The sequence below is a fragment of the Segetibacter aerophilus genome, from assembly GCF_007991655.1.
GTDB lineage: Bacteria > Bacteroidota > Bacteroidia > Chitinophagales > Chitinophagaceae > Segetibacter > Segetibacter aerophilus.
The window spans coordinates 173,014-288,356 of the sequence record NZ_BJYT01000006.1 but is presented as its reverse complement, the minus strand read 5'-3'; the positions used below and the strand labels follow the sequence as shown (position 1 = coordinate 288,356).

At 39.4% G+C, this 115,343-nt stretch carries 97 protein-coding genes and 6 tRNA genes (1 of these 103 running past the window's edge); 38 read left to right on the top strand and 65 right to left on the bottom strand.

Annotation, left to right across the window (positions count from 1 at the left end):
• Positions 1-757 precede the first annotated feature (757 nt).
• The 5 genes from SAE01_RS10040 (at position 758) to SAE01_RS10020 (ending at position 3,758) form a co-directional block, all read left to right on the top strand.
• Positions 758-937 (top strand): hypothetical protein, encoded by a 180-nt coding sequence (locus SAE01_RS10040; RefSeq protein WP_147203618.1) that lies wholly within the window; start codon positions 758-760, stop codon positions 935-937.
• Positions 938-1,278: 341 nt separating this feature from the next.
• Positions 1,279-1,530, top strand: coding sequence for a hypothetical protein (locus tag SAE01_RS10035; RefSeq protein WP_147203617.1), 252 nt, complete (start codon positions 1,279-1,281; stop codon positions 1,528-1,530).
• 927 nt (positions 1,531-2,457) lie between these two features.
• Entirely contained in the window at positions 2,458-2,661 is a 204-nt protein-coding gene (locus tag SAE01_RS10030; RefSeq protein WP_147203616.1) for a hypothetical protein, read from the top strand.
• A gap of 198 nt (positions 2,662-2,859) precedes the next feature.
• Positions 2,860-3,138 (top strand): hypothetical protein, encoded by a 279-nt coding sequence (locus tag SAE01_RS10025; protein WP_147203615.1) that lies wholly within the window; start codon positions 2,860-2,862, stop codon positions 3,136-3,138.
• A gap of 191 nt (positions 3,139-3,329) precedes the next feature.
• The gene (locus tag SAE01_RS10020; protein ID WP_147203614.1) at positions 3,330-3,758 is read left to right on the top strand and encodes a response regulator; all 429 of its coding nucleotides are present in this window, start codon (positions 3,330-3,332) and stop codon (positions 3,756-3,758) included.
• Between the two features lie 37 nt (positions 3,759-3,795).
• On the opposite strand, the gene SAE01_RS10015 is transcribed toward SAE01_RS10020, so the two are convergent.
• Complete coding sequence (locus SAE01_RS10015; RefSeq protein ID WP_147203613.1) at positions 3,796-3,987, bottom strand: hypothetical protein; 192 nt, start codon at positions 3,985-3,987, stop codon at positions 3,796-3,798.
• Positions 3,988-4,508: 521 nt separating this feature from the next.
• Between SAE01_RS10015 and SAE01_RS10010 the strand changes: the two genes are divergently transcribed.
• Together SAE01_RS10010 and SAE01_RS10005 are read left to right on the top strand one after the other, a co-directional pair.
• The gene (locus SAE01_RS10010) at positions 4,509-5,135 is read left to right on the top strand and encodes a hypothetical protein (RefSeq protein ID WP_147203612.1); all 627 of its coding nucleotides are present in this window, start codon (positions 4,509-4,511) and stop codon (positions 5,133-5,135) included.
• A gap of 350 nt (positions 5,136-5,485) precedes the next feature.
• The gene (locus SAE01_RS10005; RefSeq protein WP_147203611.1) at positions 5,486-5,902 is read left to right on the top strand and encodes a response regulator; all 417 of its coding nucleotides are present in this window, start codon (positions 5,486-5,488) and stop codon (positions 5,900-5,902) included.
• A gap of 34 nt (positions 5,903-5,936) precedes the next feature.
• Here the strand turns inward: SAE01_RS10005 and SAE01_RS10000 are convergent, their stop codons facing one another.
• The 6 genes from SAE01_RS10000 to SAE01_RS09975 all read right to left on the bottom strand — a co-directional run bounded on the left by SAE01_RS10000 (position 5,937) and on the right by SAE01_RS09975 (position 11,025).
• Positions 5,937-6,608, bottom strand: a complete 672-nt coding sequence (locus SAE01_RS10000) for a hypothetical protein (protein ID WP_147203610.1) — start codon at positions 6,606-6,608, stop codon at positions 5,937-5,939.
• A gap of 19 nt (positions 6,609-6,627) precedes the next feature.
• Entirely contained in the window at positions 6,628-7,773 is a 1,146-nt protein-coding gene (locus SAE01_RS09995; RefSeq protein WP_147203609.1) for a hypothetical protein, read from the bottom strand.
• Between the two features lie 34 nt (positions 7,774-7,807).
• Entirely contained in the window at positions 7,808-8,104 is a 297-nt protein-coding gene (locus SAE01_RS09990; protein ID WP_147203608.1) for a helix-turn-helix domain-containing protein, read from the bottom strand.
• Between the two features lie 66 nt (positions 8,105-8,170).
• Positions 8,171-8,965, bottom strand: coding sequence for a hypothetical protein (locus SAE01_RS09985; protein WP_147203607.1), 795 nt, complete (start codon positions 8,963-8,965; stop codon positions 8,171-8,173).
• Positions 8,966-8,975: 10 nt separating this feature from the next.
• A complete protein-coding gene (locus tag SAE01_RS09980) occupies positions 8,976-10,259 on the bottom strand; it encodes a site-specific integrase (RefSeq protein ID WP_147203606.1) in 1,284 nt (427 codons plus the stop codon).
• A 439-nt stretch (positions 10,260-10,698) separates the two neighbouring features.
• Positions 10,699-11,025 (bottom strand): VOC family protein, encoded by a 327-nt coding sequence (locus tag SAE01_RS09975; protein WP_147203605.1) that lies wholly within the window; start codon positions 11,023-11,025, stop codon positions 10,699-10,701.
• Between the two features lie 320 nt (positions 11,026-11,345).
• Between SAE01_RS09975 and SAE01_RS09970 the strand changes: the two genes are divergently transcribed.
• From SAE01_RS09970 to SAE01_RS09950, 6 genes are all read left to right on the top strand, one after another.
• The gene (locus tag SAE01_RS09970; protein ID WP_147203604.1) at positions 11,346-11,897 is read left to right on the top strand and encodes a hypothetical protein; all 552 of its coding nucleotides are present in this window, start codon (positions 11,346-11,348) and stop codon (positions 11,895-11,897) included.
• Between the two features lie 329 nt (positions 11,898-12,226).
• On the top strand, positions 12,227-12,403 hold the full coding sequence (locus SAE01_RS24455) for a hypothetical protein (protein WP_170234128.1): 177 nt from the start codon (positions 12,227-12,229) through the stop codon (positions 12,401-12,403).
• Between the two features lie 512 nt (positions 12,404-12,915).
• Positions 12,916-13,560 (top strand): O-methyltransferase, encoded by a 645-nt coding sequence (locus tag SAE01_RS09965; RefSeq protein ID WP_147203603.1) that lies wholly within the window; start codon positions 12,916-12,918, stop codon positions 13,558-13,560.
• On the top strand, positions 13,560-14,633 hold the full coding sequence (locus SAE01_RS09960; protein WP_147203602.1) for a glucosaminidase domain-containing protein: 1,074 nt from the start codon (positions 13,560-13,562) through the stop codon (positions 14,631-14,633). Before SAE01_RS09965 ends, SAE01_RS09960 begins: the two co-directional genes overlap by 1 nt.
• Before the next feature lie 32 nt (positions 14,634-14,665).
• Positions 14,666-15,205 carry a hypoxanthine phosphoribosyltransferase gene (gene hpt, locus SAE01_RS09955; protein ID WP_147203601.1) on the top strand — a complete coding sequence of 180 codons (540 nt, stop codon included), beginning with the start codon at positions 14,666-14,668 and terminating at the stop codon, positions 15,203-15,205.
• Between the two features lie 52 nt (positions 15,206-15,257).
• Positions 15,258-17,024, top strand: a complete 1,767-nt coding sequence (locus SAE01_RS09950; RefSeq protein ID WP_147203600.1) for a YfbK domain-containing protein — start codon at positions 15,258-15,260, stop codon at positions 17,022-17,024.
• A 115-nt stretch (positions 17,025-17,139) separates the two neighbouring features.
• Here SAE01_RS09950 and dnaJ read toward each other — a convergent pair whose 3' ends face one another.
• Positions 17,140-18,312: a molecular chaperone DnaJ gene (gene dnaJ / locus SAE01_RS09945; protein ID WP_147203599.1), complete on the bottom strand. Its 1,173-nt coding sequence runs from the start codon at positions 18,310-18,312 to the stop codon at positions 17,140-17,142.
• A 293-nt stretch (positions 18,313-18,605) separates the two neighbouring features.
• Complete coding sequence (locus tag SAE01_RS09940; protein ID WP_147203598.1) at positions 18,606-19,169, bottom strand: nucleotide exchange factor GrpE; 564 nt, start codon at positions 19,167-19,169, stop codon at positions 18,606-18,608.
• Between the two features lie 114 nt (positions 19,170-19,283).
• Here SAE01_RS09940 and SAE01_RS09935 point away from each other — a divergent pair, with 114 nt between their 5' ends.
• A complete protein-coding gene (locus SAE01_RS09935; RefSeq protein WP_147203597.1) occupies positions 19,284-20,456 on the top strand; it encodes a class I SAM-dependent rRNA methyltransferase in 1,173 nt (390 codons plus the stop codon).
• Between the two features lie 4 nt (positions 20,457-20,460).
• On the opposite strand, the gene SAE01_RS09930 is transcribed toward SAE01_RS09935, so the two are convergent.
• The 10 genes from SAE01_RS09930 to leuC all read right to left on the bottom strand — a co-directional run bounded on the left by SAE01_RS09930 (position 20,461) and on the right by leuC (position 32,391).
• Positions 20,461-20,814, bottom strand: a complete 354-nt coding sequence (locus tag SAE01_RS09930; RefSeq protein ID WP_147203596.1) for a T9SS type A sorting domain-containing protein — start codon at positions 20,812-20,814, stop codon at positions 20,461-20,463.
• 250 nt (positions 20,815-21,064) lie between these two features.
• Positions 21,065-22,105 (bottom strand): PorP/SprF family type IX secretion system membrane protein, encoded by a 1,041-nt coding sequence (locus SAE01_RS09925; RefSeq protein WP_147203595.1) that lies wholly within the window; start codon positions 22,103-22,105, stop codon positions 21,065-21,067.
• 211 nt (positions 22,106-22,316) lie between these two features.
• Positions 22,317-23,066: a DUF2490 domain-containing protein gene (locus SAE01_RS09920; RefSeq protein WP_147203594.1), complete on the bottom strand. Its 750-nt coding sequence runs from the start codon at positions 23,064-23,066 to the stop codon at positions 22,317-22,319.
• A 189-nt stretch (positions 23,067-23,255) separates the two neighbouring features.
• A tRNA-Cys gene (locus SAE01_RS09915) sits at positions 23,256-23,326 on the bottom strand.
• Between the two features lie 142 nt (positions 23,327-23,468).
• On the bottom strand, positions 23,469-26,438 hold the full coding sequence (locus SAE01_RS09910) for a TonB-dependent receptor (RefSeq protein ID WP_147203593.1): 2,970 nt from the start codon (positions 26,436-26,438) through the stop codon (positions 23,469-23,471).
• Between the two features lie 344 nt (positions 26,439-26,782).
• The gene (gene leuB, locus SAE01_RS09905; RefSeq protein ID WP_147203592.1) at positions 26,783-27,853 is read right to left on the bottom strand and encodes a 3-isopropylmalate dehydrogenase; all 1,071 of its coding nucleotides are present in this window, start codon (positions 27,851-27,853) and stop codon (positions 26,783-26,785) included.
• A 90-nt stretch (positions 27,854-27,943) separates the two neighbouring features.
• Complete coding sequence (locus tag SAE01_RS09900; RefSeq protein ID WP_147203591.1) at positions 27,944-28,300, bottom strand: four helix bundle protein; 357 nt, start codon at positions 28,298-28,300, stop codon at positions 27,944-27,946.
• A gap of 121 nt (positions 28,301-28,421) precedes the next feature.
• On the bottom strand, positions 28,422-30,002 hold the full coding sequence (locus SAE01_RS09895) for a hydroxymethylglutaryl-CoA lyase-like TIM-barrel protein (RefSeq protein WP_218029125.1): 1,581 nt from the start codon (positions 30,000-30,002) through the stop codon (positions 28,422-28,424).
• A 53-nt stretch (positions 30,003-30,055) separates the two neighbouring features.
• Entirely contained in the window at positions 30,056-30,652 is a 597-nt protein-coding gene (gene leuD, locus SAE01_RS09890) for a 3-isopropylmalate dehydratase small subunit (protein ID WP_147203590.1), read from the bottom strand.
• A 305-nt stretch (positions 30,653-30,957) separates the two neighbouring features.
• A complete protein-coding gene (gene leuC / locus SAE01_RS09885) occupies positions 30,958-32,391 on the bottom strand; it encodes a 3-isopropylmalate dehydratase large subunit (protein ID WP_147203589.1) in 1,434 nt (477 codons plus the stop codon).
• Between the two features lie 466 nt (positions 32,392-32,857).
• Here leuC and SAE01_RS24450 point away from each other — a divergent pair, with 466 nt between their 5' ends.
• Positions 32,858-33,031 (top strand): hypothetical protein, encoded by a 174-nt coding sequence (locus SAE01_RS24450; protein WP_170234127.1) that lies wholly within the window; start codon positions 32,858-32,860, stop codon positions 33,029-33,031.
• A 68-nt stretch (positions 33,032-33,099) separates the two neighbouring features.
• Here SAE01_RS24450 and SAE01_RS09880 read toward each other — a convergent pair whose 3' ends face one another.
• From SAE01_RS09880 to SAE01_RS09825, 12 genes are all read right to left on the bottom strand, one after another.
• Positions 33,100-33,792 carry a HupE/UreJ family protein gene (locus tag SAE01_RS09880; protein ID WP_246113198.1) on the bottom strand — a complete coding sequence of 231 codons (693 nt, stop codon included), beginning with the start codon at positions 33,790-33,792 and terminating at the stop codon, positions 33,100-33,102.
• A gap of 23 nt (positions 33,793-33,815) precedes the next feature.
• Positions 33,816-35,162, bottom strand: a complete 1,347-nt coding sequence (locus SAE01_RS09875; protein ID WP_147203588.1) for a tetratricopeptide repeat protein — start codon at positions 35,160-35,162, stop codon at positions 33,816-33,818.
• Positions 35,163-35,298: 136 nt separating this feature from the next.
• Complete coding sequence (locus tag SAE01_RS09870) at positions 35,299-37,545, bottom strand: DUF4331 family protein (protein ID WP_147203587.1); 2,247 nt, start codon at positions 37,543-37,545, stop codon at positions 35,299-35,301.
• 21 nt (positions 37,546-37,566) lie between these two features.
• Positions 37,567-39,333, bottom strand: a complete 1,767-nt coding sequence (locus SAE01_RS09865) for a DUF4331 domain-containing protein (protein WP_147203586.1) — start codon at positions 39,331-39,333, stop codon at positions 37,567-37,569.
• A gap of 355 nt (positions 39,334-39,688) precedes the next feature.
• The gene (locus tag SAE01_RS09860) at positions 39,689-41,362 is read right to left on the bottom strand and encodes a protein kinase domain-containing protein (RefSeq protein ID WP_147203585.1); all 1,674 of its coding nucleotides are present in this window, start codon (positions 41,360-41,362) and stop codon (positions 39,689-39,691) included.
• Positions 41,363-41,490: 128 nt separating this feature from the next.
• Positions 41,491-43,197 (bottom strand): serine/threonine-protein kinase, encoded by a 1,707-nt coding sequence (locus SAE01_RS09855; RefSeq protein ID WP_147203584.1) that lies wholly within the window; start codon positions 43,195-43,197, stop codon positions 41,491-41,493.
• A gap of 81 nt (positions 43,198-43,278) precedes the next feature.
• On the bottom strand, positions 43,279-45,042 hold the full coding sequence (locus SAE01_RS09850) for a serine/threonine-protein kinase (RefSeq protein WP_147203583.1): 1,764 nt from the start codon (positions 45,040-45,042) through the stop codon (positions 43,279-43,281).
• Positions 45,043-45,051: 9 nt separating this feature from the next.
• Positions 45,052-45,831 (bottom strand): FHA domain-containing protein, encoded by a 780-nt coding sequence (locus SAE01_RS09845; RefSeq protein ID WP_147203582.1) that lies wholly within the window; start codon positions 45,829-45,831, stop codon positions 45,052-45,054.
• Between the two features lie 249 nt (positions 45,832-46,080).
• On the bottom strand, positions 46,081-50,286 hold the full coding sequence (locus tag SAE01_RS09840) for an FtsW/RodA/SpoVE family cell cycle protein (RefSeq protein WP_246113197.1): 4,206 nt from the start codon (positions 50,284-50,286) through the stop codon (positions 46,081-46,083).
• Between the two features lie 88 nt (positions 50,287-50,374).
• Positions 50,375-51,796, bottom strand: coding sequence for a PP2C family protein-serine/threonine phosphatase (locus SAE01_RS09835; protein WP_147203580.1), 1,422 nt, complete (start codon positions 51,794-51,796; stop codon positions 50,375-50,377).
• Between the two features lie 98 nt (positions 51,797-51,894).
• Complete coding sequence (locus tag SAE01_RS09830) at positions 51,895-52,848, bottom strand: hypothetical protein (RefSeq protein ID WP_147203579.1); 954 nt, start codon at positions 52,846-52,848, stop codon at positions 51,895-51,897.
• A gap of 64 nt (positions 52,849-52,912) precedes the next feature.
• On the bottom strand, positions 52,913-53,380 hold the full coding sequence (locus tag SAE01_RS09825; RefSeq protein WP_147203578.1) for a hypothetical protein: 468 nt from the start codon (positions 53,378-53,380) through the stop codon (positions 52,913-52,915).
• 438 nt (positions 53,381-53,818) lie between these two features.
• On the opposite strand from SAE01_RS09825, the gene SAE01_RS24445 reads away from it, so the two are divergent.
• On the top strand, positions 53,819-53,995 hold the full coding sequence (locus tag SAE01_RS24445) for a hypothetical protein (protein WP_170234126.1): 177 nt from the start codon (positions 53,819-53,821) through the stop codon (positions 53,993-53,995).
• A 68-nt stretch (positions 53,996-54,063) separates the two neighbouring features.
• Here the strand turns inward: SAE01_RS24445 and SAE01_RS09820 are convergent, their stop codons facing one another.
• The 11 genes from SAE01_RS09820 to SAE01_RS09770 all read right to left on the bottom strand — a co-directional run bounded on the left by SAE01_RS09820 (position 54,064) and on the right by SAE01_RS09770 (position 59,945).
• The gene (locus tag SAE01_RS09820; RefSeq protein WP_147203577.1) at positions 54,064-56,007 is read right to left on the bottom strand and encodes a T9SS type B sorting domain-containing protein; all 1,944 of its coding nucleotides are present in this window, start codon (positions 56,005-56,007) and stop codon (positions 54,064-54,066) included.
• A 218-nt stretch (positions 56,008-56,225) separates the two neighbouring features.
• Complete coding sequence (nusG, locus tag SAE01_RS09815) at positions 56,226-56,831, bottom strand: transcription termination/antitermination protein NusG (protein ID WP_147203576.1); 606 nt, start codon at positions 56,829-56,831, stop codon at positions 56,226-56,228.
• On the bottom strand, positions 56,831-57,025 hold the full coding sequence (secE, locus tag SAE01_RS09810; protein WP_147203575.1) for a preprotein translocase subunit SecE: 195 nt from the start codon (positions 57,023-57,025) through the stop codon (positions 56,831-56,833). The genes nusG and secE overlap by 1 nt, the downstream gene beginning before the upstream one ends.
• A 42-nt stretch (positions 57,026-57,067) precedes the next feature.
• Positions 57,068-57,141, bottom strand: a tRNA-Trp gene (locus SAE01_RS09805).
• 85 nt (positions 57,142-57,226) lie between these two features.
• Positions 57,227-58,414, bottom strand: coding sequence for an elongation factor Tu (tuf, locus tag SAE01_RS09800; protein WP_147203574.1), 1,188 nt, complete (start codon positions 58,412-58,414; stop codon positions 57,227-57,229).
• A gap of 213 nt (positions 58,415-58,627) precedes the next feature.
• Positions 58,628-58,699: transfer RNA gene (locus SAE01_RS09795), tRNA-Thr, on the bottom strand.
• A 91-nt stretch (positions 58,700-58,790) separates the two neighbouring features.
• A tRNA-Gly gene (locus SAE01_RS09790) sits at positions 58,791-58,863 on the bottom strand.
• A 77-nt stretch (positions 58,864-58,940) separates the two neighbouring features.
• Positions 58,941-59,023, bottom strand: a tRNA-Tyr gene (locus SAE01_RS09785).
• A 13-nt stretch (positions 59,024-59,036) separates the two neighbouring features.
• A tRNA-Thr gene (locus SAE01_RS09780) sits at positions 59,037-59,109 on the bottom strand.
• Between the two features lie 215 nt (positions 59,110-59,324).
• Complete coding sequence (locus tag SAE01_RS09775; protein WP_147203573.1) at positions 59,325-59,582, bottom strand: DUF3592 domain-containing protein; 258 nt, start codon at positions 59,580-59,582, stop codon at positions 59,325-59,327.
• Positions 59,583-59,645: 63 nt separating this feature from the next.
• Entirely contained in the window at positions 59,646-59,945 is a 300-nt protein-coding gene (locus SAE01_RS09770) for an HPF/RaiA family ribosome-associated protein (protein ID WP_147203572.1), read from the bottom strand.
• A gap of 452 nt (positions 59,946-60,397) precedes the next feature.
• Here SAE01_RS09770 and SAE01_RS09765 point away from each other — a divergent pair, with 452 nt between their 5' ends.
• Together SAE01_RS09765 and SAE01_RS09760 are read left to right on the top strand one after the other, a co-directional pair.
• Positions 60,398-62,473 carry a hypothetical protein gene (locus SAE01_RS09765; protein ID WP_147203571.1) on the top strand — a complete coding sequence of 692 codons (2,076 nt, stop codon included), beginning with the start codon at positions 60,398-60,400 and terminating at the stop codon, positions 62,471-62,473.
• Between the two features lie 89 nt (positions 62,474-62,562).
• Positions 62,563-64,374 (top strand): ABC transporter ATP-binding protein, encoded by a 1,812-nt coding sequence (locus tag SAE01_RS09760; protein ID WP_147203570.1) that lies wholly within the window; start codon positions 62,563-62,565, stop codon positions 64,372-64,374.
• 139 nt (positions 64,375-64,513) lie between these two features.
• On the opposite strand, the gene SAE01_RS09755 is transcribed toward SAE01_RS09760, so the two are convergent.
• Complete coding sequence (locus SAE01_RS09755; RefSeq protein ID WP_147203569.1) at positions 64,514-66,121, bottom strand: DUF4142 domain-containing protein; 1,608 nt, start codon at positions 66,119-66,121, stop codon at positions 64,514-64,516.
• A gap of 483 nt (positions 66,122-66,604) precedes the next feature.
• On the opposite strand from SAE01_RS09755, the gene SAE01_RS09750 reads away from it, so the two are divergent.
• The gene (locus SAE01_RS09750) at positions 66,605-67,033 is read left to right on the top strand and encodes a GNAT family N-acetyltransferase (protein WP_147203568.1); all 429 of its coding nucleotides are present in this window, start codon (positions 66,605-66,607) and stop codon (positions 67,031-67,033) included.
• Between the two features lie 8 nt (positions 67,034-67,041).
• Here SAE01_RS09750 and SAE01_RS09745 read toward each other — a convergent pair whose 3' ends face one another.
• Both SAE01_RS09745 and SAE01_RS09740 read right to left on the bottom strand, forming a co-directional pair.
• On the bottom strand, positions 67,042-67,524 hold the full coding sequence (locus SAE01_RS09745) for a YcxB family protein (protein ID WP_147203567.1): 483 nt from the start codon (positions 67,522-67,524) through the stop codon (positions 67,042-67,044).
• Positions 67,525-67,742: 218 nt separating this feature from the next.
• Positions 67,743-71,090, bottom strand: a complete 3,348-nt coding sequence (locus SAE01_RS09740; protein WP_147203566.1) for a vitamin B12-dependent ribonucleotide reductase — start codon at positions 71,088-71,090, stop codon at positions 67,743-67,745.
• A gap of 471 nt (positions 71,091-71,561) precedes the next feature.
• Here SAE01_RS09740 and SAE01_RS09735 point away from each other — a divergent pair, with 471 nt between their 5' ends.
• Complete coding sequence (locus SAE01_RS09735) at positions 71,562-72,317, top strand: phosphoglycerol geranylgeranyltransferase (RefSeq protein WP_147203565.1); 756 nt, start codon at positions 71,562-71,564, stop codon at positions 72,315-72,317.
• 98 nt (positions 72,318-72,415) lie between these two features.
• Here SAE01_RS09735 and SAE01_RS09730 read toward each other — a convergent pair whose 3' ends face one another.
• From SAE01_RS09730 to SAE01_RS09720, 3 genes are all read right to left on the bottom strand, one after another.
• Positions 72,416-73,702 carry a M20/M25/M40 family metallo-hydrolase gene (locus SAE01_RS09730; RefSeq protein ID WP_147203564.1) on the bottom strand — a complete coding sequence of 429 codons (1,287 nt, stop codon included), beginning with the start codon at positions 73,700-73,702 and terminating at the stop codon, positions 72,416-72,418.
• Positions 73,703-73,716: 14 nt separating this feature from the next.
• Positions 73,717-74,466, bottom strand: coding sequence for a LytR/AlgR family response regulator transcription factor (locus SAE01_RS09725; protein WP_147203563.1), 750 nt, complete (start codon positions 74,464-74,466; stop codon positions 73,717-73,719).
• Between the two features lie 125 nt (positions 74,467-74,591).
• A complete protein-coding gene (locus SAE01_RS09720) occupies positions 74,592-75,641 on the bottom strand; it encodes a sensor histidine kinase (protein WP_147203562.1) in 1,050 nt (349 codons plus the stop codon).
• Between the two features lie 190 nt (positions 75,642-75,831).
• Here SAE01_RS09720 and dxs point away from each other — a divergent pair, with 190 nt between their 5' ends.
• Entirely contained in the window at positions 75,832-77,769 is a 1,938-nt protein-coding gene (gene dxs / locus SAE01_RS09715) for a 1-deoxy-D-xylulose-5-phosphate synthase (protein ID WP_147203561.1), read from the top strand.
• 150 nt (positions 77,770-77,919) lie between these two features.
• On the opposite strand, the gene SAE01_RS09710 is transcribed toward dxs, so the two are convergent.
• The 5 genes from SAE01_RS09710 to rbfA form a co-directional block, all read right to left on the bottom strand.
• Positions 77,920-78,723: a segregation and condensation protein A gene (locus SAE01_RS09710; RefSeq protein WP_147203560.1), complete on the bottom strand. Its 804-nt coding sequence runs from the start codon at positions 78,721-78,723 to the stop codon at positions 77,920-77,922.
• Positions 78,724-78,943: 220 nt separating this feature from the next.
• On the bottom strand, positions 78,944-79,507 hold the full coding sequence (gene frr, locus SAE01_RS09705; protein WP_147203559.1) for a ribosome recycling factor: 564 nt from the start codon (positions 79,505-79,507) through the stop codon (positions 78,944-78,946).
• A gap of 122 nt (positions 79,508-79,629) precedes the next feature.
• On the bottom strand, positions 79,630-80,769 hold the full coding sequence (locus SAE01_RS09700) for an MraY family glycosyltransferase (RefSeq protein WP_147203558.1): 1,140 nt from the start codon (positions 80,767-80,769) through the stop codon (positions 79,630-79,632).
• A 329-nt stretch (positions 80,770-81,098) separates the two neighbouring features.
• The gene (locus tag SAE01_RS09695) at positions 81,099-82,316 is read right to left on the bottom strand and encodes an FtsX-like permease family protein (RefSeq protein ID WP_147203557.1); all 1,218 of its coding nucleotides are present in this window, start codon (positions 82,314-82,316) and stop codon (positions 81,099-81,101) included.
• Between the two features lie 31 nt (positions 82,317-82,347).
• Entirely contained in the window at positions 82,348-82,728 is a 381-nt protein-coding gene (gene rbfA / locus SAE01_RS09690) for a 30S ribosome-binding factor RbfA (protein ID WP_147203556.1), read from the bottom strand.
• 65 nt (positions 82,729-82,793) lie between these two features.
• On the opposite strand from rbfA, the gene SAE01_RS09685 reads away from it, so the two are divergent.
• On the top strand, positions 82,794-84,623 hold the full coding sequence (locus SAE01_RS09685) for an ABC transporter ATP-binding protein (RefSeq protein WP_147203555.1): 1,830 nt from the start codon (positions 82,794-82,796) through the stop codon (positions 84,621-84,623).
• Positions 84,624-84,879: 256 nt separating this feature from the next.
• Here the strand turns inward: SAE01_RS09685 and SAE01_RS09680 are convergent, their stop codons facing one another.
• From SAE01_RS09680 to arfB, 4 genes are all read right to left on the bottom strand, one after another.
• The gene (locus tag SAE01_RS09680) at positions 84,880-85,797 is read right to left on the bottom strand and encodes a TraR/DksA C4-type zinc finger protein (RefSeq protein WP_147203554.1); all 918 of its coding nucleotides are present in this window, start codon (positions 85,795-85,797) and stop codon (positions 84,880-84,882) included.
• A gap of 2 nt (positions 85,798-85,799) precedes the next feature.
• A complete protein-coding gene (ileS, locus tag SAE01_RS09675; RefSeq protein WP_147203553.1) occupies positions 85,800-89,168 on the bottom strand; it encodes an isoleucine--tRNA ligase in 3,369 nt (1,122 codons plus the stop codon).
• 181 nt (positions 89,169-89,349) lie between these two features.
• A complete protein-coding gene (locus tag SAE01_RS09670; protein WP_246113196.1) occupies positions 89,350-90,861 on the bottom strand; it encodes a lipopolysaccharide biosynthesis protein in 1,512 nt (503 codons plus the stop codon).
• A gap of 62 nt (positions 90,862-90,923) precedes the next feature.
• Entirely contained in the window at positions 90,924-91,322 is a 399-nt protein-coding gene (gene arfB / locus SAE01_RS09665) for an alternative ribosome rescue aminoacyl-tRNA hydrolase ArfB (RefSeq protein ID WP_147203552.1), read from the bottom strand.
• Between the two features lie 30 nt (positions 91,323-91,352).
• Between arfB and dtd the strand changes: the two genes are divergently transcribed.
• The 4 genes from dtd (at position 91,353) to SAE01_RS09645 (ending at position 94,188) form a co-directional block, all read left to right on the top strand.
• A complete protein-coding gene (gene dtd, locus SAE01_RS09660) occupies positions 91,353-91,805 on the top strand; it encodes a D-aminoacyl-tRNA deacylase (protein WP_147203551.1) in 453 nt (150 codons plus the stop codon).
• A 70-nt stretch (positions 91,806-91,875) separates the two neighbouring features.
• On the top strand, positions 91,876-92,208 hold the full coding sequence (locus SAE01_RS09655; RefSeq protein WP_147203550.1) for a nucleotide pyrophosphohydrolase: 333 nt from the start codon (positions 91,876-91,878) through the stop codon (positions 92,206-92,208).
• Positions 92,209-92,330: 122 nt separating this feature from the next.
• A complete protein-coding gene (locus tag SAE01_RS09650) occupies positions 92,331-92,576 on the top strand; it encodes a hypothetical protein (protein ID WP_147203549.1) in 246 nt (81 codons plus the stop codon).
• Positions 92,577-92,724: 148 nt separating this feature from the next.
• Positions 92,725-94,188 (top strand): glycine--tRNA ligase, encoded by a 1,464-nt coding sequence (locus SAE01_RS09645; protein ID WP_147203548.1) that lies wholly within the window; start codon positions 92,725-92,727, stop codon positions 94,186-94,188.
• A 175-nt stretch (positions 94,189-94,363) separates the two neighbouring features.
• On the opposite strand, the gene SAE01_RS09640 is transcribed toward SAE01_RS09645, so the two are convergent.
• Positions 94,364-94,786: a hypothetical protein gene (locus tag SAE01_RS09640; protein WP_147203547.1), complete on the bottom strand. Its 423-nt coding sequence runs from the start codon at positions 94,784-94,786 to the stop codon at positions 94,364-94,366.
• 20 nt (positions 94,787-94,806) lie between these two features.
• Positions 94,807-95,535, bottom strand: coding sequence for a ferredoxin--NADP reductase (locus tag SAE01_RS09635; protein ID WP_147203546.1), 729 nt, complete (start codon positions 95,533-95,535; stop codon positions 94,807-94,809).
• 198 nt (positions 95,536-95,733) lie between these two features.
• On the opposite strand from SAE01_RS09635, the gene mfd reads away from it, so the two are divergent.
• Positions 95,734-99,147, top strand: a complete 3,414-nt coding sequence (mfd, locus tag SAE01_RS09630) for a transcription-repair coupling factor (protein ID WP_147203545.1) — start codon at positions 95,734-95,736, stop codon at positions 99,145-99,147.
• A 195-nt stretch (positions 99,148-99,342) separates the two neighbouring features.
• On the top strand, positions 99,343-99,702 hold the full coding sequence (locus tag SAE01_RS09625; protein ID WP_147203544.1) for a DUF4870 domain-containing protein: 360 nt from the start codon (positions 99,343-99,345) through the stop codon (positions 99,700-99,702).
• Positions 99,703-99,812: 110 nt separating this feature from the next.
• On the opposite strand, the gene SAE01_RS09620 is transcribed toward SAE01_RS09625, so the two are convergent.
• The gene (locus SAE01_RS09620; protein ID WP_147203543.1) at positions 99,813-100,391 is read right to left on the bottom strand and encodes a hypothetical protein; all 579 of its coding nucleotides are present in this window, start codon (positions 100,389-100,391) and stop codon (positions 99,813-99,815) included.
• Between the two features lie 256 nt (positions 100,392-100,647).
• On the opposite strand from SAE01_RS09620, the gene SAE01_RS09615 reads away from it, so the two are divergent.
• The 5 genes from SAE01_RS09615 to SAE01_RS09595 are packed head-to-tail and all read left to right on the top strand — an operon-like array spanning position 100,648 to position 107,627.
• On the top strand, positions 100,648-101,265 hold the full coding sequence (locus tag SAE01_RS09615; RefSeq protein WP_147203542.1) for a TetR/AcrR family transcriptional regulator: 618 nt from the start codon (positions 100,648-100,650) through the stop codon (positions 101,263-101,265).
• A gap of 1 nt (position 101,266) precedes the next feature.
• Positions 101,267-102,655 (top strand): TolC family protein, encoded by a 1,389-nt coding sequence (locus tag SAE01_RS09610; RefSeq protein WP_147203541.1) that lies wholly within the window; start codon positions 101,267-101,269, stop codon positions 102,653-102,655.
• A 32-nt stretch (positions 102,656-102,687) separates the two neighbouring features.
• Positions 102,688-103,884, top strand: a complete 1,197-nt coding sequence (locus SAE01_RS09605; protein WP_147203540.1) for an efflux RND transporter periplasmic adaptor subunit — start codon at positions 102,688-102,690, stop codon at positions 103,882-103,884.
• The gene (locus tag SAE01_RS09600; protein WP_147203539.1) at positions 103,856-104,044 is read left to right on the top strand and encodes a hypothetical protein; all 189 of its coding nucleotides are present in this window, start codon (positions 103,856-103,858) and stop codon (positions 104,042-104,044) included. Before SAE01_RS09605 ends, SAE01_RS09600 begins: the two co-directional genes overlap by 29 nt.
• Before the next feature lie 13 nt (positions 104,045-104,057).
• On the top strand, positions 104,058-107,627 hold the full coding sequence (locus SAE01_RS09595; RefSeq protein ID WP_147203538.1) for an efflux RND transporter permease subunit: 3,570 nt from the start codon (positions 104,058-104,060) through the stop codon (positions 107,625-107,627).
• Positions 107,628-107,696: 69 nt separating this feature from the next.
• Here the strand turns inward: SAE01_RS09595 and SAE01_RS09590 are convergent, their stop codons facing one another.
• The 3 genes from SAE01_RS09590 to SAE01_RS09580 all read right to left on the bottom strand — a co-directional run bounded on the left by SAE01_RS09590 (position 107,697) and on the right by SAE01_RS09580 (position 109,659).
• The gene (locus tag SAE01_RS09590) at positions 107,697-108,134 is read right to left on the bottom strand and encodes a hypothetical protein (RefSeq protein WP_147203537.1); all 438 of its coding nucleotides are present in this window, start codon (positions 108,132-108,134) and stop codon (positions 107,697-107,699) included.
• 286 nt (positions 108,135-108,420) lie between these two features.
• On the bottom strand, positions 108,421-108,855 hold the full coding sequence (locus tag SAE01_RS09585; RefSeq protein WP_147203536.1) for a hypothetical protein: 435 nt from the start codon (positions 108,853-108,855) through the stop codon (positions 108,421-108,423).
• Positions 108,856-109,275: 420 nt separating this feature from the next.
• The gene (locus SAE01_RS09580; RefSeq protein ID WP_147203535.1) at positions 109,276-109,659 is read right to left on the bottom strand and encodes a hypothetical protein; all 384 of its coding nucleotides are present in this window, start codon (positions 109,657-109,659) and stop codon (positions 109,276-109,278) included.
• Positions 109,660-110,039: 380 nt separating this feature from the next.
• Between SAE01_RS09580 and SAE01_RS09575 the strand changes: the two genes are divergently transcribed.
• The 5 genes from SAE01_RS09575 (at position 110,040) to SAE01_RS09555 (ending at position 113,345) form a co-directional block, all read left to right on the top strand.
• On the top strand, positions 110,040-110,309 hold the full coding sequence (locus tag SAE01_RS09575) for an autorepressor SdpR family transcription factor (RefSeq protein ID WP_147203534.1): 270 nt from the start codon (positions 110,040-110,042) through the stop codon (positions 110,307-110,309).
• 1 nt (position 110,310) lies between these two features.
• Positions 110,311-110,961: an SdpI family protein gene (locus tag SAE01_RS09570; protein WP_147203533.1), complete on the top strand. Its 651-nt coding sequence runs from the start codon at positions 110,311-110,313 to the stop codon at positions 110,959-110,961.
• Positions 110,962-111,170: 209 nt separating this feature from the next.
• Positions 111,171-111,761 (top strand): acyl carrier protein phosphodiesterase, encoded by a 591-nt coding sequence (locus SAE01_RS09565; protein ID WP_147203532.1) that lies wholly within the window; start codon positions 111,171-111,173, stop codon positions 111,759-111,761.
• Positions 111,762-111,794: 33 nt separating this feature from the next.
• Entirely contained in the window at positions 111,795-112,343 is a 549-nt protein-coding gene (locus tag SAE01_RS09560) for a DUF2911 domain-containing protein (protein WP_147203531.1), read from the top strand.
• A 183-nt stretch (positions 112,344-112,526) separates the two neighbouring features.
• Positions 112,527-113,345, top strand: coding sequence for an SDR family oxidoreductase (locus tag SAE01_RS09555; RefSeq protein WP_147203530.1), 819 nt, complete (start codon positions 112,527-112,529; stop codon positions 113,343-113,345).
• A 97-nt stretch (positions 113,346-113,442) separates the two neighbouring features.
• Here SAE01_RS09555 and lysS read toward each other — a convergent pair whose 3' ends face one another.
• Together lysS and SAE01_RS09545 are read right to left on the bottom strand one after the other, a co-directional pair.
• Entirely contained in the window at positions 113,443-114,987 is a 1,545-nt protein-coding gene (gene lysS, locus SAE01_RS09550) for a lysine--tRNA ligase (RefSeq protein WP_147203529.1), read from the bottom strand.
• A 160-nt stretch (positions 114,988-115,147) separates the two neighbouring features.
• A protein-coding gene (locus tag SAE01_RS09545; protein ID WP_147203528.1) for a YihY/virulence factor BrkB family protein crosses the window boundary here: on the bottom strand, positions 115,148-115,343 show its 3' end. 710 nt of this gene lie beyond the right edge of the window; the window shows 196 of its 906 coding nt (coding positions 711-906); its start codon lies beyond the right edge, outside the window — the gene reads right to left on this strand; the stop codon is at positions 115,148-115,150.

Sequence of the window (115,343 nt, the reverse complement as noted above, 5' to 3'; positions counted from 1 at the left end):
AAGTACAAGATACAAAGTATGATTGCATATAATGAGGGATGCTTTTACATAGCAAATAAGAAAGCCTCGCATTTCTACAAGGCCTTCAAGTAACTCCCCCCAACTCAAATTGAATATACCAAATGAATGGCATTATTGCAATAGGTCTATTGAGAGGATCAATTCAATAGCTAGCAACTATTTCTCACCTATCCTCAATAGAGATTTTGCTGCGCCTAGGTATAGACGCTCTTTGCGGCACCGGTAGTTTATTTTTTCGTTCAAGTCTTGCAGATACAACCGGCTTTGGTTAGAAGATACTGCTTCAAGAAACTTCTTTTCATTTGCTAATAGCTCCTTGTTAATATATATTGCTATTCTAGTTAGTTCGGCTAGTTTAACTCGTTCTTTTTGCTGCATATTTAAAAAGGTCAAACAATTAATGGGGTTAAAATATTTTCTTTCTAAGAAAGGAGGAAAAGCACATAGTTTGGGTTGCAGTCCATACACGAATTATAAAAAAACTCCGATAAGATACCTGGTAAAAGCCGCAGGTGAAGACTTAATCATATCTAACTCGTTTCACGTAAGGTCTAAACATATAAAGTCTATTCCTATCGTATTAAATCTTTTAAGTATTTATTTAAGCAGCTTTGCACCATAAAAATAGTTTTGCTGACATGGACAACATCACGGTAGTATTTGACCTTAATGGAAAGGAGTTTAAAGGGACTCCTAGCCCCTAAGTGGCGCAGGAACAACAGAAAATTACCACTTAATGGCTAACAACTACTACTGGGGAACATTATCCTATAGCCAAGGAAGTAAAGGATTTAACGGCGGTGTACATAGCTTTCTTGCAGGTTGGAATTTTGATAGCGCTTCGCATCCGGAGTTAACCCAGTTTGCTGAGCAATTTGGTTATGCTGTTATGGCCTGGATTGATAGTCACAATTGAGCTACATTCTATAATTTCAATATTAGGTCTTCTAATATTCGACAAATTAGATTTGGATCTGATGTTGGGGTAAGGGCTACCTCTTTAAATAGATACATTTTTACATCTCCTAGATCTTTAGCAGTAACGTGGTTGTATAATTGCTTATATACTCTAACTATAGAAAGGGAAGAATCAGAATTAATCAGTTCAAGTAGGATTTAAGTGTTGGTAATTCAGAAGGATTGCATTTTAGAGTATGCTTATAAAAATTCTTTCTGTGTTATTTTGAGTGCTGGTTCTGATTGTTATGTTATTCCTTTCTATAAGATGCTAGTAACACAATGACAAAGAGTAAGATAATGCGTTCGAGTGTAGAAGAGGACTTGCTGAAAGTACTATTAAATAATCCTAGTGATGGAATAACAGAACTATATGATGTTTACGCAAGTGTCATTTATGGTTCAATTTTAAAAACAGTTAACGATACTGATAAAGCATCTGACATTCTCTTAGAAGTTTTTAAAGAATTTATAGCGAGGGTTAAAGCTGCACAAATAGGTGAGGAAACAATATTCTTTTGTCTGTATAAAATAGCTCAAAGAATTAAGTAAAGCTCATTTAGCAGGAGGTTTATTAATAGAATTGTTCTTCGGGCTGACCTCATTTTTGTAGGAATTTAAAAAAATAGCAACTAGCACTAGAACAACAGCGAGAACCGATAATAACTTTAGTAGGATCATAAGAGATGCTTTAGATGCAGCATGACGCTTGCACGAGAACATACGTTGATAGTTGTCTAAAGGATTGGTAACAACTACACAATTAGCACCTTAATACCACCGTGGCTTTATAAAACACAAATTCATTTCGCAGTTGAGACAAAAAGCTATTTACAAGCATCAATCTCTTGTACTACTTTCCTTGTGGCTAATACGGTGTTGTGAACGACTAAATTATTAATACTTTAGTCATTAACATAAAATAACATCGCCGGAAACGCTGATTTAAAAGCCAACTCACCTCCTACAACCTAAATGATTGCCAGGGAAAATAGCTAGTAGAAGGAAGAATATTAGATGTAAATTTAAGTCTATACAAGAAGCGGTCTTCATCGTTGAATAATTCCACTGCCAAACTAGTAAAAGGTCTTGCTTCAATATATCTGACAAACAATCCAGGTGGTTCGACCTCGCTTACAATTTCTCCCTCTTGATGCTTAGTAAGTAGGTTATAAAGATTCTTCCAGTTTTTTGTTTCAAAGTCAACGCTATTTAAATGCCGCGCCATTAATAATCTTTAAACGATTTTCAAAATGTTGGTTAGTTGGGAGGAGGGTTGCAATCTTCCATACGCTTAAACCCTCTGTTACAGTCAAAATTTTTGCCAACTTGTTCAGGCTTTGCTTTTTAAAATTCTAATTCGTATATTACTTCACGTTTGTTTAAAAAGCTACCGTTCCCCTTCTTAAAAGGCATAGGTAATTGTTTAGAAAGTCAATTGTAACCCTACAGACGCATTCATCTAAATAATTACACTTTATGTTATCATCAACTCCTCGCGACACATCGTTTGATCGCTCCCAAGATACTTGCAAGCAGGAAAAAAACGATGACGTAGATCTTCAAAAACAAATAGAACAAGAAGAACTGAAGTTCAAAGCGGCGATACGGGCAGACCGGACTTTTGAAGTAGTTAAGGCAATTCGAGAAAAAATTAAGGTACTGAAACAAATGCTGAAGTGATTATAAAATTTATTTAATAATCCTTTATGTCCCGGGCTTCGTCCACCTTTCCCCCCTTGCAACGATAACATTTGTATACACCTTTCCACATGTTTGTCTAACTTGGGAGTACATTTCCCGCAACATCCATTAGACAAAACTGGAATATTTGTTGTGTTAGTTCCAATTCAAATAGGCGCGAATTAGAATACTGCAACTATGAACTTGGAACAATACAACAACTTACCAGACAGGCAAAAGAAAGAGTTATTAATAGATGCATTTAAAATTGATGAGCATGAAGATGAGATTTCTACTTATGAACTTTTTAGAATAGAAGACTTTTATGTTGAGGTTAGTAAAAGTGTCATATTTAAATTCAGGAAAATTTTGAACACTTATGCTCTTAAAGACATTCCTCTAAACTATGCCGGAAAAGTAGCGGAGAATATTGTTGAACGTGCAATAGACAAGCAAAAGCATTTTACATATATCTAATTATAAGTAGTTCCAATAAAGAGCCCAGCAGGAATGCGGGCTCTAAAGATTAACCATGTATACAAATGAGGCTACTAATTTACTACTTTCTTCTATTTCCAACTGTCAGAAAAAAGAACTGAGGCTTCTTTAGACTGAAAAAAGAATAGGAAATTGAAAATTCCGCCAGGTTTGTTTTTAATACTTTCTCTATGGATCGTAGTGGACCTGTTGTTGTTATAGAAGATGACGTCGATGACCAGGAAGTGCTATCGTTGGTGTTTAAAGAGCTCAACTACCCAAACGAGATCAAGTTTTTTAGTGATGGAGAAGAAGCGTTAAATTACTTAAACAGGACCGACATAACGCCTTTTTTAATTCTTTCTGACATCAACATGCCCAAACTTAACGGCTTTGCGATGAGAGAAAAAATTAGGCTGGATGCAAAACTTCAAGTCAAATGCATCCCCTATCTTTTTTTTACTACCGGGGCAACCCAAAAAGCGGTCATAGATGCTTATAGCGCTTCTGTTCAGGGATTCTTTATAAAGCAAAATACGATGGCAGAATTAGTGAAAACAATTTCAGTGATTATGGAGTACTGGAAAAGATGCTCCTCACCAAATAGTTTCGAGCCGTAGTAATTCTCCTCCATGCATCATAATACCCTTTGGTGCGTTAATAACGTGTCCGCCTTACCAATTCAAGTGTTCTTGCACTAATCATTACAAGAATTTTGGACATCGTAATTGTAGTATAGCTAGATTTTTCGTTCTTAACCTTTGCAGTAATAGATTTTAGCTCATCTAATTCTAGTAGAGGTATGATCTCTTGTAATTGCTCTAACGTATAAGTTGGGGCTTCGATCATCTGACTGGATTAGTAATTGTAGTATAATTTAGAATGAGACTTTCGAAGTCGGCGTCAGTTCAACTGTTCTTCTAGTTATCATTCTTGTTATGCGACTAAGGGTTATGTAGTAATATAATCTGCGCTCTCTCTGGACAATTAGCGTGAGCCGCTTTAATTCTTCAAAGTCTGATTGAGGGACTAACAATTGTAATTCTTTATACGAGTACGTTAAATCTTCGTCCCCCATTAGCAAAATTATAAACACGAAGATAAATATATCAACAAATACTAATATTATTATTCTTCTTATATTTTAATTAAAAAAGCCTCACATTACTGCAAGGCTTTTAAATGTCAACACTCTCAAAGTAACAAATGAGAGTACTAATATATCGCGAAATAACAGTAATTACAACATTATAACTATTGCTTGATTAGGAAGGACCTGACATTGCAGTTATAAACTTGCACTTCTGAGGTGGTTTAATGCGGGTAGTAAGTATATTTATTAATCAGCTGATTGCATTAAACCGCTTTTGATGGAAAACATACACCCAACTAAAATAAATCATGATTTTGTAACGGAGGAATTTAGACAAGCATGGACGCATTATAGGCATCTCGAAGAGGGGCGAGTTAAGGCTATGAACTTTTTTTACACGGTGCTATTCGTAGTAGTTGGGCTCAGTCTTACGGTAATAAAAGATTTTGACAAAAGATATTTAACATGGGTTTTGTTGGGAATTTTTGTTCTGTTTTTTTGCCTGAATATTTTTTCCTTATATATCTATTTAAATATTAAAAAAACAGGTTTTGTACTTAGACATTATGAAGATGTGATGCGTCGAGTAAGGATTATGATGTACGACAATTCCTATACCTACGATAGCCTGTTCAATATTAGAGACAGGCAGCATAATGTTTTGAAGTTGAAAGTTTTTAGCGCCCAGTACTCAGCAGAATACATTTTGATACTATTTATGTATTTGATAGATATGATTATTTTAGGATTGGTATTAAAGTACTACCCTTCTTTAGGTTTTTTGTTCTTGCTATCAATAATATCGATCCTTGCTTTTTTGTTTATTACTAAAACGGTATTAATCTATAAGGGAAGCAAAAAAGTCACTCAAAAAAGTGACTTTGATGTATACCGGCTCAAATGATACTTCGGAGTGCAGCCAGACGATCATTTACCGCTGTCTACCCAGGCCCTAACAGCATAACCGAAATGATTTGCTAATTCGTTTAATTCCGGGTAAGGGGGGGCAATTAAACACCCAACCTGCAGGAAAGGCATGTACAAAGTCTTTTAGGTAACTTTAGGAGTGATGGGATAATTACAATCAAGCACCTAGAGGTAAACAGATTATATGAGCGTTCATATCCGCACTCTACACCATTTGATGATATTCGAATTTTCTATATTGCTGCACTTAACGATGTAATACTTAAAATATTTTAAAGTGTTTTAAAATGGCCTTAAACTACTTTCACCGTTAACGCTATGTAAATAATGAAAACTGCACACCCGATTTTGATTATAGAGGACGATCTAGATGATTGCGAATTGATTGTACAAGCCCTTGCAGACATCGGCATTCAAAATGAAAGGAAGTGTTTCGAAGATGGCGAAAAAGCATTAAGGTATTTGCAAACAACCTCCGAAAAAACATTTTTAATCCTCTCAGACCTAAGTATGCCTTTACTTAATGGTTTAGAGCTAAAAAAGCAAATTAACAAAGACGAAAAATTGAGAACGCAAAGTATTCCCTTCGTGTTCTTAACAACATCTAATTCTAAAAAAGATATATTAGAAGCATATAATTTATTGGCTCAAGGTTTTTTTACTAAACCCAATGACTACCGCTCGTTGATAACTCTTTTAAGGAGTGTGACCCATTATTGGGACATTGCGCAACACCCCAGTTAAAAACATGACTCGGTTGTTTTTTAGTTTTGCATTCCTAATCCTTCACCTTTAATACTACCTGCTGAAAAAGGCGTTCTACTTCTTTTAATTGCTCCGGCGCAAGTTGTTCAATTGCTTCCTGGCTTAGCTTTAATTGATTTATCTGAATGTAATTATTCTGATTGTTTATAACTGGGTTATTTGAATTTTCTCCCTTTAAATTACCAACAACTTCAAAATAAAGTTTAGCTGCTCGCATGTCACCATCAACAGCAAATTTGAAAACTTTGGCTAACACCTTTGAAGTCATAAATTCAAACTGCTCTTTGCTATTTATATACTTGCTGTCCTTGCTATATTCCTTCATGTGTTGGTTTACTAAATAACTGCTCATCTCAGTTTTATTAGCGATTTCAAAAGGAGACGGCATTCTGCCATTATCATGAATAAATGTAGATATAGCCCAAGTAATAGAATTATGTATTTTATACCATAATTGAGTCTTAGTATCCTTTGGAGTTATTGCTTCAATTTTATCGTAAAAGTCATCAAATTCAGTTCCTTTTAGTTCATTGAGCTTTTTGGTAAAGTATTCTCCTAACACCGTCATTTCTTCATCGTCAAAGAGTTTTAAATCCCCTTCTTTAAACTTGCCTTTGCTTAGTAGGCCTTTGATTTTTTCTTCTGTTTTAGACTTGAATGATTGCTTCTGTAATTTGTCTTTCATCAGTGGAATTTAAAAACACTTATACGGCCTTTACTTTTTGTTTGATAACATAAGGCGTAATGTCAAATAATACACCCTTACTTTCTATCTTTTCTATTTTCCTTTTTAGGTTATTGATTGCATTACTATTCGAGTTTCTACACTTGTGAGCCGCCTCTAATCCCACATATTTAGCTGAACAGTATAAACTCTCTTTCTTCTGGCTCGGGTTGAGAGGTTTATTGCAAGACTTACAATAACGTTTTTGGTCTACTTCCTTGGTATATATAGATAAGGAAATAGGCCATTTAGAAGGTTTAGATAGGTAGCCAACTTTCTCTTTTACCAGCAATTTAAGATGACTGTAGATATGTCGGACTCCGTATTGGTCAACTACATCTTTAAATCTCGCTTCATACCTTTTTTGAGTTGTCGTTTTATGTCCATCGTACTGCGTCCATTCCTCACAATACTTCAACCGGTTATAAATGTCCTTATCTTTTCTTTTTAATTCATTTGGGTTAATGGAAGGATCATTGAAAATAATGAAACTGCAAAAGTGGTCTAATTCCATACCTAGTAATTGCATTACTTCCACCTTCGTCAAATCCTCAAGCGTAACTGCACCGGCGAACTTTATTTTATTAGCTGTCATGGCCTTTACTTCAATTCTCAAAATATTATCTGTGTTATACTGTTTACCCTTATCATATATTTTGAAGTAATAGGCATCTATCGAAAACTCTATAAATGGAAAATGATTTTTATTGCCCTCATAAGGCTTACTAGGAGGTGTATTTTTAAAACAAATCACCTGTTGAATAATCGTACTTGCATTGATTGAAGGTCTTATGTTAATGCCATACTCAAGGTTATGTATTGTAGCAAGTGAAGGACTGAGGTCAAGTTGCCTGCAAAACTTTTCAATAGTTTGATTAACATCGGAAAACGTAAAATCGTTTTCATTAGTACCGTTATTCCAATACTTGTGTAAACTTCCTGTTATTTGCAACCATGTAGGAGATTTTAATTTAAGGGTAAAAACATTCCAGGTACAAGTAATAGGATAGCTTATTACTTCGCCTGTATCAATGCTAAAAAGCTGCTTAAAGGATAGTAGAGGATTATCTAGTATTTTATCTATTTGCTCCTTCTCTCGAACCCATAGCTTTACGTAATCATACATCGAACTTGCATGTAGAGATGAATAAATTAAAACTCTAATTCCTGCGTGTTTTAATCTTGGAAAGAGAACTTTCTAATTCATCTTCTTTGTAACGTACGCGCGACGCAACCCGATAGCCTATAACCTTTCCAGTTTTAGTCCATTCGTTTAATGTTGGTAGAGATATACTTAATTTAGCGGCGGCTTGTTTGCGAGTCAAAAACCTTGGAGCGTTGGCCGGTTTAGCATCTTGTAATGCAGAAAGCAAATTTTGGAACTCTTTTTTTACCACTTCTGAGAAGTCAAGTTTTAATTCATCTCGAGTAAAAGGAGAAAGGATGTAGTCTTGCATAAACGTTATGTTTGTTTACACAAATTGACTTAGTTTAATTAGATGTAGTAGGTAGTGTAGTTACTACTATTTTTCTAAACCTACCTCTTTAAGTATTCCTTTTACTATTTGAATATTCTTTTCTGTTTTAATGTTATACTGATCTTTTACGTTTCGACCATTTTTATATCGTATATAATTTTCAGTATTGTCCTTATCTAACCCTAACAATCTTCCAAAAAGATATCCCTTCTGAATGTCTGTCAAACTTGCTAAAGTTGGTAATTCAAATGATCCCAGAAAGTGCAAAAGTAAAATTTGCTGTTTGTGAGTTAATTTTTCAAACTTTTCTTGGCCTTCTCGTCTATTCACAGCTACCCGATATTTCTCAACCGGCATAACATCACTACTTCTTAGTTCTAACTCGAAATCAACCTCGTCCAAAATAATTTGTTTTATGTGCCAGAAATTTGCTTTAAGCAGGTTTAGATGATTAAGTGCTAAAAGACGCGTAGATGACAAATTTTTGTAAGGAGGATCACCTTCCAATCTATAAAGTTGTAATTCTTCCGGCACTACTTCCTGCTCAGCATCGAACCAACCTTGCACTAGAGAAAGATTATCATTAAAAGACTTTTCGATATAAGATTTGTAGTTATAAATAACAGACACGTCATTCATTAGAATTAAATTTTTCCGAACCTCATTCAATAAACTTTTAAATCTTAGGTCCACTGGAGTTTTCTGTTCGAAATCTATAAGAGTTTGATTTGCACTTGGCAAATCAAGAGGTATAATTTGTTCTATCAAATCCTTTAAGTACCAAGCGTATGCGTGGCCTAATTCTAAAAATTTTTCAATTTCGGCAGTTTTTACTTCCATTAGTTTTCTTTTATACTGCCTTTAATTGATCTCTGTTTTGCCAATGTAGTTTTAGCAATTTCGCATGTTCATTTGGTGTAAGTTTTATATATCTCAGAAATGCCTTTTCTGTTTTATGTCCTGTAATAGCCATAATAGTTATTGAAGGCGTGCCGGCTAAATATTCATTTGTAGCAAACGACCTTCTGGCAGTGTGAGATGATAATATTTCCCATTTAAGATGATTATTAGTAACCTTTAAACCACCCTTAGTAAATGTTTTAGACGTGGAAGTATTAAGTGAAGGAATTAATTTACCTAATTCTTTCAGATACTCATTTGTCTTTTGATTGCTTATTGACCTCGGTAATTGTCCATCATACTTTGCAAGAATTTTTTCTACAGTTGGGTGTATCGGAATTACAACAGGATCACCGGTTTTTATTTGAGTAGTTTCAATAAAACCGTCTTGAATTTGTTCCGGTTTTAATATTGAGAAGTCAGAATAGCGCAACCCTGTATAACAACCAACAAGAAATAAATCCCGGACATTGTCTAATCTTTTGTTTTTACTTAGGTCCAGGTTTTCTATCTCCCTTACCTCTTTTTCATTTAAATAAAGTGCGTCTGTGTTTTCACTTGTTACACTAAACTTTCTGCTTCTAAACTGCATATTCGTATTAACACCTCGTTCAGTCGCGTCATTCATTACAACCTTAATAATTTTAATATGCTTGCCTATAGTATTAGAGGTAAATTTTAGGTCTTTGGTTAAGTACCTCGTAAAGTTAGCATAGAAGTCTAGGTTAATGTTTTTAAAGTCTATAATAGGTTTGTAAGTAGCAGCGAAACTGGTTAGAGTATTGAACGTCGTTGTATAAGCCTTTACTGTGTTTTTAGAATAAGGTTTTCCGCTTTTAGGTTGTAGCCGTATCCCTTCCTTTGTTTCATTAATCAATTGCTGAAAGTATCCGGTAAATGTTTCGTTCAACTCCTTCTTTGCTTCAACTTTTTTAAGTTCCTTATCAAGCAGTTCTTTCAATGTTGCAGTATTTGGAATAACCTTATTGTTATTTATCCATTTCCTATAAATATTGCCTACATCACTTTTCCAATCTTGCAACCTTTGATTAAATTCTGAATGTTCTCTGAACTTATCCGTTTGCTTCGCCTTTTGTGCATCCTTGTTCCAATGCTTAGGAAGTATCTTTTCAGGAGTATAATACTTCATTCTCAATCCTTCGTAAAACAGAATAGCATAAATAGAAGTGTCAATATCTGAGGAAGGACGTTTAAGGTAAAAGGAAATTGTCATAACAGTTAATTAAGTCTCTACAAGGTAGTCAACTTTTGTTATGGGGGAACTTTAGGGGTAACGTTTTTTTTATCTTTCCTTAATCTCTCTTTGCTCGTTTTTACTTGCAAAACTCAGTTTCCCCTTTAGAAAGAGTATTATTTAATAAGAACAAAAAAGATGCAAATTAAATAGGTGGTAGTCCTGTCAAGGCTACAAATAATTTTTATACCCCTGTCTGCGTTGCTTTCCAGGGGTTTTTTATTTTTCTGTACTGATTTTCAAGTGTAATAAAAACCACGGCAGAAAAGGGCGCAGCTGAAACCTAAATTGCAAAAAATTTTAAATCTTCATTTCTTTAAATACAAACTTTATTTCTCAAAAGCGTAAGAGCTTTCAAGAAACAAATCAATTAAGTTAATGGTAAGCATCGGTTGAACTCTTAAATTATATCCTCAAACTAATTCTGCTGCAGACACAAACTGTTGCCATCCAGATCTTTCAGCCATGCGAAGCGTCCCCAGGGTGTATTGTCGATTTTGCCAACCTCAATTCCTTTTTCTTTTAGCTCTTTAACTTTAGCTTCAATATCATCCGTTTCGCAAATGATGCCGCTAAAGCTTGCAAGTGAAATGCTGGTATCACTACCAGGAAGACCCATCTGGATCCACGTCTCACCATGAGCAGCAGGAGCTTCTACTAGCACTTGAAACCCAAGTTTCAGATAAAACTCCTTAGCTTTTTGCCTGTCATTAACCGGAATCATAATTATTTTTACTGATTTCATTTTTTCGATTTTGTTTAGGACAAATATACCGCTGCAGCTTGAGCGCTTAACTTCTAGAAACGTCAAATTAAGGGGGTGTTTGCGGCAGACACGCTTTCGAAGCACAATACTAACTGGACAAACAAGGAATTTATGAAGGCGTTTTAGAAAAGCTTTCATGTGGTGTTGATGCCCACCTTTATCTCGTTCTTAGAATTTACCAAAAAGTGTCTTAAAAACATTAAAACAAGTTCAATCCCTTTCAGACAATAAATTTTATGGATCGTATTAATGTGTTGCCTGAATTTGTTTCAGGGTTATAAAATTTTAAAAATTGTTCCATGTTATTGACAAAGCCATTCGTTGTTTTATACTTTATGTTATTAATGTCCGTCGTTTCTAATGCGCAAATAGAGGTTGCGCACATATCGGTAAAGAACTTTAAAGCAACGGGTTTTGCAGGCTTTTTAAATTTTAGCGTGCCTATATCTAAAGCTAATTATATCACAGCGGAAGGGGCGTTGCAATACTTCAAAGATAAAGAGGACGATGAGGTAGCTTTAATTCCGGCATTGTTAGGTTTTCGGTATACCCTTAATCAAACTGGCACCGGCTTGTATGTTGAACCTAATATCGGGTATACTTTCGGCGAGACTACTATAGGAATTTACGAAAACAATACTCCTGTTGCGGACTACAGTACCAATGGATGGGCGCATGAAAAAGTAGCCGGACCGGCGGCCGGAATTGGTTTTGGTTACCTTTTCGAACCGGCAGGAAGAGTCCAGTTTAATGTAGGACTTCGTTATGAACATACTTTTGGCAACGCGGTCACTAATCTTTTCGCGTTGAGGATTTCCCATGCATTCACTTTTGGCAGAAGGGAAGAATAATAAACCTACGCATGGGATCAAACATCAAAATTTTTACAACCTCAGTTTCCTGTTTTTGAGATTCTATTGCTAAAAGGTCGATAGTAGAATTTGTTGTGGTAATGAAAGCGTTCCAAGCGCATTGCTGCTTTCTTTCAAAAGCTTGCATCTCGGTGGTTTATTGACAGTTCGTTTGCAACCCTTTGAACTGTGTCTTCATCTTTAAATAAAATCTGTACTACAATTGAGACCCAGGACTTTTAGTCTAGGTCATCAAAAAGGTATGGATTGTTTAAAAGATAGTTACTTGATAGCTCGTTTTGCAACTGGTTCAACCAAATTTTCTTCCTATGATTCTTAGTGTCACGATTTCGGCTATGTTTGTTTCAGGCGTAACAATGATTTTTTATTTTAATTATTTGACGGCTTCGAGCAAAAAAGAAATAAAAGAATCGGCCATACAGACCAAGTTTAAGGAAGCGGCAAACCCAAAGGAAGAAGGTGTGGAAAAACGAGTAGTAGCATAGTGGATATCCGCTTTTAGAGCTGCTTAACAAGATGACGTACAAGTGAGTGACACAACTAAAGCTCATTTAATGGGTGTAGTTGGCAACCAACAATCTCTTCGGTTCATTCTTTTCATAAATCTTCTTCCGAGGCTGGTACCTCTTTACAAATAACTTCTCCTCTTCCCTCTTCTACTTTTTTAGATATTTAATCGAATCAGTTAAAATAATGTCTAGACCTATCTTTTATAGAACTAGGTGGAATAAAGGTGCATTCTACTATGAGAAAAGCAATAGGTTGAATACAGAAAGACGTTTTTCAAAATTTGATAATGGTAGAACTAGTGGCAAAAAATAGAGCCATCCTTCCTCAAAAAGAATTTGACGAGTTTGAAAAATGAGTTCGAAAAAAGCAGAAACCTCAATTTATTTTCTTTCCGCTGCTTGTTTAACTGTTAAAGTTTTCAAAATGAAGCACTTTCTTTTTGCTGGGGCCGCCGTTGCTTTTTCAGATTTTTACTAGTTTTGATTCAATGCCTTTTGAAATAATCTCAACCCTGGCCGAAGCATATGTTGATCAGTTTACAAGTGAAGAAGACGAACTTTTACGAAGAATAAATAAAGAAACAGTTGAAGGTCATCCACTTGCACATATGATAAGTGGGCATGTACAAGGAAAACTGTTGGCTTTTATCAGCAATATCCTCGCGCCGAAATATATTTTAGAGATAGGAACCTTTACTGGTTATAGTGCTTTGTGTTTGTTGAAGGGCATTAAGGGAGACGGAGAACTTCACACGATTGAGATTCGGCAGGAGGATGCAGATACTGCATTAGCAAATTTTAAATTTGCTGAAAACAATAATCTCATTACTTTACACGTAGGTAATGCGAGAGATATTATTCCAACACTGTCGCATGAATGGGATCTTGTTTTTATTGACGCTGATAAAGTAAGTTATGTAGACTACTATGAACTTGTTTTACCACGCTTATCTAAAAAGGGAATTATCATAGCTGATAATGTACTATTTCACGGGCAGGTACTGGAACAACCCATTAAAGGAAAGAATGCACTTGCAATAGATGCATTTAATAAACATGTTCGCGAAGACCCTAGGGTTGAACAGGTTATGCTCTCTGTTAGAGACGGATTATTATTAATAAAAAAACTATAATGATAAAATTACCTAAGCTTACTACAACACTGCTTTCAGCAATCTTATTATTATCCTCTGCTTTTGGTCAATCTGACAAAATAAGAATACAGGCTTACGTAAATAATTACAAAGAACTTGCCATCTCTGAAATGCTTCGCACAGGGGTACCGGCGTCGGTAACACTGGCCCAGGGAATACTTGAAACAGCAGGTGGCCAAAGTGATTTGGCATCATTAGCAAATAATCATTTCGGAATAAAATGTAAAGCTGAATGGACAGGAGAAACGATGCGTCACGACGATGATGCTAAGAATGAATGTTTTAGGAAATATCCGTCAGTTGAGGATTCGTATAAAGATCATTCAGACTTTTTAAAGACAAGGCCGATGTACGCCTTTCTTTTCAAATTGGATCCTACTGATTATGAAGGCTGGGCCAAAGGATTAAAGAAGGCTGGATATGCTACAAATCCTGTATACGCTCAGCAGCTTATTAGGATAATTGTCGAAAATAATCTACAGTCATATACCCTTCTGGCTATGCAACACCAGGAGATGGGTGACGAGTTGTTCGCTACCGGAAGCATTAATCAAAAACAGCCTGATGAATTGGATATTGACGCTGAAATAAAAAGTTCTCCTGTTTTAGGGGTAAAAAATGCAGGAAAAGAGAAGTTTAAAAATTTAGGCTATCCACTTAATTCGGTTTTTAATATCAATGAGGCTAAAGTAGTGTATGCTGAAGCTGGCACTTCGTTACTTGCTCTCGCAAATAACCATAACGTTGGTTTAAAGAAATTAATTGAGTTTAACGAATTGGAGCAAATAGACATTCTTGCAACTAACCAGCTAATTTTCTTACAGAAAAAACCTAAAAAAGGAACTAAAGATTTGCATATTGTAGAAGAGAACGAATCAATGCACGACATAGCTCAAAAGGAAGGCATCCAACTTTCCACGATTATGGAATTTAATGGCTTGCAAAAAGGAATGCAACCTGCGATCGGCGAAAAAATTTACCTAAAATATCCTGCGCCTTCTTCCCCAAGACTTGCGTCAACTGCTTCGCTTAAAAGCGGATCGAATATGTAATTAGACCTTATCTTGTGCCCCAAAAGTGCCTGATGTCTACAATACAAGTTCACGATAAATTTTTCATTCCCTATCTATCTGAAGAAAAAATCATTGAAAAAGTAAAGCAGCTAGCTGAACGAATTAATTCTGATTACAAGGACAAAAGGCCGCTTTTTATTTCTATCCTCAATGGTTCGTTCATGTTCTCAGCCGACCTGTTCAAATTTCTTACTATTGAATCTGAGATCTGTTTTATCAAACTCGCATCCTATAAAGGCACAAAAAGTTCTGGACAAGTTATTACTGCCATTGGGCTTGATACAGACATCCACGGAAGAGATATTATTATTCTTGAAGACATTATTGATACTGGCAAAACGCTCAGCCAGTTTTTACCGCAGGTATTTAATCAGCAACCAGCTTCATTAAAAATTGCAGTACTCCTTCATAAGCCTGAAGCTACCGTTCATCCAGTTGACATCGACTACACTTGTTTTTCGATTCCCAACAAGTTTGTACTAGGTTACGGACTGGACTATAACGGGCTAGGCAGAAACCTGTCGCAGCTATACCAGCTTAAGGAAGAGTAGCAGAATTTACTGTAACGGTAAATAAAGTTTATTTTTATCCAAACTCTAAACTGTGCGTTCGCTTGCGTTTACTATATTCTTGTTGCTTACAGCAACTGCGGCAGACTCGCAATATTATTTGCGGGGCGAACTAAAAGATGAAAAGGGAAACGGTTTGCAAGGTGCCCGCATTACTCTTGCTTCTAAAGGGAGCTATCCTTTTAACACCGGAAGTTCCGGCACGTTTGGAATACCGACCAGCTTGAAAGTAGATACAATAACTTTCTCCTTACCCGGTTACGATACTTTGAAAACAGCCGTTATCACAAGTCAATATGGTCACTTCACTTTAAAAAGTTCTAACCGAAAAGCGCTTTCTACAACCTTACAACTCGCTTCTTTTACAAAAAATCTTCAACCAGCAAATCTTGAGACGACCTTGGGAGATGGGGAGACTTATTCTTCCACTATCGAAAATCCTTTTGTTTCCACTAAAAGCTTTCCTGAAACGGGGTTTGCTATTCATGTAGATAGAGCTAGTTACAGCAATATCAGGCGGTTTTTAAATCAAAAAGAAAAACCTCCCGTTGACGCTGTCCGGATTGAAGAAATGTTGAACTATTTCAACCTGAAAATGAAGGCAGCAAGTAATCAAAAAGAGACATTTTCATTCAGCTCTAACCTTACAGAATGTCCCTGGAATAAAAACAACTTGTTGCTATTTATAAACCTCCAGGCAAGAAAAATAAATCTGGACAATACTCCGCCGGCCAATCTTATTTTTTTAATTGATGTGTCGGCCAGCATGGACATGCCTAACCGCCTTCCACTACTAAAAAGTGCTTTTAAACTATTAAGTGAAAACCTGCGACCAAAGGACCAGGTTACCATCGTTACTTACGGTGACCAGGTAACAGAATTGCTGCCTGCTACATCAGGTTTTTACAAACAACAAATCATTGAAGCGATTGAAGGTTTAAGACCACATGGTTTTACACCAGGAGCATCTGCTATTCGTATGGCTTACAGATTAGCAAGAAATACCTTTATAGCAAATGGAAATAACCGGGTGATTTTAGCAACAGACGGAGATTTTAATGTTGGACAAACAAGTGAGAAAGAATTAGAAGATTTGATAACCCAAGAAAGCAAAGCCGGTATTTACTTAACGTGCCTCGGCGTTGGAATGGGCAATTATAAAGACAGTAAGTTGGAAGTGCTGGCAAAAAAAGGTCATGGAAATTTTGCTTACCTCGATAATGAGGGTGAAGCTGAAAAAGTATTGGTAGAAGAATTCGCGCAAACAATCTATACGGTAGCAAGCAACGTCTTTTTAAATGCAACTTTCGATGCAAGCTTAGTAGAGAAATATAGGCTGATAGGTTTTGATAACAAGAAAAGCGCTTTAGCTGATAGGAGCACTGTGCTTGAAGGAGGCGAAGTAGGCAGCGGCCACTCGTTACTTGCTGCCTTTGAAATTGTGCCCGCTTCTTCTATAAAAATTGATAGCAAACCTGTTCCCCTGGCATCTTTGCAACTATCTTATAAAGTACCTGGAAGCGATCAAATTATAACAGAAAGACACGAGGCCGTTTATAATTATCAACCTGCAGATAGTTGTTTACGATTTGCATCTGCAGTCATAATGTTTGGAACTTTATTGAAACAATCTGAATTTTCCAATTCGTTTTCGTGGGACGATTTATCCAATCTCGCTGCGTCTTCGGCTAATAAGAAAGATTTGTTGCAGATGGAATTTGTAGATCTAATTGGGAAGGCTAAAAAACTTTATCCAAAAACAACCAAAAAGAAAAATGTTGCCAGCAAACCTTCAAACTAGCTGATTACTTTAAATGATTTTCAAGCAAGATTTGAAGATCGCGTTAACGAAAAACGCTGGAAGAATTATCCAGCGTTTTTTTAACTCGGCAGTATTATCCCAAAAAACTTTTTGACTAACTAAAAGCTTCCTTTAGTTTTTCAAAAAAGCTTTTATCGTTTTTATCAGGATGAGGTTTAAAGTTATTGCTATCGTTCATTCTCTCCAACATTGATCTTTCTTCACTGCTTACGTTTTGTGGAGTCCATACATTTACGTGGATCAATTGATCTCCTTTAGAATACCCGTTCACTTCCGGAAAGCCTTTGCCTTTCAACCTAAAGATCTTACCACTTTGCGTTCCGGGTGGTATTTTGATTTTTGCTTTACCATCAATCGTTGGCACTTCTACATTAGTTCCAAAAACAGCATCAGGAAAAGTAATAAACAACTCAAAAGCTACATTCAATCCATCACGATGTAAATGAGGATGCGCTTCTTCTTCAATTAAAATTATCAGGTCTCCATTTGCGCCGCCTCTTTCGCCGGCATTTCCCTTTCCGCTTAAGCTTAGTTGCATACCCTCCTGCACTCCTGCCGGTATATCAAGGCTCACCATTTCTTCACCATATACTCTTCCTTCGCCTTTACATGCAGGACATTTAGCAGTAATGGTCGTTCCCTCACCATTACATGTAGGACAAGTAGTAACGGTTTGCATCTGGCCAAGAAAAGTATTTTGAACCTTTCGTACCTGCCCGCTACCATTACAGCTACTACATGTCTGCATGCTACCCTTGTCCTTCGCGCCGCTTCCGCTACAAGTATTACAGCTTACGTACTTTTTTACTTTAATGTTTTTTGTGACACCTTTCGAAATTTCCTCAAAGTTCAGTTTCAACTTCACCCGTAAGTTACTTCCACGTTGGCCGGTTGCTCTTCTTCCACCGCCGCGACCTCTTCCGCCGCTTTGATTTCCAAAGAAGCCGCCAAAAATATCATCGCCAAAAATGTCTCCAAATTGGCTAAAGATATCTTCCATGTTGCTTGCATGACCGCCGCCAAAACCACCACTTCCGGGTGCAAATGCCTGGTGACCGTACCGATCATACTTCGCTTTCTTATCAGAATCACTTAAGACTTCGTATGCTTCAGCCGCCTCCTTAAACTTTTCTTCAGCTTCATGATCACCCGGGTTTCGGTCAGGATGGTACTGCATTGCCACCTTACGGTATGCCTTTTTTATTTCATCAGCGCCAGCAGACTTGCCTACACCCAGCACCTCGTAATAATCTCTTTTCGTTGACATAAATATTTCACCGCCCTTTAAAGGAAGTATTATTTTATTTTATAAACATTTTCTCTCAGCCCGTCATTGTTGTGTCACTCACTTGTACTTCCACTAGTACACTCCCCTTCAGCTTCCAAATCAAATCCTATATTAAACGCAATAGACAATGGTTTATTGAAAGTTGCTTTTAAATACTCCCGACTAATTGTATTCTCCAACCTGTTGCCACTTTTATCTTTTAAGTTCTTATTTCCCCGAAACAAAAACATTAATTAGTCTTACACGCTTTAACCCTTTTTACCCAAACCCTTTCATTTACCTACCACCACTTTAGCAAAACGGATCAATTTGTCGTTGAGGTAATATCCTTTGGTTACCTCATCCACAACCTTACCTTTTAAATCTTCTGTCGGTGCTGGAATTTCGGTAATTGCTTCGTGCTTTTCAACATCGAAGTCTGTCTTCACACTTTCCATTGCCTTCAGACCTTTACTTTGTAACGTTGTTCTTAGCTTATTAAATACCAGTTGAACACCTTCTTTAATCTGGTCAAGATCTGTTGTTGACTGTAATTGCTTTTCAGCGCGGTCACAGTCATCCAACACGTCAAGCATAGAAGCAATAACTTCTTTGCCTGCGGTTTGCATTAACTCTATTCTTTCTTTTGCAGTTCGTCTTTTGTAGTTATCGAATTCAGCAAAAAGCCTTAGATATTTGTCCTTTTGCTCTTGCAACTCGCTCCTAAGTTTCTCAGTTTCTCCCTCGTCGGTTAAAGTATCACTTAGGTGAGAAGTTCCAGGAATATTGTCATCAGAATTTATATCAACTCCCTCCATTGATTGACCGTTGGTTTGCTGTGTTTCTTGATCTGCCATACTTTTCTTTTTTTCGCAAAGGTAAAGGTCAAACACTTTGCCAAAGAGGTTTTAAGGTCAAATTGACATTTTGAAAAAACAGGCAAAGACAATATGTAAAATTATATTTGCAAAATGGCAAATGCTGTTTTACAAAAGAAGATCAGTCAAAGGGTTGCGAACGGTCATCCCTGGATTTTTTCAAACGAGATTGATAGAATCGAAGGCGAAACTAAACCGGGGGATATAGTTGAGGTGCTTACCCATGACAAAAAATTTGTAGGAAAAGGATATATCAATCCAAAATCTCAAATTACGGTACGACTGCTCACACGTGATAGAAGTGAAACAATCAATGAGCAGTTCATTTTCAACCGCATCCAATCTGCCTGGGATTACAGGAAAAAAATAGGTTACACCGAAAACTGCAGGCTGATTTTCGGCGAGGCCGATTTTATGCCTGCCTTAATTATCGATAAGTTCAATGACTATTTTGTTTTACAAACCCTCTCATATGGGATGGAAGTTTGGAAACCAGCTATCGTCAACGCACTCCAATCCATTTTTAATCCAAAGGGCATCTACGAAAGAAACGATGTGCCTGTAAGAGAATTAGAAGGCCTTGAACAAAAAAAGGGCTGGTTGACAGAACCGCAGGATACGACCATTCTTATTAAAGAAAACGGGCTACAATTTTACGTCGACATAGAAAACGGACAGAAGACTGGTTATTTTCTTGATCAGCAAGACAACAGGCGAGCTATTCGCCACATTGTAAAAGGGGCAGATGTTCTTGGTGTTTTTACCTACACGGGGACGTTCGAAATCCACGCCGCTCACTATGGGGCAAAAAGTGTATTAGGATTAGACATTTCGGAAAATGCTGTTCTGCAGGCAACAAAGAATGCGGAGTTAAACGGACTATCTAAAGTTTGCCGGTTTGAGGCGGTCAATGCTTTCGATGTATTAAAACAGTGGGGCAAAGATGGACGTCAATACGATGTAGTAATGCTTGACCCTCCAGCATTTACAAAAAGCCGGGAAAATATCGATAAAGCTTTAACGGGTTATAAAGAGATAAACCTAAGAGGGATGAAACTAGTTAAACCCGGAGGTTTTTTGGTAACAAGTAGCTGTACTAATCTTGTTTCGCCTGAGCGTTTTTTAGAAACAATAAACCTGGCGGCAAAAGACGCAAGAAGAAGACTTAGGCAGGTAACATTTAGAGCGCAGGCAAGCGACCATCCTATTATTTGGGGAATAGAAAATACGAATTACCTAAAGTTTCTGATTGTACAGGTTCTATAACAGCCTACTTGCTTACCTGGAATTTGCCCGACTCAACTATATGCCCCGACTTATCCCGCAACTGGAAGATGTAAACGCCGCGATAAAAGTCGTTAAGAGGAACGGATGTTTTTTGGGATACTCCGTTCAGTTCAAATACTTTTTTACCTATAAAATTAAACACCTGTAACGTCAGGTCTCGTTGGACGGGTTTTAAAAATTCGAAGTTGATAACACCGGTAGCAGGATTGGGGTAAAACTTTAACACTTTAGCTTTTACTATCTCTGCAGAAAAAGGAGTGTCACTTGGTTTACCATCCTGGGCCTGAGTAAACAAAGTAAGTGCAGTAAAAAAAATAACTAAGTAAAATTTATTCATGTTTAGCTATCGCCTCTCGATTTATTTAAAATTAATTATTATTATCGATATACAAAATTTTGGCCACAATTGTAAAAAGTGAAAGCCTCTACCGATATTAACCTTAACGCTTCTTTTTGAAACCTAATTGTGTGAAACCTCTATAATTTCCTGCAAAATCGCTCTTTAACTTACCGATTTTATCCTTGTGCTGAAATCTGAAATCGTTTAATGGGAGTGATCCCGCCTCTCTTGAAGTATTAAATAACTGTTAGAACCGTGGGCATTTGGTGGCATTCTTACTGCTATTGTCTCTATCGAAAAATCCGATATAGGTAACAGAAAGCTCCAAACCTCCATGACCCTGGCTGGCCGTCCTTAATTGGCTGACGTTTACGTCGTAGCTAAATGCAATAGAAAAAGGATTGTAATCTAGTTTAACCACAGGTATAAAGGCATCTTCCAAACGCAGGAAACCACCAAAATGTAGAGTATAGTCGGGGTTCTGATAATCATCTCCAATTTTTGTAGAATACATCACCCCTGCCACAGTTTCCTTTGAAGGGCCTTGGGTTGTATGATCAGCTTGTATAGTTAAGTACGAAGTTTCACTTACTCCAAAACGAACGCCTGTAGAATATACCCACTTGGGGCTTAGTTCAATCTCGGGCCTGCGATAAAAGCTATTTTTGGGGCGATTAAAGTGATGGTACGCAACACCTATAAAGTAGTTGTCCTGCGGACGATCGGGGGACATTGCAGAGTTAAAAGTCATCCCAACACTTCCATCAAGGTAAGAGAAGTTATCATTTACAAAAGCCTCCCCATCTGCAAGTGAAGGATTGTACCCATTGCCGTCAAACTGACTATTAGTGGTCATTTTGCTGCGGTCAATTCTTCGTTGTACCAGCCCACCCATAAAACCCAGGGACAAGTAACTGCTTTTGTTAGAACCCAATGATTTGTGATAGTTCAGCGCAGGCAAAACATTACTTGTGGTAAAATTTGTGGTTCCCGCTTTATCGTAAACAAGTTGTAATCCGGTGGTTATGAAATCATCGCCTTGGCCAATCGGTTTTTTGTACTCCATGTTAAATGAACCCGTTTTATAAGGAACTGTCACACTACCCCACTGGCTACGATAAACGCCTTGTATACGAATGTCACCATTAAAAATACCTGCAAGCGAAGGATTACGTAGTAAAGGAGTTTCAAAAAATTGAGAGAAATGAATGTCCTGTGCCCCCGCGACAGCCGGTATAAAGAATGCCAGAACAATGGCACTAATTAATAAGTTTCGAAAGTTTGTCATAACACAGGATTGGATACCAGATATAACGTCAACTTTAAAGTTTTATTGAATAGAAATTGGTTTTAGCAATAATTAACGAACCCCTTTTTGAAACAGCTAAAAGGTATTTAACCGTGACAAGATTAGGGATCAAACGATAAGTATTCCAGTTTTGAAGATAAACGATTAATAGTGAACGGAGTGATCTGCAGAGGGAAAAAAGTTTTCCCGCCTAGCTTTTTTTCTTCCGCCAATCGAGGTTTTGGAAGTAGAAAAGCCTAATAACATGATTGTTTCTATACCTGTTGCCAGCTGCCAATTGCTGAAACTGGTTCATATAGCCTAGCTGTACATTGTCATGCTTATTGGTATTGAACTTAAAGCCTAGGAAAAACCTGTTTTGATCAAAATAATTGTAAACAACCTGTTTCCCGAAGTTTAAATGTACTTCATCGTTCACTACAAATGAAAGTCGATTTTCAGGCTTTTGGCTGAAGGGGATTTCGTAAAACAGGTTGTAGCGTAATTTGTAATTAAAGTTGTAGCCGCTTGCCAGTGTGGAGTCGTTTAAGATTTTGCGCCTGTATTTTTCCTCCAATCTTATCCATTGCATCGTCCGGTTTTTACCATACTTCGTATGCCACTGAACCTGCTGCCAGGCGCGATGCTCCGGTTGCGTGACATTGGTATGACCTTCTGCAGCATAATTGGAAACGTAGGCATACCCTACTGTTAGTTTTGTATTGTCAGTAGCGTAATAAGTAAGGCCGACACGGGCAATTGACTGAGAAAAATTGTTGGTAAAATCTTCTTTAGTACGCAAGTGCAAATCAGTCCATATGCCGAACTTGTTAGTCAGTCTTGCCTGGTTAAAGTAACCAAGCCAAATTTGTTGTACGTCGCTTGTGCTCTTAGTTTGCTGAGCCGAAAGCGATAGAGTTGAAAAAGTAAAAATTACGAGTGCTAGTATCAGTTTATTCATTTCTTATTATTTCTTAGGTTTATTTTTTAGCCAGCTTTATTTCTCTTGTTAAACTTTGGTTGCGACGCTCCGTTCGGCTGTTGTAATTCTATTGTTCATATGAGATTGGTCACTAAGATCGACGTACATTTTGAAAAAGGGCAGTGTAAAAACACCGCCCACTAACGATTGCTTGTTTAAAAATAAGAGACGTTGCGGGTGGATTTGAACCACCGTGAAAGGTTTTGCAGACCCCTGCCTTGCCACTCGGCCACGCAACTTTTTAAAAGGTGTTTTTAATGATTTTTTATTGTTGCTTGTCTTGGTTCAACTAATTTTCCGTAGGTCAACGAAGCGTCGCAACGATGTTACTATGGAATACGAAAGTTGGCTTCCTAGAAAAATCAGCTTTCGACTTTTTGACTACTTATTTAAAAGGTTATCAAAAGTAAAGGCAACATAATATAGACCGCCAATTGTAGGACCACCTGCGTATTGTAGATAGCGATGATTAAAAATATCAGCAGCACCAACTTTAATACTGGCTTTTGCCACAGGGACTTTAAAAGTGACCTGCGCGTCGATGGTACTGTAAGCACTAATGTCACCAGTAACCAACGGGCTTTCCCACAAAAAGGCATTTTGCCATCTCCAGACAACGTTGAAACCAACATTCTTCGCAATTTGCCGGTTACCAAATGAAAGGTTGGTAGACCAATCAGGCGTGTTGAAGCCTGTCACAAATATGTCGTTGACTTCGTTTGACCTAATCTTGTTATAGTTTACGTTTCCTGAAATAGTGTACTTTTTATAAAAGTTGTAAGTGATACCAAGAGCGGAGCCGTAATTACGGTAAGTGTTTTTTGCGTTGGTATACACACGATAACGATCCTGCCCTTTACTTGCAGCAGTTGTCGAAGTTGCAGTAGTGGCATCCCTGTTTCTGTCAAGCATAGCAAGCACCGAGGCATCAGAACCCACCGTTTCACCCTTTGGAACAAACACCTGCACTTGTCCTAAAAACCCATCGTACTGGTTGCTGTAGGCGTCGATATCCAATACCAGCTTATTGTTGAATAACACACTCTTGTAACCCACCTCTAAAGAGTTGATGCGCTCAGGACGTGCTTTAGGAAGGTTGGCAACTTTCAATAAACTCCTGTTTGCCAGGGCAGCCTGGTCAGTGTTTCCGGCAGCACTTACTGCCGCGTTAAAATCAATGACTGATGCCTGGGAATAACTGTTCTCTAGGTATCCTAAACCCTCATTTATATAAGACAGGCTACCAACACGTTTAACCCTTCCGTTATTTACGTACGATAAAGCTTCAAACAAAGCCGGGAAACGATACCCCTGCTGCCATGTAATACGGAAGTTGTGGTTTTTTTTAAATGTATAAACAGCAGCGAGGCGTGGGGTAAGCTTAGGATCAAACTCAGGGTTATAGTCATAACGAAGAGAACTGAATAATTTGAGTTTCTCATCGAAAAAAGTCTTAGTAACCTGCGCAAACCCACCAAACTTCTTGTAGTAAACATTGTCACCGAAACTTCCGTTAGCCAAAGCTTTGTTGCGATCTGCGATTGAACGGGTAAAGTCTACGAAGTTATTTCCATCAGGGATAATTTGGTAAATACGGGCATCGCCTCCTATTAGTAAATCAACCACCTTTACTTCTTTCGAAAGGTCCCACTGTGCTTCCGTATGGTAAAGCCTGCTTTTTTGGATTAACGCTGCTCCGCCGGTTTCAGGTGCGTCGGGTATCTGGCTAGACTTGATATCCCAGTTGTTGATTTTAATGATCGTATTCTTGAGCGCTTCAAATGCTGGCGTTCCAGGCTCAACGCGTCCTGCATCAGCTGCCTTACGAGCAAACTGAGTAGCAGTTGCAAGATCAGCACCGTCATTCAACTTTGAAACAAGAGCAGTTTTATATTTAGCAGCCCATGCATTGTTGCTTCCACCGCTGGCAAGATCAAGGTTATCAGCCAAAGGTTTTACGTTGTAGGAGTCGCCGGTATTTTCTACAGAAATGTAACTGCGAACAACATAATTATTTCCTTTCAGCTCTAGTTTATGGTTTTGTACAACTACGTTATCAAGTTGAATTTTATTTCCTCTTTGAAAAACTCCATCCATTTTACCGACACGGTAAGAATAAGAAAGCTCCGCTTTATCACTAATACGATAATGAAGGGCTGCGTCCAATTTCAAATTATCCACTTTGGGGCTTACCAGGTCAGTTTCCCAATAACCGGTACGGGCAACGCGCAAAGTTTGATTCGGAGCGCCATTTATATTCAGGCCGCTAATCGAAACAACATTGCTTCCTGCTAAAGCATCGTCTCCGTATTTATTCCAGCCGTCGAAAGCTACATTGTTGCTGCCATTTAACTGCTGAAAGGCCGGGTTAGCACTTTTGAGATTGTTTGTGTTCTGGTCAAGTCTTGTGTTGGACCTCCAGTCGGTTCCCCGCATATAACTGGCATTTATCTTAAATGCCCACTTGTTATTGAACGCTTTTGCATAACGAATCGCAGTTTCCGTTAAAAGGCTTGGATCATGATCTTTACCGTCAACATGGTTGATTCCTGTTTTCTGATAAACACTTAAACCCTGGTATAGAAAAGGACTTTTAGTTAGCAAATTCGCCATCCCATTAATCGCGTTCATGCCATATAAGGCAGAAGCTGCGCCTGGAGTAATTTCTATGCTGGCAATGTCTAGTTCGGTTGGCCCGATTGCATTACCTAACGGAACGCCTAGAGTCGCTGCCTGCATGTCTACTCCATCCACTAACTGCATAAAACGAAAGTTGTTTGGAATATTGAAACCGCGGGTATTAGGCACTTTGAAAGTAAGGCTCGAAGTAATCATTTGAACGCCTTTTACATTTTCAAGCGCATCGTAAAAGCTGGGTGCCGGTGATTCGCGGATAGCCCTGATGTCTAATTTTTCGATCGCTACCGGAGATTTTAAAATATTCTCAGCAACACGTGAGGCTGTAACAACCACTTCGTTGCCTAATACAGTTTGAGTAACTAAATTGATTGCTAGCTTAGAGTTGATTGACTTGACTTCAAATTCCTGCGTTTCAAATCCAACAGAAGAAAAGACAAGGGTAAGGGGAAACCTGTTTCTTGTTTTTAAAGTGAATTCGCCCTGTTCGTTTGTTATGGTTCCGGCTACTGTTCCTTTTATTTGCACACTTACAGAAGGAATTGCGTGTTTGGTATCATGCTCAAGCACTGTTCCTGAAATTTCTATAAGGTTATTGCCCTGTGCATAAATTGCCTGAAATGAAAGAAACATTGCAAAAAAGATCAAACCCTGTTTTAGGATTGCATTGGAGGCAGATACTTGTTCTTTTAATTTTAATAAATTTTTTCTCATGATTGGGCTAAAGTTTTAGCAGTCTACTTGTTTAGTAGGATAAATAGGCAAAAAAATATTCAGTATAGCAGGCAACAGGTTAGAAGAAAATATTCTTATGGGAACAACATCGACAACAGGAATTGAAAAATATGGACATTGCTTTTATGGTCATATTTGGTTTCGGGGCAAATTTAAAAGCATTTATATTAGTCTACCAAATTTATAGAATAAAAACTTAAACTATTTTTAAGAGTGGAACGAGTGAGGGCTAATTGAGATGAACCTGGTAAAAAAAGAATTGCCTCCTTTAGCTGCGCGCAGAAGGAGGCATCTTTATAAAATATCCTAAAAAGGAAATCGGTTTAAATATTGTTTAAAACCTGTTCTCCCATTGCTTCGGTACCTAAAACCATATTAGAGGCTGTTTGAGAGTCTGCAATATCACGGGTACGGAAACCAGCCTTCAACACTTTGTCAACTGCGTTAATCAAAGCATCGGACTCTGCTTTTAATCCAAAAGAAATATCGAGCAGTAAAGCGGCAGACAAAATAGAAGCAAGAGGATTAGCAACTCCCTTTCCTGTTATGTCGTGAGCAGAACCATGGATAGGTTCGTAAACCCCGGTTCCATCTCCGATAGACGCTGAAGCAAGCATGCCCATAGAACCAGCAATCTGGGAAGCTTCATCGGTTAGAATATCACCAAAAAGGTTAGCAGTAACCACTACATCAAAGCGGCAAGGGTCTTTTATTAGCAACATTGCTGTAGCGTCTACAAATTGGTGCTCGACTTCTACTTCGGGGTATTCAAGCGCAACTTTTTGTACTACCTCGCGCCAAAGACGACTTGTTTCCAACACGTTGGCTTTATCTACAGAGCACAATTTTTTCTTACGAGTCATTGCAGCTTCGAAAGCTTTCCTGGCAATTCTCTCCACTTCGTAACGGCTATACTCTGCCATATCAAAAGCCGTATCTCCATTGTTTTTACGACCTTTTTCGCCAAAGTAAATATCACCAGTTAGCTCGCGAAAAAACAGGATGTCAGCTCCTTTAAGAATTTCAGGTTTAATGCTTGAAGCGCTCAGCAATTCATCAAATAGTTTTATAGGGCGAAGGTTAGCATACAGCCCTAATTCTTTGCGCATCTTCAACAACCCTTGTTCAGGACGAACTTTAGCAGTTGGATCATTATCATACTTAGGATGTCCAACGGCGCCAAACAATACCGCGTCGGAACTTTTCATTTTTTGCAAAGTCTCCTCAGGCAAAGGATTACCAGTGGCTTCAATTGCAACGTGACCAATAAGCGCTGAGTCGTACGTAAACTCATGTCCGAATTTTGCAGCTATTTTATCTAAAACTTTCTTTCCTACTGCTGTTACTTCCTGTCCTATCCCGTCTCCGGGAACGATTAATATATGTTTTTTCATTTGTTGGTTTTAGAAAGAGGTATTAAAGGCATGGCGGCACGAGGCAACGAGGCAACAAGTAAAATACAGTTGCCGTTGTCTTTGAGCCCGTCATATCTTTTTTATTAATGATAATAACATTCGATCTAATTCTTTAGTATTACCAAGTATGGTATTGAAATGATTTTGCGCAAGATAATTTAAGTTGAAAGCAATTTCGACTTGTGTTTGTAATTCGAACAATGAACCTACTGCTATTTGTAGAAATCTTTTGTAATCTCCTGTTGAGTTTCTGCCGTAACCTTCAGCAATATTACTGGGAATTGAAACTGCACTTCGGCGAAGCTGATTTGTGAGCCCATACATCTCCTGGCTAGGAAAGCTGTTCGAAGCAGCATAAATATCTGTAACAAGCGACATCGATTTCTGCCATACCAACAAATCTCTATAACTATTTATTGCTGTCATACTTGCTAATCGAAAACACTCAGCAAAATACAATTTTTACAATTCGCTGCTTTGTTCCCTCGCTGCCTGTCGCCTTGTTGCCTTGTTGCCTTGTGTTGCCTCGTTACCTTCTCCACCCCTATCAAATCAAATTGAGCATTTTCTGAGTCGCCTTTATTGCCGCAACTGTCTGATCACTATCAAGGCCACGGGTTTTGAAATGTTTTCCATCGCTGCACATCCAGGATATGATGGTTTCGCAAAGGGCGTCCGACTTTCCTCCTGGAGGTATCCGCACCGCGTAGTCGGTCAGTTGTGGCAACTCAAGTCCTTTGTTTTTATACACTATTTTTAAGGCATTCATAAAAGCATCATATTGCCCGTCACCTTGTGCATGCTCTTCAAACGTCTCGTCGTCGATCCGCAACTTTAGCGTAACAGAAGGTCTTAAGTTTTTTGAATGCGTTAACACATAGTTTTCTAACTGAACTTTTTCCTTAATTGTATTGCTATCTAAAACATCAGAAAGAATATATGGCAGATCTGCCTGGGTTACGACTTCTTTGCGATCACCAAGCTCTATGATACGCTGGGTAACTTTTTTCAAATCTTCATCTGAAATCTGTATACCTAGTTGATGCAGGTTATTCTCGATGTTTGCCTTTCCGCTTGTCTTGCCTAGGGCATACTTGCGCTCGCGACCAAAACGCTCGGGGAGCAAATCGTTAAAATATAAATTGTTTTTTTTGTCACCGTCTGCGTGGATACCGGCAGTTTGAGTAAAGACGTTTTCGCCGATTACCGGTTTGTTATCAGGTGTTCTAAAACCCGAAAAAGTTTCAACTAGTTTGCTGACCGAGTACAGAGAAGTTTCGACTACAGATGTTTTTACATCTTTCATATAATCGTTCAATACTGCCACTGCACTCGCAAGTGGCGCATTTCCTGCCCGTTCTCCCATCCCGTTCACAGTTAAATGTATTCCATCGATCCCTGCTTTAACTGCCTCTAAAACGTTTGCAGTACCGAGGTCATAATCGTTGTGTGCATGAAAATCAAAATGGAGCTGAGGATATCTTAAAACAAGTTCCTGGATAAACTCAAAAACTTCAGAAGGTATTAGTACCCCTAAAGTATCGGGTAATAGAACACGTTTGATTGGTTGATGCTGCAAAAAGTCCAGATACTGCAAGACGTACTCATGAGAGTTACGCATTCCGTTGCTCCAGTCCTCGAGGTACACATTGCAGTCTATTCCTTTTTCATTTGCAAGTGCAATTACATCAGCAACTTCAGCAAAATGTTGTTCGGGAGTTTTTTTAAGTTGATGCGTTAAATGATTTAAAGAACCTTTTGTTAGCAGGTTCATTACTCTTGCGCCTGCCTGCAACATCCAATTTATTGAAGTATCGCCGTCAACAAAAGTTAGCACTTCTATCCTATCGAGGTAGCCGTGTGCTGCTGCCCATTCGGTGATATTTCTTACAGCCTGAAACTCGCCTTCAGAAACTCTTGCAGACGCAATTTCTATCCTGTCGACTTTTACTTCTGTAAGGAGGATTTGAGCAATAGTCAACTTTTCAGAAGCCGAAAACGATACCCCGCTGGTTTGCTCGCCATCACGAAGCGTAGTATCCATGATTTCAATATGCCTTTGAACATTTGACCTTTTTTTGTCTTTGGCAGCAATTTGCCTGCCTTTGGTTTCTGTTGCTAGTTGCATATTTCTTTCAATGAATTATTCAAAATTAAATACGGTGTTGTCGAGGTAAGGCTCTAGTACATGCTGCTTGCTGCAAAGGCTTTTACCTCATCCTTCATGGCTTGCAAATAATCGATATCGTCGAAACCGTTTAGCATGTTATGCTTTTTGTAACCGTTGATATCAAATGACTCGCTTTCGCCGGTTGCGAGAATAGTAATGGTTTGTTCAGGTAGATTTACTTCAAGTTCGGTCTTTGGGTCGGCTTCAATTGCGGTAAAAATCTTGTCTAAAAATTCGCCGCTAATCTGCACAGGAAGCACGCCGATATTAAGAGAATTTCCTTTGAAAATATCAGCAAAAAAACTTGAAACGACACAGCGGAAACCGTAATCATAAATAGCCCAGGCAGCGTGCTCGCGACTACTGCCGCTACCGAAATTTTTTCCACCCACCAATATTCTGCCTGAGTAAACAGGATTATTTAGAATGAAATCTTCTTTAGGTGTGCCGTCCTGGTTGTACCGCCAGTCTCTAAATAGATTATCGCCAAACTCCTTACGCTCCGTTGCTTTTAAAAAACGCGCGGGAATGATTTGGTCAGTATCAACATTTTCTATCGGCAATGGAACAGCTGAACTTCTAAGGATAGTAAATTTATCGTAAGCCATGTTTTGTAGCTGCTAGCTTTTAGCTGCTAGCTTCGAGCTTTTAATATTTTGATTATTCTTTTTATAAAAAGAGAAATTTTAAGGAACTCTTGTTAACAAGCTGCGGTTCAAATTTCGGCATCGTTGTGTCACTCACTTGTACTGATATTTTTTAATCAACTATCGCTGGAACTGATAACTATGTACAAGAGCCACGCAAGAATGATTCACGTTGCATTTCTGCCAGGCCCAAAACTCTTACACGTTCCAGAAGTCCTTTTAAAAATGGCGGTCAACGTGAAGCCTGCAGCTTGATGCATTTTTCACTAGTACGTTCCCGATACCTCCAGCTCCTCTTCCATCAACTCCCTTGGATCAGTAACTACACCGGTTACCGCAGCAGCAGCAGCAACTAACGGACTCGCAAGCAGCGTTCTACTGTTTGGTCCCTGGCGACCTTCGAAGTTGCGGTTGCTGGTACTTACAGCGTACTTACCCGCAGGCACTTTGTCATCGTTCATGGCAAGACAGGCAGAACAACCTGGTTGGCGCAATTGAAAACCTGCTTCATGTAAAATATCCAAAATTCCCTCTTCCTTAATTTGTTGCTCTACAACATGCGAACCTGGAACAATCCATGCCGTTACATTATCAGCTTTTTTACGGCCTTTGATAATAGATGCGAAAGCCCTGAAATCTTCGATGCGACCGTTGGTACAGCTTCCCACAAAAACATAGTCGACCTTCTTTCCGATCATTTCCTCGTCCTCGTGAAAGCCCATATAATTTAAAGACTTCTCATAACTTGACTTTCCACCTTCAACTTCCCCTGACAACGGTATATGTTTGCTGATGCCAATGCCCATACCCGGATTAGTACCATAAGTAATCATCGGTTCTATATCAGCAGCGTCGAAAGTATACTCTAAATCGAAAGATGCTTCAGGATCGGTTTTTAATGTCTTCCAATATGCAAGTGCTTTCTCCCATGCCTCACCCTTAGGAGCTTTTTCACGGCCATTTATATAATTGAAAGTAGTCTCATCCGGCGCAATCATTCCTCCGCGAGCGCCCATTTCAATGCTCATATTACAAACGGTCATGCGGCCTTCCATGCTCATGTTTTCAAAAACATCACCGGCGTATTCAACAAAATAGCCGGTAGCTCCGCTGGTAGACATCTTCGAAATAATGTAAAGAGCTACGTCTTTCGGCGTAACACCCCTGCCTAATTTTCCATTGACGCTTATACGCATCTTTTTAGGCTTAGGCTGCATAATACATTGAGATGACAGCACCATTTCAACTTCAGAAGTTCCGATACCAAAAGCGATGGCACCAAAAGCCCCGTGAGTCGAGGTGTGAGAGTCTCCACAAACGATCGTCATTCCGGGAAGGGTGATACCGTTTTCAGGACCGACAACGTGTACAATTCCGTTTTTAGGATTGTTTAAACCCCAGTGAGAAATACCGTATTTAGCGCTATTTGTTTCAAGTTGATTTAACTGGTTTGCCGAGAGCGGATCTGCAACAGGAAGGTGCTGATTGATCGTAGGCGTATTATGGTCGGCCGTAGCAAAAGTGCGCTCAGGCGACATCACGTCGACACCGCGGGTTTGAAGACCTAAAAAAGCAACCGGGCTGGTAACTTCATGAATAAAATGTCTGTCAATAAAAAACACATCAGGACCATCTTCAATTTTTCGAACTACGTGTGCATCCCACACTTTATCAAATAAGGTACTTGGAGTGTTACTCATATTTTTAAACTTTACTGATTTCTTTACTATTTGTTGAAAACCAAGTACGAAAGTCAGAAAAATATAGTGTAAAACCTTGAGAGCTAGCGAAATTTATTAAAAAATTATCCGGCCAAAAATCATTTTCAAACTGAACAAGACCAGCACCTTAAGATACTCATACTTTCAAAACCAAAAGGTTACATATTAAAAAGTTAATGAAGAGTAGAAAAGAAACTACATCGATCAGAATTTGAAGCTGCTCCGTAGAACTATGATGTATAGTAGCCATGATGTTAACTTAACGAGCACATTTTTGAAACGTACAGGATGAGATCGGTGCAAAAAGCAAGTCCTGAAAAGGATGTTTTACACATTTTATACGACCGCCTAACATTAGCATTACATTTACTTATACGGTCCGAAGCCGTTAAACATTCTTCTTTAACTTGAGTCAAAATAGTAACCAAGTCTAAAACGAAACAACATGTCAGAGATAGAAAAACACACCGTCAGGTCACAGATAGAACAGATCATTGAAAGGTCGAGATACCAGGAGGAAATGTTTCTGATTGACAGTAAAACCGCCGCCTCAAATATTCTTCAATATCTGCAAAAGGAGAATTTGATCCTTTTAGAAAATGCAGATCAAATCAATTAAACAAAGGAAATCTTAATAATAAAAGGGGAAGTTTTGCTTCCCCTTTTATTATTTATAACTCTCTTGTTTCATATAAAGAACACTCGTTGAACTGTCCAATACATTGCAATCAACCCAATTACAATTGAGAGAGGAAAGACCACGCGCTTTCGATAATTCGGGGTTTTCCTTAATGGAAAAATAACTAGTAAAAACATTGCAAGTATGACGGAGACTTGCCCAAGTTCAACACCGACATTGAAGGAAAGTATAGATAAAAAAAACTTGTTCCTGGGAAGACCTATTTCGTTCAAGGAACTGGCGAAGCCTAAGCCGTGAATTAATCCAAACATAAAAACAAGCAAAATTCGCCAGGGCTTCAGCTGGGTAAGAAGTAAGTTCTCTACAGCAACAAATAAAATAGACAAAGCTATAATTGGTTCCACCACTGCACTTGGTGCAACAATTATACTTTTCATGCTCATGGCAAGCGTGATAGAGTGCGCAACAGTAAAGGCCGTCGCCTGCCACAGAATTGCTTTCACCTTATCACTCAATAAACAAAGGCCTACAACAAAAAGAATGTGATCGAATCCTTCGGGTAATATATGGGTATAGCCAAGCTTCAGATAAAACCAGATAACATGTTCTGTTGGCGCTTTTTCTAAAACATAATTAATGGTATGTGCAAACAAAGGGGTAGCGGATACAAACAAAACTGCGGCGATGAAAGTAATTCCACATTTTAAATGTTGCCTTTGAAATGTTGCCGGTAATTTCACTGATGTATTTAATTCAGCTGTTTCTAGAGACTTTGCATAGCAGTAGTGGTTTCTGCTTTTAGAGTATAACCGACATAGGAATTAGTGCCGGAAGCTTGCTGCAGCATATTCTTAGCCATTTCCTTCTCACCTGATTTCAAAAAAATCATCCCTGCGCGGCTCAAAAGAACGGGGTTCTTTGAGTTGGTTTTTAAAGCAGTCTTTATGTAGGGCAAAGCTTTGCTGTATTCTCCTTTGCTATAGTAAACCCACGCGACAGTTTCATTTGCATCGATATTTTCAGGGCGTCGATTGTATTCGAGTAAAGCGTGCTCAAGTGCCTTATCTACATTGTTAACCTTTAAGTAGGCATAAGCCAACTCACGATCAGCGTAATGCCCTATCGACTCGTCTTTATCACCTGCCTCTGCATCTTTAGAAAGATCTTCAATTATTTGTTTCGCCAAATCAGTTGCTTTTTTATCCTGCCCGGACTGGCGATATAAATCAACCAGTTCCTCTTTCATTGAGTTATCATTTATGAGGCCGTCTGCTTTCTCGTAAAGTTCAATTGCTTTCTTATTATCATTTGCAGCAACTGCTACCCTAGCAAGTCCTGCAAGGGCGTAAGGATAGTTAGGGCGCATACTCAGTGATTGCCTGTACAAATTTTCCGCTGTTTTATAATCTCCCGTTTTTTCATACAAACTAGCGAGTTGAACTCTTGTCCATTCTGTATGTTCGTCACCTTGCCCGCCCGCTTCTGCCGCCATTTTCATTGCTTCGATAGAACTCTTATAGTTACCAAAAATTTCTCTCAAATAGGAGACGCGAGAGTAAGAAGTAAGGTCAGGTCTTATAGATACCATCTTGTCTGCATCAGCAACCGCTGAGTCGTAGTTTCCCATCTCGACGTTTCCATCAACCATCAAGCCGTACACATAAGCATTGTATGGATTTACTGAGCGAGCCTTTTGAGCGGCTGCTAAACCCTCCGCAAAATGATGTTGCGATAAATAAATTAGTGACTTAAAGACGAGGCCATTAAAGTTCAGAGAATCAATTTTTAAAACGGTGTTTACACTTTTCATGGCGGCGCGATCATAATACATATAATTGCCACTTTCTCTTGCCTCCTGAATGTATAAAGCCGCTAATTTTAATGAAGCATTTATATCATTAGGATCTTGTTTTAATGCTTCGAACAAAACACCTGCTTTTTTCTGCACTTCCTTCCATTCCTTACTCTCATTCGCCGCTCCCTTGCGAGGAAGTAACTCATACACCATACTCTCTTTTTCTTTTTCACTGTTATTGTACTTTACCACAATAGCCACAATGGCAAGCAGAAAAACAATTAGACACGCTATATAAACGTAACTCTTTTTCATTTTTTAATTTTTTAGAATGTAGCCGTTTTTTATCAATACTACAAAAAAGGATTTTTGCTGACTACCTTAAAACATATAACCCGATGCAAGATCGGGCTATATGTAAAAACCTATTTCATCTTTCCTAACTGTATTTCTATTGTTTAATAATCTTCCTGGTATCTATTCTCACACCGTTGCTTTCTGATATGATTAGGTAATTACCTTTTGGTAGATGAGAGATATTGAATTGGGTCATACCATTGGTTACAATTTGAGAGGCAAGTTTTTTACCGCTTCCATCAAACAAGTTTGCAGTAACGCCAGTCATTTTAGTGTACACTTTAATGAAATTGCTTGCAGGGTTTGGCAGTATTTGAACCACATTATCAAAATCGAACTTAATTGATTTCAAAGGAGAATAGCTAAATCTTCCGTCGTTGTCAACTTGTTTGATCCTATAATAATTAATAGTATTTAAGGAAGGCGTAGCATGAACGAACTCATAAATGCTAGTCGCCCCGTTAGTTGATCTTACCCTTCCGACTTCAACAAATTTTGATCCATCGGTACTGTATTCAACTTCAAAATGATTGTTGTTGATCTCGTTTGTGACGTGCCACTTCAGATTCACTTCCTTTCCTGCTTTTTCAGCATTCAAAGCAAGGAAACCTAAAGGCAGCGTTTGCTCACTTCTTGGGCCTACATACTGGGCACCTGTAAACCCTCTCCATGGGCCTTGAACATAGGGATATACGGTTCTGAAGGCAGTATCATTTTGAGTTGGTCCAGCTTTAAAACCAAGCGTTTTACCAAGTTGATCCGCATTCTCATAAGGTAGCCCTATTGCAGCAAGCACGACTCCACTAACAGCCTGCAATTCTATCCTTGTAACATCATCTTCGAGTCTTCTTCCGTTAGGGAAACCATCCATGTTAGGAATAAATTCGAGATTTGCATTCCCGTTGAAACGTGGGTCCGTAAGACCTAAAACAGCAGCTTGAATCAATCCTAAGGAATTAAAATCAGCGCTGTTTCTTGGAGTTACTGGCACGGCCATATTTAACCGTAACATATCTCCGATTGTTGGAAGGAAATTGTTTATAAACGGCTTACCTGTTGCCAGTGGATCTCCGCCTTTACCCGTAGCTAATTGATAAGGCCTGACGTTTGGAACGCCTGTTAGAAATATAGGAAGTAAATCTACTGCGCGGGGGCTCATGTTGTCAGGAAGTAAAAGCTCGGCGAAACCTCCATTTGCAGATTCAGCAAAAGCAGTTCCGGCAACGCCAGGTGTACCTCTTACAGGGAATAAACCAGGTCTGCCGTTTCTAAAATCAAAAGCACCTAATGAATTAGCTTGAATACGTAAAGATGTGAGGAAGGGCACAGAGCCTCCAAACTTAGAATCGTCCATGTAAAGAGCTAGCTCTGGGTTTTTGAAGTAGGTAGCGAATTGACCTTCATCTGCTGAATTAGAGGCAACTGAGTTCCACTTATCTTTTGCTCCAATTGGAACAATCACCTCATTTGTAAGAGGCATACCTAAACGGGATACCTGAATCCACTCACCATAGGGTGTTTGCTGCCCGGTTGTTGGCTCAAACGTAGTTATCTCACGACGACTGGCGCTAGCCCAAACACCTATTACATAATTAGGATCTAAAATATTAGCAGCTTGAGAAACAGGTAAATTATTCTTCTGTAATGTGCTTATAGGAACTTCAATGACCAGAGAGTGTACATTAAATTTCGCCAGACCATCTCTACCAGGATTTCTAACGTTGGCAAGGTCGAAGATGCCCCCAAGGTCTACAAAAAATGGATCATCAATTTGGCCAGCGAATACTTTTTCTCCAGTAGTTGCAGTAGCTATCGCTGACTGCATCACAGCATCATAACTCTTACCGAGTCCGACAGTAGGATTGTCAATTGAACGGGGGCCAATGTTAGGAGGGGGTACAATACCATTAGTAACAATTGCATTGAAAGTACCACCATTCACACTACGATCTAACGTGTAGGTCGTCTTTAAATTTTCTTTTCCCAACCTTATTTTGAAAAAAGTAGTAGGATCTTCATTGACCTGCTGGAAAGTGAAACGATAAGTAATATCGTCACCCGTTGTAGTTGTTTTATTTTTTACGTGAATTTCGTACCGGATGTTTTGGCCAAAAGTATAATAGTTAGGGCCACCTGCAGGGTGTTCAAAAGGAATGTAATTCGCTATTAAGACAACATTATCAGGATTTGTGGGACTCCTAAAGGCGTAAACGTCTGTATTATCGGCTAAGGGGTCGTAAGCAATTAATGGAGCCTCTCTATGTGATGACGCAATTACTAATGTTTGATTGAAAGCTAAGCAAACCAAAGTAGCTGCACACAGTTTTAAAAATTTTTTCATAAACTTCTTTTTATTGTTTTATTAGAACCTTGGTTTTAAAGTGTAATCGTAGCCTCTCCACGGAGTTTGCTCGTAAGGGAACGAAGCTTTTAATGTAGTATCATTCGCAGTAACACCTGCATTAAAGGAGAGTACATTACCTAAGCTGGTTGTAACGGGAGAAGGTGAACTTCCCGGTGTATAGTCATCGTACCAAAGACCAATAGCAGCAAGTACTACACCGCCAACAGCTTGCAATTCTATGGTTGTTACATCGTCCTCGAGCCTGCGACCATTTGGAAAACCATCCATATTAGGAATTGCCTGCAGACCAGGAGAATTAAAACGTGGGTCTGTTAAACCAAGAACGGCAGCTTTTACCAATCCTAAAGAACTAAAATCAGCACTATTTCGGGGAGTAACAGGTACGGCCATATTAAGCCTTAACATGTCACCAATCGTGGGGAGGAAATTATGTATAAATGGTTTTCCTGCAGCTAATGGATCTCCATTCTTTCCTGTAGCTAGTTGGTAGGGTCTCACGTTAGGGACACCTGTTAAAAAGATAGGAAGTAGATCCACCGCTCGTGGACTTGTATTATCCGGGAGCAAAAGCTCGGCAAAACCGCCATTTGCTGATTCGGCAAAGGCAGTTCCGGCGACAGCCGGTGTACCTCTTACAGGAAATAATCCTGGTTTGCCATTTCTAAAATCAAACATTCCCAGGGATTTCGACTGTATCCTTAATCCATTTAAAGCTGGAACAGCATTTCCGAATTGTGAGCCGTCCATGTAAAGAGCCAATTCGGGATTCTTAAAATAAGGAGCAAATTGCCCTTCACCTGAAGCGTTTGAAGGAATAGTGTTCCATTTATCTTTCATTCCTAAAGGAATAACTGCCTCATTGGTTAATGGCATCCCTAAACGTGATACCTGCACCCAATTGCCGCTGTAACTCAGTGTTCCATCGGCGGCAAGCGTTTTCACTTGTTGCCTGCTTGCACTTGCCCACACACCAATTACGAAATCTGGGTCCAATATGTTGGACGCCATATCAACGCTCTTACCATCTTTCTGCAAAAGCGCAATAGGTATTTTTAGAGCAATACTGTGTACATTGAAACGGGCCAGTTTGTCTTTAGGAGGATTTACCGTGTTGCCTTCAGGCCTGAAGTTTCCAAGATCCATTACACCTGCTAAATCAACAAAAAAGGGATCATCTACAGGACCACAAAACACTTTTTCATTATTTGCAGTGGTCGCAATAGCAGAAGTCATAATACTCTCATAGCTAGGTTGCCCTAGTCCAACGGCATTTTCAATTGAGATAGGGCCAATGTTCGGTGGAGGTACTACCCCGTTGGTAACGATGGCTATGAAAGCACCGCCATTTACACTCTTTTCACAGGTATAAGTTGTTTTCTGATTTTGCTTACCCAAACGAATATTGAAGAATGTGGTAGGATCTTCGTTTACCAAAGAAAAAGTGAAACGATAGGTGATATCATCGGTCGTTGTGGTCGCTTTATTCTTAATGTGGATTTCGTAGCGAATGTTTTGTCCAAAGTTGTAGTAGTTGGGTCCCCCTTCAGGTAATTCGAGAGGAATATAGTTGGCAATAATAGTCACCGTGTTTGGATCATCGGGACTACGGAAAGCGTAAACATCGGTGTTGTCAACTAGTGGGTCAAACGCAATTAAAGGCGCTTCCCGATGTGAGGAAGCTTTTACGTTGGTTGAAAGACATACTATCATGGCTAGCACCAGGCATAGTTTCCAACCTTTAAAGTGTATAATTTTTTTTCTCATAACTAAAAATTTTTTAATTAAAAAATTTGAGGGACGTGACTAAAAGGAATCCAAATAAATCGGGTAAGCAATCGGTAGATACGGAGAGTTGATCGCTATAGTTTTAAAAAAGTCAAAAAGTTTTAACTTTTTTTTCTAACAATTCTTCATGTCATCTTGCTCGCTGTTTTTCAAACAGTTAACATGGGACGATAATGCCTAAGTGATTATTACCCGCGAAAAGGAATGAATGTTTTAAGCTGTTTTTTCTGTAAAACCAAAAAGACGGTGCGAAAAAAATGCCAGTCCACCGCGGGGTATGAATTACATGAAGAGGAAGTAATAGCTGTGATGGTCTTAAAATTAGCATATAAGTTCAACGGCTTGCAGTAAGCATATTTAAAAGCCTGCTTGCAGTTGTGTCTCCTTGTAGCGTCGCTTCCATCAATAGTGTAGACCCTTTTGCAACGTCTTTGCGAAAAGTGCATCGTTCGAAATAGTTACCCTGGGAGAGTATTTCTTTGTCGTCTGCAAAAGAGTATAAAAAACCCAGGGTTCGTTTTGCAGGAGCATAACCTTTATCACTCGCCTTTTTAAGTAGTTCAAAAGCTTCAGCACATCCTAAGTTTGCGTTCTTATTCTGCAGCGCTAGTTTGCCATAAAAATACATTGCTTCAGGTACCTGTTGCCGAGACAAAGTACCATAAATGATGAAGGCTTCGGCCATTTTTCCTTCTGTCAAAAATTGTTTCGCATTCTGTAGTTGTCCTCGAATTCCCGGAGGTTCAGTAGTTGGACTAGCTAAAGGAGAATTAACCCTCGCATTAGTGTCCGGTTGATCTTTCTTACCAGTAGATAAAAAATAAATAATGGCGGTGCCTACGAGCAAAAATATAAGAAATAAAAGGCCATACTTGGTATAAGCAGAGCTGCTATTGACAGGGGAGTTAGCAATTTTATTTCTCGTTACTTCGGTGTTTCCAGTTAATCCTTTAGTAACTGAACTATTGCTATTTCTGCTAGTTTCACGGTGTTGAAATTTTAATAGCTGCTGTTGCAAATGTTCTCTTTCCTTGCGTAACCTGTTGTTCTCATTCTCAAGAAATGCAATACGTTCGTGCGTCAGTTGATTGCTGTTAGCGGTTCGCACGTGGTTTTGCCATGCATATTCGTGCAACTCCATGCCGTTAGTAAACCGGTTCTCAGGCTTTTTCTCAAGACATTTATAAATCATTGTAATAAGCCAATCCGGCACATTCATTTCCTGCTCTTTCTTTTCGTCATTCCAATTATGGGGTAGCGATTGGCGGCGAAGGTTGAGTGCATCAGGAGGTGGTGCTTCCTGGTGAGCTATCATTACTGCATTCCGTGCAGTCTCGCTTTTATTGTTTAAAGGAAATGGAACAGAGCCGGCAAGAAGCTCAAATAATATCACCCCAAAGCTGTAAACGTCTGTTTGAAAAAGCATGGCGCCTTCGTTCTGTTCAGGAGCCATAAATTCAATAGCACCGGCATGACGTAAGCTCGTTCTTCGCTGTTCATCTGACATCATTGCCAAACCGAAATCAAGCAAAACATAGTTGCCGGTCTTTGTGTTGAATTTTACATTATTGCTTTTAATATCACCATGTCTTACACCCACCTTGTGGCAGTGAGCCAAAGCGCAAGAAAGCTGATCTGCCACCTTCAGAATTTCTTTTAACGTGAATAAGCGGGGATGAGGCGGCTGCAATAACTCTTCCAAATCGGGTCCCTCGATATACTCCATTTCGATAAATGGAAAGTTTCCGGAGTCGGTTATGCCGGAATTAAGAATTTTTACAACATTTGGATTTGCGTCCTCATTTACCTTTTTAAGTTTTTGAACCTCATTTTGAAAAGCAGTATAATTCTTATCTTCCTCACTTTCGCTCGAAATAGGTGTAGGTAGTATTTTGATAGCTGTAATGATTTCACCAAACCTCCGGCCTTTGTAAACTGATCCCTGGCCGCCGGTTTTTATTGCCCCCATATTTTCCAAACCCTCAGTTATCGTAAACACCTTAGCCATCTATAATTTTTAATTTTGACCTTGCAAGTAATATTAAGACAGCATTTCCCGGTGAAAGGTGGAGAAGAGTCGTTCACTGCTCACCTAAACGAAAATTTTATTGCAACAATAAAGGGTTTGCTTCGATGTTACTTCACTCGTACCAAGTCTTTTTTTAGCAGCCAACCGCGGGTCGTCTGCTTCTTTTCATTGGTATATACCACATAAATAAACCCGTTCATATCATCTGAAGCGGTTACAGGCGCATTCCATTTATTAATAAATACACCTTCCCGCTTGGTATCCTCGTCAGGCTCGTTGTAGAAATAAGCAATTGAGGCAGCTTTATATCTTCCAAACTTATTAGTGGCAGTTGGCGGATCAGTTTGCTCTTTGCTATCATCGCCATTATTGTCCTGACCGTTATCATTTGTATCCTCATTAATACTTGAGTCAGCCTGCATTAACCGCTTCTTATTTACCCGTTTTATAGAATCAGCAATATGCTTTACGCGGGATAAAGAGTCTTTTCTTCTTTGCGTTGAAGTCTTAATGGGGCTTGGCATTAGTGTAGTGTTCCCTGTATCTTTACTATCAATTGTAACAGTACTATCTGTAGTAGCACTTTGCTTATTTACCAAACCGTTCTTTTTCATCAGTGTATACGCAGAAAATGCAGCAAGTCCGATGGTGAGCAGAAGCAATGCAAGGAAAGCTGTTCTTGATACGCCCCTGGATCCTCCACCATTTTGATCTGTTTCCGCTACATTTTGCAACTCACTTTCCCTTCTTTTCAATATCGACCTGAGTTCGCTTAACTCCTTGTCCCTGATGCTTAGCTGATCCTTATACTGCAAAAGTTGACGTTGAAGCTGATCGCTTTCTTTTTGCAGCCTCTCACTTTCCTCCTGCAATGCAGCGGTTTGAACAGGATCGATATTAGGACCGGCATGAATACTATTGTGGGCAATAAATTCATGCAGCTCCATCCCGTTTTTAAACCGGTCTTCGGGCCTTTTTTCGAGGCATTTGTAAATGAGCGTAACCAGCCAATCAGGCACCGACATCTCCCTTTCTTTCTTCTCCGCAGTCCAACTCGCGGGTAAATTTTCTCTTCTTAGAGCAAGTACATCGGGAGGCGGAGTCTCGAGATGTGACAAACGCACGTTGTTCCTTGCAGTCTCGCCTTTATCCTCCAAAGGAAAAGGTACGCGGCCTGCTAACAGTTCAAATATTACTACCCCAAAACTGTAGACATCTGTATGAAAAAGCATCAACCCTTCATTCTGTTCCGGCGCCATAAATTCTACTGCACCTGCCCTTCTCAGGCTTGTCCGACGCTGTTCATCAGACATGATGGCAAGTCCAAAATCGAGCAATACGTAGTTTCCTGTATGAAGGTTATATTTTACATTATTGCTTTTAATGTCTCCGTGCCTTACATCAAGTCTGTGGCAGTGCGACAAAGCATTGGACAACTGCTCTGCGACTTTTATTACTTCTTTTACAGAAAAGATCGGGTCGTGAGGAGGTTTTAATAATTCCTCGAGGTCAGGCCCCTCGATATAGGCCATCTCAATAAAAGGAAAGTTTCCGGTTTCAGATAAACCGAAACTAAGAATCTTGACTACATTAGGATTGGGCTCTTCGTTAACCTTTTTTAATTTCTGCACCTCATTCTGAAAATCCCGATAATTTTTATCATCCTCGCTCTCGCTATAAATTGGAGTAGGCAATAATTTGATAGCCGTAATGATTTCTCCAACTCTTCTTCCTTTATATACCGATCCCTGGCCACCGCTTCTTAGGGCGCCCATATTTTCTAAACCTGGTGCTATTGTAAAGACCTTTGCCATTTATTTGTACCTGGTTTTGCCATCCACATTTTTAAGAGATGTGGATGAAGTAGTGCAATTTTTTACTTTAAATCTATGAGATTACTCGTCAGCATACAGTTTCACATCTCTCTTACGTAACCATCCCTTAAATACCTGACCCTCCGGCGTCGTAATTACTACATATATAAAACCATACCTTTCATTCAAAGCAAGAACTACAGCTTTTTCCTCGGGACTTATAAATTCATCACGCTTCGTGTCTTCATTGGGCTGGTTATAGAAATAAGCCTTAGCAACCACAGCATATTTTTTTGAGACTTTTCCTGGTTTGGTATAACTGTCTTCATCACCGTTTGCAGATTGATCATTTTGGTCAGCCGTTCGATTAGCAGCATTGGCAGCATTAGCGGAACGTTCATTTGTTCCATCAACCGTAGAGGCATCGTTCGTTTCCGGTTGATCGTGTAAACCATTGCTGCCGTTCGCGCTTGCGGAGTCTTCATCGCCCAATCGCACCATAGTTTCTTCGTTCTTTTTCGATGCGTCTTTCTTCTCCCTAAATACTGGTTCCGAGATCGCTTTTTCTTCCGTCGGAGTATTTATCGGTTCAGTTGCACCACCCGTCTTAGCCTTGCCCGCAAAAAAACTGTTTTTGATAATCGGGTACATAGCAAAAGCACCTAAGCCAAGAGTTAAAAACAGTAATGCAACAAACGAAGCACTTGACACCCTATTCTTTTTAGGTGTACCCATCCTCTTCGTTTCGCCTGTACCGTTTGCATTTTCCTCTCCACCCAACAGTACTTTTAATTCCGCCAATTCACTCTCTTTTTCGGTTAATTCCTTTTGGTATTGAGAAAGCTGCTTTTTTAGTTGTTGATGATATACAATAAAATCTTGTTTTGCCAGGGGCTTAATAGATACCGTCTTTGCCCCGGCAGCAGGAGTAGCCGGCCTTGAGGTGAGTTGTTGAATGATAAAGTTGTATAGTTCGCCCCCGTTTAGAAAGCGTTTCTCAGGTTTTTTCTCGACACATTTTTCGATCATCTTTATTACCCACCCAGGCACCTGTATTTCACGCGCTTTTTTTTCTGTACTCCAGGTTGATGGTAACGCTGCTTTCCTTAATTCTAACAAGTTAGGAACAGGAGATGTCATATGGGCAAGCCTTACTTCGTTACGCGCAGTCTCTCCTTTATCTTTCAATGGAAATGGAACTGTACCCGCAAGTAGCTCGAATAGAACAACGCCAAAACTATAGACGTCGGTCTGAAACAACATCTGCCCGGAATTCTGTTCAGGAGCCATAAATTCTATCGCACCTAGCCTATCAATATTGCTTCGCCTTTCTTCATCAGACATCATTGCCAGTCCGAAATCAAGCAGGATATAATTACCCGAAGCCGTATTATATTTTACATTATTACTTTTTATATCCCCATGCCTCACATCCATTCTATGGCAATGGGCGATTGCATTTGATAATTGCTCGGCAACTTTTAAAGCCTCATTGATTGTAAAAACGGAATGGTCGGGAGTATGAAGTATCTCCTCTAGGTCAGGACCTTCTATGTATTCCATTTCAATGAAAGGGAAATTGCCTTGCTCAGAAAGTCCTGAACTTAAGATCTTGACGACGTTGGGATTTGAAATTTCGTTGACCTTTTTAAGCTTTGCTACCTCATTTTTAAAAGCTGAATAATTAGCATCGTCACCTGTTTCACTATAAATAGGAGTAGGCAGGATTTTCACCGCAGTTATAATTTCTCCTATTCTTCTTCCTTTATAGATCGAACCCTGGCCTCCTGTTTTAAGGCCACCCATATTTTCTAAACCTGGTGTTATTGTAAAAACCCTTGCCATTAATTATTCTTAATTATCAACGGGAGAAGTTCTGAATTCCAATAGTGCCGACTCTCCTAATATTATTTGGTCGCCCTCCTGCAGCCGATGACCTATTTCGGTAGTCTGCAATTTTATAGGTACGCCTCCCTCTGTTCTTACTTTCATTTTGTTGTTAGGTGGTATTCCCCCTTCGTCTGCATATAAATAAAAGGCAGCATTTTCTGCATCCCATTCTATATGTGCATGTTGGCGGCTCACTGATCGGTTACTCTCATCTTTGCTGTTATCAGGAAAAGCAATGTGATTTTCCCTCATAAATCCGTCTGCAGTTTGCGCTCTTTTTTCGCGCCCTATATTTATTTTACCACGGGACGAAGAAATAGTATAAACCTCTTTTTCAGCTTCACCAACCAGTACTCTTATGTATGCCGTTGCATCCTGCGAAACTTTTGGTTTTTTCTTTGTCGATATAAATAAACCCGCATTTAACCCAGGAGCCTTTAATGCTTCAACAGGAATTTCATCGACGAACTCTATTTGAAAAGTCCACGACGCAGGAAGCGCGATCGCATAATCATCGGCTATCCTTTGTACTTCTTCTTCTTTAAACCGGTTTTCTTCATCTGCATATACTGCTCCTTCATACAAATGTTTTTCTTCGTCAGAACAATTTATGTAAAGGCAAAGCCCCTTGATATTTGAGCCCTCTCCACCTTCAACTTTCTGAAACTGTTCTTTTATAAACTGGAGCAAAGAAGCACGAATTCCCTTTATATCTGTTGGGCGGCTCTTAAATATGTCGAACATTTTATCGGCTGGTTTTACTTTAAATGAAATTTTATAGAATATTGAAAAAGCACAAAAGGTGTACTAAAATGTACTCTTGTATGTGGTTCTTGTTGCAATGTACATCCTTGGTTTTTTACATCAATGTGGGTTATGCCTACAACAAAAAAGACGAGGCAATATATTCAAAGTATCAAGCAATTTTTTTTGCGACAAACACCTGTACTACTATTTAACTTTTCTTGCGACGCTCCCTTGTACTTTTCATCTTTATTGAGCGGTGTCGCCAGGCTCCTCGTCAGGCTTTTTTACCGTGACAGCCGGTTTTACAGGTTGAGACTTTTTACCTGCAGATTTCTTATTTACCAATAATTGCTGGGCCTGGCTGTCTGGCAACGCCTCGTTGTCGTCGCCGTTATTCTCTGCCTGATCTTGTTCAGCCACTTGCGCGACCGGCGCAGCGGGAGCGATACGCTGATTTTGATTGTTTTCAAAACTTTTAATGTAGCCTCTTTCAACCAAAGCAGGGACAACATAAGTGCCTGCAAGTCTAACAGCTTCACTTGAACCTTTCGCAGCCTCCAGCCTGATACAAGTAACAATATGCCCCGGGCCTTTTGCTTTTGGGGCAAAAAAGACATACCAGCCATCGTTAATTCTTTCGCTTTTCCAGATCCTTTCCGGCGTTCCCGTTTTTCCTGCCACATTTAACTTTAACCGCTCTGCTTTTCCAGCACTCTGTTTCAACATATAATCGGTCATGTAAGCTGCAAATTCAGGGCTCTTTGCTATCGCCACTCCAGGTTTCACAGGTGTTTGTACTCCGCTTATGCTTAAGACATACCGGTTAGGAACCAACATTCCATTATTAGCAATCCCTGAAGCAACTCTTGCAACCGCCGCAGGAGTTGCGATTAATTCTCCCTGTCCCCAGGCCATACCCGAGATACCTTTACCACGTGTGCGCTTTATGTTGTTTGGGTTATAACTTTTTGCACTCCTAAATTCTGTCTTTCGCCACAGCTCGCGCCATGTGTTTTGCTGATCGTTGTTGTTCGGTTCGCTCTCGTAGAAATAACCTCCGACTCCATGTAGAAACATCCCGGTTTGCAAATACAGCGTTCCCATTTCTTCCTGCAGATGTTCTTCGTTTGCAAGTCTTATAAAAAAAGAGTTGTTGGATTTTACAATCGCCCTTTCGATCGAAATATTTCCAGCTTCATCAGGCTCTGCACTTTTGATCCGTATAAGATCCTGTGGCAATACACGAATTGTTTTGGTAGCTGCTTTTTCTCCTAATTTATTAAAAGCTGCCAACGCAGTTACCAATTTTGCAGTAGACCCCGGCTGGGTTGCATAAGTGAAACCAATATCGCTGTTCAAGTTCCATCCGGGTAGCCTGTTTAATTCCCCCTCTGTAAGTGTAAGGCGATCCCAATCGTTTACGGGCGGTAAGGGATACGAAGCAGAGGCAAGTACATCGCCTGTATTGTCTTCCATAATGACTACTGAAACCCTTTTGATCCTCACACTATCATCCGTGGCCAAAATCCTATTCAAATGGGTTTGCAGGCCTGCATCCATTGTCAACTGTACGTCCCTGTTTCTCTGTTTGAAGGCTGCTACTTCAGGGCTATTAATTCCTGCTAATAGCAGTGGTGCAATTGCCCCATAATCACGTCGGTTAACAGTCATCTCGGTAGACGTTCGTGGTAAAAATCTATCTTCTTTAAACCGGGTAGCACTTACCTGGAATTTGGAAGTGGGGGTTGGAAAACCTCTCAACTCAGCTGCATGTTCGTACTCCGCAAAATAACCATTCGTTGAGCCGTTAAAAACACCGGTATTAGCATCACCTGTCCAAAAAAACATTTGCTCTCCGAAAGGATAATACCGGTCGAGACGCTTGTAGGCAAAAGCCTCCAGGTTTTCTTTTGGAATGCCCACTGACAGCAGTGAGTCGTACTGTTTGTTTATTTGATCCTGGTGGCTGGTAGCAAGTATCAATCCTTTTCGATCAAGAAGATTACCTGCCTGTAACTTACTCATGAGAATAGAAATCCGCGGATTATAGCTAAACATTCTTGCTCCGGACCTATCAGCAACCAATGCAGGTTCAACGACCCACCTCTTATTATTAAACAAATATTTTGACACATTTACGCCTAACAACACGATCCCAACGCAAGCAGCAACAAGAGCAGGCATTAGGTTTTTATCCTGCTGGCGCGTGATGAACTTCATTTGAACTGCAGACCCTTGCAGATGCGAAGCGGATAATAAAAAGCCGGCCGCAAGCATATTGCAAAGCAGGGACGATCCTCCGTAGCTCATAAAGGGCAACGCAACTCCTGAAAGCGGCAAGGCACCGGTTGAACCACCGGCAATTAGTAAAAACTGTACAAATGTGCTTACCCCAATTCCCGCACAGACATAAAATAGAAAAGGAGTTCCCGTCTGTCGACCAATTATGAAGGAGCGATGTAGGTAAATAAGAAAAAGAATAAATATGCAGATAATTCCTGCCCATCCAAACTCCTCACCCATTGATGGAAGTATCATATCTGTATGCGCTTCAGGAATAGTTTTGGCAAAACCTTCTCCCACACCCTGCCCTGTGACTCCCCCACTCGACATGGCCCAGATACCGTTTGCTACCTGGTCGCCACCGAACACTTCATTGTTCCATGCATTTTGCCAGATTGCTTTTCTATCGGTTAACCTATGAACCGGGCCAGGGATTAGTTTGTCTAAATAAGGAATTTGATCAAGGAGCAAAAAGCCCGCAATAACAACCAAAGCCATCACTGCAGATTCGCTTAACTGTCTTCTTTTGAAAAGGGTATACAGTGTGAGAGTAGCTGCAGTAATAGCCGTTCCTATCCATACGTTTTTACTGAGCCAGATTGAAAGCACATATACTACTACGGCCCCTACCATATCTGCAAAATCTCCCCGAGAGAAAGAAAAGAGAATGATGAAAGTAAAACAGCAAACCATCGCAGGGCCGAGATCACCAAGTATAAGAAATAAGAATATAGTTGTAAGAATAGCAAACAGGGCAAAGAAGAAAAAGTAAAAGCGTTTGTTTAAAGAGGTGTATTCTGAAATGAATTTTTCGTTCGCTGCAAAAAAACCTGCCAAAAACATAATAACTAAGTACTTGACAATTTCGCTTGGTTGAAAGCCAAAAAGGTTCACTTTTACTCCGCTGCCTTCCGGGCCTGTTCCAAAAATGATGGTAAGAAGTAATAAACCCATTGCTACCACAGCCCATGGCCATCCGTTGGCCGCCTTACGATTTCCTTTAAAAACAAATAAGCGGTAAATCAGCGAGTCGGTTGTAAAGTACCGAAGGTTAAAGAGCATTAAGACAACGATTCCTAAAATCCCGCCTTCAAAATAAAAAAGGGTGCTTTTTGAGAAGAAGCGGTCTCGCAATGGATCTTGTAAACTGAATAACGTGACAAATGATAACCCCGTCAAAATCATCATTACCGGCAGAATAAGTTGGTCGGCCTGGGGAAACCTGAAAGATAAAAGCAGGTGAAGCAGCCAGAACGATACAATGAAACATCCTACAATTATCCAAAACCACCTTGCTGCTTCGCCCGGAGTGCGAACAATAAAAGATCGCTCTTTTTTCAAGTTGCTAAAATCGCGGTTTGAAAAAAGCTTAATGGTATTTGGAGCCTGGACAAAAGTAAACTCCTCGTTATCTTCTAAATTTTCAACTCCTTGAGAGCGGCCAAATTCATAACCAGGCTGAAGAGGTAAAACAGCGAATGACCGGTTAGCAGGTAAACCTGTAAAAGAGAAATGACCGTTTGCATCCGTTCTTGCAAAAGCTGTAAGCGACTGTAGTTGCCTGTGGTGCAAGGAGTCTACTACAAATACTCTTCGTACGCCTTTTGTATTTACGGCAATTCTTTGTTCTACGTCTCCTACATTCTCGCTGTACAAACTATCCTCTGGCAAGATAACCTGCAACCGCACCAGGACACCTTGCACCGGTATTTTTTCTCCTTTTTGAACTACTCCGTTTATCGACCCACTCCCCATGTTCAAACTATTGACAGAGGGAAGTTGAACCGGTTTTCTTCGCTCCTGTTGAAAGAGCGCAGAGTCTTCATCCGAAAAACCAAGCAAAGCTCTTTCCACCTGAACCCTTCTTCTAAATACTTCCCCTCCTTGAGCGTAAGCAGCCTCTGAGTTGACATTAAAGTTGCTCTTATTTAATTCACCAATGTTATCAATTACATCCGGGAGATTTCTTTTGCCGTTTTCGACCACCTTGCCAATGAAGTCAATGTCTCTTTTATCACTAAAATAAAAACCTTTCTGAAGCAATATTTTTATTCGCTCGCCAGGTTTACTATCGTTCAGGTTCATCATCGTTCCGTTTGCAAGTCGTTTTTGAACGTCAGCCTGGTCATTTTTCAACACTGTAAACAACTGGTAAAATAGCACTAACATTACGATGCTTAGCAGAAATAAAAAGAGGCGCTCGACATTTCTTGAACCAAAACGGGAGGTATTGGAAACCATCTTAAATCAGTAGTTATTATAGGTGTATTGAATTTGAATTGTAAAAAACAGTGTCAGCAAAACGACCATTGATGACAGGACGATCTTTAAACAAAAAGTTATACTGAACCGGAACGCGACAGTTTTTAAACTGTACGTTTTTCAGATGTAGTCCTGAGGTTCTTGTGAGAACTCCTATATCAAAATTTTCAAGGGTCAGGCTATCAAGTAGAAGATACCTTGAACCGGGTGACATTATAAACGCAGGCCCTTTGTAGGTAGAGTCACTAATGAGCGTTACGCCGTTACCGATAATATGCAAAGAATCGTTTGTAACGGGAATAGAATCTGTTATAGTGATGGACGTAGTTTCAGGAGTATTAAGCACAAAAACTTCCTTGGTCGTATTTCCATTAATACTGTCAATAAACTTTTGTTCTTCGGGATTTCGCTCTTTTACAACAACAGCGTTTTTTAGCTCTTCCTCGTGGGCTCGCTTATTTTTATAGTTTGAATATATTATCCATAGAAAAGCTGCAACGATTAAAATGGATAGAAAGATGAGGAAAGGAATTATGCTCCTTCTCTTTTTATTTTTCAAAACTGTTTTTTCGTGCGAGTTGGAATTGGACTCTTTCAAAACATCATAGCCGTCCTGGCTTTCATTTTTTTTTAAACTGACTGCCGGCTTGGTCGCAATCTGCTTTAAAGGACTTTTGTTATTTTGAACAAGCACAACAGTAATGTTGTCTTTTCCCCCAGCTTCGTTAGCAGCATCCACCAGTGCTTTGGCTTTAAAAGAAAGGCTTTTGGTTGTACCTAAAATAGCGGTTATAGCACTATTGCCGATCATATCAGAAAGTCCGTCGCTACATAAAAGAATAGTATCACCCGGAAGAAAAGGAGATTCGCCTGTTTCTATATAATCGTCGCCCTTAATGGCGGCATCAAAGCCCAAAGCTTTATTAATCTCATTGCGTTTTGGATGACGCATAGCTGCCTCTTCAGACAACCGACCACTATCCTCCAGAAAACCAACAAAAGAATGATCTCGCGTAATTTTTACCAGCGAGTTGTCTCGAAACAGATAAAGCCGGGTGTCACCGACATGACAATAGTAAAATTTATTATTTGGAATATCTGCCAGCGCTACTGTAAGCACACATGCCATTTGCTCATTTGCCCTGCTGACCTTCTTCTCAGTATAGATAGCTTCGTTTGCAGCAGCTATCGCATCTTTCATCAGTTTTATATAGTCATCCGATTTACCTCCAAAGCGTTCCAGTATGGCATCATGCGCAAGTCGGGCCGCAACCTCGCCACCTTCGTAGCCTCCTACTCCATCAATTACACAGGCAGCAATAAATTGATCATTTAAGACGGGTTGGGCAATGAAGGTGTCTTCATTGTTAGTCCGCATTTTACCGGTGTCGGTTATTCCAAAATAATTTTCAGCCATTGTTATTGTGTGTATTTTTTATATCCCTGAAGTTTGCAACAAGCAGCAGAATGCAGATGACTAATAAGGTGATAGATAATACTGAACTGACCATTCATCTAAGATTTAAAAATGTTGATACCGACTATTCCGTTTAAAACGATCCGCGAGTTTAGTGGCAGCTCTACCCACGTAATGTTTTGCATGTCACTGAGCTTAACTTCGTTTTCATTCAATATTGTCTTTTCTCCAAAAGAAGCAAGAAAAAATTTTCCATTGTTTTTATCGAAACGAATTCGCAGGTGAGGGGCATTTACCCAATCAGATGGAATTTTAAAAATGTTTGCATTATCCCGTTGCTCTTCTTTTCCCGTAACAATTATTTCTTCCTCCTTCATCAAAAACTCAATCTTCTTTCCTGCATATTCGCGGTCTGGAACAATCGTTTCAAAACGGGCCAACACAGAAGTCTCGGAGTTCATGATTTTCTTTTCATCCAACACAAGGTCTTCCTGGTATGGCACTTCGTAATACCCTTCGCTATAGAATGTAAAGCCTTTCAAAATCTCATCGTTGATATCGTAAGTCTCGGCAATCCCCGTTTGTCTTGGAATAAACGTTACCCTCAAATTCTCCTCCTTATGTACGTTGCTGCCCGGAAGTAATTTGCCAATAAAACTTTTATCGCCTCTTTTATAATCCGGGTGCGAAACAAACCTAAAAACCCATTTATTACTGGAAGGCTCCACGGTTTTGCCCTGCAGCCTATAGGTTTTTAAGGTATCATAAAATTGCTTGACTGACTCCTGGATGATCAGTCCGAAAATGCCTCGCTTATTATCCATGAACTGATTATAATCTGCAGGGTTAAAACAGATGATGTATTCATGAAAAAAAACAACGCGGTTGGCAAAAGATAGCTGTGCAATTGACTCGTTAAACTTCTGCACGATATACTTATATACGTCATCAGGAGTTAGCGTTGGAATTTGTTGTGTAACACTGGTTACTTCTTTTTTAAGAAACCAATCATGTAAACCCATACGTTGCCATAACGTCGTTTTCGATTTCATTTAAAATGTCTTAGTTATAGGTTCATCAAAAGCAGTTGAACAATATGAAATTGCTCTTTTTTTATCAATGCTTTCCAAAAATCTTATTAATAAATTTACCTAAACCCTTCTTGGGTTTTTGTTCGACCGGCTTTTTTCGCGCAGTTATCTTTTTCTTTTGAACCACTGTACGTCCAGCTACTTCCGGTCCGGGAGAAGCGCCGGTTGTGTCGGTTACATTTATAGCTAACAATGCTCCGGAATATAGCTTTCGATGGCTCTCATTATTTTTATACACCTCGCTATCTGTACTACTAATTAAAACTTTTGCTCCTAAGGCTACTGGTTCTACGGCGTTGCTATCTGAAAATTTATTCCAACTCCTGGCGCCATTCAACGAATACCAAAAATTCTTTTTCACCGGGTCATAATACACATTCTTCTGCGGGTAATAATAATACTGGTGTTGCTCCTTTGCTCTATTGCTAATACAAGCCACGTTAAAAAATAACAGAATGCTCAAAATCCTACCCGTATACACACCTGCAAGCATACTGCTTTTTTGTCTTTAACTATTCAAAGACCATTCCATAAACAATTTTGTTTCAGGCCGTTACTTAAACTATTCTGCACTTTAAAGTTCTTTTTTATTCTCAATAACGCTGCCGCCTATAAGCCCCAGCCCCTTTTTACTAAGGAGGAAAAAGCTTTTAAAAAACTTTCAAAGCTGTGCAGAAATTTGTGTTGGTAGGTTAGAAGAATTTTGGAGCCGACTTTATCTATTTATGAACATTTTTGTGTCACACCCTTGTACAATTTGTATTTTTTTCTGCATTCAAATGAGCGCCATTACTGGCTGCAAAAGGTTTAAACCTTTGACCCACAGAAAGACAAATTCAACTAAAAGAAGCAAATTCTTATCCTGTTCATACTATTTAAAAAACAGTTACGTTAATTACTACTTACATAAAAAATCGAAATCCAAAAGAAAATGTCAAACCTCGAGCAATCGGAAATCCAGTTAAAAATTGCGCAGATAATAGAAAGATCGCGACACCAGGAAGAAAGATTCCTAATCGACAGCAAAGCTGCTGCTTCAGATATCCTTCAGTTTCTTCAAAAGAAAAATTTAATTGACGGCTTTTACCAGGAAGATTTAGCTGTTTAGAAAAATAGTACCGAAAATCTTTGAAACTACTATTGCACCAAAAGCAATTTGTAAGGCAGTGGGAGATTTTATCTAAGAATTACTACATATCCTTTAAGCTTAGGCAGTCCTAGCTGTAAATCCAACAAGTAGTAGTAGGTTCCAACAGGTAAAGGCTTTCCATTAAATGTTCCATCCCAGGGAGTACTATAATTTTTAGTGCTCAAAACCTTTTGCCCATACCTGTTGAAGACAGATAATTCGTAGCTATCATAACTCGCTAACGCCTTTATATTCCAGGTATCATTGACGCCATCTCCATTTGGTGAAAATGCGTTTGGTACAATCACATTTTTATACACCTGCACAAAAGCGGTATCGCTTGAACTACCACATCCATTATTGGAAGTTGCAGTTAAAATATAACTCGTACTAACGGCAGGATTTACAACCGGATGAAGTGTATTTATATTATCAATAAACAAAGAAGGATACCAGGTAAAGCCTGTATTACCACCTGTCACACTCCCGTCTAATTGTACTGATTGGCCTTCAATCATCACCTGGTCTGGCCCCGCATCTGCGACAGGTTTCTGTAAAACATTAATGGTTACCCTTGCACTGTCTTTGCATGATTGATCGTTTGAAACTACAACAGTATAGACGGTACTATCTGCCGGCTTTGCTGTAGGATTAGGGATTGTAGCAGACGACAAACTTACATTGGGTGACCATGCATAAGACGTACCTCCTGAACTGGACAAGAAAACACTGTCACCCTTGCAAATAGTTTTGGTTGTAAAACCAACTGCTGCAATGGGAGCAGGCGTAACAGACACTGTTGTTGAGTCTAGTTGTTTGCATCCGTCCGAGTTCGTAACCTGAACATAATACTTACCAGCATTTATTGAACGTGCATTACTAATAGATACATTCTGCGTCGTAGACGAAAAAGAGTTTGCTCCAGACCACGCATATTGCGTTCCTGATGCACCACCAGTGGCAGACAAAGAAATGTTGCTCCCCTCGCAAGCAGGACTATTGCTCGATATCGAAGTTGCCGGCTTACTCTTAATATTTACAGTAAGAGCCTTTGAAGCGACCCTACAAGTTGCCAGGCCGGCATTACTTGCCTCCCCCACACTCAGCCTGTACAAGTACTGACCTGCTGCAGTTGTAGAGTTGAAACTTCTTGTCATAGTGTTCGAGGTTTCACCCGGAAGGTTTGTCCAGGTACTACCGCCATCTTTACTTTGTTGCCATATATAAGCAGGGTTACTATATCCCGCTGAAACCTTGCATTCAAAAGTTACATCTGTATTGTCGCCGGCGCATAAAGTTTTTACATTATCAGACACCCCCTTAATTGAAGGGATTAGTTGCGGTCCGCATGGCCGAAATGTAATGTCATCAATTGCCAGGTCGTTTCCGCAGCCGCCAACAGAATTATTGATAAGACGTAATACAACATTCGTCACGTTTGCAGGTGTTGTAAAGAAAGACCCGTATTGCTTCCATATTGGACTTTGAGTGGCAACAATGTCGCCTGTAGTATAGGTTTGTAAGACTGTTCCATCAGTCTTTTCAATATTGAATGTAAGGTTGGGTGTTTTCGGATTTCCGGAACAGGCGGAAGGAAGTATAACATTGGTGATCCATGCAGCAAATTCATAAGTTGTATTTGGACACAAACTCTTCAAGGTATCAACATAAAACTCACTTTTTTGCAGGGAAGCATTAATGAGCATAAAATATCCGTTTGGATCACCTGTATGGTCATTGTTTAAGGTATGCCATGTATTGAAGTGGCACTGGGACGTACTATTTCTTACTGTATAAAGACCATCTTGAGGACAATCATTATAAAAGAAGTTTAAGTTTTTAGTGGTGGTAAGGACCGGACCTGGATTACTACCGCTTCCAAAAGTGATATTGACGATAGGGTCACCGAGACTGCCTTGGCAAAGTTGAGCAGGTAGTTTTACGCATACTAACAGAACGATAAATAAAAGAGAAGTTTTTGTTACAATCATTTCAAATCAATATACCCTTTAGGTGCTTCAAACATGAATATAGTTGTAAATGCTTAATCGAAAAAAACTACAATGGAAAAACTAAGAGTAGCCGGGCTTTGCTAGTTTGAAGAAATTAAAGGCAAAAAACTTAATACTGTAAAACTGCAGAACCTTAATAAAACACACAAAAAAGCCACAGCTATTAACTGTGGCTCATCTAACAAATTTCTCAAAAACTATCCAAGTTTCTCAACCTGCATATAGTTCAATTCTACAGGTGTAGATCGTCCAAATATTTTTACTGTTACTTTCAATTTTTTCTTCTCGTCATTTACCTCTTCTATTACACCATTAAAGTCATTGAAAGGACCTTCTATAATCTTAATAGTTTCACCTACAATAAAAGGTTCGTTCATTACAATGCCCTGGTCGTTCATCTCATCCACTTTACCGAGCATTTTATTTACTTCGCTTTTACGCAAAGAAATAATGTTTCCCTTAGCGCCCTTACCATCAGTTAAAAAGTGCATTACATTACTAACATTACTAATAACCTGAACCATGTCATCGGTAAGCTTGCCTTCAAAAGCTTCCAAAAAAAGATAACCGGGATACAGGTTTTTCTCACGCATTACTTTCTTTCCGTTCTGCACTTTATACACCTTTTCCATGGGCAAGAAAACTTGTTTAATAGTTTCCGTCCAACCGCTCCGTACTACTTCCTTATCTAAATATTCCTTAACCTTACGCTCTTTACCACTTACTACACGCAACGCGTAATATTTGGTAAGTTCCTGTTCAGCAGGAGGAGCTGCATTTATATTTGATGTTGTTTCTTCCATTACTTAAATAATGAGTAAATAGCCTTCAATAAGTTTTGAGACGCAAAGTCCATTACCCACACTAGCGCTGTGATTATAATTGTTGCAACCAATACGATTACTGTAGATTGCTGTAACTGCAACCACGATGGCCATGTAACTTTCTCCGTTAGCTCTGTATAACTGTCCCGAAAGTATGCTGAAATCTTATTCATTTGTTTACTTTAGAAAATTGACATTTTGCAATTCCCATTCGTTGGCACGGGAACAAGGATTCGAACCCTGATCAAAGGTTTTGGAGACCTCTATTCTACCGTTGAACTATTCCCGTATTAAGAACAAAGTACTTAAGCTTTCGGCCTAAGTACTTTGTAAATATATAAAACCGTTTCCAAAGCCCCTTGAGGGAGTGTGGTTTATTTTAGAATTTCAGTAACCTGACCAGCACCTACTGTACGTCCACCTTCACGAATAGCGAATTTAAGACCTTTCTCCATCGCAATTGGCTGGATTAATTTAACAGTAAGATTGGTATTATCACCAGGCATAACCATTTCAGTTCCTTCAGGAAGAGTACACTCTCCTGTTACGTCTGTAGTACGGAAGTAGAACTGAGGACGGTATTTGTTGAAAAATGGAGTATGACGTCCACCTTCTTCTTTGCTAAGTACATAAACCTCACCTTTGAATTCAGTGTGCGGAGTGATGCTTTTAGGAGCGCAAAGTACCATACCACGACGGATTTGAGTTTTCTCAATACCACGTAATAAAAGACCTGCGTTGTCCCCAGCCTCACCGCGATCTAATAGCTTCTTGAACATCTCAACACCTGTAACGGTAGAAGACAAAGGAGCTTCCATCAGACCGACGATTTCAATAGCCTCACCTACTTTAATTACACCACGCTCAATACGACCGGTAGCAACAGTACCACGACCAGTAATAGAGAATACGTCCTCAACTGACATTAGGAATGGAAGATCAACCGGACGAGGAGGAAGAGGAATATAGCTATCCACAGCATCCATTAATTCGTTAATTTTAGCAACCCATTTGTCTTCACCAGCTAAAGCGCCGGTAGCAGAACCTTGTATAATTGGAGTGTTGTCACCATCAAAACCGTAAGAGCTTAACAAATCACGAATTTCCATTTCAACAAGCTCTAACAATTCAGGATCATCAACAAGGTCAACCTTGTTCATGAAAACCACAATCTGAGGTACACCTACCTGGCGTGCAAGAAGGATGTGCTCTTTTGTTTGAGGCATAGGTCCGTCAGTAGCAGCCACCACAAGGATAGCACCGTCCATCTGAGCAGCACCTGTAATCATATTTTTTACATAGTCAGCGTGACCAGGACAGTCAACGTGTGCATAGTGACGAGTTGCAGTTGCATATTCTACGTGTGCAGTATTAATTGTAATACCCCTTTCTTTTTCTTCAGGTGCACCGTCGATTTCATCGTAATTCTTTTTTTCCGCTAAACCTCTTTTTGACAAAATATCGGTTATAGCGGCAGTTAAAGTTGTTTTACCGTGGTCAACGTGACCAATGGTACCAACGTTAACGTGAGGTTTATCCCTCTTGAAGTTCTCTTTTGCCATTTTATTTGTTTTTAGATTGTGGTTTTTTTAAATATTAAACCTGCTTTCGGAGCGCGAATGTAAGGTTTTATTGTTATTCTTTTTGTTTCCAACAGTTAAGGTGTAACTAATCATTCTGCGTCGCACTCTTAAACAGTTAATAGTTATAATCAACAAAGTCAGTAAGTCAAGAAGAAAACGCTTGATGACTTATTGACTTAATAATTTTTGCAGAGCTGTTGATGAGAATTGAACTCACGACCTCTTCCTTACCAAGGAAGTGCTCTACCCCTGAGCTACAACAGCTTGTCATAAAAGTAACGGCCGACGCTTGTTTGTTGACAGTAGAACAAAGCAACTGTCAACCGTCATTTGACATCTGTCATCTCAATACTTGAGCGGAAGACGAGTCTCGAACTCGCGACCTATAGCTTGGAAGGCTATCGCTCTACCAATTGAGCTACTTCCGCTTGTAAAATCCTAAATTTCTAACTCTGAAATCTTAATTACAAAGATTTGCAATCAGTAATCGTCAATCAAAGAACCGTGGGCAGAGCAGGGTTCGAACCTGCGTACTCGTGAGAGAACAGATTTACAGTCTGTCGCCTTTAACCACTCGGCCATCTGCCCAAATTGTTACATGAGCCGAAGAAGGGAGTCGAACCCCCGACCTGCTGATTACAAATCAGCTGCTCTACCAACTGAGCTACTTCGGCTTATAACTAAGAAGTTATTTAAATACCAGCAAACAACTTTTTAATTTTTGTAGTACAGTTATTAAATATCTAGCATCTTGAAATTGAACTAAAATAAGAACTTCTTCCCCTCAAATACATCCCATTTATTTTCGGGATGGCAAAGGTAAGGGAAAACTTGAAATACCAAAATTTTGAAAATGTTTTTTCATTTTTTTTCAAATCTCTAATATCTCTTAGTTTTTTATATCAGGAATGGACTTACCAGGATTGGATGGATCAATGACTACAGTTATAGAATCACTATTAATCACGATGTTTCGAACAGTAGCACTGTCTATGTAAACTTTATCGTCTACTGTGTATCTATACCGGATCACAAGTCTATTTCCCTTGATATCTCTTCTTTCGAAAATTTTTGCTTTAAGCTGTTCTTGCTGACCACACCCTATCAACACACAGATGGTTAGAATAAAAGCAACAGTATATTTCATAGTCGTAAAGGTGCAATAAAAAAGGCCTCGTCGGAGGCCTTTTATTCGGTTATATTTAAAGTATTATGCTGCTTGTTTTTCTTTCTGTCTTTTCAACTGATTGATCAATGATAAATAAGCATTATCGAATGATTCTTCGAAGGATTTAGAAGATGCTTTTACAAAAAAATCACGCTTAGGAACGTGAACCCGAAGTTCTACAATCTTATCCTTTAACGTATGAACTACATTATCAAGTTTTAAAAACACATCAACTTTTGTTATTCGGTCATGGAAGGTATTTAGCTTGTCAAGTTTTTTCCTTACAAATTCAATAAGTTTTTCATCGCTTTCAAAATGCACTGTTTGAATTTTTACGTCCATAACATTTCTGTTTTTATGTGAATAAATAAATAAAGAACTAAAGTGTACATTTCTATTCCATAAGCGTTACCTGCTACTTTTTAGGATTATGAAGTTAGATATTCAGCCGCTAAGAATTTATTTTATCCTTTATTTTTTTTCTGTACTTTAAATAAAAACAGTCCAATTTTTTGCAGGCAACAAACTCTTTTGCGTATCAATTCATGCCCTAAAAAATTTTTAAAAAAAGGATCTAGAGATTGTTAGCTGGAGAAAAACGGCTTTCCAACCACTAATATTATTGAGGCAAGAATAGCACTAATAAAAACCTAAAAACCTGTAGCATCAAATGTGGGATGTCCTTTGGTAGTATTTTTGCGATACCTATGTATCATATGTCTAAACATTTATTGTTTCTATTTCTTGTATTACTCTCGCTGACCTCCTCTGCCCAAAAACCTGTTGTTCCTTTGATGAGAAAAATTTTTCATGAAAGTGTTGACAAATCTCAAAAAGCCATCGACAAACTTGATAAAAAGGACGATCACTTTTTCAACGCAACAAACGACTCCGAAGTAAATCAGCAGATCACCTACGCTTTATACAATAAAATAGATCAGCTTCAAGACAACATCGAAGCAGACAACTCGCTGGACGCAAATCAAAAAGTCAAATTTATCAGAAGCTTAAACGAAGCTTTAGCTCTTTTTGAGAGCAGTTACAGAAACAGGGAATTAAAAGGTGATCAACTGCCAGATCTTCTTAATGCTTACGAAGAGGCTATGGCCTTGGAAAAGAAAAAGCAGTCTATAAAACCTGTGCTAGTTGACAACGAGTTTGAAATAGGAGACATTCTTGTAAAATGTATTGCTTTCCAAAAAAATGTTGGAATTACCGAAGGCAAGGAAGTGCTACTTTTAAAAAACTCTCAAAAACATCCTGACAGGATTTTCCAGATTTTAAAAGCAAATCCTAACGCTTTATTCGCTGACAGCCTCTTGAAAGTAGCGGCTCATACCCACCAGGAAGACGTGTATACTTATGCTCAGTCAAATACGGTGATTGGTAAAAAGATCCAAAACAATAGCGATCCACTGATTAAAACAATTGCCGGATTAGCAAATTTGAAAGAAGGTCGTTTATATTTTCCCTTCCTTGATAATCTGTACAGAGGAAAAGTGTCAATCGAAGAAATTGACAAGAATAAAAATGATGAATTCAAATATTACAAGCTTTTAGTTAATACCCAGATTGAATATACTGAACGCTTAAGGCAACGTGATACGCCCATGGCAATGGAAGCGCTAACGGAAATGTTGAGGCGGAAAGCCATTGAAAGTTTTATCAATGTTATTAATGGCTTGCACGACGAGCCGGATAATATTCGGATGAAAAAGGTAGAGACCCTTACCCCGCAGGAGTTGTACTACCTGTGCGTTATGGCAGAGACGGAGATTTATACGAGTAGCTATTTGAAGGTTTATGAGAGGATATTTCAAAGGATGAAAAATCCTAACAGTGACTCTCTTTTAATAAGTGTGAATTTTGACCATTTTAAAAAGTTTATTAAAATGGCTGCAAATTATAATACGCTTGACAACTTTTTGAAAAGGATGGAAAAAGGAAATGCTGAAATTTTAATGCGATCCTTTGCAGGCGGTCTGGAAAAAACGGGAAGCCTCGAAGATGCAGTGGACGTCGCCGACAGTTATGCGAGCATTTCTGATCCCACCCTACGGAAGTTGATTTTGGATGAAGTTCAATCGAATCTAAATCAACAGAACAGAAACGAGAACAAGAGAGGGTTGGCAATTTATGACCTTCTAAACAATATCTTTTTAAGTCTTGACTCGACTAGTAAAATAGATATCTCTCAAAAATTTGGCATCCCTCCAATTTATATAGTCAATAACAACTCATTAAAAGATAGCAAAGGAAGAATTGTTATTCAGCAATTCTTTTTTGGAGATAAAGACGGTTTGTATTCTTATAGCCAATTCAAAAGTTTGTATAACACTCCGGGTTGGAAAATAGTTAATAAGACTGACTGGATTGAGGTAAGCTCAACCAAAGGAATACCTGTAATCATTTATGCGAACAAACCTTTGGACGAAAAAGAAGGATTAGACGATAAGGCACAGGAAAACTTAGGAGATTATCTCAGCGATAATAACTTAACTCCGACTGTCGTCATCCATCGAGGCCATAGTTATCACGTTACATCAACAATAAAACAACTGGTTAGAACAACAAAAGTTGTTTTCCTGGGAAGTTGTGGAGGTTATCAAAATATCAATCGTGTGTTAGAGATATCTCCTTACGCCCATATCATTGCAAGCAAGCAGACTGGAACAGGCGCAGTAAATGGACCAATGATTATGAGTATAACTGAAACCCTCCGGCAAGGGAAAGATTTAAACTGGCCTGAGATGTGGAAAGACTTAGGTAAGAAATTAAAAGACAACAATATGTTTGAGGACTATGTGCCTCCCTACAAAAACCTTGGAGCCCTTTTTATTATGGCTTACAATAAGGTGATGTTAGGTTAAGAAAACTGCCTTAAAGAAAAAGAGCTGCGCATTGCAGCTCTTTTTCTTTAAGCACATTATAACAGTGTAATAAATACTTTTGCAATCATATGTCTGATGCGGTAAAAAAGAAGGTTTTTGATTTTTCATTATTAAGAAGAGTTTTTCAGTTTGTAAGGCCCTATAACCGTTACCTGATTATAAGCATTGTTCTTTCTATTCTACTAGCTGTATTCGCACCGGTAAGACCTTATCTTATTAATCTTACAGTTGATGTAGCTACCGGCAAAGCAGCTCATATGCCTGTCTGGCTGAAGGTCTTCATGTTTAATGCGGATCTATCTGATGCCACACGATTTATTATAGCTATCACTGTTTTTCAGATTGTTTTTCTTTTTATTGAAACTGCTTTCAGGTTTTATTTTTCGTTTATTACTTCATGGCTTGGGCAAAGTGTAGTAAAAGACATGCGGGTAACAGTGTATAAAAAGGTGATGAACTTAAACCTTTCCCAGTTTGATAAAACTCCGATCGGCACATTAACTACCCGAACTATTAACGATATCGAAAGCATCAACGATATTTTTGCAGACGGTTTGATACCGATTATTTCAGATTTGCTTTCGATCATTTTTACGCTTGCTATTATGTTTTATATGGATTGGAAGCTAACCTTGATCAGCCTTATTCCATTCCCAATTTTAATAATCGCTACCTATTATTTTAAAGAAAGTGTAAACCGTTCTTTTATGAAAGTGCGAAATGCAGTTTCAGCGTTGAACGCCTTTGTGCAGGAACATATTACAGGTATGCAAATCGTACAGGCTTTTGCTGCAGAAGATAGGGAGTTCAAGAAATTCAAGAAGATTAATAAAGAACACCGTGATGCTAATATTCATGCAATCTTCGCCTATTCAATATTTTTCCCGGTGGTGGAAGTTGTACTGGCTGTAAGTATGGGCCTACTGGTTTGGTGGATTGCAGGTAACGAGTTAGACGCAGGCTTGCTGGTTGCCTTTATTCTTTATTTAAACCAGATTTTCCGGCCATTAAGGGTAATTGCAGACAAGTTTAACGTGATACAAATGGGGATGGTGTCAAGTGAGCGCGTTTTTAAAGTTCTTGATAATGCTGACGTAATTCAATCCGAAGGTTCTTATGCGCCTACCTCCATAAAAGGAAAAGTGGAATTAGAAAATGTCTGGTTCGCGTATGTAAAGGATCAATATGTTTTAAAAAACATCTCTTTTACAGCTCAACCTGGTGAAACCATTGCCTTGGTTGGTCATACCGGTAGCGGAAAAACTTCTATCATAAGTCTTTTAAATCGCCTTTATCACATCCAAAAAGGTGCAATCAAAATAGACGATGTAAATATCGAAGATTACAAGTTAGACGTATTACGGAGTCGTATTGGAGTTGTATTACAAGACGTCTTTCTTTTTTCGGGTACGGTTCTCGAGAACATTACTTTAAGAAACCCTGCGATCGCAAAAGAGCAAGTTGTTCAGGCAGCGAAAATGATCGGAGTACATGATTTCATTATGAGCCTTCCTGGTGGATACGACTACAACGTTATGGAACGAGGCAGTACTTTAAGCCTTGGTCAGCGGCAGCTTCTTAGCTTTATCCGGGCTCTACTGTATAACCCGTCGATCCTTATTTTGGATGAAGCGACCTCGTCCATTGATACAGAAAGCGAGGCTCTAATACAACAAGCAATCGACAAGTTAATCGCAGGACGAACTTCAATAGTTATTGCCCATCGTTTATCGACGATAAGAAAAGCCAGTAAAATATTAGTAATGGATAAGGGTGAACTGAAAGAAATGGGGACACATGAGGAGTTGCTTACGCTGGGAGGTCATTATGCCAACCTTTACAATATGCAGTTAGAAAAGCGCAAGGCTGTATTAGTGTAAAGTGATTTTTGAGGCACTTATCTTTCTAAATGCTATCAGCTATAATCGAAGTGAAAGTTTGATTAAGTAAATCAACTAAAAAAGACGGGACAAAAAAGAGCGGCAAACAGCCGCTCTTTTTTTATAAGTGTATAAACTCTTATTGTTGTGTTGATCCACTTGTTCCGCTTGTTCCTCCGTTATTCATCTTTGACAACATATCCCGGTGCATTCTTATTTTAGGAATTGCTTTTGTCACCAGTGCCTTTAATTCAGGATCAGTTAGTGTAGTTGATGCAGCCTGAAGTTCTGTTAGCTTTGCTTCATGCATTGCAAGCATTTGAGTTACAAAAGTTGTATTAAACTGAGTGCCTGTAGCATTTTGAAGAGCTTGCATTGCCGCCATTCCATCACCAGACATTCCATGCATTGCCATACCGTTTCCACCTGTCATACCACTACCAGAACCTGAAGTACCCATTCCTGATCCTGTAGTGCTACCGGTACCTACTCCTGATCCTGTAGTACCACTTCCTGTTGTGCCAGTACTACCAGAATTACCCATTCCAGAACCTGTAGTTCCTGTACCGCTACCAGTACCTACTCCTGATCCTGTAGTACCACTTCCGGTTGTTCCGGTACTACCAGAAGTACCCATTCCAGAACCTGTAGTTCCTGTGCCGCTACCAGCGCCTACTCCTGAACCTGAGGTACCAGTTCCCGAGCCTGTTGTTCCTGTACCGCTACCAGTAGTTCCTACTCCTGAAACTGTATTACCGCTTCCTGTTGAACCTGAACCACTGGTACCCATTCCTGATCCTGTAGTTCCTGTTCCACTACCGGTACCTACTCCTGATCCTGAAGTACCAGTGCCAGTCGTACCTGTGCTACCTGAAGTTCCTACTCCGGATCCTGTTGTTCCTGTGCCACTTCCGCTGTTTCCATTTCTGTTTCCCCTATTATTTCTTCCTGTTGTTCCGCTTCCTGTTGTTCCACTACCTGAAGTTGAACCACTTCCTGATGTTCCCACACTGCCGCCTCCAGTTGTACCAGTTCCTGAACCTGTAGTTCCCATTCCTGAGCCAGTTGTTCCTGTTCCACTTCCTGCACCTACGCCAGAACCTGTGCTACCGCTTCCGGTTGTACCTGTGCCTGATCCTGTTGTTCCCATTCCAGAACCTGTAGTTCCTGTCCCACTACCGGTACCTACGCCGGCTCCTGTACTACCGCTTCCGGTCGTACCTGTACCTGAACCAGTAGTTCCACTTCCGGAACCTGTACTTCCCATGCCCGAGCCAGAAGTAGTATTACCCGAAGTACCTACACCGGAGCTTGAACTACCAGAGCCGGTAGAACCAGAAGTAGTACTTCCTGAACCTGAACCGCCTGTTCCTACACTAGATCCGGTTGTACCGCTTCCACTCCCCGAACTCCAGTTGCCACTTCCCATGTTCATCGCCGAAATATTCCTGGTTTTAGCGGCCCGCTGCAAATCATTTAGCATGGCAGTGTGGTCAGTGATCATCTGCTGAGCCAAAGTCTTTATCTTAGAATCAGTCGCTTTTGTTCTGCCCATTTCAGACAGTTGTATTTCCATCATGTTGTCTATAATGTTTTTACTAATAAAAGCAGTATCACTCATTCTATTGGTTGAAGAAGTTGACGACCTGTTGGAAGATGTACCGCTTTGTGCTTCTGCCATTGTGCATCCAATGAACGCTGATGCCGTCAGAATTAGCCGTGGTAAATTACAAATAGGCTTTTTCATAAATTTTCGTTTTTAATTAATAGATGGTTTGTAAAGAATTAAAATTCGTCTCTAATTCCTCCTACTTTAACCACAAATCATATGCAAGATTTTAAACACTTGAACCTCAGCTGGTAAGGAGAAAAGCATTTATAGTTAGCTAGCGTTTATTGAAACAGTTGGGGAAAACATTCTATCCTTAGGGGAATATTATGACCTTAAATAATTGAAGGAGAACGTTTATTAAAAATTTTTTTAATAAAAAAAAAGCAACACTACCTATCTTGTCTTTTTCGTTCCTTAGTGCTTAACTCTTTATTGAAATACCTATTAAAAACATCAATAGTATACAATCGGGCAACGTCTTCCTCCCTCACAAAATCTAAAACAAAAGCGTTAGAACGGTTGAAAATTAAAAAAGTACTTTTCCTATCCCCTGCAATGTTTAGCGCACTATAAATGATATTTTTGCACTTAATGATTATTTTGTAACCAATTACTGATATGCCTTTAAAAATCATCGATCATAGTAGCAAAGAGTACAAACAAATGGTTGAGCTACGCAAACAAATTTTGCGCAAGCCGCTCGGACTTGACTTTTCAGCTGAAGAACTTGAGAAGGAAAAGAATGATTTATTAATTGCTGCGTATGAAGATGATCAGATGTTGGGCTGTTGTATACTTACACAAATTAATCCTACTACGGTAAGGCTTCGGCAAATGGCAGTAAAAGCAGGCCTTCAAGGTAAAGGGATCGGCAGGGTACTAATGCAATTTGCGGAAAATATCGCCCGAGACAGAGGTTATAAAAAACTCTGCATGCATGCGCGAAAAACAGCCGCAGGATTTTACGAAAGGCTCGGGTATACTGTGACTGGTGAAGAGTTCACAGAAGTTACGATACCGCACTATAACATGGAAAAGCTTTTATAGTACGGACTCTATTTCTTCGATTTTATTTTCTCCCTTAATAGGCTGCGAACATCTTCAAGTGTTCCTTCTTTTTCGATTGCTGCTTTCGGCACCAGAAAGAATGATTTGCTGTCAAAATACAAATGGATGAAGTGCGGGCTTTCAAGGTAAGAGATGAATTTCTCCCAGTTCCATTCTGTGTATCCTCGCTCGTTTTCTACCCGAACACGGTATTCTCCAAAAGTCATTTTAAAATTGTCTTTAAAAGTCGATGCTTTTTTATACACCGTATTTGGTAAAAAATACCAGAAAGAAATCATGATGGCTATCCAAAGGATGGAGCTAAGTAAAAATGCAAGGGGCGAAACCTTGCGGAAATAAAACAGAGCAGCAGAAAATATCGCAAATACATTCACTAGTATCATTAGTATTCTTACTTCAAACCTATTTATAAAGTGGTAGCGGAGCGCCTGGATCACTAATTTTTTATCGTAAGAAAAAAGTATTTGCATGAAAAGAATTTGTGAAATTAAAAGTAGGTAAAAAGAGGTGAGCGCAACAATCGGGCAGAAGTTGAAAGGAACGTGCTTACAGGAAATTCGAAGCAATTAAAAAATCGAAGCAAAAACATTCATACTACCAGGGCTGATCTTAAAAGTAGAATTTAAATAAAAAAACCCTGAATTGAATTCAGGGTCCTTTTTTAAATAACGCTTTTATAATTGCCAATTTAGCTACATCCCATACTATTACCGCAATTCAGGCATTTGTAACAAGTGCCACTTCTTAAAGTGATATGTCCGCAAGTGTTACAAGCCGGCGCGTCGCTTTGCATATTTTTGGCTGCTGCATTTACTGCATCAAGACCAACATCTGCTTTTGCTGCAACCAGCTTTTGCTGTTTCTGCGGCTGCGTACCTTGAGAACCATTTACAGGGGCGGAAGGTGTAACCCTCACACTACTTAATTCTTGCTTTACTTCCGCATCGTCGCCCAGGTTGCTAAGTTCTGGCTTGTCTAACACATGCACCAAATCAGTACGCCCCATATATTCATAGGCAAGACAACGGAATATAAAGTCGACGATTGAAGTCGTAGTCTTAATGTTTGGATGGTCGACCATACCTGCCGGTTCAAACTTGGTAAACACAAATTTCTCGACAAACTCTTCCAACGGCACACCGTATTGAAGGCCAACTGAAACTGCTATCGCAAAACAGTTCATCAGGCTACGAAGTGTTGAACCTTCTTTTGCAAGATCAATAAAGATTTCTCCTAAAGTATTGTCGCTGTATTCACCGGTGCGTAAGAAGATAACTTGTCCGCCAATTTTTGCTTTTTGAGTAAACCCACGGCGTTTGCCGGGTAATGATTTGCGCTGTACAATATCGCTAAGCTTACGCTTCAGCTGGGTATCGGTAGAAGCATGCATACGCTTGGTCACTTCTTCCAAAAGCTCTTCAACTGTTAACTTGCTCAAGTCGACAATATTGGACTCGGGCTGCAATTCTCGCGTTTCTGCGTTCGCAACTTCTTCCTTTGTTTCTTCTGTTTTCTTTTTCTTGTCGCTTTTATTGCTTAACGGTTGAGACATTTTAGAACCGTCACGATACAAGGCATTTGCTTTCAACCCCAGCTGCCAGCTAAGCATATAGCAGTCTGCAATTTCTTCAACAGCCGCCTCATGTGGCAGATTGATTGTTTTAGAAATCGCACCGCTGATGAATGGTTGAGTTGCACCCATCATACGAATATGCCCATGTGCATGAATATACCTTTCACCCTTTTTACCACACTTATTCGCACAATCGAAAACTGACAGATGCTCGGGCTTAAGGAAAGGGGCACCTTCCACAGTCATTGTTCCGCAGATATAATCGTTTGCTGCATCTATTTGCTCGTCTGTAAATCCTAATGCTTCCAGCAGGTTAAAGTTCCAATCCATGTATTCAGCCGGCTTAAAGCCCAATCTTTCAAGACAAGCTTCCCCTAAAGTAAATCTGTTGAAAACGAAGCTGATCTCAAAAGCCGATTTCAGTGCGTCGCCTAGTTTTTTGATTTCTTCGGCAATAAATCCTTTTTCGCTTAAAGTTTGGGCGTTGATGAAAGGGGCGCCTTCAAACGAAGCACTACCTACCGCGTATTTGATAATTGCATCAGCTTCTTTTTCTGAATACTTCAGATTTTTCAAAGCCTGCGGAACAGATTGATTAATGATTTTGAAATAACCACCACCGCTCAGCTTTTTAAACTTCACCAAAGCAAAATCAGGTTCAACACCGGTAGTGTCGCAATCCATTACCAGGCCGATTGTTCCGGTTGGAGCAATTACGGTTGTTTGGGCATTGCGATAACCATACTTCTCTCCCATTTCTACAGCTTCATCCCATGCTTTGCACGCAGCAGAAAGCATATAATCAGGACAATATTTTGCTTTAATACCCTGAGGTCTGATACTTAATTTCTCATAGCTGTCGGCATCATAAGCGGCTACACGATGGTTGCGCATTACACGCATCATGTCTTCCTTATTTTCTTCGTATTTCACAAAAGCGCCTTGATACTTTGCTATCTCTGCACTGGTACGGTAAGCTACGCCAGTCATGATAGCTGAAACTGCACCGGCAATACCACGTGCTTCTTCACTGTCATAAGCAATACCACTTACCATCAACATACTTCCAAGGTTAGCGAAGCCAAGACCCAAGGTTCTGTATTCGTATGAAAGTTGTGCCACTTCTTTGCTGGGAAACTGGGCCATTAAAACCGATATCTCTAATACAACAGTCCATAGACGACAGGTATATTCAAAACCTTCTACATCAAATATGTTCGTGTCATTATCATGAAACTGCCTGAGATTTACCGAAGCAAGGTTACAGGCAGTATTGTCGAGGAACATATATTCTGAGCAAGGATTAGAAGCTCTGATCTCACCACCCTTTGGACAAGTGTGCCATTCGTTAATGGTAGTATTATATTGAGCTCCTGGATCAGCACATCTCCATGCTGCATAAGCAATTTTATTCCATAGTTCCTTTGCAGGAATAGTTTTCATGGTACGGCCATCTGTTCTTGCCTTCAGGTGCCAATCTTCACCCTTCTCCAATTTCTCGAAAAACTCGTTCGGAATACGAACAGAGTTATTAGAGTTTTGACCTGATACGGTGCGGTAAGCATCACCTTCATAATCACTTGAATAACCTGCAGCTATTAACGCACCTACTTTCTTTTCTTCTTCAACTTTCCAATCGATGAAATCAATAATCTCAGGATGGTCTAAATCGAGGCAAACCATTTTAGCAGCACGACGGGTAGTACCGCCACTCTTTATTGCACCTGCAGAACGATCGCCGATTTTCAAGAAACTCATCAAACCACTTGAAGTGCCACCACCACTTAGCCTTTCACCTTCTCCGCGAATGTTAGAGAAATTCGTTCCAACCCCTGAACCGTATTTAAAAATTCTTGCTTCACGAACCCACAAATCCATGATACCACCATCACTTACCAGATCGTCTTCAACGCTTAATATAAAACATGCGTGCGGCTGAGGCCTTTCGTATGCAGAGGTTGACTTTTTCAAATGGCCATCATTTTGGTCAACATAGTAATGTCCCTGTGGTTTTCCACTAATGCCATAACTCTCATACAAGCCGGTATTAAACCACTGAGGGCTGTTTGGCACACATGCCTGGTTCAAAATGCTATACACCAACTCTTCATAAAAAACCTGCTCATCTTTCGCACTGTTGAAGTAATTGTATTTCTCACCCCAAACTCTCCAGCAATTAGCCATCCGATGTGCAACCTGCTTTGCTGATGTCTCTCTACCTAGTGTTCCGTCGGGTTGAGGCACACCCGCTTTTCTAAAATACTTCTGAGCAATGATATCAGTTGCGATCTGGCTCCATTGTGCCGGTACTTCGCAATTCTTCATTTCAAAAACAACTTCTCCGCTCGGGTTGCGGATAATGCTTGTTCGATAGTCGTAAGTAAACATATCGAATGGAGATACGCCTTCTTTTGTAAAGCGGCGTTGAAACTGTAGTCCTTTAGTGGTTTGTGTGGCGGCCATTGGCAAAATGTATTATGAGGTGAGCAGATCAGAAAAATACCCCCTGGAAATTGTAGGGCCAACGAAAATATCAGGCTTTTCTGATAAAAAGGAGTCTATAATATCCCCTGATGTGGATAATTATTGTGCATATTAATGAGCGTCAATACTGCATTGAGTTGTAGGAAATGTCCACATAAATGTTGACAACTTTTAATAAAACGACTGCCCTTTTTACTACTTTATTTTGTTTTATAAGGTCACGCCTAATTCCCCTTACTGGTAATCGTTCGCACCTTACTTCCATCACTTTTACAAGCGTGCGCGACCATTTCTAAAGTGTTAGATGCGCTCTTAACTAATGGCATAACATTTTTATTAATAACTCAACTATTCAAATAAGTTTCAGCATTTTACACAGGTTATTGTTGAAATCAAAAATGAATAAATAAAATTTTTTCAGCATTTTTGCAAGAACTCGATACCAGTTGCATGAAGAACAAGCTTTACCAGCATTTTTTAAAGAATAAACAGCAAGGCCAAAAGTCGCTTGCGGTCTTAATTGATCCAGACAAGGTTGACGGAGATAAAATAGAACAGTTGGTTACCTTGGGAACAGATTCTAAAGTTGATTATTTTTTTGTTGGTGGCAGCTTAATCATATCAAACTACCTTGACGAATGCATTCAGCAGATTAAATCCTCTTGTAATATTCCTGTGGTTCTTTTTCCTGGCAGCCCAGCGCAGATTAGCAAATTCGCTGATGCTCTTTTGTATCTCTCTTTAGTATCAGGACGTAATGCAGAACTGTTAATTGGACAGCATGTGGTAAGCGCTCCCTTCGTTAAGAAAAGCGGTTTAGAGATTATGCCAACGGGTTATATGGTTATTGATGGTGGTGCGCCCACAACCGTCTCTTATATCTCAAATGCTACCCCCATACCCTCAGATAAAAATGAGATCGCTCTTTGTACGGCTATGGCAAGCGAAATGCTCGGTATGAAGTTGATTTATATGGACGCCGGCTCTGGAGCAAAAAGAGCCATCACAGAAAGTATGATTGCGATGGTATCAGCAAATATTGAAATCCCGCTGATTGTCGGCGGGGGCATTACTGACCCCGAAAAAGCCTATCGCAACTGTAAAGCCGGAGCGGATGTAATTGTTATCGGCAATGCAATCGAAAAAGATCCTGCACTTATAAAGGAAATGGCTACTGCAGTTCACAGCCTCGCAATTACTGCTTAATTTTTGAGTTCCAACATAGGGTTTAGTGGCAACATCGTTGCGTCGCACTCTTTTACTGAAAATCAATTTGCCACGAAATAACATTCAAACCTTTTCCATTATCTCGTTAACTCATCGGCCTTCACACGAGAAGGTGTGTCGTTTCCGCTAACAATGCTTTTGGCACTTATAATGACCGACTTAATAACCTCGGTCATATTGTTCAAGTCCAGAGTCTTTATTTCGTCGCTGAGTTTATGGTAGTTCGCCTCGTTATCCATTTTAGACGTGGAGATCGTATGTGCAGGAACACCCAACCTGGCAAGTGTAGCGTTATCAGATCTATAAAATAAATTCTCTGCAGTATATGGGTCAGGATAAAAAGTGAACTGGCTTCCTTTTAAGTTTTTTTGCAGTATTTCGCCCAGGTTCGATTTTTCGAAACCGGTTATGTAAGCACTGTTTTTACCCCACTTACTTTCGGTTCCTATCATTTCCATATTAAACATCGCTACCACCTTATCAGCATCTTGTTGGGTAGAGAAATACTGTGAGCCAAACCCGCCAATTTCCTCAGCCGTAAAGGCTGCAAATACCAGCGTTCTTTCATTGTTTTTTGCTGCTTTATAATATTTGGCCATAGCAATGATGGCAGTAATACCTGAAGCATCATCATTAGCGCCGTTGTATATAGAGTCGCTGTTATTTTCTTTACCAATACCTAAATGATCGTAGTGCCCTGAGAATACCACCACTTCTTCTTTTTTACTTTTGCCCGGTATAACGCCTACTACATTTGAACCTTGTTGTTCTACCAGGTCTTGCTTTACATTTATGTCAAACTTGTCTGCCGTATAACTCCCCAATATAAAAACAACGCTCTTCTCTGATTTGAAAAGCATCTGTCGCATACGATTTAAGCGGGTAAAGTTTTGAGCGAAAGAGGTATCAATAAAAACGATGTAGTTTTCTTTAAGCTTCAAATATTCGCCTATCTCTTTTCTAAATGGCGCACCTTGTTTAATGGAAGCCTTAGCAAAACCCGAAGTTTCTGTAACCTTTAAGTCAGAAGAGGTAGTAAACGGAACAACATTCTTTGTATCCATGACATTGCCATCAATGGAAGCGGTGACCCTTGTGTTCTTAGGGCTCACCATTGTAAAAGTCTGTTTGAAACCAGTAGTACCTTTTAGGGGAGCTAAGCCGATTTTCTTAAATTCATTGCTAATAAAATCAGCCGCTTTTTCTGCACCAGGAGTAAAAGCCCTTCTTCCCTGCATGTCGTCGCCTGAGAGGGCTGTTTCGATTCTTTGTACTTCTGCAGGCTTTATAATATTATCGATCGACTGACCGATTGAAACAAAAGCTATAGGTATAAATAAAAGGGAAAGGCTTAATTTCTTCATTTATCAAAAGTAACTTATAGGCTCATCATCTCCTTAAACTTAACAGTTTGCCTACGGCTAACTTCAATTTTTTCACCTCCTTTTAATTCAAGCAGCAAGCCACCATTAAAATAAGGTTCAATTTTTTCTATCCACCTCATATTAATGATGTGCTTACGATTTGCCCTAAAGAAAACTTTATCGTCTAACCTGTCTTCCAGGGAATTAAGCGATTTTAAAATAAGGGGCTTATTTGGTCCAAAGAAGACTTTAGCATAATTACCGACACTTTCGAATAAGCGGATCTCGTTAAGCTTCACAAACCAGCAGCGCTCACCGTCTTTTACAAACACCTGGTCTTCTTCAGTCAATAACCCTTCTCTTGCAGCAGTACCATTGCTGCTTCCGTTGGAGTGATTTGAGCTGTGACTTTCCTCCTGCTTTATTTTCTGAATAGCGTCAGAGAGACGCTTAGGCTCAACCGGCTTTAGTAGGTAGTCAAGGGCGTTTACTTCAAATGCTTTTAGGGCAAATTCGTCATAAGCTGTAGTAAAAATTACTTTGGGAGCACGCTCTAATTCTTCCAGCAAATCGAACCCTGTTTTGCCGGGCATTTGAATATCAAGAAATATAAGATCGGGGTTGTGTTGCTCTATTTTTTCAAGTCCTTCCTGCACGTTAGATGCTTCGTCGATTATTTCAATTTCTCCAAAATCTTGTAATAGTTTTTTTAACTCATTTCTCGCTAACCTTTCGTCATCAATTATAATTGTTCTGACAGACATAGTTTCCTCGTTTTTTTTAGGTTTACCGTATTGTTAGTTTAAGTTGAAAAGAATATTAACTGTACAAGAGTGCGACGCAACAAAAGCTTGATCAGGGAACTAAAGCAAGGCCCTCAAATAAAAAATCAGACAGTAAGCACCGGCATCTTAACCGTTGCTTCTACCATATTCTCACTTTTGTTTTTGATTTCAAAATGCGCTTTATCTCCATACAGTAACATAAGCCTGCTTTGGGTGCTGTACAAGCCAAAGCCATCGGGATTAAAATCGCCGTTCAAGTGACCCGTATTAGTAACAATCAATTCGTGATGATTGTCTTTAAAATCGGAAATGATCTTAATTACGCCGCCTTCCATTTTCTTACTTATACCATGCTTAATGGCATTCTCTACCAACGTTTGCAACATCATTGGCGGCACAGGCTGACCAAGAGTATCCTCGTCGATATCGTACTCTATATTAAGCCGGTCTTCAAATCTAATATGCTCTAAGGCGAGGTAATCGCGCACAATATTTAGCTCTTTAGATAACGGCGTAGTTTCAACCTTTTCAGCCTGCATACTGCTTCTCAGCAAATTGCTTAGCTCAGTAATAGCCTGCCGTGCTCTTTGTGGGTTTTCATCGACCAAGGCGCGAATACTGTTTAATGCATTGAAAATGAAATGAGGATTTATATGAGCTTTGATGGTTTTGAGTTCCAATTCTTTCACCAGGCTCTGCAGCTTCACTTTGTCCAGCTGTTCCTGCTGGCTCTTAATGACGTAGTGGTAGGTGAAATAGATAAGGTTCCAGATGATTAAAAATATGAAACTGGAGAAAGACGCTTTTATAGTTTGATAGACTAGCGTATGCTGCCGGAAAGTTTCATTGGTAAGGTTAAAGGTGTCCTCAAGGTAAATGCTGGCGAAAGTGAGGAAAAAAGAAAATCCTACCGTCGTCAAGATCATGTAGGTGATCTGGTTATCCAATCGCAATTTTAAAAGACCAACACGTTGTATGAACGACCTCATTAAGTGAGTGATGCCAATACCTAAGAATGCATCAAGAAAAAGAACTTTGAAAAAGTTGGGGTCTTCTTTTGTTCGGAGGGTTAGGTAGAAGAAAGTAAAAACGATTATGTAAGTGCTCCAGCCGCCGATCTGACAAAGCCAGTATTTCGATAGAGTTTTATTCATACGTTACCAAAAATAAAAATAATAACTGTCAATGCGCAGTTCTTTTGATTAAAGGTGAATTAAAGGGTTAACTGGTGGAATAATATTTTATGATCTATTTTAAACTTTCAATTAACAATATCCGTTATGTAAGAGGTTTTGAAAACAGAGGAGTTGCAATTATACCTTAATTTTACAAAAATTGGAAAGGATGGAAATTACGCCGGGACATTTGTTAAAGGGAATTGATAGTCCCGCTGATCTTAAAAAATTAAGTCGAGAGCAGTTGCATAAAGTGTGCGACGAATTAAGGCAATATATTATTGATGTCGTAAGCGTTCACGGTGGTCATTTTGCTGCAAGTCTTGGCGTTGTTGAACTTTCTGTTGCACTTCACTATATCTACAATACTCCTTACGATCAGTTGGTTTGGGACGTGGGTCACCAGGCTTACGGACATAAAATTCTAACCGGCCGGAGAGATAATTTTTACACTAATCGCAAATATCACGGCCTTAGTGGATTTCCAAAAAGAGGCGAAAGTGAATATGATACCTTTGGTGTAGGCCATTCTTCCACCTCTATTTCTGCCGCTTTAGGAATGGCGATGGCTGCTAAATACAAAGGTGAAACTGACCGTAAATCCGTAGCAGTAATCGGCGACGGTGCAATGACAGCGGGGATGGCATTCGAAGCAATGAACCACGCCGGTGTTGCTGACAGCGATCTCCTGATTATTCTAAATGATAACTGTATGAGCATCGACCCTAATGTCGGTGCTCTCAAAGAATACCTTACAGATATCTCCTTATCTCCCACTTATAATAAATTAAAAGATGATGTTTGGAAAGCTTTAGGCAAACTACCTGTTGGCAAAGGTTTTACAAGATCTATGGCACATAAGGTGGCTGAAAGCTTAAAAGGAATGGTAAGCAGTAGTGCAAATTTGTTTGAAGCTTTAAAGTTGAGGTATTTCGGCCCGATTGATGGCCACAACATTACCAAACTTGTAGATACTTTAAAAGATCTTCGCGAAATTCCCGGCCCTAAAATTTTGCATATCATTACCGTGAAAGGAAAGGGATATTCACTCGCAGAAAAAGACCAAACAAAGTGGCATGCACCCGGACTATTTGATAAAATAACCGGGGAAATTGTAAAAAAGAAATTTACTGCACCACAACCTCCAAAGTACCAGGACGTTTTTGGGCATAGCATTATAGAGCTGGCAGAAAAGAATGATAAAATAATGGGTGTGACGCCGGCAATGCCAAGCGGTTCTTCTCTCAAGTTTATGATGGATAAAATGCCTCACCGCTCCTTCGACGTAGGTATTTGCGAACAACATGCAGTCACGTTAAGTGCCGGCCTTGCAACGCAAGGGTTAAGGGTGTTTTGCAACATTTACTCTTCATTTATGCAAAGGGCTTTTGACCAGGTCGTACACGATGTAGCCATCCAAAAGTTACCGGTTGTACTTTGTCTTGATCGTGCAGGTCTGGTCGGCGAAGACGGACCCACACATCATGGCGCTTATGATATTGCTTATTTCCGCTGTATCCCAAATATGGTTATCAGTGCACCAATGAACGAGTCTGAGCTACGAAACTTAATGTTTACTGCTCAGCTTGAAAGTACAACGTCTCCATTTGTTATTCGTTATCCACGGGGCGAAGGCGTAATGACCAACTGGCAAACTCCTTTCGAAGAAATACAAATAGGCAAAGGTCGTAAGATAAAAGACGGTGAAGATGTTGCCATACTAACGTTTGGCCATCCGGGTAACTTTGCTACTTCCGCTATTCGTGAACTTAAAACACAAGGAATTAATCCAGCTCACTATGATATACGTTTTGTGAAGCCTTTAGATGAAGAACTATTACACGAGGTTTTTGCGAAGTTTGATAAAGTAATTACCGTAGAAGATGGAACAATCGTCGGAGGCTTTGGAAGTGCTATTCTTGAATTTATGGTAGCTAACGAATATAGAGCTGATGTGAAAATGCTCGGAATTCCTGACAGGATTGTTGAACACGGAACACCAAAAGAATTGCACCGCGAGTGCGGCTATGATGCCCAGGGAATAGCAGAAACCGTAAGAGAAATGTTGAAAGATAAAGTGCGGGTTTCGACATTTATTGGAGGATAATTGATAATTGGTATAAATGAAATGAGCTGCTAATAGGCAGCTTATTTCATTTATAGAAGTATTTGTGTTTCCCGCATGTGTACTTCTATCAGCTTTACTTGCGTCGCACTTTTCATCTTTCTCACCCCATGCAGCAGGGCGACTGTAATGTTAATTTAAGCTTGGGTCGAAAGCTGCAGCAGTTCCAAAGGTGTCAGTCTCTGTCCTGTTATCATTCCACTCGACTATAAAGTTATTTCTTCCCTCCCCCACTATAATACTCATGTAATCAAGTTGAATAAGTTCAAGCATCGATAAGAAAAAGAAAATAGCCTGTATGCGGTCTCTGCATTTTTCGAACACTTTTTCAAAAGAAACTGTTTTTTCTTTGCTGGCTAATTTCAATACAAATTCCCTTGTCTCTTCCATGGTGTAATTGTAGGCTACGACTGTGTGTACAGGCTTGTTTTGCCTGTCATGCACTTTCTGCATCACCTTTTCAAACGACTTCATCAGCTTAAACAAAGTAATGTTTTGAATTTCCGTCCCTTCTCCCGACTGCTCTCCTATCACTGCCATTTCCTTCTGCAGGTTACCTCTTTTCAGCATTAATAGTCGCATAGCTTCCATTTCTGCCATTTCTGCCGCAGCTTGTTTAAACCTTTTGTATTCAAGAATTTTATCAATCAATTCTTGCCTTGGATCAATTTCATTTCCTTGAGGGTCGACTTCTTTTCTTGGCAATAACAACTTCGCTTTAATTCTCATCAAGGTAGATATGAACAAAATAAACTCGCTGCTCAATTCTATATTCAATGCTTCTTGGGAATGAATATAGTGTAGGAAATCTTTGGTAATCTTAGTAATGGGAATGTTATAGATGTCTAGTTCATCTCTCTCAATAAAAAATAGCAACAGATCAAAAGGACCTTCAAATTGAGGTAGTTTAATTTGGTATGTTTCTGTTGCTGTCATTTGCTCACTTTATAAGTCGTATTTAATCTCCCGGCAACAACAAATGTATTGTTAAGAGTGGAGGGAATGATTCAGAAGAATAAACACGAAATCCACATGTGGATTAGTTATTCAAAAGAAAATTTGCTTTAGCCATCTTATTACTTTAAGCTGGTAATAGATTAAAACAAAAATCCAGTGGGAAAGCACTGGGATTTTCAATTGGGAGATTACTTGTGGATTAAATAGCCATTACATCTCTTTCCTTAGCGGCAAGATGTTTTTCGACCAGGGAAATATATTTGTCAGTTATGTCCTGCACTTCTTTTTCAGAGTCTTTTGCAATGTCCTCACTTAATCCTTCTTTTTGGAGTCTCTTTATTTCTTCAATTGCCTCGCGCCTGATATTTCTGATAGCCACCTTTGACTGTTCAGCCTCCGCAGCAGATTTTTTTACCAGTTCCTTTCTTCTTTCTTCAGTTAGAGGAGGTAAAAAAAGGCGAATATTAACGCCATCATTTTGTGGATTTAAACCGATGTTAGCAGCTATAATTGCACGTTCAATTGTTTGAAGGGTCTTTTTTTCCCAAGGCTGAATGCTAATTGTGCGAGCATCCATAATGTTGATATTAGCAACCTGGTTGATTGGGGTAGGTGAGCCATAGTAATCAACCAATATACCATCCAACATTTGGGGATTCGCTTTCCCTGCCCTGATCTTGCCAAGTTCTACTTCAAGAAAACCTATTGCTTTCTTCATTGAATCTTCCGCATCTTCTATTATAAACTCCAATTCTTCTGACATTGTACGAATTTTCTAACGCAAAACTAAGGATTACGGTAATACCAGCGAGGCTACTGTTTACTTTTCGGTTTATAAAAAATAGGGGGAAAAACTTTTAAACCTAGACAGAGTTTCGCTGCAGTTTAATCTTCTTCTACAACTGCTGCTTTTTTGTCGAACAACGGTACGAGACGTACATTTTCTTCATTTAGAAGCGACTTTACGTCACCTTTAATAGCCCTTAACTTATATTTCGACTTCTTGTAGGTAAGTACATACACCATGATTAAAAAGGTAGCCATCAAGGCCCCTATTAAAACACCTGTTCCAATACCCTGGAAGGTAAAAGAAGCGACAGACACTAAAATTGTAGTAAGGGCACAAATGAGCGTAACACTTTTGTGGTTAAATCCTCTGCTTAAAAACAGGTGATGTATATGGTTTCGATCGGGGCTGAAAGGAGAGCGGCCTTGCATAACTCTTATAGTAAATACTCGTAGAGTATCCATTAGGGGTAACAAAAGAATACCGAAACCTACTGCAGGAGCAGCAGTAACAGGGTAAGAAGTGTAAGTACTTCCTTCCTGGATAAATTTAATTACCAGGATACTGTTTACCAATCCAATTAGTAGAGATCCCGTATCGCCCATGAAAATTCGGGCAGGATGAAAATTATAGTATAAAAAAGCAAGAAGACATCCAGCGAAGCTGAAGCCTAAAACAGCATATGGTATATTTTGATTAACGAGGAAAAATATGGCAAAAACAAGCGAAGAGATTAATCCTAATGCTCCGGCAAGGCCATCGACCCCGTCAATTAAATTGAAGGCATTGATAATAACAACTATGGCAAAAATTGTAAGCGTGTAACTGCAGAAAGGATTCATGGCATAAACACCAAACAGACCGTTCATGTCTGAAATAACAAGATTCGACTTATATATTAGAATTCCTGCCACCAGCAGTTGACCTGCAAATTTTTTGGTAGCAGAAAGTACCATAATATCATCTTTAATTCCCAGGAAGAAGATAAGCAGGAAGGCCGCAATGTAAAACTGAAACTCGGGTGCATCAACGGCGAAATTCAACGTAAGAAGTATGCTAAGAATGAAGCCAACAAACATCCCCAAACCACCTAAGGAAGGTATTGGCTGCTTGTGAAATTTTCTTTTATCGTCAGGTTCATCGTAAAGCTTTTTCTTTTTTGCAATAACAATGATTACGGGTATTATGAGTAAGGTTATTATAAAAGCTATTATTGATCCCAGTATAACTTGTTGCATTCAATTAGCCATTTTAAATTACAGTGCTACCCTGATAACCGGGTAGCAAATTAAATGTATTTAATGCTCATAGTAAAATTTTTGTTATTATTTGAGCATTAAAAAGTTCTTAACCAATACTTCTAACCTTTAGTTTTTAAGACATTCTTTTAGGTTTTAAGCTGCTTTATATTGCGACGAAATTTCAAATCGAATTTGAAAGAGAACATCAGTCTTGTTGAACGAATTTTTGTTATAAATATTACAACTTGACTAAGAGAAATTTTAGGAAGCACAAATTTTTAATAAGAAACGTAATAACTAACCTTCTGGACTTAAGTTATTGAATATCAGCTTTTTAAAGAAAACTGCTGCTTACTTGCTTTTTTTGAAGGTATCCATGCAGCTAGTAGTGAGATAAACATAACCGTTGATATAACCATTAAAAAATCAGTAGGAACCATCTTTACAGGATAATAGTCGATAATGAAACTGCTCCCGGATAATTTCACCAGTTTATACTTTATCTGAAGTGCACATATAATTATAGCTATAAAAATACCCGAACCTCCTCCAACGACTGATAGTACAAAACCTTCATTTAAGAATATTCGTTGGATATAACTTTCGTCTGCTCCCATAGATTTTAAAACGGCAATGTCTTTTTGCTTTTCCAACACTAACATAGTAAGAGCGCCAATCATATTGAAAGCTGCCACTACAAGTATCAGCGATAAAATAGCATAAATCACCCACTTCTCCACTTGCATGACAGTATAGAGACTTTGATTTTGCTGGTATCTCGTTTCTACCCTAAAATCTTTGCCTAATAAATTTTGTAGCGTACTTTTTAATTGCTCGCTTTGTTCGGTACTGTTTAACGCAACCTCCACCGCACTATATTGATCCTCGTTTAAATCGAGCATGAACTTTACAAATCCAATATTGGTTATTGCATATTTGTTATCGAAGTCTTGTTGCAAATTAAAACTTCCGCTAACGTCGACATTGTAGGAATTGAGGGCGTCCAAACCCGAAAAGTTGGTAGCTTTTACATTTGGCAAGTAGACAGTTAATTGATTTAAATTCATTCCGGCCACTGACCCTACTGCGTTTTCAATGCCACCACCCAAAATCAGTTCTGGTTTGTCGGCTTGCCCGATACTATATCTTCCATTTTTTATATGGTGGGCCAAACCACTTACAGTCGTATAATTTGAGTCAACACCTTTAAGATATATTATGCTTTGATACTCGTTATTGACTAAAACAGCTTTTTCTTCCACAATTGTGCAAAGCTGCTTTACGCCAGAAGTTCCTTTTATTTGCTGTAGTTGCTTTGGTGTAAGCGTTATAAATTTTCCCTTCGCGGGCGCTATTCGTACATCGGTATAAAAATCTGCGTACAAGCCTTTAACCAAATCCTCGAACCCGTTAAACACACTTAGCACCAGAATTAATGCAGCGGCGCCGACTGCAATGGCAAGGATGCTGATCCATGCAATAAGATTTATAGCATTGGTAGTTTTTTTTCCGACAAAATATCTCCACGCAAATAATATCGTCATTTAAAGTATGCTTTCTCCAGCCTTATTTCGGTTACTCTTCCGTACTAGTTTTTGTGTTTTCACCTGAATTAATCTGCTTAAAAATATCTTCCATCTTGAATACATAATCTAACGTATCATCGAGGTAGAAGTGCAGTACCGGGATGCGTCTTAATTGATGCTTTACACGCTCACTCAACTCTTTTTTTATTTCCCATGCCTGCGCCTGTATCTTTTTCATTGTAGCTTTTGAATCCGCTACTTTAAATAAGCTGAGGTAAATTCTTGCTTCAAGCAAATCAGGCGTCACCTTAATGGATGATATGGATACCATGCCCCCATCTATCATATTTAAACCCAGCCGTACAAAAATGTCGTTCATTTCCTGTTGAATAACGGCTGCTATTTGTTTTTGTCGTTTCCCTTCTTGCATTATTCACATTTTTAATGGAGGTAAAATTAGTTACTTTGTAGCGATTTGATCGATTTAAAACACTAATGAAAAAATACTCCAGGCTTTTTAAATACCTGCGTTTTTACAAAGGCAACATTGTTCTTTACTTTCTTTTTACCATTTTCTCTATTGTTTTTTCGCTTGTCTCTTTGGGTACATTACCTTTTTTTCTAAGATTGATTTTCTCTCAGGAAAAGCTTGTTCTCTCTAAGCCCGAAGGTATTCATGGATCTCGCGATCTTATTGCTTATATCAATTATCAAATTAGTCACCTGATTGTTACAAATGGAGTAAATGGGCCTGTGCTTGCATTGGCACTGATATGCATTACTGTTATCGTTTCCGTTCTTTTAAAAAATCTATTTCTTTATTTGTCTTTCTACGTGCTTGCCCCAATAAAAAATTCGGTGATGACCAGGCTAAGAGCAGAACTTTATGATAAACTACTTCAATTACCAATTGGGTATTTTACAGAACAAAGAAAAGGGGATGTTATGAGCAGGATGACGAACGATATAGGTGAACTGGAAGGTTCTGTTGTAGGAACGCTGGAAGGATTTATAAAGGATCCGTTGAATATCATCATTATTCTGGCAACCCTTATCTATATCAGCCCAACCCTCTCGTTATTTCTATTAATCTTTCTCCCATTAACGGGAATTATTATCGGGCGTGTAAGCCGTTCGCTGAAGAAACAGTCAAACTCTGCAGCAATTATGCTGGGGGAAGCGCTTTCTGTATTAGACGAAACGCTTGGCGGCTTACGCGTGATTAAAGCTTTTAATGCCGAAAGAATCTTACAAGGTAAATTCAATAATACCAATAACAGGCTTTTTCATTTAAGAAACAAGATGCAGTACCGCCGTGATTTAGCATCACCACTCAGCGAGCTTTTGGGCGTAATGGTTCTTTGTGGAATTCTTTGGTTCGGAGGTAAGCTTGTGCTGGCAGGCACAGCAGGTTTAGAAGCCGAAGGTTTCATTATGTACGTAGGAATTTTTACTCAAATCATCAATCCCGCTAAAGCGCTTTCTTCTTCGTTTTACAATATGCAGAAAGGAACTGCTGCTATAACCAGGATAGAAGAAATACTCAATGCCCCGGTTAAAGTAGATGAAAATATAAGTGGCTTACAGCTTACCACCTTCGCAAATTCTATTGAGTTTAAGAATGTTAGCTTTTCGTATGACGATAAGGTGATTCTTAAAAATATTAATCTGAAAGTTGAAAAAGGAAAAACGTTAGCACTGGTAGGTTCGTCCGGCGCCGGGAAAAGTACTCTAGCAGATTTGATCCCCCGTTTTCATGACGTTACGGAAGGCGAGCTCTTGATTGATGGAGTTAATATAAAGGATTATTCATTGTTTTCTGTCAGAAAGCAAATGGGTATTGTAACGCAGGAACCCATTTTATTTAATGATACCATTGCAAATAATATTGCCTTAGGCGTTGAAAGTGCTCCAGCGAATGAAGTGGAAACGGCGGCAAAAATTGCTAATGCACATAATTATATTTCGCAAAAAGAAGCGGGATACGAGACTAATATTGGCGATCGGGGAGGTAAATTAAGCGGGGGGGAAAGACAACGTCTTACCATTGCCCGTGCAATATTAAAAAACCCTCCAATATTGATATTAGATGAAGCAACTTCGGCCCTCGACACTGAGAGCGAAAGACTGGTACAAGATGCTATCAATAATATGATGCAAAATAGGACCTCCATTGTAATTGCTCATCGCCTAAGTACCATTAGGCATGCAGATGAAATAGCTGTAATGCAGAAAGGTGAAATAGCTGAGCGCGGCACTCACGACGAACTTCTGTTAAAAGGGGGGATCTATAAAAGGCTGGTAGATATGCAGGAGGTTAAGTAACGTTATCCTTTTTGTTTTTTCTTTATACCTAACATTCGTCCATTACTTAACATCGTTGCGACGCTCCGTTCAGCTATTAGCCTTTTATGCAGAATTAGAAAATTTGCTCAAAAAGCTCTATTCCTTCCTGCACCCTCAAACGGAACAAAATAGAAAACAGGTATTTGAAGTTGTTTTACAAACAGAACTGAAAATCTACCAAAAAAGAAAGAGGGAAGCAGTGCTTCCCTCTTGTAAATACTTATATTTCAATGACTTATTTTGTTATTCCTAATTTAGCCTCCATGCTCAAGGTAGCATGAGGAACGGCACGAAGACGAGCTTTATCAATCAACTTACCTGTAACACGACAAATACCGTAAGTCTTGTTCTCGATCCTCATGATAGCTTTTTCCAAATGATCAATAAAAGTGATCTGGCGGCTCGCCATTTGACTAAGCTGCTCTCTTTCCATACTCATACCGCCGTCTTCCATTGTCATATATCGGTTGTCGGTCTCGTCGCCACCCATTTCATCCCGGCGTGTAATAAGGCCTTGGAGGTATGCCAATTCTTTTTTTGCAGCATCCAGTTTCTTGCCAATTAATTCTCTAAACTCCTGCAATTCAGAGTCACTGTAGCGCATGGTAGGACCTTGAGGAACAGTAGCAGGCGCATCCAAAACACTTTTCAAAAAGTCGGGCTCATAGTCCACTTTCTTATCGGTAGAAGTTTTAGGGATGACCACAGGTTTAGGAGGCTTTTCGCTTTCAGATTTTGCCTGTTTAACCGGCTTAGCTTCCTTCTGTACTGAAACGTCTGCCTTAGGTTTCTTCTCAGCGGTTAACTCTTTTTTTGATGAAACTGGTTTCGTTTCTTTTTTATCTACTTCTGGTGTTTTTTTCACTGGTTCTTTTAATTTTTTTTCAACTGCCTTTACTACGTTTTTCACAATAGAAGGAAGAGATGACGGTTTCGCAATTTTTGCAGTTTTCTTTAACGGCGCTTTTGCTGTTTTTGTTTGATCAGTTGTTCCTTTTTTGACTGGTGTCTTAGTGGCTGCGACAGTCACACCTTTTGAAGTCGCTCCCTTTGCAGGTTTAGGCGCTATTTTTTGCGGCGCTTTCTTTGAAGAAGCAGATGCAGATGCTTTAGAAGCTTTTTTTACTTCTTTAACTGGTTTTTGTGCAGCCATGGCTAAGCTTTTTTAATTACACTGACTTTTAATAATATATCGTTGACCTCGATTTGAGTTCCATCACTTATTTCAGGAACAAAATCAATTGAATCTGCTAAAATTTCGGCGCAAATATAGTTTTTATAATCATTTATAGAATGTACTAACCTTTCGTTTTCAACTATATTAATGTTAATTCGGTCAGTAACTTCGAAACCGCTGTCTTTTCTTAGATTTTGGATACGGTTGACAAATTCCCGGGCTTCACCTTCTTTTCTTAATTCGTTCGAAATCGTTATGTCAAGCGCTACAGTGAGGGTACCTTTGCTTGCTACACTCCATCCCGGAATGTCTTCAGCAGAAATCTCTACATCAGCCAATCGCAAGATAAGAGGTTCGCCATCAACCTCCAAAATAAATTTTTCCTCCTTTTCGAACCGTGAAATGTCCTGCTGGCTTAGCTTTCCGATCTCAGCGGAAACTGTTTTCATTTTCGATCCAAGCCTTTTACCAAGAGCTATAAAATTTGGTTTTATTCTTTTGTTTATAAAACCTTCAGTAGCTGTCAGGTACTCTATTTCTTTTACATTCACTTCACTTTTTATCAAATCTTCCACTTTAGAAAGTTGTTCTTTCATAGTAGAATTTAAAACTGGTATCAGTACTTTTTGAAGGGGCTGCCGAACCTTAATATTCACTTTCTTGCGAATACTTAAAATTAAAGATGAAGCGTCCTGGGCCAATTGCATTCGTTCTTCCAGGGCGATATCAATTGCATCGGCATTGGACTTGGGGAAGTTAGCATGGTGAACGCTTTCCACCTTAAAACGGTTTGTTACTGCGTTGAGGTTTTGAAAAACAGCATCGCTAAAAAACGGTGAAATGGGTGCGATTAATCTAACTACCGTTTCTAAACACTCATATAAAGTCTGGTAAGCAGCAATTTTGTCCTGCTCATATTCGCCTTTCCAAAAGCGGCGACGGCACAAACGGACATACCAGTTACTGAGGTGTTCGTCTACGAATTCTTCCACAGCTCTACCGGCTTGGGTTGGCTCATAGTCGTCCATGCTTTCGGTAACAGTCTTCACTAAGGTATTTAAAGAAGACAAGATCCAACGATCAATCTCGGAACGTTGTTCAAGTGGTATATATACTTCTTTAAAAGCAAATCCGTCAAGGTTACTGTATAGTGAAAAGAACTGGTAAGTGTTATATAAGGTGCCAAAAAACTTTCTTTGAACTTCCTGTATTCCGCCAATGTCAAATTTCAAATTGTCCCACGGACTGGCATTCGTAATTAAGTACCAACGGGTAGCATCAGCTCCAAACTTATCGATTGTTTGAAATGGGTCAACAACATTACCAAGCCGCTTACTCATTTTATTGCCATTCTTGTCAAGAACAAGTCCGTTAGAAACCACGGTTTTGTAAGCAACATTATCAAATAGCAAAACACCTAAAGCATGAAGGGTATAAAACCAGCCACGAGTTTGGTCTACTCCTTCGCAGATAAAGTCTGCAGGAAAGGTTTTTTTACCATCCACCAAATCCTTGTTTTCAAACGGGTAGTGCCATTGCGCGTATGGCATAGCACCACTGTCAAACCACACGTCTACAAGATCAGGTACACGTTTCATTGGCTTGCCCGTAGGACTAACCAAAACGATTTCATCAACGTATGGTTTATGCAGGTCAAGAATCCCTTCATGCAAATAATTCTCGTTTACATTTCCACCTAAAACTTCGTTGGCCTTGCGGATGCCTGAGTTTAATTCTTCAATACTTCCAATGCAAATTTGTTCGCTTCCATCTTCAGTTTTCCAGACTGGTAAAGGAGTGCCCCAAAAGCGACTCCGACTCAGGTTCCAATCCACCATATTTTCCAGCCAGTTGCCAAAACGGCCTTCGCCGGTGGACTTCGGCTTCCAGTTGATTGTTTTATTCAATTCAACCATCCTGTCTTTTAGCGCAGTTGTCTTTATAAACCATGCATCTAGCGGATAGTAAAGTATTGGCTTGTCAGTTCGCCAGCAATGGGGATAGGTGTGTTCGTATTTCTCAACTTTAAAAGCCCTGTTCTCTTTCTTTAGCTTCACACAGATATCGACATTCACATCTTCGTAGGATTTATCGTCTTTGTAATTTTTTACAAAGCGATTGCTAAACTCACCTAATCCATCCACGAATTTTCCCTGGCGATCAACCATTGTGAGAATTCCAATGTTGTATTTTTTACCAACCTTATAATCATCCGCACCAAAGGCGGGAGAGGTATGCACGATACCAGTACCATCTTCAGTAGTAACGAAATCTCCTAAAATTACCCGGAAAGGTTTTATCGCTTCATCATCGCCTATACTTTGAATGTTTTTGAGGCTATTTGCTTCATACGGCAGTAACTGCTCATATTCTATTCCCTCTAAATCCGATCCTTTGAACTCTGCCAATATCTGCCACGGAAGTAATTTGTCGCCTTCGCTATAGTTTTCAAATCCTGCGTTTTCTCCTTCGGGCTTAAAATATTTACCTAGCAGTGCTTTTGCAAGAATTACATTAACCGGAAGGTGGGTGTAGGGACTGAAAGTTTTGACCAAAACATAGTCAATGTTTGGTCCGGCAGTGAGGCCGAGGTTTGAAGGAAGTGTCCAGGGTGTTGTCGTCCATGCGAGGAAGAAAACTTCTGCTGACTGTTGATCACCAACAGTGTCAAACAGGAATTTGCTTTTTTCGTTTTCTACTGCCTTAAACATCGCAACTACCGATGTATCCTTTACATTTTTGTAGGTTCCGGGTTGGTTCAACTCGTGGGAACTTAAACCGGTACCGGCTCCGGGGCTATAAGGTTGAATGCTGACGCTTTCGTACAGCAAACCTTTGTCGTATAACCTCTTTAGCATCCACCAAAGAGTCTCAATGTAGTTGTTTTCGAAAGTGATGTAGGGGTCGTTCAAATCGACCCAATAACCCATTTTTTTGGTTATCTCGTCCCATTTGTCTTTGTAGCGAAGTACGGCTTCGCGACATTTTTGGTTGTAGTCTTCAACGCTTATTTTTTTACCGATATCTTCTTTTGTAATGCCTAATTCCTTTTCAACACCCAATTCTACCGGCAGACCATGAGTATCCCAACCCCCTTTGCGTTTTACCTGGAAGCCCTGCATTGTTTTATAGCGACAAACCAAGTCTTTCAACGTACGTGAAATAACGTGGTGAATTCCGGGCAAACCATTGGCACTTGGAGGTCCCTCGTAAAAAACAAAAGGTTCCGCTCCTTCTCGCAAGTCAATGCTCTTTTCGAAAGCATTGCTTTCTTCCCACTTTTGTAAAATTTCTTTTTCAATGGTAGGAAGGTTTAAACCTGAAAATTCTCTGTATTTAACGCTCATAGTTATAGAAACTGCTCAAATGATAATAAAAAGGTGCGCAAAGGTAAGGAAAGTACACCGCCCTTCAGTTGAACTAAAAGCTTAATAAGTTGTAAAATGCCCACGGCCAGACAGCATTACAAGAGACAAACGGAGCGTCGCAACAATGTTTAATAGGAGTACGGTAGCCCGTTGAAAAAAGTTATTTCAGGTATTTACCTATTACCGGCATTTTTTGAAATTCCTTTCTTTCAACCAACAGTATGAACCAGACATAAATGAATAGTAAGGTGGAAGCTACTATAAGACTGAATACGGTGTAAGGCAATAAGGCAATCAAGCCTTTATGGATGAAAAACAGCGTTACTACTATTACGACATAGGCAACCAGCTTTTTAGATGCGTAGGGAATCCGATACTCTTTTTGCCCCCACAGATAGCTCATCACCATCATGCTTCCATAGCAGAAAAAGGTGGCCCAAGCACAAGCCATGTAACCAAATGATGGGATAAAAAGCCTGTTGATTAGAATTGTGATAGCCGCCCCGGTTAAGGTAATAACTGCACCGGCGTGCGTTTTATTGCTTAGTTTATACCAGATACTTAGGTTATAGTAAATACCTAGGAAGATGTTTGCAAGCAGTAAAATAGGCACAACTCCCAAACCGGCCCAGTAGGTTTTGTTTCCTATAAAAAAATAGCTGATGACAGGAATGTATAGACTTACTACGAGAAACATGGTGGTCACGGTAATTACGAAAAACTTCATTACCCTGGCATAGGTTTTCTGAGGGTTCAACCCTTCGGCTTGTTTAAAGAAAAACGGCTCCGCACCCATTCGGAAAGCCTGGATAAACAGGCTTATCAGGAGCGATAATTTATAGCAGGCGCTGTAAATCGCAACCTGCTCCTGCTTAAAAGTAGGACTTCCCGGAACCCACCAATTGAGCATTAGCCTGTCAAAGGTTTCATTGATCATTCCACCCATGCCCACAATTATGAGCGGCAGCGCATACAGCATCATTTCCTTCCAAAGCTTCGCATTGAAATGAAGTTTTATAGAACCAATTTGACCTGACAACAAAAGCAAGGTGAGACCTGAAGACATGACGTTTGCGAGAATAACATAAGTAACGCGGTTAACATCGGTACGATAAAGCAGACCGACCCAACTGTTAGGATTGTCTTCAAGAATTTTGGGGCAATAAGAGAGAAAGAAAACGGTAGCAAGAATATTTAAGACAATACTGCAAATGCGAATAACGGCATATTGAATAGGTCGTCCCTCCTGCCGCAGTTTAGCGAACGGAATTGCGGCTAGTGCGTCTAAGGCAATTATGATAATAGTTAAGTCAATCAGCTGCGGGTCATCAGCCACACCCGCAAAGCTTGCAAGGGAGTTTCTGAAAATCCACAAAAAGGCAGAAAAAAGAATGGTAGTAAGAAAAAGAGAAATGCTTGCTGTGCTATAAATGCTGTTCTCATATTCTTTGCGCTGCGAAAAACGGAAGTAGGCAGTTTCAAAGCCGTATGTAAAAAGTACGTTCAGCAGTGGGATAGCTGCAAACACGAGACTCATCTTTCCGTAGTCTGCTATTTTTAAGACAGAAGTTCGCGTTAAATAAGGGGTTAGCAGGTAACTCATAAAGCGGGCAGCAATAGAACTCACTCCGTACCACATCGTCTGACCCGCCAATTTTTTTAATCCACTCAATTGATTCTATTATTTAAACAAAAATAACATGTCTGGTAACATGCCTCATTTATTATTCATTCCTAGAAACGAATCTTCCTTCGGTTGCTTTTAACCTCCGAAGTTATTTTTTTAGACTCTATTCTTTTTTCCTTGCTTGCCTTTGACGGTTTTGTAGCGATCCGCGCTTTCTTTTTAACTAAGGCATGCTCTATTAGGATGTTTAACTTTTTCACCACTTCGTCCCTGTTTCCTAACTGGGTTCTTGCTGTTTGAGACTTTACCAATAAGAATCCTTCAGAGGTAATACGGTTTTTGAGTTTTTCCAAAAGAGCATGTTTTTGCTCCAAAGTAAAAAGAACAGACTCAGCGATGTTCCATCGTCCTTCTACCATTGTCTCTACTTTATTTACATTCTGGCCTCCCTTACCGCCACTTCTTGCTGTACTAAAAACGATTTCGTTGTAAACATCTACCTTCATAAACATAAAATTACTGGTAAAAAGGTTTGTATGAGGGTGGTTATTCAACGGGTAAATAAAGCTTCGGTTAAGGTTGATAGTACAGTAACAGGCGAGATAACCAAAGGCTTGCTAATATTGATTGGAGTAGAGGATGCCGACACTGACGAAGACATTGCGTGGCTTAGCAATAAAATAGTGAACCTGAGAATATTTGGTGATGAAAATGGGGTAATGAACAAAAGCGTGAAAGAAGTAGACGGAGAAATATTACTGGTCAGTCAGTTTACTTTACATGCAAGCACAAAAAAAGGAAACAGGCCATCCTACATTAAAGCTGCTAAAAGTGAATTTGCAATACCTATGTATGAAAAAGTGATAGCGCAGTTAGAAGCTGATTTAGGAAAGAAAATTTCCACAGGTATTTTTGGGGCTGATATGCTGGTTGAGTTGTCGAATAACGGGCCGGTAACGATTGTGATAGACAGCAAGAATAAAGAGTAAGAATTCCAGTATTGGGAAAGCTTTTCTTTCCTGGAGATGAAACCGAAGTACAAATCTTAAAAAAACATTAATGGAAATAACCCTAAAAGAGGCGCAACAGAAAGTTGATGATTGGATAAAAACAGTCGGTGTTCGCTACTTTAATGAACTAACCAACCTTGGAATTCTGATGGAAGAAGTGGGCGAGTTAAGCCGGTTAATGGTTAGAACATACGGGGAGCAGTCATTTAAGGATTCAGATAAAGACCGCGAATTAGGGGATGAGATGGCAGATGTGTTATGGGTTTTGATATGTCTTGCAAACCAGACAGGGGTAGACTTAACTGCTGCCCTTAAAAAAAACATGGAGAAAAAGACGTCCCGGGATTTGAAGCGTCACCAGGATAATAAAAAACTTAATTAGCAGGAGTAATAATTGTCTCAGAAAGGGAATAAGCTTAAAATGGTACTTATTGTGCAACCAAATATCCACGGCCAACATCTTTAAAGAAGAATACGAATTATTACAAACAAACACAATAGAGTATGTTTTCCCCCTTATTAAATATTGTAATGCAATACGCAGGTTCAGTGGTGGCCGGTATCGCTGTAGGGCTTATTTGCAAAGCCTATTTTGCGGCTCAGATGCAAAGTAAAATACGGGGTTATCAAAGTGACATCGTAAAAAGTCACTCAAGAATTCTTGAACTAGACGCAAGAAACGACAAGTTGGAAAAGCGAATTAAAGAACTCGAAGGCACCTTTGTTAAAGACAGGCTTTTTATGAATTAATAAAATTGTACTGTAAAAACGAACTTAAAGATCTCTCTGATCTTTCAATTATTCAACCTGCCACTTCTTCAGCACCCGCCTGATCCCTGCTTATTTCCGACACTTTCTCAAAAGCATTTTACTGTATTTTCTGTAGGTTTGCCGCATTATGACGACAAACGAAAATAAATTTCAAGAGATTATTTCTCACGCTAAAGAATATGGTTTTGTTTTTCCTAGCAGCGAAATTTATGATGGACTGAGTGCCGTGTATGATTACGGCCCGTACGGTAGTGAACTCAAAAAAAATATTCGAGACTATTGGTGGAAATCGATGACTCAGTTAAATGAGAACATTGTAGGTATTGATGCCGCCATTTTTATGCACCCTACTACCTGGAAGGCAAGTGGACACGTCGATAATTTTAGCGACCCCATGATTGACAACCGCGATAGCAATAAGCGCTACAGGGTCGATCACTTGATAGAAGGACTTGCAGATAAATTGGAAGATGAAGGCAAAAACCAGGAAGCTGAAGCCTTGATTTCGGAGATGGATCGTTTGCTTGCAGCTGAAGATTATGCAGGTTTAAAAGAATTAATCGCAACTAATAATATTGTATGCTCTATCAGCGGAACTGGCAATTGGACAGACATTCGTCAATTCAACCTCATGTTTTCTACCCAGCTTGGAAGTGTTGCCGAAGACGCTGATACCATTTATCTCCGCCCTGAAACTGCACAAGGTATTTTTGTCAATTTCCTTAATGTTCAAAAAACTTCAAGAATGAGAATACCGTTTGGTATTGCTCAAACGGGTAAAGCTTTCAGAAACGAAATTGTTGCCCGGCAATTTATTTTTAGAATGCGCGAGTTTGAACAAATGGAAATGCAGTTTTTCGTTCGTCCGGGCACTGAAGGTGAATGGTACCGCTACTGGAAAGAAGCGAGATTACAATGGCATTTAAGTTTGGGTATTTCTGCAGACAAGTATCGTTATCACGATCACGTGAAGCTTGCCCATTATGCAAAAGAAGCGTGCGATATAGAATTCGAATTCCCAATTGGTTTTAAAGAAGTTGAGGGAATACACTCTCGCAGCGATTTTGATCTGACTCAGCATCAATTATTCAGTAAAAAGAAGATGCAGTATTTTGATAATGATGTTGACCCTGCTACCGGCAAGCCTTATGGCAACTACATTCCCTACGTAGTTGAGACATCCATCGGACTAGACAGAATGTTTTTACTTATACTAAGTGAAAGCTATGAGGTAGAGACGCTAACCAAAGATGATGGCAGTACTGACAACCGTGTTGTTATGCATATTCCTGCAAAAATTGCCCCTGTTAAATTAGCTGTTTTGCCATTGGTTAAAAAAGATGGTTTGCCTGAAATTGCAAGAGAATTAATGAATGATTGCAAGCCTCACTTTCGATGTTTTTACGAGGAAAAAGACGCTATCGGTAAAAGATACCGCCGTCAAGATGCTATCGGTACGCCTTTCTGTGTAACGATCGATCACCAGACGAAGGAGGATCAAACGGTTACCGTTCGTCATCGTGATAGTATGCTGCAAGAACGAATTTCTTTAAAAGACGTTAAGGAAATGGTTCTAAAAAACCTCTTATAAAAATGTCTATAAAATAAAAAAACCAAAGCCCATTGCTTTGGTTTTTTTATTTTAATTACAGCCTTTGTTTCTTATGCATTAATGTTGGTTCTGATCCTGTTTTCTTTAAATGGAAGTTTCTGTAGCCCATCTTTACCCGCACAAACACTCCTGGTTATAAATCTTAAAAATTTTTTTAATGGCTTTCTGCCAACTTCTGTTCACTAAACAACTGCGAAGAACGTCTCCTCTTTTTCTTTCTTTTCGAGCTACCCCTTTTTGTTTCTGTTGATATAAACAGGTTTACAATCGCTAACCCCAGGTACCCCACTCCAACCATCGTCATTAGGTAATAGAAAACTTCATGTGCCCTATTTTTGTAGTTATATGCTGCATATATAATAGTAACTGCTTCCAAAAAATTAATAGCAACATCACCTCTTATAAATTTTTCTCCTATCCATTTATGTGCACCGGAAACGATCAGAAACAAAATAGCCAACGCCAGGTAGTACGAGGCAGACTCGAAATTGGCTTTTTCGAAAGCCTCAAATCCATAACCGATGGTGATGCTGCCGGCTACCAGGTGCACCAGTTGTTGTAGTTTTTCTCTTTTCATAAAACCCTCATAATTTCGTTCTAACCGTATAACTCCAGATGAATATCTTTTTTATCGTAACCTAGTGCAAGTATTCTTTCTTTGGCTTCATCTATCATATTCTTCCATCCGCACAAATAGAAGTAGGCATTCGGTTTATTCTTAGAAACAATTTCTTCATAAACTGAGTGTACATAACCCTTCCGTATAGAACTATTTTCTTCGGCTTCTCTGGAAAAGGTTGGCAAATAAACATATCCTTCAATGTCGTTTTGTAGCTCCCTTAATTCTTCATAATACAAACAATCCTTAAAGAGGCGGGTGCCAAAAATGAGATAAACGTTTTTATGCGGGATTTTATTTCGTTTGATATTATGAAGCATACTTCTGTACGGTGCCACGCCAGTACCGGTGCAGATAAGAAACAAATCTCGATCAATAGTTTGAGGTAAAACAAAGACGCCCTGTGGACCTCTTAAAAGTAATTCAGAACCTTCCTTTACTTCGTTGAATATGTAAGTAGTTCCGGCCCCTCCTTCCAAAAATACAATTACCAGTTCTATTACATTGGTTCCATCAGGAGAAGAAGCTATTGAATAGCTGCGCCATCTTTTATTCTTCTTTTCATGGATGGGCAGGTCAAGCGTTACAAATTGTCCGGGGATAAAATTGAAAGACTCTACTTCAGGAATTTGTATCCAAAAACGACGGGTTAAAGGGGTTTCCTCTTTTATCTGAACTACAATTCCTGTCCGCCAGGGCTCGAGCATAATTTTTTTTACAAAATACAAAATATGCTGCTATAAACATTCGAAGCACTATTTCAGCCGACAAAGAATGGTCACAAGTTGTAGCTAGGTGTCGATCAATCTTAACAATAACTCGTAGACTAATTCTCAACCCCAGTGTCTATCTTTGCGAACCTTAATAAATAACAACCGTTATACTATTAAGGTATCGTAGAGCGAATGAACCTGCAGCATTTAACAGATAAATTTCAAAGTAACCCCCGCCTTTTTCAAATTGCGGACAGGATTACTTCGTCCCAACCTAACCATCTTTATCTTAAAAATCTTCATGGCAGCAGTCCTGAGTTTACTGTTGCGGCGATTTTTAACCATGCATCAACAGAAGGCTTAAATCACCTTGTGATTTTAAATGATGCTGAAGAAGCTGCTTACTTTCACAACACTTTAGAAAGTCTTACCAACGCTTTAGACCTTTTTTATTTTCCCTCCTCATTTAAAAACAGGAAGAATTTTAAACTGCTCAATAGCAGCCACGTTATGCTTCGTGCAGAGGCATTGATGCGACTTTCAAATGGAGGAAATAAAAAACTGATCATAACACATCCTGAAGCATTGTTTGAAAAAGTTGTACTTCCTAAAACACTTTCGGGCAATATTATTCAGCTTAAAACAAACGATACAATCAACCTTGACGGGTTGATGGAGTTGTTTGTGATGTACGGTTTTGAACGTACAGATTTTGTATACGAGCCAGGGCAGTTTGCGCTTCGCGGCGGCATTCTCGACATTTACTCCTTCGGTAATGAAAAGCCTTATCGTGTTGAATTGTTTGGGAACGATGTTGATAGCATTCGCATCTTCGATCCTGAAACCCAGTTGAGTGAAAGGAAGCTGATGCAGGTGAGTATTATTCCAAACGTAGATACTCAATTCGACACTGGTGACAAGGTTTCGCTGTTAGAATTTCTTCCTGAGAACACCGTTGTTTGGATCCAGGATTGGCAGTTTGCTAAAGAGCGAATTCTAACGCAGGAAGAAGACCTTGATTTTTTTCTTCAGCTACAAAAAGATACCCAGGGTAAAAAGCAGCAGGTCGAAGAGGATGATGACAGCAAAGTCTTAAAAGATGTAAAACATGCAGATTTTGTAAGAGCGGATGTGATAGAGCGTCAACTTGCATCAAGGCATATTATAGAGTTTGACCGAGGTAATTATTTTAAAGGGTTAGAGATTGACTTTAATACAAAAGAGCAACCTTCTTTTAACAGGCAGTTTGATCTGCTTATAAAAGATTTGAAGCAATGGGAAAGCAAGGGCTTTGAGTTGTTCATTTTTGCTGACAACCCGAAACAACTTGAAAGGCTTCACAGTATTTTCGAAGACCTTAAAGCAGAGATAACTTTTACTCCGCTTGCAAATAATATACATCGTGGTTTTATCGACGAAGACCTGAAAGTGGTTTGCTATACCGATCACCAGGTATTTCAACGATATCACAAATACAAGGTAAAACAGGCTTATAATAAGAATAAGGCCCTTACGCTTCGTACACTTCGCGAGTTACAGCCGGGAGATTATGTAACGCACATTGATCACGGCGTTGGCACTTATAGCGGTTTACAAAAAATTGAAGTAAATGGTCGATTGCAGGAAGCTGTTAGGATCATTTACAAAGACAATGATATCCTCTATGTAAACATCAACTCGCTCCATAAAATAAGTAAGTACACAGGTAAGGAAGGCAGCATACCGAAGGTTAATAAAATCGGGAGCGATGCATGGCAAAAGCTCAAGGAAAAAACCAAGACCAAGGTTAAGGAAATTGCTTTCGACCTCATTCAACTGTATGCTGAAAGAAAAGCTCAACAGGGTTTTCAATTTAGTCCTGACAATTATATGCAGACCGAACTGGAAGCTTCATTTATTTATGAGGACACACCTGATCAAAGCAAGGCCACCGCAGATGTAAAAAAAGACATGGAAAGCCTGGCACCAATGGATCGCCTAGTGTGCGGAGATGTTGGTTTTGGTAAAACCGAGGTGGCTATTCGTGCGGCATTTAAAGCTGTGGTTGATGGCAAGCAGGCAGCCATACTTGTTCCTACAACTATTCTTGCGTTTCAACACTATAAAACTTTCCAGGATCGCTTGAAGGACTTTCCCGTAACTGTCGATTTTGTAAATCGCTTCAAATCTTCTAAAGAGAAAAAAGAAACCCTACAAAGATTACAGGAAGGCAAGGTTGACATCATTATAGGCACACATTCTATTTTAGGCAAAGAAGTAAAGTTCAAGGATCTTGGATTAATGGTAATTGACGAAGAGCAAAAGTTTGGCGTAGGTGCGAAGGAGAAATTGAAGACTCTAAAAACAAACGTCGACTGCTTAACCTTAACGGCAACTCCAATTCCCCGAACACTACAGTTTAGCCTGATGGGGGCTAGAGATCTTAGCATTATTAACACTCCACCGCCCAATCGTCAGCCTATTCAAACAGAAGTTCTTGTCTTCAATGAAGACGCTATTCGTGACTCTATCTATTATGAAACCGAAAGAGGCGGTCAGGTTTTCTTCATTCATAACCGGGTTCATGGTCTGCATGAAATGGCTGGTTTAATACAAGGGCTTTGTCCTGATTTAAGTATCGGTTATGCTCACGGGCAGTTGGAAGGTCATGAACTTGAAGAGCGAATCTTAGATTTCATTGATAAGAAATATGACGTGCTGGTTTGTACTAACATCGTAGAAAGTGGCGTTGATATTCCGAACGTAAATACGATCATGATCAATAATGCCCATCACTTTGGTTTGAGTGATTTGCACCAGTTACGTGGTCGCGTAGGTCGTGGAAACAAAAAAGCTTTTTGTTATTTGCTTGCTCCGCCTATGAGCACTTTGCCAAATGATAGCCGTAAACGGTTACAAACGTTAGAGCAGCACAGCGAGTTGGGAAGCGGTTTCCAAATCGCTATGCGTGACCTTGATATTCGAGGTGCAGGAAACATGCTGGGAGGTGAACAAACTGGTTTTATGGCGGAAATCGGTTTCGAAATGTACCAGAAGATTTTAAACGAAGCCATTAGCGAACTAAAACGGAGCAAGTTTAAGGAACTGTTCAAAGAAGAAATTCAAAAACAAGACGATTTCGTTTCAGATTGTACGATTGATACTGATCTTGAAATCTTAATACCTGACCGTTATGTTGATAGCATTACCGAACGGCTCTCTTTATATACGCGTTTAGATAATTGTGAAACCGACAAAGAACTCGAAGATTTTAAAACCGAAATGTTAGACCGGTTTGGTCCGATACCTCAACCTGTTGACGATTTGTTTACCACCGTTCGTTGTCGTAGAATGGGTGTTGATCTAGGCTTCGAAAAAATGACTTTAAAAGACGATACCCTAAGATGTTACTTCATTAATCGCCCCGACTCCCCTTACTTTGAGTCAGAGACTTTTAAAAATGTTTTGGCTTTTCTACAAACAGGTACAAATAAAGCCAAACTAAAGCAGGCAGGTAAAATGTTCTTACTAGTTGTCGACGCCGTTAAGAACATGGAAGAAATGCATCGTTTCTTAAAGCGTATGCATAAAGAGGTGATAAAGTCTGAAGAAGCTGTAGAAGTGTAATTTTTGTTTCCGGCGTTATTGCTACTATCAAACTTTCTTGCGTCGCACTCTTGTACTTCTAATCGTATTTCCCCGTTTTCAAATTGTCTATAAAAAAGCGTCAAACTAAGGTTCGCTTTATTTTACCCGTCATCACTTTTCCGCTATGAATTGTAAGAACTATTGATTTATTTTAAAAGATAAAAATTTAGAAACATGCAAAGCAATTCTTACGTTCAAGATGAGTATCAGCCGAATTATACTCCAACAAGTGATGAAAAAACACTCGCTATATTATCTCATGTTCTGACACTTGTAGCACCAATTCTTGCTCCCTTGATTATTTACCTTGTGAAGAAAGACGAATCAAAATACGTAGCGTACCACGCAAAAGAGTCTCTCAATTTTCAAATAACCCTGATGATAGCTATTATTGGTCTCCTTATCACCGTCATCGGCATTTTGTTTATTTGGATTATAGCCATCGCCGCCTTTGTGTTGGTTATCGTAGCTACTATCCGCGCCAGCGAAGGAACGCTTTATAAGTATCCTTTTACTTTAAGGCTAATCAAGTAGTTTTTGGGAAAACACTATTTACGTAAAGTTTACACACAAGAGATAACACGAAAAAGGCCGGTAAAAACCGGCCTTTCTTTTTTTCAATTCTTTTCCATAAAAACCTCAAATTATTTTGACCTTGCAAACGGAATGTTATAAGCAAGTCTCAAACCTAAAAATTTTGCACTAACATCACTATTTGTTGCACCAGTTATAGACGTACCTTTTCTTGATGCCATTGCTTCATAACGCACTGCAATATCGACCGCTTTGCTAATCAAAAAACCTATGTTTCCTGCATAAGTAAATACACCCGCACCTTCAAGTTTCGAAATTTTCGTTTGGGTGAAACCTACTTGAGGTTCAAAATACAATCCTCCTGGTGTGTGAACCTGCAACCCCGCCTTAAAAGGAATAGCAGTAAATGTACCTCTATCAGGATCCAGTTCCCTCAACTTAGAAGATCCAAAAGCTATGTATCCTGCAGAAACAGTAAAATCTAATACTGTTGCTACCGGAATTGCCAACTTAGCACTTCCACCGCCACCGAACTTGTACCGGCTGTCGTTGTGAAATGATCCAATTGGTAAAGCCGCTTCTGCACCTATACTTAATTGTAATCCTCTTGCTGCCGGAGTCTCTTGGGCAAATGTATTTGCAGCCCCAACAAATGATAACGCTACGAGTAAAAATTTCATTCTTTTCATAATCTTTCTGTTTTTCTGTTATAGAAAAGGGTAATTAAAGAACCGTGCCAAAAGGGATATCAATATTGTGTAATTATACAAAACAGCTTGGCCACTAAGGTTAAACAAGTATGACAAATACCTAATACAACGAAAAAGTTGTAGAAAATAATGGATGAAGAGGCCTCTGAAGCATCACGGATTTTAAAATAACTACAATTAGAACTGAGGAAACTTGTATTGTGGAAAAAGTTTCCCTAGTTTTGCAATCTCTATTATGGAAGCAAGAGAAAGAATATTAGTTAAGGCCCATGAGCTCTTCAACCGTTTCGGTTTTCGCAGGGTTACGATGGATGAGATTGCTCTAAAAACCGGGATGAGTAAAAAAACAATTTACCAGTCATTCGAGAACAAGGACGAGATAGTAAATGCTGTTGTTGAAGAACATATCAACCGGAGTTGCGGAATATGCGAGGCTCATTGTGCAAATGCAGAAAACGCTGTCCATGAAATCTTTTTAAACATTGAAACTATCCAGGAGTTGGTTGGAGAAATGAACCCAACCGTTTTTGAGGACCTCGAAAAATTTTTCCCGGCGGTGTTTATAAAATTATATCAACATAAGAATGAGTACCTGGCAAAAAAGGTTAAAGACAACCTGCTTACAGGTATTAAAGAGGGCTTTTACAGGAAAGAGCTGAATATTGATATCATTACTAAAGTAAGAATAGAAAATGTTTTTCTGCCTTTTAGACAAGACATTTTTCCTTTTGGAAAATTTAGTATGGTAGAAGTTCAGAAGGAAATATTGGAGCATTACCTCTACGGCTTGTGTACGCCGGAAGGGCAGAAACTAATTAAGAAATACGAAAAATTAAGAACTAAAACTAATTGATATGAGTAAACAGACTTTAGTGAAACTAATGTTTACCTTTTTGTTGTTACTGTGTCTCAGCAATGCTTTTTCTCAGAAGCGCTATGACTTGTCAGTGAAAGAGGCTGTAGAACTAGCATTCAAAAATGTAACAGAAGTAAAAAATGCAGAGCTGGACTATGAGATTCAAAATGCACAAAACAAAGAAATAACAGGGCAGGCACTTCCACAAGTATCAGGCGCAGGATCTATCAACCGCTATATAAAGTTGCCGCAAGTTCTTTTTCCGTCGTCAGAAGAAGGCATCTATAAAGTTTTAAAAGAAAATGGATTGGTTGCTCCTACAACAAAAGCTCCACCTCCCACCTTCACGTCCTTTAGCTTTCAACAACCCTGGAACACGAGTATAGGTGCCAGCCTATCACAATTGCTTTTTCAACCGGATGTGTTTGTAGGCTTAAAGGCAAGAAAAACTGCATTAAACCTATCACAGGCGAATTTGGAATTAGTAAAAGAAAGAGTAAAAGACTCTGCTTATAGAAGGTATTACGCAATACTGATTGCGCAAAAGCAATCAGACTTTTTAAGAGGCGGAATTGAGCGGCTTCAGAAGTTGTATCACGACGACTCTATCATGTTTGTAAACGGGTTTGCAGAGAGGCTAGACCTGGATAAAGTACAGGTACAATTAACCAACCTTCAAACATCACAGAGTGTTTTAGATAATTCAATAAAGCTTGCTTATGCTGCACTTAAATATTCAATTGGTATCAGCCAAAATGATACGGTTGTTTTAAGAGAAGGACTGACAAATGAGGACATTAAGCGTAACGCACTAGACGCTCAATTCAAATATGAAGACAGAAAAGAGATCCAGGCGATAGGTTATTCAAGGCGATTGCAGGAGCTGGACGTTAAAAGGTATAAGATGGGCTATTTACCAACCCTGTCTGCCATTGGCGGTTATACCATCTCAGGTATGGGGCAGCAATTTATTACCAACAATAATTTCATTTGGTTTAAAAGTGCCGTAATAGGTTTAAACCTCAACATCCCCATTTTCGATGGTTTTCAACGGAGGTATAAAGTACAACAGGCGCAGTTCAACCTGCAAAAAGTAGACAATGGTATAGAGAATTTGAAGCAAGTAATTGACTTACAATATACCGCCTCGAAAGAGAGCTTGAAAAATGCGTTGCTAAACTTAGATGCACAACAACGCAACGTGCAGCTTGCCGAAAATGTTTACCAAACAACGAAGAAGAAATTTGAATCGGGCATCGGCTCAAGCTTCGAAGTGCTGCAGGCTGACAACGACTGGCAGACTGCTCAATCTAATTATTTCACAGGTCTGTATAATGCCATCATAGCTAAAATTTCTTACCAATCTGCCTTGGGTAAGCTTGACTAATAAAATTTAAAATCAACATCAAAACATAACTTATGCAATCGCTTATAAAAGCTTCTTTATTATCTGCCATGGTGCTCTTTATGGTTTCGTGCGGTGGAAACAGTAAGAATGCAGAACTTGACAAAAAGAAAGAAACCCTTGAAAAACTTAAAAAGGAGCAGGCTGAAAAAACTGCTGAAGTAAAAAAACTCGAGCTTGAATTAGCAAAGCTTGATACATCCAATTCAAAAGCCGAGAAAGCAAAACTGGTAATATTAGACACTGTAAAAGTTGAAAGCTTTACTCACTATATAGACTTGCAGGGTAAAGTAGATGCGGATAATATTTCTTACATCAGTCCACGTGGCGCGGGCGGACAGGTAAGGGCAGTTTATGTAAAAGAAGGCCAGTTTGTAAAAAAAGGCCAATTGCTTTTGAAGCTGGATGATGAGATTGTTCGACAAAACGTGGTGGCGGCAAGACAAGGAATGGCGGCAACAAGAAATCAACTTGAACTGGCAAAGAGCGTATACCAGCGAACTAAAAATCTATGGGATCAGCACATTGGAACGGAGATGCAATTGCTACAGGCTAAAACAAATGTTGATGTACTGGAGAACCAAATAAAGACACAGCAGGAAAATATAAGAGTTGCCGAAGCACAATTAGCTACAACAAACGTGGTAAGCAATGTCTCGGGCGTGGCAGACGAGGTAAATATCCATGTGGGCGAAATGTTTACAGGCGCTCCAACAGCAGGAATTAAAATTGTAAATACAAGCAATCTTAAAGTCGTTACGGATGTACCGGAGAATTACTTATCAAGGATAAAAAAAGGTACCCCGGTTCTTATTTCAGTTCCTGATATCAATAAAACATATACCTCTAAAATTTCTTTAATCAGCCAATCTATTAGCGCTACTTCAAGAGGTTTTATGGCCGAAGCAAAGGTTCCGCAGGATAAAAATCTGAAGCCAAATCTTACCGCCAGCGTTAGGATCCAGGATTACAGTACACCAAATGCGATAACAATACCTGTGAATACTTTGCAAACCGACGAGCAGGGAAAATTTGTTTTAGTAGCGGTGAAAGAGGGCAATAACATGGTTGCTCGCAAAAGACAAATACAAGTTGGTGAATTGTATGGCGACAGGCTTGAAGTAAAAGGCGGATTACAATCAGGTGATGTTATTGTGACCGAAGGTTTCCAAAGTTTATACGATGGACAAACTGTTACTACAAGAGCTTAAGCCCGGGCAAAAGCTGAGTTGGTTGCCGTGTACAAGAGTGCGACGCAAGGATGTTGAGAGTAGCAAGGCAGCCCGGTACAAGAAAAATACAAGCAGTAAGAATTACATTGATGCAATGCCTTTCAGTAACAGTTATGTTACTATGATCAGGCAGTTTTAAAAAACTATCACTTATGAGTGCATTAGAAAACGTCAAAGACAAGTTTAAGGAATTTGGACCAACGACGTGGTCCATTAAAAATAAAACATCGATATACCTGCTGATCATTTTCGTATCAGCTATTGGGGTTTCGCTTTTTGCTACTTTACCGAAAGAGCAGTTTCCAGATATTGTAATCCCTACTATTTATGTTTCTACCATAAATGTCGGTAACTCGCCAAGAGATATTGAGAACCTCGTAACACAACCCATCGAAAAAGAGATTAAGGGTATTACGGGGGCAAAAATTACCAAGTTAACAAGCACGTCTTTGCAGGATTATTCAGCTGTGATGGTTGAATTTAATACGGACGTAGTGGTAGACGTGGCCCTGCAGAAAGTGAAAGACGCCGTTGACAAAGCAAAGAAAGATTTGCCGACGGATCTTACACAGGAGCCAAATGTGCAAGAGGTAAGTTTCTCTGAATTTCCGATCATGTTTGTAAATATCAGCGGTGATTACGACGTGTTGAAGTTGAGTGAGTTTGCTAATGACATGCAGGAAAAGCTGGAAGAACTGCCTCAAATAACAAGAGTGGATATTGTGGGTGCACCGGAACGGGAGTTCCAGATTAATGTAGACAACTACAAAATGCAGGCCTCTAACATCACGTTTGATGACATTGCAAATGCAGTGGCCCGTGAGAATGTAGACATTTCGGGAGGACTGCTGGAAGTAGGAAATATGAAACGGACACTACAGGTAAAAGGGCAATTTAAGACTGCGCTTGATATCGAAAAGATTATTGTTCGCAATACTTCGAGCGCGCCTATTTACCTAAAAGATATTGCTGAAATAAAAGACGCTGTAAAAGAAAGAGAGAGCTATGCCCGACTGAACGGAAAAAATGTGGTTACGCTTAGCATGATTAAACGTGCGGGCGAAAACTTGATTGAAACGGCTGATGGAGTTAAAAAAACGGTCGAGGAAATGAAGGGCACCACTATCCCGAAAAATTTGAATGTGGTGATTACAGGTGATTTAAGTAAAGCAACCCGAACCTCATTTAAAGACCTGGTCAATTCTATAGTAATCGGCTTTATACTGGTGCTTATTATTCTGATGTTTTTTATGGGGGTAACAAACGCATTCTTTGTGGCTTTATCAGTACCGCTAAGTATGTTCGTAGCGTTCCTGTTTTTGCCTGCGGCGGAGCTTATAACCGGCTCTAGTGTCACGCTGAACTTCATGGTGCTGTTCGCCTTGCTGTTTGGATTAGGGATAATAGTGGATGATGCGATTGTGGTAATCGAAAACACGCACAGGATATTTGTTGAGGGACGAGGTAAATTAACTTCTGCATTTTCTGCACGTATCGCTGCAGGAGAAGTATTCATACCGGTTCTTGCTGGTACATTAACTACGTTGGCTCCATTCTTTCCATTGCTTTTTTGGCCGGGCCTTATCGGAAAATTCATGATCTACCTACCGACGATGTTGATCTTTACGTTGGCAGCTTCGCTGGTAGTAGCATTTATTATGAACCCGGTATTTGCCGTTGATTTTATGAACCACCCTGAAGGGGATAGTAAACCACCGAAGAAGGCAGTATTTAAGAGGCCGATATTCTTAGGCTTGCTTGGGCTTGGAATTTTGCTTGATATTCTAGGTCTGTATTTCGCGGGAAACCTCCTCATCTTGTTTGCATTGCTAATAGTTCTTAATACGTATGTTTTCGACGACCTAATACATAAGTTTCAACACCGCGCGCTTCCATGGATTATGGGTCATTATGAAAACCTGCTACGCTGGGCGCTTGTGGGTTGGCGGCCTGTCCACCTGCTACTAGGAACCGTCGGTTTATTTATTTTATCCATCATCCTATTTGTGGTACGACAAGTTCCGGTCGTGTTCTTTCCGAAAGGCGATCCGAACCAGGTGTACGTATATCTTAAGTTACCCGTTGGTTCAAGTGTAGATTATACAGACTCTATTACCCGTACACTTGAAGCAAAAGTGAACCATGTTTTAGGGAATGAAAATGGCAAGACAAATCCAATTGTAGAAAGTGTTATTTCAAACGTTGCCATTGGCGCTTCTGACCCATCGAGTGGTGACCGCAGTACGAGACCAGAGCTTGGGCGTGTGCAAGTGTCTTTTGTTGAATATGAACAACGTCATGGCGTATCGTCTGCGCCTTACCTCGACTCTATCCGAACTGCGTTAAAAGGTATTCCCGGAGCCACTATTTCGGTTGCACAAGAATCAAGTGGACCTCCAACTGAGTCGCCAATAAACATTGAGGTCTCCAGTGAAAATTTTGACTATTTGACAAAAACTGCCGTAGATCTTAAAAACTACCTGGACAATAAACAGATCCCCGGCGTAGAAGAACTTAAGCTGGATGTAGACCTGACAAACCCTGAAATCAGCCTTTCGATAGATCGGGAGAAAGCAATGATCCAGGGTGTCTCAACAGCACAAATTGGTATGGCGCTTCGTACTGCGTTGTTTGGAAGAGAAGTCTCTAAAATAAAAGAGGGCGAGGATGAATACAAAGTACAGCTTCGAAATAATGAGCTGCAGCGCAAGAGCCTTTCAGACCTTTTGAACATGAGAATTGTATTTCGCGAAATGACAGGTGGAATAAAACAAATTCCAATTAGTTCTTTAGTCAAAGTTGATTATACAAGTACTTATGGTAGCATCAAACGCAAGAACGTTAAGCGTGTGATTACGCTTTATTCAAACGTACTAAGTGGCTACACTCCTACTGTTGTAAATGCAAACATCAGCGCCGCAATTAACGATTTCACTAAAGTAAGCGACGATGTTAGCATTACCCAGACAGGTGAAGGCGCACAACAAGCTGAAACAGGAGCGTTTCTATTTAAAGCCTTAATCATTGCTTTGATGCTGATCTTGTTTGTGCTGGTATTGCAATTTAATTCGGTAAGTAAACCCGTGATCATCTTAACAGAAATCCTGTTTAGTGTCATAGGTGTTATGCTTGGATTTGCAATCACCGGTATGGAAGTTTCGGTGGTAATGACAGGGATTGGTATTGTTGGTCTTGCGGGTATCGTGGTCAAAAATGGTATCCTGGTAATTGAATTTGCAGATGAGCTCCGAAGCCGTGGTTTAAAAACAAGGGAAGCAGTCATACAAGCAGGTAAAACGCGTATCATTCCGGTAATGCTAACCGCTATAGCAGCGATCCTGGCGCTGATACCTTTAGCTATTGGCTTCAACATAGATTTTGTGACGATGTTCTCAGAATTAAATCCACACATTTTCTTTGGTGGTCCAAGCGCTAGTTTCTGGAAACCTTTATCTTGGACAATCATCTTCGGATTGGCTTTCGCCTTCTTTATGACGCTGGTTATTGTTCCTGCCATGTACCTTATTGCTGAGCGATTGAAACGCCCAATGAGAAGGCAATACGGCGGTACATGGATCAGTATGTTAGGCATTCCACCACTAACCTTCTTATTTATTCCACTAATGCTGATTACTATGGTTCGGCATAGAATGGAAGTTAGTCGTCGCTACAAAAGACTGCAGGGAAGAGCCAGCGAAACCTGGATTAGGAGTTGGTTTTAAAACTGATTTATATACCCATAAAAAAGCCGTTCTGCTGTTGCAAAACGGCTTTTTTGTAATATTTGCTTTTTACTTTTTATTCCTTTTAAACACTGAAACTGAACCGCCTTCCGATACTTTTACAATAACTTCTTCAGCATCATTTTCGGCTTTAATAAAATATGCGTCTTCATCAGTTCCTTCAAAAAGAATAGATTCTTTTACATTGTAACTTTCATACTTTTTTGCAAAAGCTCTCTTGGCTTTCAAAGGCAATTCATCAATTGAAATCCCCCTGCTTGTTCCAATTTTTTCTCCTGCTAAAGTGTAGAAAGCTTCCATCCTTTGATTGTCTGCAACAAAGGTTGCTTTCACAAATTCTCCGGTTGTGCTCCATGACACATCTGATGCTTTTTTGAATTCAGCAGCAAAGTTTTTAAGCGCCAAATAATTAACCTTAGTAGGTTCTGCGAAAGCGGTGGTTGCGAAGGTGGCAACGACGAATGCTGCCAGTAATAACTTTTTCATAATGTAGTTTTGTTTTTATTTTTTTGATTAATTTTTGTCAGTTATATCGTATTGACAATTCAAAAATAGAGTGTGAAACAAGCGGCGACAACTGAATAATGATGAGATGAGAGGCTGCAAAATGCGCACTTGATAAGCGGCAAAAAAAATATGAAATTGAATTGGCTAAAAGGACGAAATGTGTATTAACGAAAGCAGGTTTGATAAATGGTAAAATCAAACACTCCCTAAAATTTAAAAAGCCCAACTTTCGTTGAGCTTTTTAAATTATTGCCGATGTCAAACTTTATCTTATTCTCTTGAAGAGCTGCAAGTGCTCAGCTTCATCTATTTTAATGATTAAGCTTTCTTTCTCATTTTCTGCAGATATATAATAGCTCTGTTCGTCTTGAGATTCATATTTGATGGCTTCCTTGACAGAGTATCCTTCGTATCTTTTTGCAAATGATCTTTTCGCACCAACCGGTAGTTCATCTAAATTGATATTCTTGCTAGTAGCAAACAAACTTCCATTAGGATTATAGAAAGCATCCATCTTTTGATTGTTGTATATGAAGGAAGCTTTTGCTAAACCAGTCTTCGAAGTCCATGTTACATTAGTAACATCTTTAAAATCGTGTTTGAAACTATTAAGAACAAAATAGCTGATCTTAGTTTCGCCGGTGGCAAAAGCGGTTGATACAGTAACTGCTAATAATGCGGAGAGGATTAAATTTTTCATAATGAAAGTTTTTGTTGTAAAAGGGGCCATCTGGTTTTTAATGACTATTTAAAAGTATAACGAGTGAGAGGAGTTTTCTATGAGATTGTGATGAGCGAAAACCAGGTGAAGAAAAAAAATCATCCTCTCCTCCGTTTCTTATCCAAAGAGGAGAAAATTTTATTGTAAATGAGGCAATTACGAACAATTTCGTTGATCTAAACGAACGCGCCACGTTGGCGATAGCAAAACAGACAGAATTAAAATTTGGATGAACGGTAAAAAAGATATTTGATAACGTGTTTTTTTAGGAAAACTAAAGCTTTGGAGAAGATCTTTCTGAACTTAAATCATACAAAAGCGCCATAAAAAAACCTCCGCTAGAGCAGAGGCTAAGAACGCTAGTGCGTTTCAACTTTTTACTTTTTATTTTTTTATTTTTTATTTTTTACTTTTTGTAAAAACCGATACCTCCAATGTCTCATCTATTTTCACTATGATGGATTCTTTATCATTTTCTGCTGTAATGAAGTAGCACTCGCCATCATTTCCTACTGAGCGAACGGCTTGCTTTATTTCGTATCCGTCAAACATTTTTGCGAAAGTTCTTTTTGCCGGAACTGGCAATTGATTCTCATTTGTTTTTTTACTTTCCTCGATTTTCTTGCCATTAATATCGAAAAAAGACATTGTTTTAGACGTTTGTTCAACTGCCATTTGCAGGCTTTGTGACTTTTGAATTTTTACTTTTTCAAAAGCTGGTGCTGCGTGTCCTTTTGCTGTTACCAAGAATGCAAGTAATAGGGTGAAGAATATACTTTTCATAATAATATTTTTGAAAATTCTTATACTAATTGTTGTTTGTCAAAAGTGATAAGTCAAAAGTATATCGAGGAATAGCGGTTGAGAATTGAATTGTGATGAAACGAGAACTACAGGCTACTCCTTGTGATGAGTGGTAGTAATATGTGTGGTGTAGATTTTAGTAAAAAGGTTAGAACTCAATACTGGTAAGGGTTCTACCGGTATTGATCAATCACATTAAAACAGCATTCGGCAGGAGAAGAATTTTTAACGCCGCTTCTGTTGTGATGAATGGCGGAGTAGGGAGCTGGCATTTATTCTTCTTTTACAAAAAAGCTTGATAAAAGTTAGGAAATAAGAAAAAGTATTTAGACATTTGTCTAAATATACAACTCTTTCTAATGAACATTCTTTTTAAGGCTTTGAATGACCGAACCCGCAGAGAAATTCTTGAGATGCTAAAAGAGGGAGATTTAACAGCAGGAGATATCGCAGACAAGTTCAATATTTCAAAGCCGAGTATATCACACCACCTGGATTTGCTGCGTCAAGCTAACCTTGTCACTTCCTCCAAGCAGGGACAGTTTATTTATTATTCCATCAACACCACCGTCATAGATGAAATTCTAACGTGGCTGCTACAATTTAACAATCACTCTAAAACAAAATAAAATGAAGAATAAACTTTTCATCGTCATACTTATTATTGCCGTTATCCCTTTAATCTATTTGGGTCTCGTCTATAATTCGTTACCACCGCAAGTTGCTACTCACTTCTCATTGGACGGAAAGCCAGACGACTATAGGGGCAAGAGCACTTTGATACTAGTAATTGGTTTCATGCAGCTGATAACGATAGGCATGTATTTATTACTTTCTAATATAAATAGGATAGATCCCAAGAAAGCCGCTAACCAATCGAAAGAAACAATGCAAAAAATGGCCATCGCCATAGTTGTTCTGTTAAGCTCTATTGCAGTTAGAATCATTTATTCTGCCGTTAATAATGGGTTCTCTTTAAATAAAGTCATGTTACCAATGCTGGGTCTATTCTTTGCCTACCTCGGCAACCTTATGCATAGCGTAAAGCCTAACTACTTTGTAGGAATACGGACACCATGGGCCCTTGAAGATGAAGATACCTGGAGAAAGACACACCAACTTGCTGGAAAACTTTGGTTTGCAGGAGGTATCGTCATAACTGTTATTACGCTTATAGTACCCGCAAATTCTGCACTAATAGTAATGATTTCTATTGTCGCAATCATCACCATCATTCCTACTGTTTACTCCTATCGTTATTACCAGTTGCATAAAAAATGATTACCCGTTAAGGATGCATTCTTAATATGAGCACCATTGTGAAAATTTGGCGCCATAACACAACAAGTGAATTCGAAAAGGCATAATTGTTAACTTGGCAGGAACTGTGAATGTGGTCTCATGAGAAACCGTAAAGTTTATCTTAGAATGACTTAGTAGTTCCCTGATCACTACATTGTATCTATAATTGAAAAACAGAAAGAAGCCTCATGAATTTTCTTGCCCATGCATACCTATCTTTTAATCATCCTGAAATACTGGTTGGAAATATGATCAGTGATTTTGTAAAGGGTAAGAAAAAGTTTGATTACTCAAAAGGAGTACAGCAGGGAATTAATTTACATAGACAGATTGATGCATTTACAGACATCCACCCTGCAACCAAAGAAGCAAAAACTTTCTTACAATCGGCTGTTGGTTTGTACTCGGGCGCTTTTGTAGATGTTGCTTACGATCATTTCCTCGCAAACGATGCCAACGAGTTTAGCGATACTTCCCTTCGCCTGCATGCAACTCACACCTACCAAATTCTTGCAACTCACAATGCAATCTTACCAGACATCTTTCAAAAGATGTTTCCATACATGCAATCTCAGAACTGGCTGTACAACTATAGAAGCATGTCCGGTACCGAAAGTAGTTTTGGAGGTGTTGTAAGGCGAGCCGCTTATCTACAAAGCAGCGTTGAAGTGTTTGAACTTTTTCAAAAGCATTATTCCGCGTTACAGAATTGTTATAATGATTTCTTCCCTTCTGTTAAGGCATTTTCTTTTGAACAGATTGAACAATTGAGAAATTAATAGGTCTATATCTTTGTCACCAAAGAAAAACAAATGAAAAAACTATTTTTTTTAGTCGGATTTGTATTAGCAGGGCAATGTTTAATGGCACAGCAAAAACCCACGGATCTTGATAAAAGCCCCATGGATGTTAGTTATTTTCCTGCCAACTACCCTATTACCAAAATGCGCGGGCAAGCAAATGGAGATCCCTTAGCACGTGTTATATACAGTAGGCCACAAAAAAAAGGCAGGGAAATTTTTGGCGAAGAGGTTAAGTATAATGATGTCTGGAGGTTAGGTGCAAATGAAGCCACCGAACTTGAATTGTTTAAAAATGCTTCTATCGGTGGAAAGAAAATTCCAAAGGGACGTTACACATTGTATTGCATTCCCACAGAAGCAAAATGGACAATTGTGATAAACAGAGACAACTATAGTTGGGGAAGTTTCACTTATAAAGCTGACAAAGACATTGCAAGAGTAGATGTTCCGGTTCAAAAGACCGCGGATAATGTTGAAGCGCTTTCAATGTATTTCGATGCTAATTCTTTAATTATTCAATGGGAGAATTTAAAGGTAGCTGTCCCTTTTACTTTTTAAATTATCGTAATAACTACAAAAGACCCGGCTTCTTGCCGGGTTTTTTGTTTATTAAAAATGTGTGCAAATAACAGTCAAAGTAATGATTGCAGTAAATGCTCGCCTTTGGGACTTTCCTTTTATTCATGAGAACATTACAACTAATCCATCTGTTACATTAAATTACAAACTAAACCACTTGCCATGTTATTTCAAAACCGAACTGCTTTTATTACCGGCGCCAGTCGTGGAATTGGTAAAGCCATTGCTCTTAAGCTCGCTGCTGAAGGAGCCAATATTGTAGTTGTAGCAAAAAGTATAGAAGAAGATCCAAAGCTTGGGGGAACCATTCAAAGTGCGGCAGCAGAAATAGAACAGGCAGGGGGTAAAGCGCTCGCAGTTCAATGCGACATCAGAGACGAAAAGCAAATTGATAATGCAGTTAATAAAGCAGTTGAGATGTTTGGAGGCATCGATATCTTAATCAATAACGCCTCAGCAATATCTCTAACGACAACTGAGCAAACAGAGATTAAGCGTTTTGACCTGATGCATGATATCAATGTGCGGGGGACTTTCTTCGTTAGCAAGGCTTGTATTCCTCACTTAAAAAAAGGCACCAATCCACATATTCTCACTTTGTCTCCTCCTGTTAACCTCGACGTTAAATGGCTTAAAAATCATGTTGCCTATACCATTACCAAGTACAACATGACGTTGATCACATTAGGGCTTGCAGCAGAATTGAAAAAATATAACATTGCGGCCAACTGCATTTGGCCCCGCACCACCATTGCTACTGCTGCTGTTCAAAACTTGTTGGGTGGAGAAACGCTTATGAGGATGAGTCGAAAAACAGACATCATCGCCGACGCGGTGTATTACATTCTTAGCAAGCCTTCTACCGAGTACACCGGCAACGCATTTATTGATGAAGCTGTGTTAGCTACCGAAGGAATAACTGACCTGGATAAGTACAGTGTTGTTCCGGGAGCAAAACTGTACCAGGATTTGTTTGTTTAAAATAGTTTTTTCTATAAAAAAAGGAAAGGATTGCCGACAAGGAATCCTTTCCTTTTTTTATTCCTGGTAAGATGTAATTAGATATTCTTTAAACCTTTTAAGCTTGCGTAGTGTGTACGTTCTCTTCCATCTTTTCAGGCCTCATTTGTGGAAACAACAATACATCCTGGATAGAAGGTTGGTTTGTTAGCAACATGCACAACCTGTCTATTCCAATACCAATTCCCGAAGTTGGAGGCATCCCGTATTCAAGTGCCCGCAGAAAGTCGTAATCAATAAACATCGCTTCATCATCCCCTCTTTCCATTAGCTTTACCTGGTCCTCGAACCGATCGCGTTGATCAATCGGATCATTTAATTCAGTGTAAGCATTTGCTATCTCCTTACCATTTACCATAAGCTCAAAACGCTCAACAAGCCCTGCTTTGCTACGGTGTTTTTTCGTGAGAGGACTCATCTCAACCGGGTAATCGATTATGAAAGTTGGCTGTATATAATGCTCTTCGCATTTCTCACCAAAAATCTCGTCAATCAGCTTGCCTTTGCCCATGCTTGCATCACTTTTTAAATGTAGTTGTTTGCAAACTTCTCTTAGCTGTTCTTCGTTCATTTCACTCACATCAATGCCGGTATGTTCTTTAATGGCATCGTAAATACTAATGCGTTTATAAGGAGCCTTGAAATCAATTTCTTTATCTGCAACGGTAGCTGTAGTTGTGTTATTAACTGCAAGCGCAACTCTCTCCATCAGTTGCTCTGTCACGTTCATCATCCATTCATAATCCTTGTAAGCGGTATAAAATTCCAACACAGTAAATTCAGGATTATGAGTTCTGTCCATTCCTTCATTTCTAAAATTTCTGCTGAATTCATACACCCAATCAAATCCGCCTACTATCAACCTTTTTAGGTACAATTCATTTGCAATCCGCATATAAAAAGGAACATCCAAAGCATTGTGGTGAGTGATAAAAGGCTTAGCCGCTGCACCTCCGGGAATACTTTGTAAAACCGGCGTATCTACTTCAAGTGCACCGTTTTCATTCAAAAACTCGCGAATGGCATTCATCAATTTCGCACGTTTTACAAATACCTCTTTCACGTGTGGATTTACGATCAGATCAGCATAACGTTGCCTGTATCGAAACTCAGGATCGGTTACCGCATCAAAAGTATGTCCCTCTGCTTCTTTCACTATCGGCAGTGGTTTCAGCGACTTTGTTAGTAGAGTGAACTCCTTAACATGTATAGATGTTTCGCCGGTTTTGGTTGTAAACACATATCCTTTCACCCCGATTATGTCACCAATGTCCAACAGCTTTTTCCAAACCTGGTCGTATAAAGTTTTGTCCTCGCCCAGGCAGATCTCGTCACGTTTTAGGTACACCTGCATTTTACCAACGCTATCCTGTATCACTGCAAATGCAGCTTTACCCATGTCGCGAATGCTCATTAAGCGCCCTGCAATACATACATCTGCAAAATCTGTCTTATTCTCTTCACCCTTATAATGCTCTCTTATGTATACTGAAGTTGTATTAACAGGGTATAAAGGGGCAGGAAAAGGATCAATCCCCAAATTTTGTAAAGCAGCGAGTTTTTCACGGCGTATCAATTCCTGCTCGCTCAAATGTTGACTCATAATAATTCTACTTTTTTAAAAGAAGCGCAAAATTAGGGATTTAGAAATGGAAAGGCATGTATGGTGAAAGCGATCTAATCTCCCATCCGTTTAAAGTTTCTTTGTTTTTATAAGTGGACGGTAAATTTTCATGGCAATATCGTTGTGTCACTCCCTTGTACTATTCGCCCTTCACCTCAACCATCTTATACTTGATAGCGTGACTAGACGCCCTTATTGGTTTGTGGATGTAAGAGGCGTACACTTTAGTAAAACATGCACCGTAATACAAAATGAATGAGGAGTAAAAGACAAACAATAATAGCAGTACAAGTGAACCTGATGCGCCGAATATATTTGTAATGTCGCCTAGTGAG

Excerpts from the sequence above, each read along its gene's own strand:
- SAE01_RS10040 (WP_147203618.1), top strand. The coding sequence starts at position 758 with ATGGCTAACAACTACTACTGGGGAACATTATCCTATAGCCAAGGAAGT.
- SAE01_RS10035 (WP_147203617.1), top strand. The coding sequence starts at position 1,279 with ATGCGTTCGAGTGTAGAAGAGGACTTGCTGAAAGTACTATTAAATAAT.
- SAE01_RS10030 (WP_147203616.1), top strand. The coding sequence starts at position 2,458 with ATGTTATCATCAACTCCTCGCGACACATCGTTTGATCGCTCCCAAGAT.
- SAE01_RS10025 (WP_147203615.1), top strand. The coding sequence starts at position 2,860 with ATGAACTTGGAACAATACAACAACTTACCAGACAGGCAAAAGAAAGAG.
- SAE01_RS10020 (WP_147203614.1), top strand. The coding sequence starts at position 3,330 with ATGGATCGTAGTGGACCTGTTGTTGTTATAGAAGATGACGTCGATGAC.
- SAE01_RS10015 (WP_147203613.1), bottom strand. The coding sequence starts at position 3,987 with ATGATCGAAGCCCCAACTTATACGTTAGAGCAATTACAAGAGATCATA.
- SAE01_RS10010 (WP_147203612.1), top strand. The coding sequence starts at position 4,509 with ATGGAAAACATACACCCAACTAAAATAAATCATGATTTTGTAACGGAG.
- SAE01_RS10005 (WP_147203611.1), top strand. The coding sequence starts at position 5,486 with ATGAAAACTGCACACCCGATTTTGATTATAGAGGACGATCTAGATGAT.
- SAE01_RS10000 (WP_147203610.1), bottom strand. The coding sequence starts at position 6,608 with ATGAAAGACAAATTACAGAAGCAATCATTCAAGTCTAAAACAGAAGAA.
- SAE01_RS09995 (WP_147203609.1), bottom strand. The coding sequence starts at position 7,773 with ATGTATGATTACGTAAAGCTATGGGTTCGAGAGAAGGAGCAAATAGAT.
- SAE01_RS09990 (WP_147203608.1), bottom strand. The coding sequence starts at position 8,104 with ATGCAAGACTACATCCTTTCTCCTTTTACTCGAGATGAATTAAAACTT.
- SAE01_RS09985 (WP_147203607.1), bottom strand. The coding sequence starts at position 8,965 with ATGGAAGTAAAAACTGCCGAAATTGAAAAATTTTTAGAATTAGGCCAC.
- SAE01_RS09980 (WP_147203606.1), bottom strand. The coding sequence starts at position 10,259 with ATGACAATTTCCTTTTACCTTAAACGTCCTTCCTCAGATATTGACACT.
- SAE01_RS09975 (WP_147203605.1), bottom strand. The coding sequence starts at position 11,025 with ATGAAATCAGTAAAAATAATTATGATTCCGGTTAATGACAGGCAAAAA.
- SAE01_RS09970 (WP_147203604.1), top strand. The coding sequence starts at position 11,346 with ATGTTATTGACAAAGCCATTCGTTGTTTTATACTTTATGTTATTAATG.
- SAE01_RS24455 (WP_170234128.1), top strand. The coding sequence starts at position 12,227 with ATGATTCTTAGTGTCACGATTTCGGCTATGTTTGTTTCAGGCGTAACA.
- SAE01_RS09965 (WP_147203603.1), top strand. The coding sequence starts at position 12,916 with ATGCCTTTTGAAATAATCTCAACCCTGGCCGAAGCATATGTTGATCAG.
- SAE01_RS09960 (WP_147203602.1), top strand. The coding sequence starts at position 13,560 with ATGATAAAATTACCTAAGCTTACTACAACACTGCTTTCAGCAATCTTA.
- hpt (WP_147203601.1), top strand. The coding sequence starts at position 14,666 with ATGTCTACAATACAAGTTCACGATAAATTTTTCATTCCCTATCTATCT.
- dnaJ (WP_147203599.1), bottom strand. The coding sequence starts at position 18,312 with ATGTCAACGAAAAGAGATTATTACGAGGTGCTGGGTGTAGGCAAGTCT.
- SAE01_RS09940 (WP_147203598.1), bottom strand. The coding sequence starts at position 19,169 with ATGGCAGATCAAGAAACACAGCAAACCAACGGTCAATCAATGGAGGGA.
- SAE01_RS09935 (WP_147203597.1), top strand. The coding sequence starts at position 19,284 with ATGGCAAATGCTGTTTTACAAAAGAAGATCAGTCAAAGGGTTGCGAAC.
- SAE01_RS09930 (WP_147203596.1), bottom strand. The coding sequence starts at position 20,814 with ATGAATAAATTTTACTTAGTTATTTTTTTTACTGCACTTACTTTGTTT.
- SAE01_RS09925 (WP_147203595.1), bottom strand. The coding sequence starts at position 22,105 with ATGACAAACTTTCGAAACTTATTAATTAGTGCCATTGTTCTGGCATTC.
- SAE01_RS09920 (WP_147203594.1), bottom strand. The coding sequence starts at position 23,066 with ATGAATAAACTGATACTAGCACTCGTAATTTTTACTTTTTCAACTCTA.
- SAE01_RS09910 (WP_147203593.1), bottom strand. The coding sequence starts at position 26,438 with ATGAGAAAAAATTTATTAAAATTAAAAGAACAAGTATCTGCCTCCAAT.
- leuB (WP_147203592.1), bottom strand. The coding sequence starts at position 27,853 with ATGAAAAAACATATATTAATCGTTCCCGGAGACGGGATAGGACAGGAA.
- SAE01_RS09900 (WP_147203591.1), bottom strand. The coding sequence starts at position 28,300 with ATGACAGCAATAAATAGTTATAGAGATTTGTTGGTATGGCAGAAATCG.
- SAE01_RS09895 (WP_218029125.1), bottom strand. The coding sequence starts at position 30,002 with ATGCAACTAGCAACAGAAACCAAAGGCAGGCAAATTGCTGCCAAAGAC.
- leuD (WP_147203590.1), bottom strand. The coding sequence starts at position 30,652 with ATGGCTTACGATAAATTTACTATCCTTAGAAGTTCAGCTGTTCCATTG.
- leuC (WP_147203589.1), bottom strand. The coding sequence starts at position 32,391 with ATGAGTAACACTCCAAGTACCTTATTTGATAAAGTGTGGGATGCACAC.
- SAE01_RS24450 (WP_170234127.1), top strand. The coding sequence starts at position 32,858 with ATGTCAGAGATAGAAAAACACACCGTCAGGTCACAGATAGAACAGATC.
- SAE01_RS09875 (WP_147203588.1), bottom strand. The coding sequence starts at position 35,162 with ATGAAAAAGAGTTACGTTTATATAGCGTGTCTAATTGTTTTTCTGCTT.
- SAE01_RS09870 (WP_147203587.1), bottom strand. The coding sequence starts at position 37,545 with ATGAAAAAATTTTTAAAACTGTGTGCAGCTACTTTGGTTTGCTTAGCT.
- SAE01_RS09865 (WP_147203586.1), bottom strand. The coding sequence starts at position 39,333 with ATGAGAAAAAAAATTATACACTTTAAAGGTTGGAAACTATGCCTGGTG.
- SAE01_RS09860 (WP_147203585.1), bottom strand. The coding sequence starts at position 41,362 with ATGGCTAAGGTGTTTACGATAACTGAGGGTTTGGAAAATATGGGGGCA.
- SAE01_RS09855 (WP_147203584.1), bottom strand. The coding sequence starts at position 43,197 with ATGGCAAAGGTCTTTACAATAGCACCAGGTTTAGAAAATATGGGCGCC.
- SAE01_RS09850 (WP_147203583.1), bottom strand. The coding sequence starts at position 45,042 with ATGGCAAGGGTTTTTACAATAACACCAGGTTTAGAAAATATGGGTGGC.
- SAE01_RS09845 (WP_147203582.1), bottom strand. The coding sequence starts at position 45,831 with ATGTTCGACATATTTAAGAGCCGCCCAACAGATATAAAGGGAATTCGT.
- SAE01_RS09840 (WP_246113197.1), bottom strand. The coding sequence starts at position 50,286 with ATGTTAGTGCTATTTTACCAGTTGTTTACAGTGTTGAAAAATGACCAG.
- SAE01_RS09835 (WP_147203580.1), bottom strand. The coding sequence starts at position 51,796 with ATGGCTGAAAATTATTTTGGAATAACCGACACCGGTAAAATGCGGACT.
- SAE01_RS09830 (WP_147203579.1), bottom strand. The coding sequence starts at position 52,848 with ATGAAATCGAAAACGACGTTATGGCAACGTATGGGTTTACATGATTGG.
- SAE01_RS09825 (WP_147203578.1), bottom strand. The coding sequence starts at position 53,380 with ATGCTTGCAGGTGTGTATACGGGTAGGATTTTGAGCATTCTGTTATTT.
- SAE01_RS24445 (WP_170234126.1), top strand. The coding sequence starts at position 53,819 with ATGTCAAACCTCGAGCAATCGGAAATCCAGTTAAAAATTGCGCAGATA.
- SAE01_RS09820 (WP_147203577.1), bottom strand. The coding sequence starts at position 56,007 with ATGATTGTAACAAAAACTTCTCTTTTATTTATCGTTCTGTTAGTATGC.
- nusG (WP_147203576.1), bottom strand. The coding sequence starts at position 56,831 with ATGGAAGAAACAACATCAAATATAAATGCAGCTCCTCCTGCTGAACAG.
- secE (WP_147203575.1), bottom strand. The coding sequence starts at position 57,025 with ATGAATAAGATTTCAGCATACTTTCGGGACAGTTATACAGAGCTAACG.
- tuf (WP_147203574.1), bottom strand. The coding sequence starts at position 58,414 with ATGGCAAAAGAGAACTTCAAGAGGGATAAACCTCACGTTAACGTTGGT.
- SAE01_RS09775 (WP_147203573.1), bottom strand. The coding sequence starts at position 59,582 with ATGAAATATACTGTTGCTTTTATTCTAACCATCTGTGTGTTGATAGGG.
- SAE01_RS09770 (WP_147203572.1), bottom strand. The coding sequence starts at position 59,945 with ATGGACGTAAAAATTCAAACAGTGCATTTTGAAAGCGATGAAAAACTT.
- SAE01_RS09765 (WP_147203571.1), top strand. The coding sequence starts at position 60,398 with ATGAGAAAAATTTTTCATGAAAGTGTTGACAAATCTCAAAAAGCCATC.
- SAE01_RS09760 (WP_147203570.1), top strand. The coding sequence starts at position 62,563 with ATGTCTGATGCGGTAAAAAAGAAGGTTTTTGATTTTTCATTATTAAGA.
- SAE01_RS09755 (WP_147203569.1), bottom strand. The coding sequence starts at position 66,121 with ATGAAAAAGCCTATTTGTAATTTACCACGGCTAATTCTGACGGCATCA.
- SAE01_RS09750 (WP_147203568.1), top strand. The coding sequence starts at position 66,605 with ATGCCTTTAAAAATCATCGATCATAGTAGCAAAGAGTACAAACAAATG.
- SAE01_RS09745 (WP_147203567.1), bottom strand. The coding sequence starts at position 67,524 with ATGCAAATACTTTTTTCTTACGATAAAAAATTAGTGATCCAGGCGCTC.
- SAE01_RS09740 (WP_147203566.1), bottom strand. The coding sequence starts at position 71,090 with ATGGCCGCCACACAAACCACTAAAGGACTACAGTTTCAACGCCGCTTT.
- SAE01_RS09735 (WP_147203565.1), top strand. The coding sequence starts at position 71,562 with ATGAAGAACAAGCTTTACCAGCATTTTTTAAAGAATAAACAGCAAGGC.
- SAE01_RS09730 (WP_147203564.1), bottom strand. The coding sequence starts at position 73,702 with ATGAAGAAATTAAGCCTTTCCCTTTTATTTATACCTATAGCTTTTGTT.
- SAE01_RS09725 (WP_147203563.1), bottom strand. The coding sequence starts at position 74,466 with ATGTCTGTCAGAACAATTATAATTGATGACGAAAGGTTAGCGAGAAAT.
- SAE01_RS09720 (WP_147203562.1), bottom strand. The coding sequence starts at position 75,641 with ATGAATAAAACTCTATCGAAATACTGGCTTTGTCAGATCGGCGGCTGG.
- dxs (WP_147203561.1), top strand. The coding sequence starts at position 75,832 with ATGGAAATTACGCCGGGACATTTGTTAAAGGGAATTGATAGTCCCGCT.
- SAE01_RS09710 (WP_147203560.1), bottom strand. The coding sequence starts at position 78,723 with ATGACAGCAACAGAAACATACCAAATTAAACTACCTCAATTTGAAGGT.
- frr (WP_147203559.1), bottom strand. The coding sequence starts at position 79,507 with ATGTCAGAAGAATTGGAGTTTATAATAGAAGATGCGGAAGATTCAATG.
- SAE01_RS09700 (WP_147203558.1), bottom strand. The coding sequence starts at position 80,769 with ATGCAACAAGTTATACTGGGATCAATAATAGCTTTTATAATAACCTTA.
- SAE01_RS09695 (WP_147203557.1), bottom strand. The coding sequence starts at position 82,316 with ATGACGATATTATTTGCGTGGAGATATTTTGTCGGAAAAAAAACTACC.
- rbfA (WP_147203556.1), bottom strand. The coding sequence starts at position 82,728 with ATGCAAGAAGGGAAACGACAAAAACAAATAGCAGCCGTTATTCAACAG.
- SAE01_RS09685 (WP_147203555.1), top strand. The coding sequence starts at position 82,794 with ATGAAAAAATACTCCAGGCTTTTTAAATACCTGCGTTTTTACAAAGGC.
- SAE01_RS09680 (WP_147203554.1), bottom strand. The coding sequence starts at position 85,797 with ATGGCTGCACAAAAACCAGTTAAAGAAGTAAAAAAAGCTTCTAAAGCA.
- ileS (WP_147203553.1), bottom strand. The coding sequence starts at position 89,168 with ATGAGCGTTAAATACAGAGAATTTTCAGGTTTAAACCTTCCTACCATT.
- arfB (WP_147203552.1), bottom strand. The coding sequence starts at position 91,322 with ATGAAGGTAGATGTTTACAACGAAATCGTTTTTAGTACAGCAAGAAGT.
- dtd (WP_147203551.1), top strand. The coding sequence starts at position 91,353 with ATGAGGGTGGTTATTCAACGGGTAAATAAAGCTTCGGTTAAGGTTGAT.
- SAE01_RS09655 (WP_147203550.1), top strand. The coding sequence starts at position 91,876 with ATGGAAATAACCCTAAAAGAGGCGCAACAGAAAGTTGATGATTGGATA.
- SAE01_RS09650 (WP_147203549.1), top strand. The coding sequence starts at position 92,331 with ATGTTTTCCCCCTTATTAAATATTGTAATGCAATACGCAGGTTCAGTG.
- SAE01_RS09645 (WP_147203548.1), top strand. The coding sequence starts at position 92,725 with ATGACGACAAACGAAAATAAATTTCAAGAGATTATTTCTCACGCTAAA.
- SAE01_RS09640 (WP_147203547.1), bottom strand. The coding sequence starts at position 94,786 with ATGAAAAGAGAAAAACTACAACAACTGGTGCACCTGGTAGCCGGCAGC.
- SAE01_RS09635 (WP_147203546.1), bottom strand. The coding sequence starts at position 95,535 with ATGCTCGAGCCCTGGCGGACAGGAATTGTAGTTCAGATAAAAGAGGAA.
- mfd (WP_147203545.1), top strand. The coding sequence starts at position 95,734 with ATGAACCTGCAGCATTTAACAGATAAATTTCAAAGTAACCCCCGCCTT.
- SAE01_RS09625 (WP_147203544.1), top strand. The coding sequence starts at position 99,343 with ATGCAAAGCAATTCTTACGTTCAAGATGAGTATCAGCCGAATTATACT.
- SAE01_RS09620 (WP_147203543.1), bottom strand. The coding sequence starts at position 100,391 with ATGAAAAGAATGAAATTTTTACTCGTAGCGTTATCATTTGTTGGGGCT.
- SAE01_RS09615 (WP_147203542.1), top strand. The coding sequence starts at position 100,648 with ATGGAAGCAAGAGAAAGAATATTAGTTAAGGCCCATGAGCTCTTCAAC.
- SAE01_RS09610 (WP_147203541.1), top strand. The coding sequence starts at position 101,267 with ATGAGTAAACAGACTTTAGTGAAACTAATGTTTACCTTTTTGTTGTTA.
- SAE01_RS09605 (WP_147203540.1), top strand. The coding sequence starts at position 102,688 with ATGCAATCGCTTATAAAAGCTTCTTTATTATCTGCCATGGTGCTCTTT.
- SAE01_RS09600 (WP_147203539.1), top strand. The coding sequence starts at position 103,856 with ATGGACAAACTGTTACTACAAGAGCTTAAGCCCGGGCAAAAGCTGAGT.
- SAE01_RS09595 (WP_147203538.1), top strand. The coding sequence starts at position 104,058 with ATGAGTGCATTAGAAAACGTCAAAGACAAGTTTAAGGAATTTGGACCA.
- SAE01_RS09590 (WP_147203537.1), bottom strand. The coding sequence starts at position 108,134 with ATGAAAAAGTTATTACTGGCAGCATTCGTCGTTGCCACCTTCGCAACC.
- SAE01_RS09585 (WP_147203536.1), bottom strand. The coding sequence starts at position 108,855 with ATGAAAAATTTAATCCTCTCCGCATTATTAGCAGTTACTGTATCAACC.
- SAE01_RS09580 (WP_147203535.1), bottom strand. The coding sequence starts at position 109,659 with ATGAAAAGTATATTCTTCACCCTATTACTTGCATTCTTGGTAACAGCA.
- SAE01_RS09575 (WP_147203534.1), top strand. The coding sequence starts at position 110,040 with ATGAACATTCTTTTTAAGGCTTTGAATGACCGAACCCGCAGAGAAATT.
- SAE01_RS09570 (WP_147203533.1), top strand. The coding sequence starts at position 110,311 with ATGAAGAATAAACTTTTCATCGTCATACTTATTATTGCCGTTATCCCT.
- SAE01_RS09565 (WP_147203532.1), top strand. The coding sequence starts at position 111,171 with ATGAATTTTCTTGCCCATGCATACCTATCTTTTAATCATCCTGAAATA.
- SAE01_RS09560 (WP_147203531.1), top strand. The coding sequence starts at position 111,795 with ATGAAAAAACTATTTTTTTTAGTCGGATTTGTATTAGCAGGGCAATGT.
- SAE01_RS09555 (WP_147203530.1), top strand. The coding sequence starts at position 112,527 with ATGTTATTTCAAAACCGAACTGCTTTTATTACCGGCGCCAGTCGTGGA.
- lysS (WP_147203529.1), bottom strand. The coding sequence starts at position 114,987 with ATGAGTCAACATTTGAGCGAGCAGGAATTGATACGCCGTGAAAAACTC.